At 60.6% G+C, this 89489-nt stretch carries 90 protein-coding genes, 9 tRNA genes, 1 pseudogene and 1 riboswitch; of the genes and pseudogenes, 34 read left to right on the forward strand and 66 right to left on the reverse strand.

Annotation, left to right across the window (positions count from 1 at the left end):
- Nucleotides 1-54: 54 nt before the first annotated feature.
- The gene (locus QRN10_RS13930) at nt 55-1182 is read left to right on the forward strand and encodes a tyrosine-type recombinase/integrase (protein ID WP_285428595.1); all 1128 of its coding nucleotides are present in this window, start codon (nt 55-57) and stop codon (nt 1180-1182) included.
- A 75-nt stretch (nt 1183-1257) separates the two neighbouring features.
- On the opposite strand, the gene QRN10_RS13935 is transcribed toward QRN10_RS13930, so the two are convergent.
- From QRN10_RS13935 to thrS, 9 genes are all read right to left on the reverse strand, one after another.
- Nucleotides 1258-1334: transfer RNA gene (locus tag QRN10_RS13935), tRNA-Pro, on the reverse strand.
- A 90-nt stretch (nt 1335-1424) separates the two neighbouring features.
- Entirely contained in the window at nt 1425-1781 is a 357-nt protein-coding gene (locus tag QRN10_RS13940; RefSeq protein WP_003174972.1) for a MerR family transcriptional regulator, read from the reverse strand.
- Entirely contained in the window at nt 1762-2064 is a 303-nt protein-coding gene (ihfA, locus tag QRN10_RS13945) for an integration host factor subunit alpha (RefSeq protein WP_002553164.1), read from the reverse strand. The genes QRN10_RS13940 and ihfA overlap by 20 nt, the downstream gene beginning before the upstream one ends.
- 3 nt (nt 2065-2067) lie before the next feature.
- The gene (gene pheT / locus QRN10_RS13950) at nt 2068-4446 is read right to left on the reverse strand and encodes a phenylalanine--tRNA ligase subunit beta (RefSeq protein WP_285428571.1); all 2379 of its coding nucleotides are present in this window, start codon (nt 4444-4446) and stop codon (nt 2068-2070) included.
- Nucleotides 4447-4472: 26 nt separating this feature from the next.
- Nucleotides 4473-5489: a phenylalanine--tRNA ligase subunit alpha gene (pheS, locus tag QRN10_RS13955; RefSeq protein ID WP_266246125.1), complete on the reverse strand. Its 1017-nt coding sequence runs from the start codon at nt 5487-5489 to the stop codon at nt 4473-4475.
- A 109-nt stretch (nt 5490-5598) separates the two neighbouring features.
- On the reverse strand, nt 5599-5955 hold the full coding sequence (rplT, locus tag QRN10_RS13960) for a 50S ribosomal protein L20 (RefSeq protein ID WP_002553161.1): 357 nt from the start codon (nt 5953-5955) through the stop codon (nt 5599-5601).
- 30 nt (nt 5956-5985) lie between these two features.
- Entirely contained in the window at nt 5986-6180 is a 195-nt protein-coding gene (gene rpmI / locus QRN10_RS13965) for a 50S ribosomal protein L35 (protein WP_002553160.1), read from the reverse strand.
- A gap of 60 nt (nt 6181-6240) precedes the next feature.
- Complete coding sequence (gene infC / locus QRN10_RS13970; RefSeq protein WP_169850653.1) at nt 6241-6792, reverse strand: translation initiation factor IF-3; 552 nt, start codon at nt 6790-6792, stop codon at nt 6241-6243.
- Nucleotides 6792-8714, reverse strand: coding sequence for a threonine--tRNA ligase (gene thrS, locus QRN10_RS13975; RefSeq protein ID WP_003192490.1), 1923 nt, complete (start codon nt 8712-8714; stop codon nt 6792-6794). The genes infC and thrS overlap by 1 nt, the downstream gene beginning before the upstream one ends.
- Nucleotides 8715-9079: 365 nt before the next feature.
- On the opposite strand from thrS, the gene QRN10_RS13980 reads away from it, so the two are divergent.
- Nucleotides 9080-9394: a hypothetical protein gene (locus QRN10_RS13980; protein ID WP_285428572.1), complete on the forward strand. Its 315-nt coding sequence runs from the start codon at nt 9080-9082 to the stop codon at nt 9392-9394.
- Nucleotides 9395-9683: 289 nt separating this feature from the next.
- The gene (locus tag QRN10_RS13985) at nt 9684-9896 is read left to right on the forward strand and encodes a cold-shock protein (protein WP_003234260.1); all 213 of its coding nucleotides are present in this window, start codon (nt 9684-9686) and stop codon (nt 9894-9896) included.
- A gap of 72 nt (nt 9897-9968) precedes the next feature.
- On the opposite strand, the gene QRN10_RS13990 is transcribed toward QRN10_RS13985, so the two are convergent.
- A complete protein-coding gene (locus QRN10_RS13990; RefSeq protein WP_181081249.1) occupies nt 9969-10286 on the reverse strand; it encodes an I78 family peptidase inhibitor in 318 nt (105 codons plus the stop codon).
- 144 nt (nt 10287-10430) lie between these two features.
- Nucleotides 10431-10739 carry a hypothetical protein gene (locus tag QRN10_RS13995; protein WP_253508510.1) on the reverse strand — a complete coding sequence of 103 codons (309 nt, stop codon included), beginning with the start codon at nt 10737-10739 and terminating at the stop codon, nt 10431-10433.
- A 170-nt stretch (nt 10740-10909) separates the two neighbouring features.
- Here QRN10_RS13995 and QRN10_RS14000 point away from each other — a divergent pair, with 170 nt between their 5' ends.
- Nucleotides 10910-11122 carry a hypothetical protein gene (locus QRN10_RS14000; protein ID WP_181081247.1) on the forward strand — a complete coding sequence of 71 codons (213 nt, stop codon included), beginning with the start codon at nt 10910-10912 and terminating at the stop codon, nt 11120-11122.
- Between the two features lie 32 nt (nt 11123-11154).
- Here the strand turns inward: QRN10_RS14000 and QRN10_RS14005 are convergent, their stop codons facing one another.
- From QRN10_RS14005 to QRN10_RS14035, 7 genes are read right to left on the reverse strand one after another with little or no spacing between them, the layout of a single operon-like run.
- Complete coding sequence (locus QRN10_RS14005) at nt 11155-12183, reverse strand: nucleoside hydrolase (RefSeq protein WP_181081246.1); 1029 nt, start codon at nt 12181-12183, stop codon at nt 11155-11157.
- A 23-nt stretch (nt 12184-12206) separates the two neighbouring features.
- Complete coding sequence (gene rbsD, locus QRN10_RS14010) at nt 12207-12611, reverse strand: D-ribose pyranase (protein WP_181081245.1); 405 nt, start codon at nt 12609-12611, stop codon at nt 12207-12209.
- On the reverse strand, nt 12608-13525 hold the full coding sequence (rbsK, locus tag QRN10_RS14015; protein WP_181081244.1) for a ribokinase: 918 nt from the start codon (nt 13523-13525) through the stop codon (nt 12608-12610). The genes rbsD and rbsK overlap by 4 nt, the downstream gene beginning before the upstream one ends.
- Nucleotides 13526-13548: 23 nt before the next feature.
- Nucleotides 13549-14571 (reverse strand): LacI family DNA-binding transcriptional regulator, encoded by a 1023-nt coding sequence (locus tag QRN10_RS14020; RefSeq protein ID WP_285428574.1) that lies wholly within the window; start codon nt 14569-14571, stop codon nt 13549-13551.
- 3 nt (nt 14572-14574) lie between these two features.
- Nucleotides 14575-15552 (reverse strand): ABC transporter permease, encoded by a 978-nt coding sequence (locus tag QRN10_RS14025; protein WP_253508512.1) that lies wholly within the window; start codon nt 15550-15552, stop codon nt 14575-14577.
- On the reverse strand, nt 15549-17102 hold the full coding sequence (locus QRN10_RS14030) for a sugar ABC transporter ATP-binding protein (RefSeq protein WP_266246133.1): 1554 nt from the start codon (nt 17100-17102) through the stop codon (nt 15549-15551). The genes QRN10_RS14025 and QRN10_RS14030 overlap by 4 nt, the downstream gene beginning before the upstream one ends.
- Nucleotides 17103-17160: 58 nt before the next feature.
- A complete protein-coding gene (locus QRN10_RS14035) occupies nt 17161-18120 on the reverse strand; it encodes a sugar ABC transporter substrate-binding protein (RefSeq protein WP_253508516.1) in 960 nt (319 codons plus the stop codon).
- Between the two features lie 547 nt (nt 18121-18667).
- Between QRN10_RS14035 and QRN10_RS14040 the strand changes: the two genes are divergently transcribed.
- The 3 genes from QRN10_RS14040 to QRN10_RS14050 all read left to right on the forward strand — a co-directional run bounded on the left by QRN10_RS14040 (nt 18668) and on the right by QRN10_RS14050 (nt 20865).
- The gene (locus QRN10_RS14040; RefSeq protein ID WP_181081239.1) at nt 18668-19756 is read left to right on the forward strand and encodes an asparaginase; all 1089 of its coding nucleotides are present in this window, start codon (nt 18668-18670) and stop codon (nt 19754-19756) included.
- Nucleotides 19757-19922: 166 nt separating this feature from the next.
- A complete protein-coding gene (locus QRN10_RS14045; protein WP_181081238.1) occupies nt 19923-20171 on the forward strand; it encodes a DUF1654 domain-containing protein in 249 nt (82 codons plus the stop codon).
- 4 nt (nt 20172-20175) lie between these two features.
- The gene (locus tag QRN10_RS14050) at nt 20176-20865 is read left to right on the forward strand and encodes an endonuclease (protein WP_181081237.1); all 690 of its coding nucleotides are present in this window, start codon (nt 20176-20178) and stop codon (nt 20863-20865) included.
- A gap of 31 nt (nt 20866-20896) precedes the next feature.
- On the opposite strand, the gene QRN10_RS14055 is transcribed toward QRN10_RS14050, so the two are convergent.
- The gene (locus QRN10_RS14055) at nt 20897-21277 is read right to left on the reverse strand and encodes an SPOR domain-containing protein (RefSeq protein ID WP_181081236.1); all 381 of its coding nucleotides are present in this window, start codon (nt 21275-21277) and stop codon (nt 20897-20899) included.
- 247 nt (nt 21278-21524) lie between these two features.
- On the opposite strand from QRN10_RS14055, the gene csrA reads away from it, so the two are divergent.
- The 3 genes from csrA (at nt 21525) to QRN10_RS14070 (ending at nt 22571) form a co-directional block, all read left to right on the forward strand.
- On the forward strand, nt 21525-21719 hold the full coding sequence (csrA, locus tag QRN10_RS14060) for a carbon storage regulator CsrA (RefSeq protein ID WP_003192511.1): 195 nt from the start codon (nt 21525-21527) through the stop codon (nt 21717-21719).
- 207 nt (nt 21720-21926) lie between these two features.
- Nucleotides 21927-22178, forward strand: coding sequence for a hypothetical protein (locus QRN10_RS14065; protein WP_181081235.1), 252 nt, complete (start codon nt 21927-21929; stop codon nt 22176-22178).
- Between the two features lie 96 nt (nt 22179-22274).
- Nucleotides 22275-22571 (forward strand): DUF1652 domain-containing protein, encoded by a 297-nt coding sequence (locus QRN10_RS14070; RefSeq protein WP_253508518.1) that lies wholly within the window; start codon nt 22275-22277, stop codon nt 22569-22571.
- A gap of 18 nt (nt 22572-22589) precedes the next feature.
- Here QRN10_RS14070 and QRN10_RS14075 read toward each other — a convergent pair whose 3' ends face one another.
- Entirely contained in the window at nt 22590-23267 is a 678-nt protein-coding gene (locus QRN10_RS14075; RefSeq protein ID WP_181081233.1) for an HAD-IA family hydrolase, read from the reverse strand.
- Between the two features lie 215 nt (nt 23268-23482).
- On the opposite strand from QRN10_RS14075, the gene QRN10_RS14080 reads away from it, so the two are divergent.
- From QRN10_RS14080 to QRN10_RS14090, 3 genes are read left to right on the forward strand one after another with little or no spacing between them, the layout of a single operon-like run.
- Nucleotides 23483-23734: a DUF2790 domain-containing protein gene (locus QRN10_RS14080; protein ID WP_266246139.1), complete on the forward strand. Its 252-nt coding sequence runs from the start codon at nt 23483-23485 to the stop codon at nt 23732-23734.
- Nucleotides 23735-23776: 42 nt separating this feature from the next.
- Entirely contained in the window at nt 23777-24448 is a 672-nt protein-coding gene (locus QRN10_RS14085; protein ID WP_181081231.1) for a heavy metal response regulator transcription factor, read from the forward strand.
- Nucleotides 24445-25848 (forward strand): heavy metal sensor histidine kinase, encoded by a 1404-nt coding sequence (locus tag QRN10_RS14090; RefSeq protein ID WP_266246141.1) that lies wholly within the window; start codon nt 24445-24447, stop codon nt 25846-25848. Before QRN10_RS14085 ends, QRN10_RS14090 begins: the two co-directional genes overlap by 4 nt.
- Here QRN10_RS14090 and QRN10_RS14095 read toward each other — a convergent pair whose 3' ends face one another.
- The 7 genes from QRN10_RS14095 to QRN10_RS14125 form a co-directional block, all read right to left on the reverse strand.
- Nucleotides 25849-26307: an anti-virulence regulator CigR family protein gene (locus QRN10_RS14095; RefSeq protein WP_253508524.1), complete on the reverse strand. Its 459-nt coding sequence runs from the start codon at nt 26305-26307 to the stop codon at nt 25849-25851.
- 79 nt (nt 26308-26386) lie between these two features.
- Nucleotides 26387-27016, reverse strand: a complete 630-nt coding sequence (pcp, locus tag QRN10_RS14100) for a pyroglutamyl-peptidase I (protein WP_285428576.1) — start codon at nt 27014-27016, stop codon at nt 26387-26389.
- Between the two features lie 7 nt (nt 27017-27023).
- Nucleotides 27024-27974, reverse strand: a complete 951-nt coding sequence (locus tag QRN10_RS14105) for a DUF979 domain-containing protein (RefSeq protein WP_285428577.1) — start codon at nt 27972-27974, stop codon at nt 27024-27026.
- Nucleotides 27971-28687 carry a DUF969 domain-containing protein gene (locus QRN10_RS14110; protein WP_253508528.1) on the reverse strand — a complete coding sequence of 239 codons (717 nt, stop codon included), beginning with the start codon at nt 28685-28687 and terminating at the stop codon, nt 27971-27973. The genes QRN10_RS14105 and QRN10_RS14110 overlap by 4 nt, the downstream gene beginning before the upstream one ends.
- Before the next feature lie 252 nt (nt 28688-28939).
- Nucleotides 28940-30553 carry a histidine kinase famiy protein gene (locus tag QRN10_RS14115; protein ID WP_253508529.1) on the reverse strand — a complete coding sequence of 538 codons (1614 nt, stop codon included), beginning with the start codon at nt 30551-30553 and terminating at the stop codon, nt 28940-28942.
- Between the two features lie 123 nt (nt 30554-30676).
- Nucleotides 30677-31102 (reverse strand): hypothetical protein, encoded by a 426-nt coding sequence (locus tag QRN10_RS14120; RefSeq protein ID WP_181081224.1) that lies wholly within the window; start codon nt 31100-31102, stop codon nt 30677-30679.
- 158 nt (nt 31103-31260) lie between these two features.
- Nucleotides 31261-31337: transfer RNA gene (locus QRN10_RS14125), tRNA-Val, on the reverse strand.
- A 184-nt stretch (nt 31338-31521) separates the two neighbouring features.
- Here QRN10_RS14125 and QRN10_RS14130 point away from each other — a divergent pair.
- Complete coding sequence (locus tag QRN10_RS14130) at nt 31522-32805, forward strand: NAD(P)/FAD-dependent oxidoreductase (protein ID WP_181081658.1); 1284 nt, start codon at nt 31522-31524, stop codon at nt 32803-32805.
- A gap of 160 nt (nt 32806-32965) precedes the next feature.
- Here QRN10_RS14130 and QRN10_RS14135 read toward each other — a convergent pair.
- The 19 genes from QRN10_RS14135 to leuC all read right to left on the reverse strand — a co-directional run bounded on the left by QRN10_RS14135 (nt 32966) and on the right by leuC (nt 51829).
- Nucleotides 32966-33042 (reverse strand) — tRNA-Asp (locus QRN10_RS14135).
- Nucleotides 33043-33147: 105 nt separating this feature from the next.
- Nucleotides 33148-33224: transfer RNA gene (locus QRN10_RS14140), tRNA-Asp, on the reverse strand.
- A gap of 55 nt (nt 33225-33279) precedes the next feature.
- Nucleotides 33280-33355 (reverse strand) — tRNA-Val (locus tag QRN10_RS14145).
- Nucleotides 33356-33462: 107 nt separating this feature from the next.
- Complete coding sequence (locus tag QRN10_RS14150; RefSeq protein WP_181081659.1) at nt 33463-34227, reverse strand: SDR family oxidoreductase; 765 nt, start codon at nt 34225-34227, stop codon at nt 33463-33465.
- A gap of 11 nt (nt 34228-34238) precedes the next feature.
- Entirely contained in the window at nt 34239-35450 is a 1212-nt protein-coding gene (locus QRN10_RS14155; protein ID WP_181081660.1) for an O-succinylhomoserine sulfhydrylase, read from the reverse strand.
- A 65-nt stretch (nt 35451-35515) separates the two neighbouring features.
- The gene (gene purF, locus QRN10_RS14160; protein WP_181081661.1) at nt 35516-37021 is read right to left on the reverse strand and encodes an amidophosphoribosyltransferase; all 1506 of its coding nucleotides are present in this window, start codon (nt 37019-37021) and stop codon (nt 35516-35518) included.
- A 41-nt stretch (nt 37022-37062) separates the two neighbouring features.
- Nucleotides 37063-37620, reverse strand: coding sequence for a CvpA family protein (locus tag QRN10_RS14165; RefSeq protein ID WP_034099153.1), 558 nt, complete (start codon nt 37618-37620; stop codon nt 37063-37065).
- A 187-nt stretch (nt 37621-37807) separates the two neighbouring features.
- Entirely contained in the window at nt 37808-38461 is a 654-nt protein-coding gene (locus tag QRN10_RS14170) for an SPOR domain-containing protein (protein ID WP_285428578.1), read from the reverse strand.
- Complete coding sequence (gene folC / locus QRN10_RS14175; protein ID WP_266246151.1) at nt 38445-39752, reverse strand: bifunctional tetrahydrofolate synthase/dihydrofolate synthase; 1308 nt, start codon at nt 39750-39752, stop codon at nt 38445-38447. Before folC ends, QRN10_RS14170 begins: the two co-directional genes overlap by 17 nt.
- Complete coding sequence (gene accD / locus QRN10_RS14180) at nt 39749-40669, reverse strand: acetyl-CoA carboxylase, carboxyltransferase subunit beta (RefSeq protein WP_034099158.1); 921 nt, start codon at nt 40667-40669, stop codon at nt 39749-39751. The genes folC and accD overlap by 4 nt, the downstream gene beginning before the upstream one ends.
- Before the next feature lie 244 nt (nt 40670-40913).
- Nucleotides 40914-41546: a phosphoribosylanthranilate isomerase gene (locus QRN10_RS14185; RefSeq protein ID WP_181081664.1), complete on the reverse strand. Its 633-nt coding sequence runs from the start codon at nt 41544-41546 to the stop codon at nt 40914-40916.
- A gap of 64 nt (nt 41547-41610) precedes the next feature.
- Nucleotides 41611-42435: a tRNA pseudouridine(38-40) synthase TruA gene (gene truA, locus QRN10_RS14190; RefSeq protein ID WP_181081669.1), complete on the reverse strand. Its 825-nt coding sequence runs from the start codon at nt 42433-42435 to the stop codon at nt 41611-41613.
- A 158-nt stretch (nt 42436-42593) separates the two neighbouring features.
- Nucleotides 42594-45140, reverse strand: coding sequence for a motility hub landmark protein FimV (locus QRN10_RS14195; RefSeq protein ID WP_285428579.1), 2547 nt, complete (start codon nt 45138-45140; stop codon nt 42594-42596).
- A gap of 164 nt (nt 45141-45304) precedes the next feature.
- A complete protein-coding gene (locus tag QRN10_RS14200) occupies nt 45305-46315 on the reverse strand; it encodes an aspartate-semialdehyde dehydrogenase (RefSeq protein ID WP_181081666.1) in 1011 nt (336 codons plus the stop codon).
- Between the two features lie 236 nt (nt 46316-46551).
- Nucleotides 46552-47664: an aspartate-semialdehyde dehydrogenase gene (asd, locus tag QRN10_RS14205; protein ID WP_181081916.1), complete on the reverse strand. Its 1113-nt coding sequence runs from the start codon at nt 47662-47664 to the stop codon at nt 46552-46554.
- Between the two features lie 64 nt (nt 47665-47728).
- Nucleotides 47729-48811: a 3-isopropylmalate dehydrogenase gene (leuB, locus tag QRN10_RS14210; RefSeq protein WP_181081915.1), complete on the reverse strand. Its 1083-nt coding sequence runs from the start codon at nt 48809-48811 to the stop codon at nt 47729-47731.
- A 52-nt stretch (nt 48812-48863) separates the two neighbouring features.
- On the reverse strand, nt 48864-49628 hold the full coding sequence (locus QRN10_RS14215; protein WP_253508540.1) for a class I SAM-dependent methyltransferase: 765 nt from the start codon (nt 49626-49628) through the stop codon (nt 48864-48866).
- 127 nt (nt 49629-49755) lie between these two features.
- Nucleotides 49756-50400, reverse strand: a complete 645-nt coding sequence (leuD, locus tag QRN10_RS14220) for a 3-isopropylmalate dehydratase small subunit (RefSeq protein WP_285428581.1) — start codon at nt 50398-50400, stop codon at nt 49756-49758.
- Nucleotides 50401-50410: 10 nt separating this feature from the next.
- On the reverse strand, nt 50411-51829 hold the full coding sequence (gene leuC / locus QRN10_RS14225; RefSeq protein WP_266246156.1) for a 3-isopropylmalate dehydratase large subunit: 1419 nt from the start codon (nt 51827-51829) through the stop codon (nt 50411-50413).
- 139 nt (nt 51830-51968) lie between these two features.
- Between leuC and QRN10_RS14230 the strand changes: the two genes are divergently transcribed.
- Together QRN10_RS14230 and QRN10_RS14235 are read left to right on the forward strand one after the other, a co-directional pair.
- Entirely contained in the window at nt 51969-52859 is an 891-nt protein-coding gene (locus QRN10_RS14230) for a LysR family transcriptional regulator (protein ID WP_181081912.1), read from the forward strand.
- 70 nt (nt 52860-52929) lie between these two features.
- Nucleotides 52930-56205 carry a PAS domain S-box protein gene (locus QRN10_RS14235; RefSeq protein WP_266246158.1) on the forward strand — a complete coding sequence of 1092 codons (3276 nt, stop codon included), beginning with the start codon at nt 52930-52932 and terminating at the stop codon, nt 56203-56205.
- A gap of 40 nt (nt 56206-56245) precedes the next feature.
- Here QRN10_RS14235 and QRN10_RS14240 read toward each other — a convergent pair whose 3' ends face one another.
- The 11 genes from QRN10_RS14240 to uvrB all read right to left on the reverse strand — a co-directional run bounded on the left by QRN10_RS14240 (nt 56246) and on the right by uvrB (nt 64938).
- A complete protein-coding gene (locus QRN10_RS14240) occupies nt 56246-57154 on the reverse strand; it encodes a hypothetical protein (protein ID WP_253508546.1) in 909 nt (302 codons plus the stop codon).
- 385 nt (nt 57155-57539) lie between these two features.
- Nucleotides 57540-58499 carry a tRNA dihydrouridine synthase gene (locus QRN10_RS14245; protein WP_181081517.1) on the reverse strand — a complete coding sequence of 320 codons (960 nt, stop codon included), beginning with the start codon at nt 58497-58499 and terminating at the stop codon, nt 57540-57542.
- A 55-nt stretch (nt 58500-58554) separates the two neighbouring features.
- Nucleotides 58555-58989 carry an acyl-CoA thioesterase gene (locus tag QRN10_RS14250; protein WP_181081516.1) on the reverse strand — a complete coding sequence of 145 codons (435 nt, stop codon included), beginning with the start codon at nt 58987-58989 and terminating at the stop codon, nt 58555-58557.
- A 41-nt stretch (nt 58990-59030) separates the two neighbouring features.
- Entirely contained in the window at nt 59031-59864 is an 834-nt protein-coding gene (locus QRN10_RS14255) for an alpha/beta hydrolase (RefSeq protein WP_253508552.1), read from the reverse strand.
- Between the two features lie 13 nt (nt 59865-59877).
- Complete coding sequence (locus QRN10_RS14260) at nt 59878-60417, reverse strand: TetR/AcrR family transcriptional regulator (RefSeq protein WP_285428582.1); 540 nt, start codon at nt 60415-60417, stop codon at nt 59878-59880.
- Nucleotides 60418-60599: 182 nt separating this feature from the next.
- Nucleotides 60600-60675: transfer RNA gene (locus QRN10_RS14265), tRNA-Glu, on the reverse strand.
- 77 nt (nt 60676-60752) lie between these two features.
- Nucleotides 60753-60828: transfer RNA gene (locus QRN10_RS14270), tRNA-Ala, on the reverse strand.
- Between the two features lie 49 nt (nt 60829-60877).
- Nucleotides 60878-60953 (reverse strand) — tRNA-Glu (locus QRN10_RS14275).
- Nucleotides 60954-61031: 78 nt separating this feature from the next.
- Nucleotides 61032-61107, reverse strand: a tRNA-Ala gene (locus QRN10_RS14280).
- Nucleotides 61108-61254: 147 nt separating this feature from the next.
- Complete coding sequence (gene gltX / locus QRN10_RS14285; protein ID WP_181081513.1) at nt 61255-62736, reverse strand: glutamate--tRNA ligase; 1482 nt, start codon at nt 62734-62736, stop codon at nt 61255-61257.
- A gap of 186 nt (nt 62737-62922) precedes the next feature.
- Nucleotides 62923-64938, reverse strand: a complete 2016-nt coding sequence (gene uvrB, locus QRN10_RS14290) for an excinuclease ABC subunit UvrB (RefSeq protein ID WP_181081512.1) — start codon at nt 64936-64938, stop codon at nt 62923-62925.
- A 343-nt stretch (nt 64939-65281) separates the two neighbouring features.
- Between uvrB and QRN10_RS14295 the strand changes: the two genes are divergently transcribed.
- Together QRN10_RS14295 and QRN10_RS14300 are read left to right on the forward strand one after the other, a co-directional pair.
- Complete coding sequence (locus tag QRN10_RS14295) at nt 65282-66478, forward strand: amino acid aminotransferase (RefSeq protein WP_285428583.1); 1197 nt, start codon at nt 65282-65284, stop codon at nt 66476-66478.
- Between the two features lie 96 nt (nt 66479-66574).
- The gene (locus QRN10_RS14300; RefSeq protein WP_034099195.1) at nt 66575-66787 is read left to right on the forward strand and encodes a hypothetical protein; all 213 of its coding nucleotides are present in this window, start codon (nt 66575-66577) and stop codon (nt 66785-66787) included.
- A 45-nt stretch (nt 66788-66832) separates the two neighbouring features.
- Here the strand turns inward: QRN10_RS14300 and ptrR are convergent, their stop codons facing one another.
- Nucleotides 66833-67705, reverse strand: a complete 873-nt coding sequence (gene ptrR / locus QRN10_RS14305; RefSeq protein WP_253508558.1) for a putrescine utilization regulator PtrR — start codon at nt 67703-67705, stop codon at nt 66833-66835.
- Nucleotides 67706-67806: 101 nt separating this feature from the next.
- Here ptrR and QRN10_RS14310 point away from each other — a divergent pair, with 101 nt between their 5' ends.
- The 3 genes from QRN10_RS14310 to QRN10_RS14320 all read left to right on the forward strand — a co-directional run bounded on the left by QRN10_RS14310 (nt 67807) and on the right by QRN10_RS14320 (nt 71100).
- Nucleotides 67807-69198, forward strand: coding sequence for an aldehyde dehydrogenase family protein (locus QRN10_RS14310; RefSeq protein ID WP_285428584.1), 1392 nt, complete (start codon nt 67807-67809; stop codon nt 69196-69198).
- Nucleotides 69199-69271: 73 nt separating this feature from the next.
- A complete protein-coding gene (locus QRN10_RS14315) occupies nt 69272-70714 on the forward strand; it encodes an ATPase domain-containing protein (protein WP_181081507.1) in 1443 nt (480 codons plus the stop codon).
- A 23-nt stretch (nt 70715-70737) separates the two neighbouring features.
- Entirely contained in the window at nt 70738-71100 is a 363-nt protein-coding gene (locus QRN10_RS14320; protein ID WP_253508560.1) for a response regulator, read from the forward strand.
- A 28-nt stretch (nt 71101-71128) separates the two neighbouring features.
- Here QRN10_RS14320 and QRN10_RS14325 read toward each other — a convergent pair whose 3' ends face one another.
- A complete protein-coding gene (locus QRN10_RS14325; protein ID WP_285428585.1) occupies nt 71129-72031 on the reverse strand; it encodes a LysR family transcriptional regulator in 903 nt (300 codons plus the stop codon).
- 111 nt (nt 72032-72142) lie between these two features.
- On the opposite strand from QRN10_RS14325, the gene QRN10_RS14330 reads away from it, so the two are divergent.
- The gene (locus QRN10_RS14330; protein ID WP_285428586.1) at nt 72143-73351 is read left to right on the forward strand and encodes an MFS transporter; all 1209 of its coding nucleotides are present in this window, start codon (nt 72143-72145) and stop codon (nt 73349-73351) included.
- A gap of 3 nt (nt 73352-73354) precedes the next feature.
- Here the strand turns inward: QRN10_RS14330 and QRN10_RS14335 are convergent, their stop codons facing one another.
- Both QRN10_RS14335 and QRN10_RS14340 read right to left on the reverse strand, forming a co-directional pair.
- Nucleotides 73355-73660 (reverse strand): protealysin inhibitor emfourin, encoded by a 306-nt coding sequence (locus tag QRN10_RS14335; RefSeq protein WP_181081503.1) that lies wholly within the window; start codon nt 73658-73660, stop codon nt 73355-73357.
- Nucleotides 73661-73688: 28 nt separating this feature from the next.
- On the reverse strand, nt 73689-74750 hold the full coding sequence (locus QRN10_RS14340; protein WP_181081502.1) for a M4 family metallopeptidase: 1062 nt from the start codon (nt 74748-74750) through the stop codon (nt 73689-73691).
- Nucleotides 74751-74883: 133 nt separating this feature from the next.
- Between QRN10_RS14340 and QRN10_RS14345 the strand changes: the two genes are divergently transcribed.
- The 4 genes from QRN10_RS14345 (at nt 74884) to QRN10_RS14360 (ending at nt 78946) form a co-directional block, all read left to right on the forward strand.
- Nucleotides 74884-75813: a DNA/RNA non-specific endonuclease gene (locus QRN10_RS14345; RefSeq protein ID WP_285428587.1), complete on the forward strand. Its 930-nt coding sequence runs from the start codon at nt 74884-74886 to the stop codon at nt 75811-75813.
- A gap of 36 nt (nt 75814-75849) precedes the next feature.
- Nucleotides 75850-76043, forward strand: a riboswitch (cobalamin riboswitch).
- 118 nt (nt 76044-76161) lie between these two features.
- Nucleotides 76162-77172 carry an ABC transporter substrate-binding protein gene (locus tag QRN10_RS14350; RefSeq protein WP_253508568.1) on the forward strand — a complete coding sequence of 337 codons (1011 nt, stop codon included), beginning with the start codon at nt 76162-76164 and terminating at the stop codon, nt 77170-77172.
- A complete protein-coding gene (locus QRN10_RS14355; RefSeq protein ID WP_500126967.1) occupies nt 77169-78185 on the forward strand; it encodes an iron chelate uptake ABC transporter family permease subunit in 1017 nt (338 codons plus the stop codon). Before QRN10_RS14350 ends, QRN10_RS14355 begins: the two co-directional genes overlap by 4 nt.
- On the forward strand, nt 78182-78946 hold the full coding sequence (locus QRN10_RS14360) for an ABC transporter ATP-binding protein (RefSeq protein ID WP_181081499.1): 765 nt from the start codon (nt 78182-78184) through the stop codon (nt 78944-78946). Before QRN10_RS14355 ends, QRN10_RS14360 begins: the two co-directional genes overlap by 4 nt.
- Nucleotides 78947-79461: 515 nt before the next feature.
- On the opposite strand, the gene QRN10_RS14365 is transcribed toward QRN10_RS14360, so the two are convergent.
- On the reverse strand, nt 79462-80406 hold the full coding sequence (locus QRN10_RS14365; protein WP_285428588.1) for an alpha/beta hydrolase: 945 nt from the start codon (nt 80404-80406) through the stop codon (nt 79462-79464).
- Nucleotides 80406-80846 (reverse strand): tryptophan-rich sensory protein TspO, encoded by a 441-nt coding sequence (tspO, locus tag QRN10_RS14370; RefSeq protein WP_034099216.1) that lies wholly within the window; start codon nt 80844-80846, stop codon nt 80406-80408. The genes QRN10_RS14365 and tspO overlap by 1 nt, the downstream gene beginning before the upstream one ends.
- A gap of 186 nt (nt 80847-81032) precedes the next feature.
- Here tspO and chrA point away from each other — a divergent pair, with 186 nt between their 5' ends.
- A complete protein-coding gene (chrA, locus tag QRN10_RS14375; protein WP_285428589.1) occupies nt 81033-82232 on the forward strand; it encodes a chromate efflux transporter in 1200 nt (399 codons plus the stop codon).
- Here chrA and QRN10_RS14380 read toward each other — a convergent pair.
- Nucleotides 82221-82793, reverse strand: a complete 573-nt coding sequence (locus QRN10_RS14380; RefSeq protein ID WP_285428590.1) for a nucleotidyltransferase family protein — start codon at nt 82791-82793, stop codon at nt 82221-82223. The genes chrA and QRN10_RS14380 overlap by 12 nt on opposite strands.
- A gap of 133 nt (nt 82794-82926) precedes the next feature.
- Here QRN10_RS14380 and QRN10_RS14385 point away from each other — a divergent pair, with 133 nt between their 5' ends.
- Nucleotides 82927-83529 (forward strand): SEN1982 family lipoprotein, encoded by a 603-nt coding sequence (locus QRN10_RS14385; protein ID WP_253508580.1) that lies wholly within the window; start codon nt 82927-82929, stop codon nt 83527-83529.
- Nucleotides 83530-83888: 359 nt separating this feature from the next.
- Nucleotides 83889-84128, forward strand: coding sequence for a DUF6124 family protein (locus QRN10_RS14390; RefSeq protein WP_285428591.1), 240 nt, complete (start codon nt 83889-83891; stop codon nt 84126-84128).
- Here QRN10_RS14390 and QRN10_RS14395 read toward each other — a convergent pair.
- Both QRN10_RS14395 and QRN10_RS14400 read right to left on the reverse strand, forming a co-directional pair.
- Nucleotides 84125-84358 carry a hypothetical protein gene (locus QRN10_RS14395; protein ID WP_253508584.1) on the reverse strand — a complete coding sequence of 78 codons (234 nt, stop codon included), beginning with the start codon at nt 84356-84358 and terminating at the stop codon, nt 84125-84127. The two genes, QRN10_RS14390 and QRN10_RS14395, sit on opposite strands and share 4 nt — an antisense overlap.
- 132 nt (nt 84359-84490) lie before the next feature.
- A complete protein-coding gene (locus tag QRN10_RS14400) occupies nt 84491-84790 on the reverse strand; it encodes a hypothetical protein (protein ID WP_094066784.1) in 300 nt (99 codons plus the stop codon).
- A 436-nt stretch (nt 84791-85226) separates the two neighbouring features.
- Here QRN10_RS14400 and QRN10_RS14405 point away from each other — a divergent pair, with 436 nt between their 5' ends.
- The 5 genes and pseudogenes from QRN10_RS14405 (at nt 85227) to QRN10_RS14425 (ending at nt 89407) form a co-directional block, all read left to right on the forward strand.
- Complete coding sequence (locus QRN10_RS14405) at nt 85227-85679, forward strand: hypothetical protein (RefSeq protein ID WP_285428592.1); 453 nt, start codon at nt 85227-85229, stop codon at nt 85677-85679.
- 126 nt (nt 85680-85805) lie between these two features.
- Nucleotides 85806-86366 (forward strand): Crp/Fnr family transcriptional regulator, encoded by a 561-nt coding sequence (locus QRN10_RS14410; protein WP_181081491.1) that lies wholly within the window; start codon nt 85806-85808, stop codon nt 86364-86366.
- Between the two features lie 169 nt (nt 86367-86535).
- Nucleotides 86536-87471 carry an SDR family NAD(P)-dependent oxidoreductase gene (locus QRN10_RS14415; RefSeq protein ID WP_266246186.1) on the forward strand — a complete coding sequence of 312 codons (936 nt, stop codon included), beginning with the start codon at nt 86536-86538 and terminating at the stop codon, nt 87469-87471.
- 563 nt (nt 87472-88034) lie between these two features.
- A pseudogene (locus tag QRN10_RS14420) lies at nt 88035-88169 on the forward strand (GNAT family N-acetyltransferase); the annotation flags it as partial.
- A gap of 185 nt (nt 88170-88354) precedes the next feature.
- A complete protein-coding gene (locus QRN10_RS14425) occupies nt 88355-89407 on the forward strand; it encodes a DUF1176 domain-containing protein (protein WP_181081488.1) in 1053 nt (350 codons plus the stop codon).
- Nucleotides 89408-89489: the final 82 nt, after the last annotated feature.

The following is an 89489-nucleotide window of genomic DNA, read 5'->3' on the forward strand; positions in this document are numbered from 1 at the left end:
CGATCTGGCGAGCATTCTCGCCTAAATGGGTGTCCGGTTTCATTAGACCACTACATCCGAGGTAGCCGACTTCAGGAAAGCACTGGAGCAAGCGAAAGGGAAGAAGCCGAGCAGTACCTGATTCATCGGCTGGAAAAGCTACGACAGGAAAAGATATACGGCGTGCGCCAGGTGCGAACTTGGCGTGAGGCTGCTACCCGATTCCTGGTTGAGTTCAAAGACCAAGCATCGATCGGCCTTTCCGCATCCCACATCGAACAGCTTGACCCGTATATCGGTGATCTGCCGATCACACACATCGATGACGGGACCTTGGCCCCATTCATCCGTGACAGGCAGCGGCCAAGCAAGACGGACAAAGGGAAGGTCAAGCCTGGCGTATCGAACAGGACGGTCAATATCGCCCTGCAACGTGTCGTTAGGATCTTGAACCTGTGCCACCGAAAGTGGCGCGATGCTGAAAAACGGCCATGGCTGGAAAGCGTGCCGATGATATCGATGCTTGAGGAAAAGAGGTCGGCCAGGAAGCCCTACCCGATGTCGTGGGAAGAGCAGGCGATTCTGTTTCCAGAACTGCCGGATCATCTGTTGAGGATGGCCCTCTACAAGGTGAACACGGGGTGCCGGGAGCAGGAAGTGTGCAAGTTGCGATGGGAATGGGAGATACGGTTGCCTGATCTGAACACCAGCGTGTTTCTGATACCTGCCGGATTCGGCGGACGAAGTGATAAAGCTGGGGTGAAGAACGGCGATGAACGCCTGGTGATTCTGAACAGGGTGGCGATGAATATCATCGACAAGCAGCGCGGCCTGCACAAAGACTTGGTGTTCCCCTACGGACAGCCAGATCAATATGGGGCCACTACCATGGACAGAATGAATGACTCGGCGTGGAGAAAGGCCAGGAAGCGTTCGGCGGACAAATGGGAACAAACCAACCAGTCGCCGGCGCATCTAGGGTTCAGGGCTTTCCGCGTTCACGACTTGAAGCACACCTTTGGCAGAAGGCTACGTGCATCTGGCGTGACAGAGGAAGATCGGAAGGCATTGTTGGGACATAAGAACGGCAGCATCACAAGCCACTATTCTACCCCGGAGCTGCAGCATCTGATTGAGGCTGCTAACAAAGTGTCGGCAACCGACTCTCGCGGGCCAGCGCTGACCATCTTAAGGAGGAAATAGGGATGATCCCCCGCAAAAGTCCCTACGCATGAAAAAGCCGAACTGGCTACAGTTCGGCTAAGTCATTGAATAATATGGTCGGGACGGAGTGATTCGAACACTCGACCCCTAGCACCCCATGCTAGTGCGCTACCGGACTGCGCTACGCCCCGACTAGGCGTGTTACTGGGTTTGCTTCGCAAGGAAGCGATCAGGAATATACCGCAAGCTTTTGAAATGTGGAAGTATTTTAAAAGCCGGATTTATTTCTTCAAAACCACCAGCACATCTTCGAGCTCGGAGATCATCTGGCGGATCAATTGCTTGTACTGAGTGGTGTCGTCTTTGGCTTCATCACCGGACATGCGCTGGCGCGCACCGCTGATGGTGAATCCCTGGTCGTACAGCAATGCGCGGATCTGTCGGATCATCAGCACATCCTGGCGCTGATAATACCGACGGTTCCCGGTGCGTTTGACGGGGTTGAGTTGAGGAAACTCCTGCTCCCAATAGCGCAGCACGTGCGGTTTGACCGCACATAGCTCGCTGACTTCACCGATGGTGAAGTAGCGCTTGCCTGGGATGACGGGTAGCTCGTCGTTATGACTTGGTTCCAGCATAAGCCTCAACTCGGGCCTTCAACTTCTGCCCTGGACGAAAGGTGACCACACGGCGAGCCGTGATCGGGATTTCTTCTCCCGTTTTTGGATTGCGGCCAGGCCGCTGGCGTTTGTCCCGCAGGTCAAAATTGCCGAAACCGGACAATTTGACCTGTTCGTTGTCTTCCAGAGCGTGACGGATCTCTTCAAAAAACAGCTCGACCAATTCCTTGGCCTCGCGCTTGTTAAGACCCAGCTCTTCGTACAGACGTTCCGCCATCTCAGCTTTCGTCAAAGCCCCCATACGTCACTTCCTTAACGTGGCGTTTAACCTTTGTTCAAGCGAGGTGAGGATATTTTGTGTCGTGGCATTCACCTCATCGTCATTAAGAGTGCGCGATGGATGCTGCCAGGTCAAGCCGACCGCAAGGCTTTTTCTATGCGGATCAATACCTTTACCCTGATAGACGTCAAATAGCCTGAGGTCCGTCAGCCATTCCCCTGCATTTTCACGGATTACCTCCATAACGGCAGTGGCGGGCACTTCACGATCGGCGATCAACGCCAGGTCACGGCGCACTTCAGGGAAGCGCGACAACTCGCTGAATTTGGGCATCTTGCCTGCAGCCACTTCAGCCAATACCAATTCGAAAACAAAGACCGGACGGTCGAGACCGAGGGTTTTCGACAATTCAGGATGCAGAGCACCGATGAAGCCCACCAGGCGCCCTTCGCGTTCGATGCGAGCGGTCTGGCCAGGGTGCAACGCTGGGTGGCTGCCCGGCACAAACGTGAAAGCGTCCAGTGCACCGGCGAAGCCCAACACCGCTTCCACATCAGCCTTGACGTCGAAGAAATCTACCGCGTCGCGGCCTTGCGCCCAGCCTTCGGGCAAGCGACTACCGCATACAACACCCGCCAACATCGGCTCTTGCTTGAGGCCGTCCAGTTGGCCGACGAAGCGCAGGCCGCTTTCGAACATGCGCACGCGGTCTTGCTGACGGTTCAGGTTATGGGAAAGCGCTTTCACCAGGCCTGGCCACAGCGAAGAGCGCATGGCCGCCATGTCGTTGGAAATAGGGTTGGCCAGCAGCAGCGGCTCGACGCCAGGGTTGAACAGTTCGAACTGCTTCGGATCGATGAAGCTATAGGTCACTGCCTCCTGATAACCACGAGCCACCAACAAGCGACGCAGCTCAGGCAGATGCGCACGCGCTTCGGCCTTGGGTTGCGGTGCCAGGCGCGCTTGCGGATAACGAACCGGCAGGCGGTTGTAGCCGTACAAGCGCGCCAGCTCTTCAATCAAGTCGACTTCCAGGCTGATATCGAAGCGATGGCTTGGCACTTCAACGTGCCACTGCCCTTCCCCACTCGAAGAAATACCCAGGCCGAGAGCAGACAACAGCTGTTCGATTTCAGCCGGTGCGATCACCAGGCCAAGCATCTGCTCGACACTTTTGGCGCGCAGGGTGATCGGCGCAACGGACGGCAGGTACTGCTCGTTGACGGTTTCGGTGATCGGACCAGCTTCGCCACCGGTGATTTCCAGCAACAGGCCAGTGGCGCGCTCCATGGCCTCGCGGGCCAGCTTCCAGTCCACGCCACGTTCGTAGCGGTGTGATGCATCGGTATGCAGGCCATAGGAACGGGCCTTGCCGGCGATGGCAATCTGGTCGAAGAATGCGCTTTCAAGGAACACGTCACGGGTGGTCGCGGACACACCGCTGTGCTCGCCACCCATCACGCCGGCAATCGCCAGGGCGCGGGAATGGTCGGCGATCACCAGGGTATCGGCGCGCAAGGCCACTTCCTGGCCGTCGAGCAGTACCAGCTTTTCGCCTTCTTCGGCCATGCGTACGCGAATGCCACCGTTGATTTCGGCGAGATCGAACGCATGCAGCGGTTGGCCCAGCTCCAACATCACATAGTTGGTGATGTCGACGGCAGCATCGATGCTGCGCACGTCCGCGCGACGCAGGCGCTCAACCATCCACAGCGGGGTAGGCCTGGACAGGTCGACGTTACGGATCACACGGCCCAGGTAACGCGGGCAGGCGTTTGGAGCCAGCACTTCGATCGGCCGCACTTCATCATGCACCGCAGCCACTGCGGCGACCACTGGGCGAGTGACTGGAGCGTTGTACAACGCGCCTACTTCACGCGCCAGCCCCGCCAGGGACAGGCAGTCACCACGGTTGGGAGTCAGGTCGACCTCGATGCTGGCGTCTTCCAACTCCAGATAGACACGGATGTCCTGGCCCACCGGCGCATCGGCCGGCAGCTCCATCAGGCCGTCATTGCCCTCGCCTACCTGCAGCTCAGCCTGGGAGCACAGCATGCCGTTGGACTCAACACCACGCAGTTTGGCCTTCTTGATCTTGAAGTCGCCCGGCAGCTGGGCGCCGATCATGGCAAACGGAATCTTCAGGCCCGGGCGCACGTTGGGCGCTCCGCACACGACCTGGAACGTTTCGGCGCCGTTGCTGACCTGGCATACACGTAACTTATCAGCATCGGGGTGTTGCTCGGTGCTCAGCACCTCACCCACTACCACGCCACTGAAAACACCGGCGGCCGGCGTAACGCTATCGACCTCAAGACCGGCCATCGACAGACGAGCGACCAGCTCGTCGCGACTTACCTGCGGGCTTACCCAGCCACGCAGCCATTGTTCACTGAATTTCATCCTGCTCTCCTAAAGATTCGTTACGACTAGCGAAATTGCGCGAGGAACCGCAAGTCGTTGTCGAAGAACAGACGCAAGTCGTTCACGCCGTAACGCAGCATAGCCAGGCGCTCTACGCCCATGCCGAAGGCAAAGCCCGAGAACTCCTCCGGGTCGATCCCGGACATGCGCAACACATTCGGGTGAACCATGCCGCAGCCCATGACTTCCAGCCAACCGGTCTGCTTGCATACGCGACAGCCTTTGCCGCTGCACATCACGCATTCCATGTCGACTTCAGCGGAAGGCTCGGTGAACGGGAAGAACGATGGGCGGAAACGCACCGCCAGTTCTTTCTCGAAGAACACCCGCAGGAATTCTTCGATGGTGCCTTTAAGGTCGGCGAAGTTGATATCGCGATCTACCAGCAGGCCTTCGACCTGATGGAACATCGGCGAGTGGGTGATATCGGAGTCGCTGCGGTACACACGGCCTGGGCAGACGATGCGGATCGGCGGCTTGTTCGCTTCCATGGTGCGGACCTGTACCGGCGAGGTATGGGTGCGCAGCAGCATGTTGGCATTGAAATAGAAGGTGTCATGCATCGACCGGGCCGGGTGATGGCCTGGGATGTTGAGCGCTTCGAAGTTGTGATAGTCGTCTTCGACCTCGGGGCCTTCGGCAATGCCGTAGCCGATATGGGTGAAGAACTGTTCGATACGTTCCAGAGTCCGGGTAATCGGATGCAGACCGCCCGAGGCCTGACCACGACCAGGCAAGGTAACGTCAATGGACTCGGCGGCGAGCTTGGCCGCAAGATCGGCCTCCTCGAGCGACGCCTTGCGCGCATTGAGAACCTCTGTGACACGCTCCTTGGCGACGTTAATCAGCGCACCGACTTGCGGACGTTCTTGCGCCGGCAAATTCCCCAGGGTCTTCATCACCTGAGTCAATTCACCCTTTTTGCCAAGGTAGTGAACCCGGATTTGCTCCAGGGCATTGATATCTTCAGCGCTTTGCACAGCCTCGAGAGCTTGAGCGACGAGCGCGTCCAGGTTTTCCATGTACAGACTCCAGATACAAAATAGGGGAAGAGCTTGAAGGCTCTTCCCCTATTTATGACGTTTAACACCTTGGGCTGCAGGAGCAACCCAAGGTGACTGTCGGGGGTACTTAAGCCAAGGTGGCTTTAGCTTTCTCGACAATCGCAGCAAACGCCGCTTTTTCGTTCACTGCCAGATCAGCCAGAACCTTACGGTCGATCTCGATGGACGCTTTTTTCAGACCGGCGATGAAACGGCTGTAGGACAGACCGTTAACACGAGCACCAGCGTTGATACGAGCGATCCACAGAGCGCGGAACTGACGTTTTTTCTGACGACGGTCACGGTAGGCGTATTGGCCTGCCTTGATTACCGCTTGCTTGGCAACACGGAATACGCGTGAACGCGCGCCGTAGTAGCCTTTAGCAAGTTTCAGAATTTTTTTGTGACGTTTACGGGCAATGACGCCACGCTTTACACGAGCCATGAGTTACTTCCTCTATTCTTGATCCAAAAATTAACGAAGGCGCAGCATGCGCTCGACTTTTGCCACGTCAGACGGATGCAGCAAGCTGCTACCGCGCAGTTGACGCTTACGCTTGGTCGACATTTTGGTCAGGATGTGGCTCTTGAAAGCGTGCTTGTGCTTGATACCGTTAGCAGTTTTCAGAAACCGCTTAGCAGCACCACTTTTAGTCTTCATCTTTGGCATGTTCGGATACTCCGCATTCAGTTGATAAACATAATCAGAAGGCCTGCCGTGCCCTGTTGATTACTTCTTCTTTTTCGGGGCGATGACCATGATCAGCTGGCGTCCTTCCATCTTAGGATGCTGTTCGACCGAACCGTACTCGAGCAGGTCAGCTTCAACCCGCTTGAGGAGTTCCATCCCCAGCTCCTGGTGGGCCATCTCACGGCCGCGGAATCGCAAGGATACCTTGGCCCTGTCCCCATCACTCAGGAAACGTACCAGGTTGCGCAGTTTTACCTGGTAATCCCCTTCCTCCGTCCCTGGACGAAACTTGATTTCTTTTACTTGAATCTGCTTCTGGTTCTTCTTCGCTGCAGCAATCTGCTTCTTCTTTTCGAAGATCGATTTGCCGTAGTCCATCACCCGGCAAACAGGCGGGACTGCGTCGGCGGAAATTTCCACCAGGTCCAACTTGGACTCTTCAGCGATACGAAGCGCTTCATCAATCGAGACGATGCCAATCTGCTCGCCGTCAGCGCCAATTAACCGAACCTCGCGTGCCGAGATATTCTCGTTGATCGGGGCTTTCGGTGCAGCTCGTTTATCTTGTCTCATTTCACGCTTAATAATAATTACTCCGAATCTGGGCGACCACGCCGGGAAACCGCTTGCGCGAGGAACTCAGCGAACTGGGCGACGGGCATCGAGCCCAGGTCAGCACCTTCACGAGTACGCACAGCGACAGTCTGCATCTCGACTTCCCGATCTCCGATAACCAAAAGATAGGGAACCTTGAGCAAAGTATGCTCGCGGATTTTAAAGCCGATCTTTTCATTTCTCAAGTCGGACTTGGCACGAAATCCGCTTTCGTTGAGAGTTTTTTCAACTTCAGCGGCAAAATCTGCCTGTTTATCAGTGATATTCATGATCACTGCCTGGGTTGGAGCCAGCCACGCAGGGAATGCACCCTCGTAGTGCTCGATCAGGATTCCGACGAACCGCTCGAACGAACCGAGGATCGCCCGGTGCAGCATGACCGGGTGCTTACGGCTGTTGTCTTCGGAGACGTATTCGGCTCCCAGACGGATCGGCAGGTTAAAATCGAGCTGCAAGGTACCACATTGCCAGACACGGCCAAGGCAATCTTTCAGCGAAAATTCAATCTTGGGCCCGTAGAAGGCGCCCTCGCCCGGCTGCAGATCGTACGCGAGACCCGCGCTGTCGAGCGCTGCGGCCAGTGCAGCTTCGGCGCGATCCCACAATTCGTCGGAGCCGACGCGCTTTTCCGGACGAGTGGACAGCTTCATCTCGACTTCGGTAAAGCCGAAATCGCGATAGACATCCATGGTCAGCTTGATAAACGCAGCCGACTCAGCCTGCATCTGCTCTTCGGTGCAGAAGATGTGGGCGTCGTCCTGTGTGAAGCCACGCACGCGCATAATGCCGTGCAGCGCACCCGAGGGCTCGTTGCGGTGGCAGGCACCGAACTCGGCCAGGCGCATCGGCAACTCGCGGTAGCTCTTCAGGCCTTGGTTGAACACCTGCACGTGGCACGGGCAATTCATCGGCTTGATGGCGTAGTCGCGGTTTTCCGATTGCGTAGTGAACATGTTGTCGGCGTAGTTGGCCCAGTGCCCGGATTTCTCCCACAGGCTGCGATCAACGACCTGCGGAGTCTTGATCTCCAGGTAGCCGTTTTCGCGCTGAACCTTGCGCATGTATTGCTCAAGCACCTGGTACAGAGTCCAGCCATTCGGGTGCCAGAACACCATGCCCGGCGCTTCTTCCTGGAGGTGAAACAGGTTCAGGCGCTTGCCGATCTTGCGGTGATCGCGTTTTTCGGCTTCTTCGATACGCTGGATATAAGCGGCCAGCTGCTTCTTGTCAGCCCAGGCAGTACCGTAGATACGCTGCAACTGCTCATTCTTGGCGTCGCCGCGCCAATAGGCGCCGGACAACTTGGTCAATTTGAACGACTTGAGGAAGCGCGTGTTCGGCACGTGCGGACCACGGCACATGTCCACGTATTCTTCGTGGTAGTACAGGCCCATGGCCTGCTCGTCCGGCATGTCTTCGACCAGACGCAGCTTGTAATCTTCGCCGCGGGCGGTGAACACATCGATCACTTCGGCGCGCGGCGTGACCTTCTTGATCACGTCGTAGTCTTTTTCGATCAGGGCGTGCATGCGCTGTTCGATGGCCGCGAGGTCATCCGGAGTAAAAGGACGCTCGTAGGCGATATCGTAATAAAAGCCTTCTTCAATGACCGGGCCGATCACCATTTTTGCAGTCGGGTACAGTTGTTTGACCGCATGGCCAATCAAGTGCGCACAGGAGTGGCGAATGATCTCCAGCCCCTCTTGGTCCTTGGGCGTGATGATTTGCAGGCTGGCATCGCTGGTGATCAGGTCGCTGGCATCGACCAGTTTGCCGTCGACCTTGCCGGCCACGGTGGCCTTGGCCAGGCCTGCGCCAATCGACGCGGCGACTTCGGCTACCGAAACCGGATGATCGAATGAACGCTGACTGCCGTCGGGAAGAGTAATAGTTGGCATGGCGCCTCCTCTCCTAGTGGTGACCCCTACCAAAGGTCACGTGGGTTGGGATGAGCCAGTACAAGATCCAATATCAGGCCGTTCATTTCTGAACGCCTGCCTTACAGCGGCAGGAGCCTTTCGGCCAACCGATCATCGAACCAGAGTGACTGGAGTGAACAAAAGTAACGTGGCAAGGCGGCCTTTGGCACACCGGGAAATAGCCAGGGCGTCGATGCTAGCACAGATGAACGGTCATCGCAGAGCCGCCGCCGCCGGTAATGCAGATTTCCAGGCTTTATAGCTGCAAAAGTGAACTTGAGCTGTACGCGGCGCCTCAAAGCCACTGAGAATCGCCGTTCGTCCTCGACCCATAGGAGCATCCCATGATGCGTTTTACCTCGACCCTCGCTCTCGCCGCCTCCCTGACTGTTCTTTCCTTCGGCGCTCAGGCCGCAGCCCCGTCTAACTGGCCAGCCGGTGCCCGTGAAAGCTTTGTCAGCGACTGCAGCGCCGCAGCCAGCCAGAACGTGGACACCAAGACCGCCAAGGCCCATTGCGAATGTGGCGCGGACAAAATCAACGCGGAATTGAGTACTGCAGAAATCAAAGAACTCATGACTAACCAGAACGCCAGCCCGGAGCTTAAAAACAAAGCGGTGGCGGCTATTTCGTCCTGCAAAGTCGTGAAGAAAAAGTAATATCGCCGCCCGATCAGACGGCTATTTGCCTGAAAAAACGGCCTGAAATGCCTCGTTTCTCACAAAATACGCAGCTTTTACGGCTTTTTTTACACCCTTATGTTTTGCATCAAAGCCCCGTAGACCGGGGCTTTCAGCCAGTCAAAGGGCTAAACGCAACGCTATTGATTAGCAAACAATGCCTTGGGGGGGCTCCCAAGCCGAACATTTCGACTATGATAGCCCGGTGTGCCCAGTTGGCCTGAGCAGCACAGCACTACTGAAAATATATGTTTCTTGGAGATACACCATGTCTAATCGCCAAACCGGCACCGTTAAATGGTTCAACGATGAAAAAGGCTTCGGCTTCATCACTCCTCAAGGTGGCGGTGACGACCTGTTCGTACACTTCAAAGCTATCGAAAGCGACGGTTTCAAAAGCCTGAAAGAAGGCCAAACCGTTTCCTTCGTGGCTGAGAAAGGCCAAAAGGGTATGCAAGCTGCACAGGTTCGCGGCGAGTAATTCTCCGCTGAGCTAAAAAAACCCCGTCCATGTGACGGGGTTTTTTATGGGCGCTGCGAAGGTCGATGACGATCAGCCGCAATTAACCCGAGTGATCACCAGGTTGTCATCGGTATTCAGGTTCAGGCGGTCGGAGCGATATTCCAGGGTGATCATATCGTTGGGCTTGAGGATCCGCGCATTCTGCGCACCGGATCGCGCGCGTGCCTGCTCAAGCAGTTGCGCAGAGGCTTTCTGGCCAATCGCAAATTCGGCGGCCTTCGCCTCACAGCGGCTATGGCCGGCGTCGGCCACGGCATCTTTGGCCGGCTCAGAGGTACCCGAGGTGCTGCAACCCGCCAGTGCGAGTGCCGCCAACAAAGTACCGAATGATGCGAGCTTCCAAGGCATGAAGCCTCCTATGATAAAAAATGGACAGAGATCGTGCGACAGCGGTCTTACGATTTGGTTTCAAGACGTAAACCGTCAAGGGGCAAGTCTGCCTGACTCTTGCGGGGCATTCGCCAGGTCAATCGTGACCAGATATGAATGCAATCAGTAGATATCGATGTAGGCATCTGCCGGCGTAGGCCAGTTCTGCTTCAACGCGTTGAAAATCTGCGTGACCCACACTTCGTCGCTGGCTGCCACGTTTCCGACGTACCCGGAACCTTTGGCCCACGTCTCCAAGCGAAACAGCAACCCTGCGATGTCGACCCCACCCACGGCCTTTCCGGATGAGATGTAGGCTATGCCGGCCTTGGTCACCCGCAGTTGGGCATGTTCGTCGTCACTGGCACTGGCGAGCAATTGGCGCACGGCATCCCGTGTGAGGCTCTCGGGGTTATTCAAATCGATCTGCACGCGGTGGTTCCCGATGGTTAAACACGGTGCGAGTGTCGCACAGTTCGAGCGAACGCCTGAGCGTCTCATGCCTAAGTATCAGTGCCAAACAGCCTGCAAGATGATTAACTGCGTGGCCAGAAACCGCGCTCCAGCGCCCTGCCCAGTATTTTCAGCCTCGCGAGATTTTCATGACCACCGTAACGCTCCAAGCCGACATCAAAGCCAAGTGGCCTCAGGGCCAAAGCGCCTATAGCCCTGGCAGCCCTGAGGAGCTGGCGATTATCGGAATTGATCTGCTGGTCAAGGAAATGGGCACTGAGGCCGCACAAGCTTTCATCGGCCAGGTATTCGAAAAATACCCGGCCGATCACAGGGGCGCAGAAAAACCCGAGCGAGACTGAGAGCCGGCCGGCGAGCGCCGACCGACACAGGTTTACTTAAGGCGCGCCAGACGTTCGGTCAACAGATCGAAAAAGCCCTGGGCATCGCCGTTCTCAACCCAGAACGCGTTTTTCGGTTGTTTCAGGCCGTCGTACCAATCGACGATAGTCTGGCCGAAGGTCGGGCCTTCACGACTGTCTACCACCACGTTGACCGCTCGACCGCTGAACAGCGAGGGCTTGAGCAGGTAAGCAACTACGGTGGCATCGTGAACAGGGCCACCGGGAATGCCGTAGTGCTCCATGTCGCCTTTGACGTACTCATTGAGAATGTCGCCGACCACCTTGCTCGCATTGTTCTTGAGGTCGGCGATTTTCTTCAAGCGCGCCTCACTGGTGAGCACTTTGTGGGTCACGTCCAGCGGCAGGTAGGTGAGCTTGACGCCGCTCTTGAGCACGATTTCCGCTGCGACGGGGTCCGCGAACAGGTTGAACTCAGCCACCGGCGTGATATTGCCACCGTTGAAGTGCGCACCGCCCATCACCACCACTTCCTTGATACCTTGGGTGATTTCCGGATCCTGGGTCAGGGCCAGCGCCAGGTTGGTCTGCGGGCCGAGCATGGCGATGGTAATGCTGTGTGGTTTGGCGGCACGCAAAGTCTTGATCAGGTAATCGACGGCATTACCTTCAGCAAGCCCCTTCTTGGGCTCGTGCACGGTCACACCGGAAATGCCTTCCTTGCCATGAATATTCTCGGCATAGATCGGCGTGCGCAGCAGCGGCGCCGGCGCACCGGCGTATACCGGGATATCCTCGCGCCCCGCCCACTCGCGGGCCAGCCTTGCGTTACGGGAAGTTTTGTCCAGGCGCACGTTACCAGCGACGGTGGTGAGCGCGCGGATGCTCAGCTCTTCCGGAGAGGCCATGGCGAACAACAATGCCACCACATCATCGGCGCCAGGATCGGTGTCGATGATCAGGTCGATTTTTTCCGCCGCCTGGGCGCTTGCTGCAGTGAGTGCGGACAAAAGCAGAACACTCCGGAACAGATTTCTCAGGATGGGTAGACCACGTTGCATAGAACACTCCTTGTTGGAAAAGACTAGAACGTCACGCCGGACACCAGCGCAATATTGCAGTAAGGCTGACACTCGCCAGTGCGCACCACGGCGCGCGCCTTGCGACTCAGCTGTTTGAACTCATCATGGCTGAGCAGGTGACGCTCGCCGAGCGCGGCCTGGTCAGCCAGGGTATTGAGCTGCGCCAGCGCCGGTGGCTGTTTGAGCAGAATCTCGTTGGCCAGCACATGACTCTCCACCTGCATTTCACTGAGCACAATGCGCAAAGTGCTGATGAAGTCAGGAATACCCTGGGTCAACGCCAGGTCGATCAGCTCGACACCCGGCGGCACCGGCAGACCGGCATCGCCGATGACCAGGATGTCGCCATGGCCCAGGGAGGCGATCACACGCGACAGCGCGATATTGAGCAGCGGAGTCTTTTTCATGAGGGCACAAAACCTTGTACGTCGTGCAGCGTTGGAATGGAAGGTTGTGCGCCAGCGCGGGTGACCGATAGCGCGGCTGCAACCTGGCCAAAGCGGATGGCCTCGGCTTCGCTTTGGCCAGCGGACAACGCGGCTGCAAAACCGCCCACGAAGGTGTCGCCGGCTGCGGTGGTATCCACCGCCTTGACCTTGGGCGCCACCAAGTGCTCAAAGCCTTGGCCATCGGCAAACAACGCACCTTGCGCACCCAGGGTAACGATGACTTTGCCGGCACCGGCTTCGATCAGGCGAGTCGCGGCTTCTTTGGCGCTGTCGAGGGAATCGACCGTCACGCCACTCAGCGCACTGGCTTCGCTTTCGTTGGGAACCAGATAGTCGATCGAGGCGTACCACTCGACCGGCAACGGGCCACTGGCCGGGGCCGGATTGAGGATCACGGTCTTGCCCAGTTCACGGCCACGCTTGAGGGCGTACCCTACGGTGTCCATGGGCACTTCAAGCTGGCAGACGATCACGTCGGCCCCCTGCAGCACCGCGTCGAACGTTTGCAATGAGGCTGGCGTCAGAGCGCCATTGCTGCCGGCCACGATCACGATCGCGTTCTGGCTGCTGTCATCCACCACGATCAACGCCACGCCGCTGGAGCCAGTGACGGCAGCCACAGCCTGACAATCGATACCCTCGACCAGCAAAGCATCGCGCAATTGGCTACCGTAGGCATCGGAGCCCACGCAGCCGATCATCGCCACCTCGCCTCCCAAGCGCGCCACCGCCACGGCCTGGTTGGCGCCCTTACCGCCGGGCACGGTGGAAAATGTCTGGCCGATCAACGTTTCACCGGCGCGCGGCAAACGGCTGGCGCGGGTGACCAGGTCCATGTTCAAGCTGCCTATTACCACTACTTTTGCGGGCATACATCAATACTCATCAATTCGGTTCAGCGGTATTGGGCAAACACACCGGCGACGGGTGCCGTCGACTCGCGCAACACAATGCTCGGCGTCACGATACGTTGATCGATCGGCAGTTGAGGGGTTGCGATCCGTCGCAGTAAAAGCTCGGCGGCCGTCTCGCCCAATTGCACGATGGACTGCCCCACCGTGGTCAGCGCCGGGTAAACGTAACGGCCCATTTGAATGTCATCGAAACCGATCACCGACAGCTCGCCGGGCACGCGGATATTGCGTTCCGCCGCCGCGCGCAGCACGCCGAAACCGATCATGTCATTGCTGGCGAAAATTGCGCTGGGCGGCTTATCCGCCAGCAGTTGCACCGCGGCAGCATAACCGCCGGTGCTGGAGAAGTCGCTGTCGCGGACGCGCGCGGCCGGCACCTTCACGCCCGCTTCGTGCAGCGCCCGCTGATACCCTGCCAGGCGCATCTGCGCCACTCGGGTATGCGCCGGGCCACCGATACAGGCAATGTCGCGGTGCCCCAGCTCAAGCAAATGGCGAGTGGCCAGGTAAGCGCCCTCCTCATGGTCGATACGCACCAGATCGACGTCGATGCCATCCAACGCCCTGTCGACAATCACCATGGGCGTGCGCACCGCGCTCAAGCCTGCGGCAAGCCCACTGTCATCACCGCCTACGGACGTCACGATCAAGCCGTCGATTCTTTTTTCCAGCAACACCCGCAAATAGTTGCGTTGCTTTTCAGCGTTGTCGTCGGAGTTGCAGAGAATCACGCAGTAACCGTTACGCTCGCAATAATCCTCGATGCCACGGGCCAGTTCCGCGAAGTACGGGTTGAGGCTGTTAGGCACCAACAGGCCGATGGTAGCGGTGGTCTTGGCCTTGAGCGAACGCGCGACGGCACTGGGCACATAGTCGAGCTGCTTGATCGCCGCTTCGACCTTGAGACGCACCGGCTCGCTGACCGGGCGCGTCTTGTTCACCACATGGGACACCGTGGTGTAGGAAATACCCGCAAGTGCTGCCACATCCTTGATCGTTGCCATGGCTTAGCCTCGCCGACTGGCGCGCTGGCTGCGGTAGGTATCGAGGATCACGGCGATCACGATCACGGCACCGGTGATGATGCGTTTAGTCGGCTCGGTGGCGCCGATCTGCGCCAGGCCGGCAGCCAGGACCGAGATGATCAAGACGCCAAAGAACGTGCTGATCACCGAACCGCGCCCGCCCATCAGGCTGGTGCCACCGATCACCACCGCCGCGATTACTTGCAGCTCCAGGCCGGAACCGGCGTTCGGGTCCGCCGCTTCCAGGCGCGAAATCTGGAACAGCGCGGCCACGCCAGCCAGCAGGCCCATAAGGCTGAATACCAATATTTTGTAGGGCTTGGGATTGATCCCCGCCAGACGCACCGCTTCTTCGTTGGTGCCGATACCGATCAGGTAGCGACCGAATACCGTGCGCGTTAAAACCAGTTGCGCCGCAATGATCACCAGCAAGGCGATGATGAACGACGGTGAAATACCAAAGGCAATCGGGTTGGACAGCCAGGCGAACGAGTCACCGATGTAGGCGGTGCGTGAACCGGTCATCTGGTACGCGACGCCGCGGGCCATTTCCAACACACCGAGGGACACGATAAACGACGGAATGCGCCAGGCCACGGTGATCGAACCGGTGAGCGTGCCGGCCAATGCGGCGCAACCCATGCCCAGCACGGCGGCCGGCAAAACGCTCCAGCCCCAGCTGAGGATCGCCACACTGACCGCCGACGCCGCCAATGCGAGCACCGAGCCAACCGACAGGTCGATACCGCCGATGATCAGGATAAAGGTCATGCCCACCGCCAGCACCATCAGGTCCGGAATCTGGTTGGCTAACGTGCTGAACGTGTCGTAGGACAGGAAGTGATCGCTCAGCACCGAGAACAGCGCAATCATCGCGAGCAAGGCTCCTGCCAGGCCCAGGTAAGTCCCCAGGCCATAGAAGTTGCCGCCGGTTTTACCGGGAGAAATAGTTGTTTTCATGGGGTATCCCTAAGCACTGCATCGTTGAGCAGCGCATCACGTTTCTGATAGCCGGCAAAGGCGGCGGCGAGCAATTCGTCCTGGGTCCAACTGTCGCGCTCAAACGTGTCGATCAGGCGCCCGGCGGACAGCACGCCGATGCGATCGCAGATCAGCATGAGTTCACGCAGGTCGCTGGACACTACCACGAGTGCCTTGCCCTGGCGGGTCAACTCGCCGAGCAAAGCGTAGATGTCGAACTTGGCGCCAACGTCTATACCGCGCGTGGGCTCGTCGAACAGCATCACCGAGCAGTCGCGCTCCAGCCAGCGGCCGATCACCACCTTCTGCTGGTTGCCGCCGGACAATTGCGACACCAGTTGCGCCGGGCTGGAACTGCGGATGCGCATGGCATCGATCTGACGCTTGGCCAGGGCGGTTTCATCGCGGCCATTGACCACGCCACCTTTGGAAATCTCCGGCATATTGCCCAGGGCAATGTTCGCGCTGATGGACTGGGTCAGCAGCAGACCTTCGCCCTTGCGGTCCTCGGTGATCAACGCAATGCCATGGCCTACCGCATCAACCGGTGAACGAATGCTCACCACCTGGGCCGAAGTGCCCAGGGCTACAGTGCCGCTGTCGGCCTGGTCGGCGCCGAAGATCAAGCGCAGCAATTCAGTACGCCCGGCGCCGATCAGGCCGGAAATGCCATAGATCTCACCGGCACGTACCTCGAAAGACACATCGCGGACTTTGTCCGAGCGGGTCAGACCTTTGACCGTCAGCGCCGGACCGCCGATGGTACGGGGCCCCAGGTCGATGTGCTCGCCCAACTCGCGACCGACCATCAACGTGACCAGTTGCTCGCTGTTGTAGTTGGCCATCGGCTCGACGCACACCAGTTTGCCGTCACGCAATACCGCGATCCGCTGGGCGACCCGGGCCAATTCTTCCAACCGGTGCGAAATGTAGATGATCGCCACGCCACGGGCCTGCAGACGCGTGATCTGTTCAAACAGCATCTCGACTTCGCGGGCGGTGAGCATGGCCGTGGGCTCATCGAGGATCAGCACATGGCAGTCACCGATCAGGTTGCGCGCGATCTCGACCATTTGCTGGTGGCCGATGCCGAGGCTGCCGACCAGGGTGTCCGGATCAATGGCATCCAGGCCGACCTGGGCCATGGCCTCGATCGCCGCCTTGCGCAATTGCTTGCGGCTGATCCAGCCACCGCGGCTGGGCAGCTTATGCAAAAACAGGTTTTCGGCTACGGTCAGGGTCGGCAGCAGGTTGAGCTCCTGCATGACCATGCGCACACCCAGCGCCTCGGCTTGGGTGCGGCTGGCCGGGCTGTAATCCTGGCCGTTGAACTGCATGTGCCCGGTGGTCGGTGTGACCAGCCCGCCGATAATCTTCGACAAGGTACTTTTGCCTGCGCCGTTTTCACCGGTCAGTGCCAACACTTCGCCACGATTGAGCGTCAGGGTGATGTCGGCCAGCACAGGCTGGGCATAGGTCTTACCGATACCGCTGACCGAGAGGACAGCGTTCGGGGCGGAAGATGACATAGGAAAATCTCCAGGCGTCCGCCCGGGGCGAGCGGACGCTGTTTGGGTGCTGCCAGGATTACTTCTTGAGGACGAGTTCGACCGGGGTTTCGATCACGCCATCTTTGGCATCGACTTTCTCACCCTTGACCAGCTTGAGGGCGTTCTGGATACCGAACACGGCTTGCTGGGCAGCCGCCTGGTCGGCAGTGGCCAGCACGCGACCGTCCTGCAGCATCGGCTTGATGGCTTCGATATTGTCGTAACCCACTACCAATACCTTGCCCGCCTTGCCCGCCGCACGTACGGCAGAAACGGCGCCCAGGGCCATGTTGTCGTTACCGGCCAGCAGAGCCTTGAGGTCAGGGTATTCACTCAGCATTGCAGATGCGACTTTCTGGCCCTGGTCGATCTCCCAGTTACCCGATTGGGTGGAAACGATCTTCATGCCCGCGGCATCCATCGCGTCCTTGAAACCGGCGGTGCGCTGCTGCGCATTGGTGGTGGTCGGGACCCCTTCGATGATCCCGACCTTATCCCCGGCGGCCAGTTGCTTGGCCAGGTAGTCGCCCACCAGTTTGGCGCCCTTGCGGTTGTCCGGACCCACGAACGGGATGTCGAGATTTTTGCCTTTCAGCACATCCGGATCAAGGCGGTTGTCGATGTTGACGACCTTGATCCCGGCGTCGGAGGCTTTCTTCAGGACCGTGACCAGCGCCTTGGAGTCAGCAGGTGCAATGACGATGGCGTTGACCTTGGAAAGAATCATCTGATTGACGATGTCGATCTGCGCCGACGTATCGGTCTCGTTCTTGATCCCGTTGGTGATCATGTCGAAATCGGCGGCGTGGGTTTTCTGATAGTCCTTGGCGCCTTCCTGCATGGTCACGAAGAATTCGTTGGCCAGTGACTTCATCACCAGGCCGACCTTCGGTTTGGCGGCGGCGTCATCGGCAAATGCAGAGGAGAGAGGTAAAGCAGCGGATGCGGCAGCAAGCACAGCGATAGCAAGAAGACGTCCAGCAAATGGCAGCTTCATGGGGTCACTCCGATCTTATGATTATTGTGAGCAACGCTTGCTCCGAAGAGGGCTTCGGCAGCTACCCACCCGGGCGGCTGATACGAGCTGTCACGGCGAACCTTGGGTAGCGTGAAACATCTCGCAAACGTTTGCGTTATCCAAACTATGAGAACCTTGTGGAAATTTGTCAACGGGTGAACGATGTCTTTCATACCCCCCTGTTGGACGTGATCGGCGCAGGCCGCGCCAACAGCATTAAATAACCTTCTTGATTCTCCGTTATCTGAAACGAGGTGTGTACGGGTGATCAAGGAGGTTTCCGTCATGATTTTCGGACAACCGAACGCCTGGGCAGCACGTTGTTCGGAAAGCCGGACAGCTGAAGAAGCCGGTTCATTTGCAGAACGAAATAACGCCTTATTAATCATAAAGTTATTTTAAAACCCAGGCACGCAGCCGGCCTGGTACAGATCCTGCTCCTACGCAGTACCTCGCGGCATTCAGCATCGCCCGAGTGTTCTGGATGAACCTGCTACAGCACTCATCAACATCAGAGAGAAAAATAATGAAATCTGCACTGAAGAACTTTGTTCCGGGCGCTTTGGCCCTCCTGCTGCTGTTCCCTGCCGCCGCCCAGGCAAAGGATGTTGAATCCAAGGCCAAGCTATCCAACGTAGTGATACTTGCCACCGGCGGCACCATCGCCGGCGCGGGCGCCAGCGCCGCCAACAGTGCCACGTACCAGGCGGCCAAGGTCGGCATCGAGCAATTGATTGCCGGTGTTCCTGAGCTTAGCCAGATCGCCAATGTGCGCGGCGAACAAGTGATGCAAATTGCGTCCGAAAGCATCACCAACGAAAACCTGCTGCAATTGGGTCGCCGCGTCGCCGAACTGGCCGACAGTAAGGACGTGGATGGCATTGTGATCACCCACGGCACCGACACGCTGGAAGAAACTGCCTACTTCCTGAACCTGGTGGAAAAGACCGACAAGCCCATCGTAGTGGTCGGCTCCATGCGCCCGGGCACTGCCATGTCGGCCGACGGCATGCTCAACCTGTACAACGCCGTGGCCGTTGCCGGCAGCAAAGAGGCACGTGGCAAAGGCGTGCTGGTAACCATGAACGACGAGATCCAATCGGGTCGCGATGTCAGCAAAATGATCAATATCAAGACCGAAGCGTTCAAAAGCCCATGGGGACCATTGGGCATGGTGGTTGAAGGTAAATCCTACTGGTTCCGCCTGCCGGCCAAGCGCCACACCATGGACTCTGAGTTCGACATCAAAACCATCAAGAGCCTGCCCGACGTCGAGATCGCCTACGGCTACGGCAACGTGAGCGACACCGCCTACAAGGCCCTGGCCCAGGCGGGCGCCAAAGCCATCATCCATGCCGGTACCGGCAATGGCTCGGTGTCTTCCAAAGTGGTGCCGACTCTGGTGGACCTGCGCAAGCAAGGCGTGCAGATCATTCGTTCATCCCACGTCAACGCCGGCGGCATGGTGCTGCGTAATGCCGAACAGCCTGATGACAAATACGACTGGGTGGCTGCGCTTGATCTGAACCCGCAGAAAGCGCGGATTCTGGCGATGGTCGCCCTGACCAAGACCCAGGACAGCAAAGAGCTGCAACGGATGTTCTGGGAATATTGATTCCTGACCACCTGCTGTAGGAGCGAACTCGCTCCTACAGTGCCTTCTCCGCTTCCCTATTAAATATCCCGAATTGCCGTCAGACGAGTTTCTTGAAGTTTAAGCAGTTGCGAAATTGCCTACAGTTAAATACTGTATGCACGTACAGCTTATCAAGGAATACTCCGTGGCTAAATCATCCGCCGTGCCAACCCTACCTGACGCCTACGAACGCCTGGCCGTTCGCGTGCAAAAGATCATCAACTCCACCCAGGCCCAGAAAGCCAAAGCCGCCTTGATCTTCCGCCTGGCGGACGAACCCGAGGACGAATGGCAGCGCTTGCTGGAAGAAATCGCGGAGAACGATAACGTCACCCTCGCCTACCGCGACGACGGCGGCGTGCAGATTTTCTGGGTTGTGCCGAAGGAAGATTGATTCAATGCGCGTCCGTTTCATTGCCCTGTGCTGCCTGTTGCTTACCGCCACTGTCCAGGCTCAAGCGCCACGTACCTTCAGCGAAGCCAAGAAGATCGCCTGGAAGCTCTACGCCCCCCAATCCACCGAGTTTTACTGCGGCTGCAAGTACACCGGCAACCGCGTGGACCTTAAAGCCTGCGGCTACACCCCGCGCAAGAATGCCGGTCGGGCCGCGCGTATTGAGTGGGAACACATCGTGCCGGCCTGGCAGATCGGGCATCAGCGCCAATGTTGGCAGAACGGCGGGCGCAAGAACTGCACGCGCCATGACGAGGTGTTCAAGCGCGCCGAAGCGGATCTGCACAATCTGGTGCCCAGCATCGGCGAGGTCAATGGTGACCGGAACAACTTCAGTTTCGGTTGGCTGCCGGTGCAACGCGGGCAGTACGGCTCATGCCTGACCCAGGTGGACTTCAAGGCCAGGAAAGTCATGCCGCGCCCTTCGATACGCGGAATGATCGCACGCACCTATTTCTACATGAGCAAACAGTATGGCTTGCGCCTGTCAAAACAGGATCGCCAGCTCTATGAAGCCTGGAACAAAACCTACCCGGTACAAGCCTGGGAACGCCAGCGGAACCAGACCGTGGCGTGCGTGATGGGGCGCGGCAATGAATTTGTCGGCCCGGTGAACCTCAAGGCCTGCGGCTGAACAGGGGCGGGAATCCCGCCCGATCAACCGGTTACTGGGCGGCCTTGTGCTCCACCACTTGGGACTCGGTGTCGTTCTTCTTGGCCCGTGCGAGCTTTTCGGTGAGCAGCGCCTGCTTGGCTTCGGCCTCGGCCCTGGTCGCGAAAGGCCCGAGGAATACCTCGTCCTTGCCGTCCGCTTTCACGATATAAAAATTGAAACCATGTTCCAGCAACCAGGCGGTAAGGTCGGTGATCGCCTGCAGCTTATGGTCCGGCGGGCCTACCCGCACATCCCACTCCTGAGCAGCAATCGTACCGGCCTGTGGCTGGCTTTCGGTCACGGCGGGCTTGGCCTTGGGGGCATCGACGGGTTTGCCTTCGCCACAACCGGCCAGCGCCAACACCGCCATTGCCATCGCTACTTTACGCACTGCCCTGCTCCTTTAAGGATTAAAGAGGCGACTTTATCATTCACTGTCTATTCTGGCCGTCATAAACGTCAGGTTAAACAATGCGAATGATGTATCGCAGACCTGTATGATGCCGTCATGGGAATTAATAGTGCCTCTATGCGTCCTAAAGAGGCAGTCACAGGGAAGCGCTTAGCATTAAGCTACAAACATCCGACACCTGCCCTGTCTGAAACATGTGTCCTTAAAAGTAATCAAGGAGAAGTCCATGCTTATACTCACCCGCAAAGTCGGTGAAAGCATAAACATCGGTGATGACATCACGATCACCATTCTGGGCGTGAGCGGCCAGCAAGTACGAATCGGCATCAACGCACCTAAAGACGTCGCCGTGCATCGCGAGGAGATCTACCAACGTATCCAGGCCGGCCTGACTGCCCCGGACAAAAACCAGACGCCTTGAAACGCCCTCAGTAGCCAGCCCATTCATTCACGGTGAAGGCTGGCGAAAACCTCTCTGCACGGCCCGTGCTCGGGCGTAGCCGACATCGCCGTCCCCTTCTATCGCACAACAAGATGAAACTGTCCCACGGCCTGGAACTTGTTGCGTTATTGACAGCCGAAACTGCTGACTGACATCCACCATCCGTGTCCACTCAGGAGCGCGTTGATGAGGCCTCGCACCGCGGCGCCATTTTTCTCCAGATCCTGGCTGATCGCTCTGCTGATCGGTCTGGCCTTCGTGGGCCTGGAACTTGCGCTGCGGTTTGAAATCGCCGGCAGCGACCCCGCCGATCAACACCCGGCGCTGGACCTGACGCTGCTGCTGTGCGGCTATCTTTTCATGTTTTGCCTCAAGCCCATCCAGAAAACCGTGCACCATCGACTGTGTCGACGAAGCGCTGGAAAACCTGCGCGCTGACGGTCACCAACTGGCTAGCAGATTGCCGGTATTTACAGCGCCGCAGCAGTCCTTATGCTTGGTGTGTTTGATACGTCAGTAAGGGCTTTGAAGCCGATGGATAGCCTCAGTAAATCCGAAATCGAATCCGCCCTGGCAGCCCGCCTGCCCAGCTATTCGGTCACCTGCACCCTGCATACTGACGGCACATTATCCGTGGTACTCAGTGGCCCGGAGACCGACCACTTCGCTATCACCGGAATCGTACGCTCGCACTATCGCGGCGCCGAAGCGATTGCCCGGCTTGCCAACGAAATTCTGCGCGAGATGGTGCTGTCACGACGCGGCATGCGCAGCGAACGCAGGCATGCACCGGCTGCTCGGGCCGCCTGGCAGGAAGGCCAAGACCGCTAGGCCGTTGGTCCTTTTGCTTCAACCCGCCTTGTGGACCAATGTCAGCAGCCCGTCAGCGCTGCATCGGACCTGTAACTTGCCATACCCATCGATCGTTGGATGCGACGTCTCCATCGGTTGGAGGTGCGTCGACGTCACCACCATCACATCCGCCCCCGCCGCCTCACCGGCACGAATACCCACTGTCGCATCCTCGAACACCAGGCAATCTTGAACCGGAACGCCCAAACGCTGCGCCCCCAGCACATAACAGGCTGGATCAGGCTTACCCAGCGCAACATCCTCTGCCGTCACCATCACCGTCGGCGGTGTAATGCCCGCCGCTTGCAGCCGGCGCAACGCCAGCTCCCTGGGTGCCGACGTCACCAACGCCCATTGATCGGCAGGCACGCCGGCCAGAAACGCCCCGGCACCGGCAATCGGCACCACGCCGCGCACATCATTGATCTCGGCGTCGGTAATCCATTGCGCTTCAGCCTCCGGATCGACGCCGGGCAAGGCTTGGCGCGTGATGGTGTCGATCGCGCGAGCGCCGTGAATGGTGGTCAAAAACGCCGCCACGTCCAACCCGTGGCGCTCGGCCCACAAACTCCACACACGCTCGGCGGCGGCAATGGAGTTGAGCAGCGTGCCATCCATATCGAATAGAAAGGCACGGTAAGGACGGGCAAATACGCTTGAACCTGGGGTGGACACGGCGTGAGTTCCTCATGGGCTGTAACAATCATCGAGCGTCGCAATCTACGGATGAACCGATGGCTTGTAAACGTCATCGGTGCCCGGACCAAGGCCGGCGGGATGCGAGGTTTTATGACGAACTTGTCATCATCCTGTTGGCCGGCTGTTTGGGCCGCCTGGTTACCGTGAGCGCACTGCCACGGTCCGGCACCCATCCTTCTGAGAGAGTCTTTATGAAACTGTTTATGCTTGGCGCCGCCGCCCTGTTTATAACCACCTCGGTCTTCGCAGCCGACAACACCTCCGTGATTCACGATACGACCGGTTTCTACGTGAACCTGGATGTCGCCAAAGTATTGTCGAGCACCGATACCTACGCGCAATGCGGGGTGGTCCCGGCGCAACTGCGCTATCTGGATCACCAGGGTCGCGAACATGTGCTGGACTATCGAGTCCTGGCCATCGGTTGCCCCAATGACAATTGATCGGATTACACTGGCGCGACGCATTGAACCCGAGCCCTTCCCATGAACATCCTTGTTGTAGAAGACGAACCCAAGGCCGGCAATTACCTGCTCAATGGCCTCCAGGAACTGGGCTATTGCGTCAGCCTTGCGCGTGATGGCGTGGACGGCTTGCATCAGGCGCTGGAAACGCCGTTCGACGTCATCGTCCTGGATGTGATGATGCCGAAAATGGACGGCTGGGAAGTGCTGCGCCGCCTGCGCAAGGAGACCGATACACCGGTACTTTTCCTGACGGCCCGTGACGATATTGCCGACCGCATCAAGGGCCTGGAACTGGGTGCGGACGATTACCTGATCAAGCCGTTTTCCTTTGCCGAGCTGGTGGCCCGCCTGCGTACCCTGACCCGGCGCGGCCCGATCCGAGAAGAAGATCAGTTGCAGATCGCCGACCTGCACATCGAAGTGCTCAAGCGCCGTGTCACTCGCGACGGCACACGCATCACCCTGACCAACAAGGAGTTCGCCCTGTTGCACCTGTTTGCCACGCACCAGGGCCAGGTGCTCTCGCGCTCGCTGATCGCCTCGCGGGTATGGGACATGAACTTCGACAGCGACACCAATGTGGTGGATGTCGCGGTGCGCCGCCTGCGCCTGAAAATCGATGACCCGTTCCCGCTCAAGCTGATCCACAGCGTGCGCGGCATCGGCTACCGCTTCGATACTCAGCCATGATTGCTCGCCGCCATTATTCGCTGACGCTGCGCCTGGCCCTGGTATTCGCCCTGCTCGCGTTTGCCCTGCTGGCCACGCTGGGCGTGGCGCTGTACCGCGAACTGGAGCGCGAGTTGATCCGCCGCGACGACGCCGCGCTGATATCGCGGGTAGACCAACTGCGCAACCTGCTAAACGACAGCAACACCCTGGAACTGATCAAGACCAAACCGGAACTGTTCCAGAACATGCTGGGCAATCGCGAATCGGTGTTGAGCATCGCCGCGCCCGGTCAGAAACCGCTGCTGCTGGTAAACCCCGCCAATATCGACTTACCGACGGTCAGCCCCGTCCCCAAAGGCCACGTCCTGGACCTTGCCGACGTGCACCATCTGCCCGGCGTCAACGGCGTGCCGTTCGCCACCCTCGCCGCCTCTATCGACTCCGGCGACTTGGGCAGCCTGCAGGTTACCAGCGGGCGCCTGATGACCGAGCGCACCGCCGTGCTCGCCAGCTATCGGCTGAGTGTTTATATCCTGGCGGGCATCGCCGCACTGGTCCTGGCGCTGGCCGGGTACCTGCTGGTGCATCGCGGCCTGCTGCCGTTGCGACGCTTGGCACGGCATGCCCAGGGCATCGGTGTCGGCAACCTGGCCGAACGCCTGGACAGCCATGGCGCGCCCAAAGAACTGCTGCCGATGATCGACGCCTTCAACACCATGCTTGAACGCCTGGCGAAGGGCTTTACGCAATTGAGCCAGGTGTCAACCGACATGGCCCACGAACTGCGTACGCCGATTAACAATTTGCTGGGGGAAACCCAGGTCGCCCTGCACCAGCAACGCAGCGTGGACAGTTATCAGCAACTGCTGGCCTCGAATGTCGAAGAACTTGAACGCCTGTCGCGGATGCTCGACAACATGCTGTTCCTCGCCCGTACCGACCCGGCCAGCGCCCTGCGCCAACGCCAGGCACTCAGCGCTGCGGACGAAGTAGAACGCATCGCGGACTATTTCGAGGGGCTGGCGAGCGACCGAGGAATGCGCATTCTGGTGGAAGGCGAAGGCGAGATATGGGCTGAACCCATGTTGCTGCGGCGCGCCCTGGCGAACCTGTGTGCCAATGCAATCAAGTATGGGGCGGCCCATTCAGACTTGCGTATCGAGGCAATTGCCACGACTGCAGGGCTCAAGCTGCGGGTCAGCAATCACGGCGAGACGATTGCGGCCGAACACCTGCCGAGGCTGTTCGAACGGTTTTACCGCGTGGACGAGTCGCGGGAACGTTCGGCTCATTCCAATGGGTTGGGTCTGTCGATCGTGGCGACCATCATGCAACTGCACAATGGTCGCTACAGCGTCAGCAGCCAGGACGGCGTGACGTGTTTCGAGCTGTTTTTCCCCAAACGGGAAGACGCCTGATCAGTTGAACGCGCCATTGAGGACTTCGTAGATGATGCCCGAGGCAATGGCCACCAGGATCAAGTCAGTCCCCGCCTGCTGCCATTCGTAGCCATCGTAATGCGGCAATTGGCCGAGTAAACGGCCATCGAGTTTTTTCGCGATACCCGGCGGCAGCGGTTTGCCGCGCGCCAGGTTCTTCTGAATACCCGGCGGCAAAGCAGGGCCTGGGCGCCAGTAATCGCGATAGCCTCCCAGCACGTTCAACACCCCGCTGCGATCAACGCTGGGGCCGTGAGCGCCCGACGCGCCTTTGCCCTTGGGCTGGTCATACCCCTGCCCACCGGGATTGTTGCCTTTTCCGTTGCCGCCGCCCTTGCCGTTTCCGTGGCCATTGCCGGGATCGGCCAACGCCAGGCCGCTGCCGGCAAACAAAGCAAGCGCCAGCACGACGGACACGCCTTTAGAAGAGTTGGTCATGGCAGGTTTTCCGAGACAGGAAGGTTCCTGAACTGTAGTCGATATCAGCCCGTGGCGCACTGCACCCGGCGCGCTGCGATCAGCTCACCTGACCGCCCGCCTCCAGCACATCCACCGAGGTCTGCCAGGCCGCCGTCACTGCCACACGCAGCCCTTCAATCATGCTCGACAGCGGCATGAACGGCTCGCTTGCTCCTGGCAAGCGCGGTACATGAATAAACCCACTGCGCACCGCCGAGCCGGCGAGCTTGTGCTGCAAGTGATAAAACACCTGATTGCAAACGAACGTGCCCGCGGTGTGCGACACCGAAGCAGCCACGCCCGCCTCGCGCACTGCCCGCACCATCGCCTTGATCGGCAACGTGGTGAAATAGGCCGCCGGGCCATCCACTACCACGGCGGTGTCGATCGGTTGGGCGCCGAGATTATCCGGGATACGCGCATCGTTGAGATTGATCGCCACCCGCTCAATAGAGATATCGCTGCGCCCAGGCCCCAGTCCCGTGGCGATAACCATTGCCGGACGCAGTTCGTCGAGCATCTGCATGAGGCACGCCGGCGCCGTGGCAAATGCGCAAGGCAGCCGACGCGCCACAATGCGCACATCGTCGCTCAGCAACACACCGTCCAACTGGCGCACCGCTTCCCAGGACGGGTTCACCGGGTCTTGATCAAAGGGTTCAAACCCCGTCAGCAGCACAGTGTGCATAGTGGCCTCACATCAACAGATAAAGCAGGACGATATTGACCACCAGCATCATCAAGGCAGTCGGCAGTTGCGCTTTGATCACCGCGTTCTTGTCCGGCAGTTCCAGCAAGGCCGCAGGGACGATATTGAAGTTGGCGGCCATCGGGGTCATCAGCGTACCGCAATAGCCGGAGAACATGCCGATGGCCGCCATGACCGCCGGGTTGCCGCCGTACACCCCCACCAGCACCGGCACACCGACGCCGCCGGTCATCACCGGGAACGCGGCGAAGCCGTTACCCATGATCACCGTGAACAATGCCATGCCCAACACGTAGACCATCACCGCCACCAACTTGAAATCCAGGTTGATATAGGTGGTGGTGACATGGGCGACCGCCGTGCCCACACCGGCCTCGTTGAACAACAGGCCGAGCATTGCCAGCATCTGCGGCAGCACCATGGCCCAGCCCAGGGCTTCGGTCAGGCGCCGCGACTCGCGCAGGGCTTGCACCGGCGTATCGCGTGTCAGCCAGCACGCCAGGCCGAGGGCGATCAAACAGCCGATACCGAGAGAAACAAAGGTCGTGTTCTTCGGGTCCAGCAACGGCACGCCGCCGATCTCGGCGTGCTTGAGCAGGACCGAGCCGATCAACGTGGTCAGGGGGATGGCCAACGCGGGGATAAACAACTTGTGCCCCAGGCGACCGGCACTCGCGCGGCTGGCCTTGTCGTGCAACTGCGCATGCGTGCCACGCCCCACGCCGCCGAAACCGGCGATCAACGCCATCACCACCACGCCGGCACCGACCACCACCGATGGCAGCCGCTCGCCTACCAGGAACGGAATCGCGAACAGCAGCCAGAAGAGCGCGCTGGACCAGCGCTTGGGGTGGCTGCGGTCCAGCACAATCATGCCTGCGGTGATCAACAGCAAGACCCCGGCCAGCCAGTACAGGTATTGAATCGAAATAATCATTGCACCGCCTCCACGGCCGTCGCGGTGGGCGTCAGCTCACGGGTGAGCCGTCGATCGAAGCGGTGCAGCCGGATCGCATGCACGATAAATGCACAGATCGCCGTAGGAATGCCCCACACCGCAATGTGCAACGGCTCCACATCGATCCCCGAGCCCAGCAGGAACGTGTGCATCAGCGCGATGGCGCCAAAGGCGACGAAGATGTCTTCACCAAAAAACAGCCCGACATTGTCCGTCGCCGCACACATGGCGAGCACTTTATGGCGCACCTTGTCCGGCAGTTTGCCGTAGCGTTTTTCCGCCGCGCCTTCGGCCATCGGCGCCAGCAGCGGGCGCACCATTTGCGGATGCCCGCCCAGGCTGGTCAAGCCCATGGCCGCCGTGGATTCGCGCACGAACAGATAGATGATCAACAGGCGCCCGACCGTGGCGCGCTGGAACCGTGCTATCCAGTTCTGCGCATGCAAACGCAGCCCGTGGCGCTCCAGCAGGCCGATAACTGCCAGCGGTAACAATAGAATCAATTGCAGGGCACGGGTCTGAAGGAAACCATCACCCATAGTGGCGAGGATTTTTTCCAGGGGAAAGTGGGCCGCAAGCCCCGTGGCGATGGCAGCGGCGGTCACTACCAGCAGCGGATTGAAGCGCAAGACAAAGCCAACCACGATGACAAGTACGCCGATCAACGGCCATAGGTTCACAACAGTCTGCATGACGATGAGGTCCTTTAAATGCGCGCTGCGGCGCCATTACAGCAGGATGTGAACAAGGCGTTCACAGCAAGAGGTGGCGTGCAGTCGGCTCGGTTTTTTATTGTTGACCCGGAAGGTCGAGCGTCAGTGGCGGCAACTTTGCTGCCTGGGGGCGGGGGTGTCCAACAAGAAAAATTGTTGCTGCGATCCAATAAATTTTGTGGGTATCGAAGGCGATGGGGCGCGCCGGCGGCAGCGCCCCCTACACCAGGGTCAGCTCACGCCATTGGGGCCATCGAGCACGTACCTGACCTTCTTGGCCAGCACGTTGGGCAAGCAGGGCTTGGAGATCACTTCGAACTCCGCGCCGCCCAGGTCGGTACGTTCGATGGCGTTTTCCGCATAGCCGGTGGTCAACAGGATTTTCATATCGGGGTACAACTGGCAGACCTCTCGCGCCAGCATCACGCCGTTCATGCCGCCGGGCATGATCACGTCGGAGAACAGCAAGTCGTAGCGCTCCTCCCTGGCCAGCACCTCCAACGCCTCCGCAGCGCCGTAGGCGATGGTGGTGTGGTAGCCGTAGTCTTCCAGCACCATGCGCGCCAGCTCAGCGACATCCGGGCGGTCCTCGACGATCAGGATGCGTTCCGAACCGCTGCGTGCTTCCGACACCTTGGGCTCTTCATGGGGCGACACGCCGGCTTCGTCGGCCGGAAAATACAGGCGCACCGTGGTGCCCAGGCCCTCCTCGGAATAAATCCGCACTGCGCCGCCGGACTGCTTGGCAAACCCGTACACCATCGACAAACCCAGCCCGGTGCCCTTGCCTTCATCCTTGGTCGTGAAAAACGGGTCCATGACGCGCGTAAGAATACTCTCGGACATGCCGCAGCCGTTGTCCGTGAGGGCCATGCTGACATAGCGGCCCGGCATCAAGCCGTCGTAGGACATGGAGCTCAGTTCACGCACTTGGATGTTACGCGTTTCGATGGCCAGTGCCGGCTGATCACGGTCCACCAGCGCGTCACGCGCATTGATCACAATGTTGAGAATCGCCAGCTCGGCCTGGGTCGGATCGATGCGGCAGTTCCATAGGTCGGTTTGCAGGTCGGTACGAAAATCAATGTTGTCGCCCATGACCCGCTCCGCGGAGCGCCTGGCCAAATCGACAAAATGATTAAGGTTGATCACTCGTCCCTGCAGCTTTTGCTTGCGGGAAAACGCCAGCAGTTGCTGGGTTAGCGTGGAGGCTTTCTCCACCGCGCCTTTGGTCATGCTCAGGCTGCGAATCACCCGGCCTTCGTCCAGCACCGGCTTGCGCACGGCACGGTCAACCATCTCCACGTAGCCGCCGATGACCTGCAACAGGTTGTTGAAGTCGTGGGCGATACCGCCGGTGAGCTGGCCCAGCGCCTCCATTTTCTGCGCCTGGCGCAAAGCATCTTCCGCGTCGCGACGACGACTGACGTCCAGCTGCGAAGCGAAGAAGTACATCAATTGATTGGATTCGTTGTACACCGGCGAAATGAACAAAGCGTTCCAGAACGTCGAACCGTCTTTGCGATAGTTGAGCAACTCGACCGAAATATCTTCTTCTTCGTTGATGGATTGCTTGATCTGCGCGACGACCTCGCGATCGGTGTCCGGGCCTTGCAGAAAGCGGCAGTTGCGCCCGTAAATCTCGTCGGTGCTATAACCCGTCATGTCCAGGAACGCCTGGTTGGCGAATATGATCGGGTTATCTTCGCGATTGGGGTCAGTGACGATCATAGGCATGCGGGTGGTGCCGACGGCGGCGAAGAAAATGTTCTTACCCGCCGATGTGATATCACCGGTTTCAGAGTTATCCACGCGGGTGTGGAGGTCTTTGGGTTGATGAGTCACGGGGGTCGATCCTGTCGGCTTGATAGAGGAGAAAACGGACTTCCTGCCTCATAGACAACCGGAATTAAAAAATAGTTTGGCGCCCCCGTGGCTCCGTTGCTACCTCACTGCTTTGCGCTCAGCTCAAGCGGTGGTGCTGACCATCGAGCCCTTCCCGCTGCCGCTTTCATCCATGACCGCCTGCAATAGAGCCCCAGTGACCGTCTGCAACGCCGCGCTGATGGTCGTAATCTGCGACTGAGCCGCTGCGACAGCCACGGCCTTGGCCTCTTCACTCTGTTTACTGGCCTGAGCTCTCTGCAACGCCTGCTGCGCCTCCAGAAGCTGCTCTTGCAACTGCTCGATCTGTTTTTTCAATTCCTTGACCCGGTCGGACTCCTGCGGGCCGGATGAAGCCTGGTCCGCGCCGCCTGCGGCAGCGGCGCCCTTGGCGCTGGGGTCCATGCGGATAGTCAAGGCGCCGGTGCTTTCGTTCTTGGTCGTCTCGCTGGTGATGGACGTGGTCTGCGGGACGACTACGGAGGTGGAATTACCAACGTTGGTAAGCATGTCGAGTATCCAATAACGAGGTAGTGCTCACGTTATCGGCTGGTCTACCCAGCACTTTAGTCTGGGCGTCGATTTGCGTTGAAGTAAATCCAGGGCAACAAAAAAGGGCCCACCTTTCGATGAGCCCTTCTAGACCGCCCAGCAGAGCGGATTTTGTTTGGTAGGCGCGATTGGACTCGAACCAACGACCCCCACCATGTCAAGGTGGTGCTCTAACCAACTGAGCTACGTGCCTGCTGTGAGGCGGCATTCTACGGAATTCCAAAGGGGTGTCAACATCTTTTTTGCAGCTAACCCTATGAATATGCGAATTTTTTATTGAAGCGCGCCCTGCCCGCTTTTTTTGCATGGCTGGCGGCCGATTTTCAACTCGGGTAGGATCGGCGCACTCGTAAAAAATATAAAACAGAGGTTCCAGGATGGCGAACACCCCCTACCCCCAGTCGTATTACGCCGCTTCCGCTAACGCCGTTCCACCTCGCCCCGTGCTGCAAGGCGAGATCGAAACCGATGTGTGCGTCATCGGCGCCGGCTATACCGGCCTTTCCAGCGCATTGTTCCTGCTCGAGAACGGCTTTCGCGTGACGGTGCTGGAGGCCGCCAAGGTGGGGTTCGGCGCCTCGGGTCGCAACGGTGGGCAGATTGTTAACAGCTACAGCCGCGATATCGACGTGATCGAGCGCAGCGTCGGCCCCAAGCAGGCGCAGTTGCTGGGGCAGATGGCGTTTGAGGGAGGCCGGATCATTCGCGAGCGGGTAGCCAAGTATCAAATCCAGTGCGACTTAAAGGACGGTGGCGTTTTCGCGGCACTCAACGGCAAGCACATGGCTCACCTGGAATCGCAAAAACGCCTGTGGGAGCGCTACGGCCATACGCAATTGGAGCTGCTCGACCAGCGTCGTATCCGCGACGTGGTGGCCTGCGAGAACTATGTGGGCGGTTTGCTGGACATGAGCGGCGGCCACATCCATCCGCTGAACCTGGCACTCGGCGAAGCCGCTGCGGTGGAATCCCTGGGCGGTACGATCTACGAGCAATCAGCCGCCGTACGAATTGAGCGCGGCGCGAACCCGGTGGTGCACACGGCCGAAGGCAGAGTCAGGGCCAAGTTCATCATCGTCGCGGGGAACGCCTACCTGGGTAACCTGGTGCCGGAGCTGGCGGCCAAGTCGATGCCGTGCGGCACCCAGGTCATCACCACTGCACCGCTGGGCGATGAGCTGGCCAAGTCGCTGCTGCCGCAGGATTACTGCGTCGAAGATTGCAACTACCTGCTCGACTACTATCGCCTGACCAGCGACAAGCGCCTGATCTTCGGCGGTGGCGTAGTGTACGGCGCGCGTGATCCGGCCAATATCGAGGCCATCATCCGACCGAAGATGCTCAAAGCCTTCCCGCAACTCAAAGACGTGAAGATCGATTACGCCTGGACCGGCAACTTCCTGCTGACGCTGTCGCGCCTGCCTCAGGTCGGGCGACTGGGCGACAACATCTACTATTCCCAGGGCTGCAGCGGTCACGGGGTAACGTACACGCACTTGGCAGGCAAGGTACTGGCGGAGGCATTGAGAGGTCAGGCCGAGCGTTTTGATGCGTTTGCCGACCTGCCGCACTATCCGTTTCCGGGCGGGCAGCTGTTGCGCACGCCTTTTGCCGCACTGGGGGCGTGGTATTACGGGCTGCGGGACAAGCTGGGCTTCTGATAGACCACTGGAGCCGGTTCGCCGGCTTCAGCTTCAGTACGCGTTTCAAATCGCACAAACAAAAAACCCCGGTCTTTCGACCAGGGTCTTTGCTATCGAATCAAAGCAACGTTGAGTTTGCTTCGTGCTCCAAGGCGTTCAGTGGGCCTTGGGGCAGATATGGCGCAGCGGACGGGACTCGAACCCGCGACCCCCGGCGTGACAGGCCGGTATTCTAACCGACTGAACTACCGCTGCGTATCGCTTGACCGGTTGAACACACACCTCAACCACGTCGTTAACTTCTGATCAATCAACCTGGGCTGTTCGATCTCAGGCCCGAAGTATCGAACCTGGAAAATATGGCGCAGCGGACGGGACTCGAACCCGCGACCCCCGGCGTGACAGGCCGGTATTCTAACCGACTGAACTACCGCTGCGCGTCGGTGCAACCTTTAACGTTGCGTCCTGCCCGAAGGCAAAACTCTCAAGAAGTGGTGGGTGATGACGGGATCGAACCGCCGACCCTCTGCTTGTAAGGCAGATGCTCTCCCAGCTGAGCTAATCACCCTTTGCTTCGTTGAGGCCGCGAAATTTACGCAGGTAGCCGACCTAAGTCAATAGCCCGCTTGAAGTTTTTCCGAAAAAGACAAAATGGCTTCAAGACAGGCATGCGCCCTACTCGCTGTAAATCATCTTCTTGCTCATGCCACCGTCCACGACGAACTCTTGCCCCGTCACGAATCCGGCCTGGCGCGACAGCAGCCACGCCACCATCGCCGCCACATCCTCCACCGTACCCACTCGACCGGCCGGATGCTGGGCATGATCGGCGTCATTTAACGGTTCGGCGCGCCGCGCTGCGGGATCACGCGCATCAATCCATCCCGGGCTGACGGCATTGACCCGCACTTCCGGCCCCAGGCTGATGGCCAGCGCGTGAGTCAGCGCCAGCAGCCCGCCCTTGCTCGCCGCATAGGCTTCACAGTCCGGTTCCGACTGCCGCGCACGGGTCGATGCCAGGTTGACGATCGCACCACCGTGGGCACGCAGGTAGGGCGCACAGTGCTTGGCCAGCAGCATCGGCCCGCTGAGGTTAACCGCCAGCACACGATTCCAGTACGCCAGATCCAGGCTTTCCAGCGTGATGTTATGCGGGTCGGCAACCGCCGCATTGCACACCAGCGCATCCAGGCGCCCGAATTGTCCGAGCACTTCGGCAACCCCTTGGGCGACCTGTTTTTCGTCCGCCACGTCCATGCTGATAAACCAGGCATTGTCGCCCAGCACCGTGGACACTTTGGCTCCACGCTCGCGATCCAGGTCGGTCAATACGACCTGCCAACCCTCGCTGATCAACCACGCCGCAATGCCCAAACCAATGCCACGCGCCGCGCCGGTCACCAGGGCAACACGACCGTTACTGGCGACCGCAGCTTCCATGGACCACTCGATCACAAGGCCGCCAGCCCGCGAGCCAGGTCGGCCTGCAGGTCAGCCACATCTTCCAGGCCCACCGCGACGCGGATCAGGCTGTCACGGATGCCGGCCGCTTCCCGCTCCTGCGGTGCCAGGCGCCCGTGGGACGTGGTGCTCGGATGGGTAATGGTGGTTTTGCTGTCACCCAGGTTGGCGGTAATGGAGATCAAACGCGTGGCGTCGATAAATCGCCAGGCGCCGTCCTTGCCGCCTTTGACCTCAAAACTCACCACAGCGCCAAACCCCCGCTGCTGACGCTGAGCCAACTCGTGCTGCGGGTGGCTCTTGAGGCCTGCGTAGTGAACCTTTTCGATGCCGTCCTGCTGCTCCAGCCACTCGGCCAGGGCCTGGGCATTGGCACAATGGGCTTTCATGCGCAGGTTGAGAGTCTCCAGGCCCTTGAGGAAGATCCAGGCGTTGAATGGGCTCAAGGTCGGGCCGGCGGTGCGCAGAAAGCCCACCACTTCCTTCATCTGTTCGCCACGACCGGCCACCACACCGCCCATGCAACGACCCTGGCCGTCGATGAACTTGGTCGCCGAATGCACCACAACGTCCGCACCCAGCTTCAGCGGCTGCTGCAAGGCGGGCGTGCAGAAGCAGTTATCGACCACCAGCATCGCACCTTTGGCATGCGCCACTTCGGCCAGGGCGGCGATGTCCACCAGCTCGGCCAATGGGTTGGACGGCGACTCGACAAACAGCAGCTTGGTGTTGGCCTTGATCGCCGCGTCCCAGCCGGACAGGTCCGCCAAGGGCACGTAGTCCACTTCGACGCCGAAGCGCTTGAAATATTTTTCGAACAGGCTGATGGTCGAGCCGAACACACTGCGCGACACCAGCACATGATCGCCGGCACTGCACAGGCTCATCACCACCGCCATGATGGCTGCCATGCCGGTCGCGGTAGCCACCGCTTGCTCGGCGCCTTCCAGGGCCGCGATGCGCTCTTCGAATGCGCGCACGGTCGGGTTGGTGTAACGCGAGTACACGTTGCCCGGCACTTCACCGGCAAAACGCGCAGCGGCATCAGCGGCAGTGCGGAACACGTAGCTGGAGGTGAAGAACATCGGGTCGCCATGCTCGCCTTCCGGCGTGCGATGCTGGCCGGCACGCACAGCCAGGGTATCGAAAGCTACGCCATCGAGGTCGCTGTCCAACCGACCGGCATCCCATTCCTGACTCATGCTGCCACTCCTTACTCAATACGGTATTTAAGATACAAAACCGGCCCCTCAGGGCCGGTGTCTACTCAGTTGTTGTACAGATCGATGATCGCGCTGACCGCCTGGGTCTTGATCTTGGACGAGTCGTTACGCGCCTGCTCGATCTTGTTCAGGTAGGCCTCGTCGACATCCCCGGTCACGTACTTGCCGTCGAACACGGCGCAGTCGAACTGATCGATCTTGATCTTGCCGCCACCGACCGCTTCGATCAGGTCCGGCAGGTCCTGATAGATCAGCCAGTCGGCGCCGATCAGATCGGCCACGTCCTGGGTCGTGCGATTGTGGGCGATCAGCTCATGGGCGCTCGGCATGTCGATACCGTACACGTTCGGGTAGCGCACGGCGGGTGCGGCGGAACAGAAATACACGTTCTTCGCACCGGCTTCACGGGCCATCTGAATGATCTGCTTGCAAGTGGTGCCGCGCACGATGGAGTCGTCCACCAGCATCACGTTCTTGCCACGGAACTCCAGCTCGATGGCGTTGAGCTTCTGGCGCACCGATTTTTTGCGCGCGGCCTGGCCCGGCATGATGAAGGTACGGCCGATATAGCGGTTCTTGACGAACCCTTCGCGGAACTTGACGCCCAGGTGGTTGGCCAGCTCCAGCGCAGCGGTACGGCTGGTGTCCGGGATCGGGATCACCACGTCGATGTCATGCTCGGGACGCTCGCGCAGGATCTTGTCGGCCAGCTTCTCGCCCATGCGCAGGCGCGCCTTGTATACCGAAACGCCGTCGATGATCGAATCCGGACGCGCCAGGTAGACGTGCTCGAAGATGCACGGCGTGAGTTTCGGCGCCACAGCGCACTGACGCGTGTGCAGCTTGCCGTCTTCGGTGATGTACACCGCTTCGCCCGGCGCGAGGTCGCGAATCAGGGTGAAGCCCAGCACGTCCAGGGACACGCTTTCCGAAGCGATCATGTACTCGACGCCTTCGTCGGTGTGACGCTGGCCGAATACGATCGGGCGGATGCCATGGGGGTCGCGGAAACCGACGATGCCGTAGCCGGTCACCATGGCCACTACCGCGTAGCCACCTACGCAACGGTTGTGCACGTCGGTGACGGCGGCGAATACGTCTTCTTCGGTGGGTTGCAGCTTGCCGCGCTGGGCCAGCTCATGGGCGAACACGTTGAGCAACACTTCCGAGTCGGAGCTGGTGTTGACGTGGCGCAGGTCAGATTCGTAAATCTCCTTGGCCAGTTGTTCAACGTTGGTGAGGTTACCGTTGTGCGCCAAGGTGATGCCGTAAGGCGAGTTGACGTAGAACGGCTGAGCTTCGGCCGACGTCGAGCTGCCGGCAGTCGGGTAGCGCACATGGCCGATGCCCATGTGTCCGACCAGGCGCTGCATGTGACGCTGATGGAACACGTCACGTACCAGGCCATTATCCTTGCGCAGGAACAACCGGCCGTCGTGGCTGGTCACAATACCGGCAGCGTCCTGGCCGCGGTGCTGGAGGACGGTTAGCGCGTCATACAGCGCCTGATTGACGTTCGACTTACCGACGATACCGACGATGCCACACATGCGACGCAACCCCTACTTAATGGATCTTGACTGAGTACCGCTTACTGAGGCGTTTTGGCCGGTAAGAGGTGCTCCTTGAACGGCATATCAGCGGGTACGCTGATGCCGCTGGCCAGCCACTGACTGCTCCACCCCAATATGAGGTTCTTGGACCAATCTGCAACCAATAGAAATTTTGGCACGAGTACCGACTCCTGCCACCATGCATCCTGCTGTACCGGCCCCAGGCTCAACAGCCCGACCGCCACGACCACCAGCAACGCGCCACGCGCGGCGCCGAAGGCCATGCCGAGAAATCGATCGGTCCCGGAGAGACCGGTGACACGTATCAACTCGCCAATAAGATAATTGACCATTGCCCCCACCAGCAGCGTGGCGATGAACATGATGGCGCAGCCCGCGATGACGCGAGCCGAAGGTGTCTCGATGTAACCGGCCAGGTAAACCGACAGTGAACCACCGAACATCCAGGCTACGACTCCTGCGATGATCCAGGTCAGCAACGACAGTGCTTCTTTGACGAAGCCGCGGCTTAGACTGATCAAAGCGGAGATGGCGACGATTGCGACAATCGCCCAATCAACCCAGGTAAATGGCACGTTTGAGCCTACGGACAGATAAGGCGGCGCATTTTAGCAGAGCGTCGGGCTATCGGTAAGCGGTGATTGCGGCTGCTTTGCAAATCAATAGTTTGTGGCGAAGCCATCACATTTCAACCTCACCGCTAAACCCATGGGCAAGCCCCCTGCCCCATGTGATTGGCTTGCCGGTTTAAACGATGCTGACTCAGCCACGCTCAGGCTGGAAACGAGTTACGAACCCTTTCAGGCCCTGCTGCCGATCCAGCAAGTCCCGCAAGCAGTCCGCTTCGGCGCGCTCGATCAGCGGGCCGATAAACACGCGGTTCTTGCCATCGGCGCTGCGGATATAGGAGTTATAGCCCTGGCTGCGCAGTTTCTTCTGCAACGCCTCGGCGCCCTCGCGATTACCCAGGCTGGCGACCTGGATCGACCAGCTGATCGACAGGCCATTCGGGTCGATACGGCTCTGCCCTACCTCCGGCTTGCCCGGCGCGGCAGGCTGTGGCGCCACCGGCTTGGGCGCGGGGGCCGGCGCGGCAGGTTTGGCGGCCACGGCGGGCGCTGGCTTGACGACCGGCACGCTTGGCTGCACCGGCATCGACGGCGCCTGCTGCGCCGCCACGTCCGCCTCGCTCGGCACGGGCTCTTCTTCCGGCAAGGCCTGTGGCTCAGGCACCACTACCGGCTCGACCTGTACCTGCGGCATTACCGGTGCCTGCGGCGCAGCTGGCGCCTCGACCACGACCTGGCGTTGTTCGTCCTGACGGGAAAACAACATCGGCAGGAAAATAACCGCCAATGCCACCAGCACCAGCGCGCCGACCATCCGCTGCTTATAAGCGCTATCCAGTAATGCCATGTGCAGCTTCCTCCGTGGAGCGCCGGGCCAACCACTCGAGCGCCTCGGCAACACAATAAAATGATCCGAACAACAGAATCTCGTCCTCGGCCGTTGCCACCGCACACTGCGCCTCAAGGGCAGCGATGACGCTTGCATACGACGTCACCGGAGCACCAAGGTTCTGCAGCGCCGCCGCCAATTCCGAGGCGGGACGACTGCGCGGCGTATCCAGCGGCGCTACCGCCCACGCCTGGACGCTGCCCAGCAAAGGCGCAATCACCCCTTCTAGGTCTTTGTCGGCCAGCAGGCCGAAGACCGCCAGACGACGCCCGATCGGCGGCGTGCGCGCCAGGCGCCGTGCCAGGTATTCGGCGGCGTGGGGGTTATGACCGACATCCAGCAACACATTCAGGCGTTTGCCCTGCCATTCGACCACCCGACGATCCAGTCGCCCGGTGATGCGGGTCGCCAGCAACGTCGCCGCGATCTGTTCGGCGTGCCAGGGCAGATCCAGCAGCAGATAGGCCTGCAGCGCCAGGGCGGCGTTCTCCATCGGCAGGTTCAACAGTGGCAGCTCCGGTAATGTCACGACCTGGCCGCGCGCATCATGCCCTTGCCAGTGCCAGTACTGATCACCTATCTCAAGATTGAAATCGCGCCCACGCAGGTAAAACGGGCAATCCAGCGCGCGCACTTTGTCCAGCAACGGCTGCGGCGGGTCAAGATCACCGCACAGTGCAGGCTTGCCCTGACGGAATATGCCGGCCTTCTCGAACGCCACGGACTCGCGGGTATTACCCAGGTAATCGGCGTGATCCACGCCAATGCTGGTGACCAGCGCCAGGTCGGCATCCACCACGTTGACCGTGTCCAGGCGCCCGCCCAGGCCCACTTCCAGCACCACCACATCCAGCTGCGCGCGCTCGAACAGCCAGAACGCCGCCAGGGTGCCCATTTCGAAGTAAGTCAGGGAAATATCGCCACGCCCGGCATCGAGCGCGGCGAAGGCCTCGCACAGTTGTGCATCAGTGGCCTGGACGCCGTTGATCTGCACCCGTTCGTTGTAGCGCAGCAGGTGCGGCGAGCTGTACACGCCCACGCTCAGGCCCTGGGCCTGCAACAACGCGGCGACAAAGGCACAGGTCGAGCCTTTGCCGTTGGTGCCGGTCACCGTGATCACACGCGGCGCCGGCCGGCCCAACCCCAGGCGGGCCGCTACCTGTTGCGAGCGCTCCAGGCCCATATCGATGGCGGAAGGATGCAACTGCTCAAGGTAGGCGAGCCACTCGCCCAGGGTCCGCTGGGTCATAGGTTTGCAGGCACCGGCGGCACAACGATGGGCTCGACTTTAGGCGCGACGTAAACAGGCGTCGGCAAGCCCATCATTTGCGCCAGCAGGTTGCCCAGGCGCGGACGCAGTTCGCCGCGCGGGATGATCATGTCGATGGCGCCGTGCTCCAGCAGGAACTCGCTGCGCTGGAAACCTTCCGGCAGTTTTTCGCGTACCGTCTGCTCGATCACACGCGGGCCGGCAAAACCGATCAAGGCTTTCGGCTCGCCGACGATCACATCGCCGAGCATCGCCAGGCTGGCGGAAACCCCACCATAGACCGGGTCGGTCAGCACGGAGATAAACGGAATGCCTTCTTCGCGCAGACGCGCCAGTACCGCAGAGGTCTTGGCCATTTGCATCAGGGAGATCAAGGCTTCCTGCATGCGCGCGCCACCGGAGGCGGCGAAGCAGATCATCGGGCAGCGATTTTCCAGCGCATAGTTGGCCGCGCGCACGAAGCGCTCACCGACGATGGCGCCCATGGAGCCGCCCATGAAGGAGAATTCGAATGCCGACACCACGACAGGCATACCCAGCAGCTTACCGCTGACGGAGATCAGCGCGTCTTTCTCGCCGGTCTGTTTTTGCGCTGCGGTCAAACGATCCTTGTATTTCTTGCCGTCGCGGAACTTGAGCCGATCAACCGGCTCCAGGTCGGCGCCCAGTTCATTGCGGCCGTCGGCGTCCAGGAAGATGTCAATACGGGCGCGAGCGCCAATGCGCATGTGGTGGTTGCACTTGGGGCAAACGTCCAGGGTCTTTTCCAGCTCAGGGCGGTAAAGCACCGCGTCGCAGGATGGGCACTTGTGCCACAGACCTTCAGGAACCGAGCTTTTCTTCACCTCGGAACGCATGATCGAAGGGATCAGTTTGTCTACTAACCAGTTGCTCATGCTTTCTTTCTCCAGTACCGGTGGCTTGAACTCAGCCCCGCGTATGCCCTTGAGCTAAATTCATATGTGGCGATAACACAGACTGGACGGGGTCAGACGTTCGACCTGCCATTTCCAGCCTGTGCCCTCAGCCTTCCAGACAACCTGCCGATGCAAGGTTGCCACTTCGTTTCCGAGCCACCCGCAGGCGGCGTCGGGCTGTTTTACACAGTGGTAGTTATGGACGGCGGCAGACTGCCAGCCGTCACATCCCGCCACTGCTGTTGCGCACGGCCTGCATGAACGCGCGAATCCTGCTGTGATCCTTGATGCCCTTGGCCTGCTCCACCCCGCCGCTGACGTCCACCGCGTAGGGCCGCACCTGCCGGATGGCGTCGCCGACATTCGCCGGGGTGAGCCCGCCGGCCAGGATAATCGGCTTGCTCAGCCCTTCGGGGATCAGCGTCCAATCAAACGCTTCACCGGTGCCGCCCGGCACTCCGTCGACATAAGTATCCAGCAGTATTCCGCGCGCACCGGCATAGGCGGCGCAGGCACTGGCGATATCATCACCGGCCTTGACCCTCAGCGCCTTGATATAGGGGCGCTGGTAGCTTTCGCATTCGTCGGGGGTTTCATCACCATGGAACTGCAGCATGTCCAGCGGCACGGCATCCAGGGTTTCGTTGAGTTCGCAGCGACTGGCGTTGACGAACAGCCCCACGGTGGTCACAAACGGCGGCAATGCGGCAATGATCGCCCGCGCCTGCAATACATTCACCGACCGCGGGCTCTTGGCGTAAAACACCAGACCGATGGCATCCGCCCCCGCCTCGACGGCCGCCAACGCGTCTTCCATGCGGGTAATCCCGCAAATCTTGCTGCGAACGGCGGACATATCGTAGAAACCTCAGGGGTTGAGCCGAGAAAGTCCCGGATGGTAACAAAAGCTATTCCGGGCGTCAGCCGCCAAGTTCACTGAAACCTGTGAGGAAGTGTGGACCGATGAAGCGCTCCGGCAACTCGAACTCATCCCGATATTCAACCTGCACCAGGTACAGGCCGAACGGGTGCGCGGTCACCCCACCGGTGCGGCGGATACGGCTTTCCAGCACTTCCCTGGCCCATTCCACCGGACGCTCGCCAGCGCCGATAGTCATCAGCACGCCGGCGATGTTGCGCACCATATGGTGAAGGAACGCCCCGGCGCGAATATCCAGCACAATCATCTTGCCGTGTCGGCTCACACGCAGGTGATGGACTTCCTTGATCGGAGACTTGGCCTGGCACTGGCCGGCACGGAACGCGCTGAAATCATGCACGCCGACCAGATGCTGCGCGGCCTCGGCCATGCGTTCGGCGTCCAGCGGGCGGTGGTTCCAGGTGATTTCTTGATTGAGGTGCGCCGGACGGATCTGGTCGTTGTAGATCACGTAGCGGTAGCGCCGCGCGATGGCCTTGAAGCGCGCATGAAAATGCGCAGGCATCACCTTGGCCCAACTGACGCTGACATCATGGGGCAAATTGATATTGGCCCCCATCACCCAAGCCTTCATCGTGCGCTCGGCCTGGGTGTCGAAATGCACCACTTGGCCGCAGGCATGCACGCCGGCATCGGTACGCCCGGCGCACATCAGCGACACCGGCGAGGCGGCGACTTTGGACAGCGCGTTCTCCAGGGTTTCCTGCACCGTCGGCACGCCTGACGCTTGACGCTGCCAGCCGCGATAGCGCGAGCCTTTGTATTCCACGCCCAGGGCGATGCGGTAAAAGCCTGCGGCCGCCATTTCGGCGGCCGCGTTATCTATATTTGCCAAGAACTGAGAGCCTGATGAGTTGCGCAAAAGCGGCCATTATAAGGCGACATGCTTGGGACGCCATGTGTTTGCAGAGCCGCAAAGCAAAACGGCGGCCCGAAGGCCGCCGCAGTATCACTGAACGACGATCATGCCAGCCGGCCGAGCATCTCCTTGGCCTCGCCGCGCTGCCCTTCGTCACCCTCGGTCAGCACTTCGGAAAGGATATCCCGCGCGCCGTCGGCGTCGCCCATGTCGATGTAGGCCTGGGCCAGGTCCAGCTTGGTCGCCACTTCATCCGTACCGGAGAGGAAGTCGAACTCAGGCTCATCGTCGCCCAACGCGGCGTCCTGCGCCGTGAAGGTTGGATGTTCAAGGCTCTGGGACAAACGGTCCAACTCCGCGTTGACGTCATTCAGCTCCGAAGCGAACGCGTCCGGCTTGGCCTCTGACTCGGGCTCGTCCGCCAGGGACAAGTCAAAGTCTTCCGGCAGGTCGAAGTCTTCCAGCGCGGCCGGCGTCAGGGTTGGCGGCTCGACGGCCGGCACGTCTTTCATCTCGCCTTCCAGGCCCGAGAGGAAATCCTCATCCGATTGGGTCGACGTCGGTGCATCCAACTGCAAGTCGAAATCCGAGAGGTCATCCTTGGCCGCATTGGCTTGGGTCTGCTCCTTGAGCAGCGATTCGAACGTCTGCTGATCACCCTTGAGCTCGGCCGGCGACGTCGATTCCAGCTCGTCCAGGCTCAGGTCGAAATCCGTATCGAAGTTCTCGGGCGCCGCCGCCGGCTTGTCTTCCAGCAACTCCTTGACGTACTGCGCGTCGAGGGCCGCCGCGGCGACCGCTGCGCTGACACCTGCGGCGAGTACCGCCATTGCCGGGAACCGTGCCTTGAGCTGCTCGACCCGGGCGTGGTTTTCACCGTTGGCCACCAGTTGACGCTCCTGGGTCACGAAGCCGTCCTTGTCGTTTTGCAGGCCGTAGACTTCCATCAGCTTCAGGCGCAGATCGCTGCGCTTGGGCTCATGCTTGATCGCTTGTTCCAGCACATCGGCGGCCTGGTTGAGCAGGCCACGATCAATATGTGACTGAGCCAGCGCCAAGGCGTCATTGGCGTTCTGCGGCGCCACGGCGGCGGCCAGCGGCGCCAGCACGGAGGCAACGGTCGGTGCGGCGACCACCGGCTCGATCACCGGCGCAGGTGACGGCGTAGCCGCCAGCTTGACGTTCGGCGGCGGTACTTCAAGGCCTTCGAAGCTGTCCGGCGGCAGGTCCTGGTCGATATTGGAGCTGAACTCCGGCTCTTCGGCCAGCGCACGCGCCATCCGCAGGTGCTTTTCTTCCTCGCGACGAGCGTTGCGATGGCGCACGAACAGCAACAGGAGCAACAACGCAATCAAGGCTGCCGCACCGCCGACCACACCGAGCACAATCGGGTTGGTCAGCAGCTCGTTGAACTTGCCCTCGGTCGGCGTAGCAGGCGCCGCGTCCGCCTTGATCGGCTCAGGCGCAGGCGCTACCGGTGCGGGCGTGGCCGGGGTTGTTTCAGCCGCGGCGGGAGGCACGGCCGGGGTTGCGGCGGGGTCGGCGGCCAGCTGTGCCGGGATGGCCGCTGTCGCCGGGGCGGCGGGGTCGACTTTTTCAGCCTGCAGACGCGCCAGTTGATCGTTTTTCAGTTGAATCAGCTTTTGCAGCTTGTCGAGCTGGCTCTGCAGGTCGGCGGCACGGCTTTTCAGCTCTTCGTTGTCGCGGCGCGTGGTGTCCAGCTGTTCCTGAGTCATTGCCAGCTTGTCGCTGAGTACCTGGCTGTCGCCGGCCTTGCCCTTGGCGCCCTTCTTGGCCGCCTCTGCAGAAACCAGGCTCAGGTTGTCCTGGGTTCCAGTGGTTGCGGGCGCGTTGCCTGCCTGGGTGCGCCTGGTAGCATCCAGTTGCTGCTTACCGGCCGGCTGGTTGGCCGCACTGCGCCGCCCCTGACGCCAGGCATCGTTCTGCGCCCTTACCTCGGCAATCGCCTGGGGTTGCGGCAGCGCCGTGCTTTGCACGGTGTCCGGCAGGCGCAGGACCTGGCCGGTTTTGAGACGATTGATGTTGCCGTCGACAAACGCATTCGGGTTAAGCGCCTGGATGGCCAGCATGGTCTGCTGCACCGAGCCGCCATTGCGGTTTTTTTCGGCGATTTCCCAGAGTGTGTCGCGGGAGGTGGTGACGTGCTGGGCGGGCCTGGTCACCGCCGGTGCGACAGTGGCGGGCGCATTCAAACGTGGTGCCGCTGCGGCGGTGGTCGCCGGCTGATCGAACTTGGCCGGATCAAGCAGCACGCTGTAGTCACGCATCAAACGGCCGTTGGGCCACTGCACCTGCAGCAGGAACCGGATGTAGGAATCGGGCAATGGCTTGCTGGAGGTGACGCGCACCACGCTGCGGCCGTTGGGGTTGACCACCGGGGTGAACGTCAGGTCGTTGAGAAACGCCTGACGGTCAACCCCGGCATCCACAAACGCCTGGGACGACGCCAGGCTCGGCGTGATCTCGGAAGCCGTCAGGCCACCGACATCGAGCAATTCGATTTCCACCGACAAGGGCTGGTTCAGCTTCGACTTGAGGGTCATCTCCCCCAACTGGAGCGCCTGCGCCATACCGGAGGACAGCGCCGAGGCGGCCGCTATTGCTAACACCAGTTTGCGAACTTGAACCATAGCCTCATCCTTTGTTTGAACACTCCCCGGCTTGCGAGAAGGTTGGTAACCGCTGCCATATAAGGCATGGCGAGCCGATAGGTCACCGACGCGCAATTGTTCCTGCTTGGGGCCAAGCATAGCGCCTGGTTAGAATCAATCTACAAATTGCCGCCAAGTATCTTTTACGCAAGGCCTTTTATCAACAACTGCGCCAGTTGCACGGCGTTCAGCGCGGCGCCTTTGCGTACGTTATCTGACGTCACCCAAAGATTTAGTTCCGCCGGGTCATCCACGCCGGCACGTATACGCCCAACATAGACCACATCCTGGCCCACTGCGTCACCTACGGCAGTCGGGTAATCGCCCTCCTCGACCCGTTCAATGCCTGGCGCCGCATCCAGTGCACGATTCACGGCGGCCAGGTCGACCGGCGCCGCCAGCTGCAGGGACACTGTCAGGCTATCGCCAAAAAACACCGGGGCTTGAACGCACGTTGCGCTAATTTTCAGCAACGGAGTGTCCAGCACGGCACGCAATTCGTGTATCAGCCTTTTCTCCAGGTCGGTATGCCCCTGGGCATCGGGCTTTCCGACCTGCGCCAGCAGGTTAAAGGCCATCTGACGATCAAAGAACGTCGGTTCCAACGGGCGTACATTAAGCAGCTCCGCCGTCTGCCGCGCCAGCTCACTGACAGCTTCGCGCCCCTGGGCCGACACAGCCAGGCAGGCGGTGACGCTCACGCGCTGGATATCCAGCAGACCCCGCAGCGGGGCAAGCACCACCGCCAGGTGGGTCGCCGATGGGCTCGGGCTGCCAAGCTGGAAAGGTTTGCGCATGCCGTCCAGTACATGGGCATTGGCCTCCGGCACCACGTGCGGTGCCTGCTCGGCGGGCAGCGCGCCCGACAGATCGATCACCGAGCAACCCGCCGCGGTGGCGCGCGGGGCGAAGCTTACGGTCACGGCCGGACCGGCGGCGAAAAACGCCAGCTGCGCTTTGCTGAAGTCGAACTCATCGACCTCCCTGACCCGCACGTTCTTGCCACGAAACGGCACCGAGGCCCCGGCGGAGTTACTGCCCGCCAACAGGTACAGGGTGCCTACCGGAAAATCCAACTCTTCGAGAATCTGCACCAGGGTTTCACCCACGGTGCCGGTGGCGCCGATCACGGCGATTTCAAAGGTCTGGGTCATGGCGGTAGCCTCGGGCAGTGCGGGGGGAGCGGCACTTTACCGGGTGGCCGGGAGTGAGGCAATTGGTGTGGGGGTGTGGTGGGGCGGATGGCGCTATCGGGGGCAAGCCCCCTCCCACCTTTGAATTGTGAATACATTCCACCGTGGGAGGGGGCTTGCCCCGATAGCGCCCGAACGCACAACAAAAAACCCGCGCCTGTCACCAGAACGCGGGTTTCTCTTAACGCCTCAGGCGATCAACGCTCCAGCAGAATCCGCAACATGCGACGCAGCGGTTCGGCCGCGCCCCACAGCAGCTGGTCGCCGACGGTGAACGCGCCCAGGTACTGGGTGCCCATGTTCAGCTTGCGCAGACGGCCCACCGGCACGTTCAGGGTGCCGGTGACCTTGGTCGGGCTCAGCTCCTGCATGCTGATCTCGCGGTTGTTCGGCACCAGCTTGACCCATGGGTTGTGCTGGCTGATCAACGATTCGATATCGGCGATCGGCACGTCTTTGTTCAGTTTGATGGTCAGCGCCTGGCTGTGGCAACGCATGGCGCCGATGCGCACGCAGATACCGTCGACCGGGATCGGGCTCTTGAAGCGGCCAAGGATCTTGTTGGTCTCGGCCTGGGCCTTCCATTCTTCACGGCTCTGGCCGTTCGGCAGTTCCTTGTCGATCCACGGGATCAGGCTGCCGGCCAAAGGCACACCGAAGTTCTCGGTCGGGTAAGCATCGCTGCGCATGGCTTCGGCCACGCGGCGGTCGATGTCGAGGATCGCGCTGGCCGGGTCGGCCAATTGATCGGCGACAGCCGCGTGGGTCGCGCCCATCTGCTTGATCAGCTCGCGCATGTTCTGCGCGCCGGCGCCGGAAGCGGCCTGATAGGTCATGGCGCTCATCCACTCGACCAGCCCGGCTTCGAACAGGCCGCCCAGGCCCATCAGCATCAGGCTGACGGTGCAGTTGCCGCCGACGTAGTTCTTGGTGCCGGCGTCCAGTTGCTGGTCGATGACCTTGCGGTTGACCGGGTCGAGGATAATCACCGCGTCATCCTGCATGCGCAGGCTCGAGGCGGCATCGATCCAGTAGCCCTGCCAGCCGGCTTCGCGCAGCTTGGGGAACACTTCGCTGGTGTAGTCGCCACCCTGGCAGGTCAGGATCACGTCGAGGGTCTTGAGCTCGTCAATGCTGTAGGCATCCTTGAGCGGAGCAATGTCCTTGCCCACGGACGGCCCTTGGCCACCGACGTTCGACGTGGTGAAAAACACCGGCTCAATAAGATCGAAATCCTGCTCTTCCAGCATCCGCTGCATGAGCACGGAACCGACCATACCGCGCCAACCGATCAGACCTACACGTTTCATCGCAACTACACCTTGTTAAAAAGTGGGCCGCCTTGCAGCAACAACTGCAAGCGGGCCCGAGAGATTACAGATTCCGCAGCGCGGCGACTACTGCGTCGCCCATTTCTTGCGTACCGACCCGGGTGCAACCCTGCGACCAGATGTCGCCGGTGCGCAGGCCCTGGTCCAGCACCAGGCTCACGGCCTTCTCGATGGCATCCGCCGCGTCGCTCAGGTTGAAGCTGTAACGCAGCATCATCGACACCGACAGAATAGTCGCCAACGGGTTGGCAATGCCCTGCCCGGCGATGTCCGGCGCCGAACCGTGGCACGGCTCGTACATACCCTTATTGTGGGTATCCAGGGACGCCGACGGCAGCATGCCGATGGAACCGGTGAGCATCGAGGCCTGGTCGGACAGGATGTCGCCGAACAGGTTGTCGGTGACGATGACGTCGAACTGCTTGGGCGCGCGTACCAGCTGCATCGCCGCGTTGTCGACGTACATATGGCTCAGTTCGACGTCCGGGTAGTCCTTGGCCACTTCCTCGACGATCTCGCGCCACAGTTGGCTGGAAGCCAGGACGTTGGCCTTGTCCACCGAGCAGACCTTCTTGCCGCGTACGCGGGCCATGTCGAAACCGACACGGGCGATACGGCGGATTTCGCTCTCGCTGTACGGCAGGGTGTCATAGGCCTGGCGCTCGCCATTTTCCAGCTCGCGCACACCGCGTGGCGCGCCGAAATAGATACCACCGGTCAGCTCGCGCACGATCAGGATGTCCAGGCCCGACACCACCTCCGGCTTGAGGCTCGACGCATCGGCCAACTGCGGGTAGAGGATCGCCGGGCGCAGATTGCCGAACAGGCCCAGTTGCGCGCGGATTTTCAGCAGGCCGCGCTCAGGGCGGATATCACGCTCGATCTTGTCCCACTTCGGGCCACCCACGGCGCCAAGCAGCACGGCATCGGCGGCGCGGGCGCGGTCCAGGGTTTCGTCGGCCAGGGGCACGCCGTGCTTGTCGATGGCAGCGCCGCCGATCACGTCGTGACTCAATTCGAAGCCCAGGCTGTACTTGCTGTTGGCAAGCTCCAGGACCTTGACCGCTTCGGCCATGATTTCCGGACCAATACCGTCGCCAGGGAGAATCAGAATCTGCTTGCTCATGGGTTCCTCATTTCATCGAGCGACCTGCCCGCGGGCGGGTCGGGAAAATTAATCAGCGTTCGGCCCAGACCACCAGCACGTCGGTGCTGAAAGTGCCGTCGGCCTGAATCTCGTAGTAATCGCGCACTTCCTGGCCCATCGCCTGCTGTAACTCAAGGATCGCCGCGCGCAACGCCTGCGGTGTACGCATGCGCTCGACCCAGGAGGTGTATTCCAGGCGCAGACGCTGGCGGCTGCTGTTGCGCACGTGCAAGCCGGCTTCGCTGAGCTGGCGCATCCACTCAGCGCCAGAGTAATCGCGCACATGGCTGGTGTCGCGCAGCACTTCGACGGTTTGCAGGTAAGTGTCCAGCAACGGGCTGCCGGGCGACAACACATCGATAAAGGCCGCCACACCGCCCGGCTTGAGCACCCGGCGCACTTCGCGCAGGGCCAGGCCCAGGTCGCTCCAGTGGTGAGCCGAATAGCGGCTGAATACAAAATCGAACTCGCCGTCGGCAAACGGCAGGCGCTCGGCGGCGCCGTTTACCGTGCTGATATTGGTGAGACCGCGATCCTGCGCGGCGCCAGCCACTACGTCGAGCATCTGCTGGGACAGGTCGTAGGCCACGACTTCCTTGACCAATGGCGCTACATGGAAACTCACATGACCGGCACCGCAGCCCAAGTCCAGCAGTCGTGCACTGCCCTGCCCCGCCAGCTCGGCCTGGAGCAGCGCGAATTCGGTGCCCTGGGCGTGCACAGCACTGCTCAGATAGGCCGAGGCCTGTTCGCCGAATTGTTTTTGCACGACTTGGGTGTGGGCGGTGGCGTTCATGGTGTTTCCCCTGGATTTGTGTTGTTAACACTGGCCTCATCGGGGGCAAGCCCCCTCCCACATTTGGAATGCGGGCCCCTGTGGGAGGGGGCTTGCCCCCGCTGGCGGCGGTCCTGCCTACATCAATTTACGCGTCACGAAACAACCAAGGCTGGCTGGCCCGGTGTTTGGCTTCGAACGCCGCAATCGCATCGCCGTCCTGCAAGGTCAGGCCGATATCGTCCAGGCCATTGAGCAGGCAGTGTTTGCGGAAGGCATCCACTTCAAAGTGGTACACCTTGCCGTCCGGACGGGTCACGGTCTGCGCGGCCACGTCTACGGTCAACTGGTAGCCCACAGTGGCTTCCACTTGCTGGAACAGCTCGTCCACCTCGGCGTCGCTCAGGATGATCGGCAACAGGCCGTTCTTGAAGCTGTTGTTGAAGAAGATGTCGGCAAAGCTCGGCGCGATGATGCTGCGAAAGCCGTACTCTTCCAGCGCCCACGGCGCGTGCTCGCGGCTGGAGCCGCAGCCGAAGTTTTCCCGGGCCAGCAATACACTGGCGCCTTGGTAACGCTCGGCGTTGAGCACGAAATCCTTGTTGAGCGGGCGCTTGGAGTTGTCCTGATAGGCGTAGCCCACGTCCAGGTAACGCCACTCGTCAAACAGGTTAGGGCCGAAGCCGGTGCGCTTGATCGACTTCAGGAATTGCTTGGGGATGATCTGGTCGGTGTCGACGTTGGCACGGTCCAACGGTGCGACAAGACCGGTGTGTTGGGTAAAAGCTCGCATCGGGTATTCCTCAGATCAATTCGCGAACGTCAATGAAACGACCGTTGACGGCAGCCGCAGCGGCCATGGCCGGGCTGACCAGGTGGGTTCGCCCACCGGCGCCCTGGCGCCCTTCGAAGTTACGGTTGGAGGTGGACGCGCAATGCTCGCCGGATTCCAAACGGTCCGGGTTCATCGCCAGGCACATCGAGCAGCCCGGTTCACGCCACTCGAAACCGGCTTCGAGGAAGATCTTGTCCAGGCCCTCGGCCTCGGCTTGCGCTTTGACCAGGCCCGAGCCCGGCACCACGATGGCTTGCTTGATGGTCGAAGCCACTTTGCGGCCTTTGGCGATCACCGCCGCGGCGCGCAGGTCTTCGATCCGCGAGTTGGTGCAGGAACCGATAAACACGCGATCCAGCTGGATGTCGGTGATCGCCTGGTTGGCCTTCAAACCCATGTACTTCAAGGCGCGCTCGATGGAACCACGCTTGACCAGATCGGCTTCCTGCGCCGGGTCCGGCACGTTCTGGTCGACGGCCAGCACCATTTCCGGCGAAGTGCCCCAGCTGACTTGCGGCTTGATCTGGGCAGCGTCGAGTTCAACCACGGTGTCGAACACCGCATCGGCATCGGACACCAGGTCCTTCCAGGCTTCGACCGCAGCGTCCCAATCGTCGCCCTGCGGTGCGAATGGACGACCTTTGACGTATTCAACGGTCTTCTCATCCGCCGCCACCATGCCCACACGCGCACCGGCTTCGATGGACATGTTGCAGATGGTCATGCGGCCTTCGATGGACAAATCGCGAATCGCGCTGCCGGCGAACTCGATGGCGTGGCCGTTACCGCCGGCGGTGCCGATCTTGCCGATCACCGCGAGGACGATGTCCTTGGCGGTCACGCCGAACGGCAAGGTGCCTTCGACGCGTACCAGCATGTTCTTCATCTTTTTGGCGACCAGGCACTGGGTCGCGAACACATGTTCCACCTCGGAGGTGCCGATGCCATGGGCCAGGGCGCCGAATGCACCGTGGGTGGAGGTGTGCGAGTCGCCGCAGACCACGGTCATGCCCGGCAAGGTGGCGCCCTGCTCCGGGCCGATCACGTGCACGATGCCTTGACGCACGTCATTCATCTTGAATTCGGTGATGCCATATTCATCGCAGTAATCGTCGAGCGTCTGCACCTGCAGGCGCGACACCTGGTCGGCGATCGCTTCGATGCCGCCCTTGCGCTCTGGAGTGGTCGGTACGTTGTGGTCCGGGGTAGCAATGATGGAGTCGACGCGCCAAGGCTTGCGCCCGGCCAGTCGCAGGCCTTCGAACGCTTGGGGCGAGGTCACTTCATGGATGATGTGACGGTCGATGTAGATCAGCGACGACCCGTCATCGCGCCGTTTCACTTCATGGGAATCCCAAAGCTTGTCGTAAAGCGTTTTGCCGGCCATCAGTCGGTCCTCATCAGCGGTATTTCATACGCCGGGCTTTTCAATAACCCTTTGGCTTGTGAGGCTGATGGTATGGCGCTACATTAAATAACTCAAATTCATATTTTTTATGCTTTGGATTACCAACTGGAATACGACAATGGACCTGGCCAACCTCAACGCTTTCATTGCCATCGCTGAAACCGGCAGCTTTTCCGGGGCCGGTGAGCGCCTGCACCTGACGCAGCCGGCCATCAGCAAGCGCATTGCCGGCCTGGAGCAGCAGCTCAACGTACGATTGTTCGATCGCCTGGGGCGCGAGGTCGGCCTGACCGAAGCCGGGCGCGCCCTGCTGCCGCGCGCGTATCAAATCCTCAATGTGCTGGACGACACCCGCCGTGCCCTCACCAACCTCAACGGCGAAGTCAGCGGACGGCTTACCCTCGCCACCAGCCACCACATCGGACTGCATCGCTTGCCCCCGGTGCTGCGCACGTTTACCCGGCAATTTCCTAATGTGGCGCTGGATATTCAGTTTCTGGATTCGGAAGTGGCCTACGAAGAAATCCTGCATGGCCGCGCTGAAGTGGCGGTGATCACCCTGGCGCCCGATCCTCATCACCTGGTAAGTGCCACCCCGGTGTGGGACGACCCACTGGATTTCGTGGTCGCGCCGGAACACAGCCTGGCCGGCCATGGCCGTGTGAGCCTGGCCGATATTGCCGGCCACCCTGCGGTGTTCCCCGGCGGCAACACGTTTACCCACCATATCGTCAGCCGGCTGTTCGAGGCCCAGGGGCTTACCCCGAATATCGCGATGAGCACCAACTACCTGGAAACCATCAAGATGATGGTGTCCATCGGCCTGGCCTGGAGCGTGCTGCCGCGCACCATGCTCGACGACCAGGTGGCCAGTGTCGCTTTGCCGGGCATACAGCTCAGTCGCCAGCTAGGCTATATCGTGCACACCGAAAGGACGCTGTCGAACGCTGCGCGGGCTTTTATGAGCCTGTTGGATGCACAGGTCGAATTGCCGGGGCAACCGGCATGAGCCTGTGCGTCCCGGTTTCCTGAAGTCAAGCCGCGCTGTTTGCCCATGAGTGAGCCAAGGCCCTTTGATAATGCGCACCCCCGTCGATTCCGTGCCACCGCTGCCTCGCATCTACGCCCTCGACCCTCGCGAGGCCGAACAAAGCTGGGACAGCGCCCCGCAACTGCTGGCCGCGCTGAACGCCGCGCGATTGGGCGCCTGGTGCTGGGACATCGACAGCGGGCGTATCAGTTGGTCACGGGGCACCCAGGCGCTGTTCGGTTTCGATCCACGCCAGCCCTTGCCCAAGGACCTGGACTACCTCGAACTGCTGGACCCGGCCGACCGCGCCCGCGTGGTGCGCGCTTTTCATGCGGTGCTGGCGGGCGAGCCGTTCGAACAGGCCATGCACCACCGCATCCAATGGCCCGATGGCACGTACCATTGGCTGGAAGTCAACGGTAGCCTGCTGCCGGACAAAGCCGGACGTCGCCGCATGATCGGCGTGATCCGCGAGATCACTGAGCAGCGCGAGCGCGAACGTGCCCTCAGGCACTCCGAAAAGCGCTTCGCCACGCTGTTCCACCTGTGTCCGAATATGGTGCTGCTGACCCGCCAGGCCGACGGCCTGATCAGCGAAGCCAACCAATATTTCGAGATGCTCTTCGGCTGGCCTCTCGCCGAGGCGCTCGGCCGCACCACCCTGGAATTGGGCCTGTGGCGCCATCCCGCACAACGCGCGCAACTGGTCAAAGCCACCCAGCGCAAAGGCCAGCCCATCACCATGGAGGTGCAATTCTGCGCCAGCAACGGCCAAGTCCATGACGGCACGCTCAGCGCGCAAAAAGTCGAGCTCGAAGGCGAGGCGTACCTGATCAGCACCTTTCTCGACACCACCGAACGCAAGAACGCCGAGCAAGCCCTCAAAGACAGCCAGGAACGCCTCGACCTGGCCCTGGACTCCGCGCAACTGGGCACCTGGGACTGGCACATCCCCAGCGGCATGCTCTACGGTTCGGCCCGCGCCGCCCAACTGCACGGCCTGCCGCCGGAGCCCTTCCATGAATCCTTCGACGCGTTCTTCGAGGGCATGCCCGAGGAAGAGCGCGACAACATGCGCCACGCTTACCGTACCCTGCGCGAAGGCCCGGCCGGCAGCTATCAACTGACCTACCGCGTGCCCATGGAGGACGGCAGCTCGCGTTACCTGGAAAGCCGCGCCCGCCTGTACCGCGACGACCAGGGTGCGCCACTGCGCATGGCCGGGACCCTGCTGGACATCACCGACCAGGTCGAACGCGAACAACGCCTGAGCGCCTCCGAAGAAAAATTCGCCAGCCTGTTCCAGGCCAGCCCCGACCCGATCTGCGTAACCAGCCAGGACAGCGGCGTGTTTATCGAGATCAACCCTGCCTTTACCCAAACCTTCGGCTGGACCGCCGCCGAGGTGCTCGACAAGAACGCCGACCAGATCGGCCTGTGGGACGACGCCAGCCAGCGCGTCGGCAGAATCGAGCGGGTGATTCGGGAGAAAGCCCTGAATAATGTGGCCGTAGTGGCCCGGCATAAGGACGGCCGCAACCTGACCTGTGTGATTTCCAGCCGCCTGATCAAAGTGGGCGATCAACCGTGCATTGTTACGACCTTGCGCGACATCACTCAGCAGCAACGTTCGGAGGCCGCCCTGAAAGCCAGCGAAGAGAAATTCGCCAAGGCATTTCATTCCAGCCCGGACGCGATCTCGATCACCGAGCGCGACACCGGCCGCTACGTGGAAGTCAACGATGGCTTCTGCCGCCTGACCGGCTACCGATCCGAAGAAGCCATCGGCCTGACCCTCTACCAGATCGGCATCTGGGCCGATGACAACCAGCGCTCGGCGCTGCTGGCCGAACTGCAGATAAAGGGCCGCATCAACCACCTGGAGATGCTCTGGCGCAACAAGCGTGGCGAGTTGCTGGCCGTGGAAGTCTCGGTGGAGCCCATCACTTTGAATGAAATCCCGTGCCTGCTGCTGACGGCGCGGGACGTCAGCCTGTTGAAAAACGCCCAGGCGCAGATTCGTCACTTGGCTTATCACGACCCGCTGACCAACCTGCCCAACCGCGCGCTGCTGATGGACCGTCTCAGCCAGCAGATTGCCTTGCTCAAGCGCCACAACCTGCGCGGCGCGCTGCTGTTCCTGGACCTGGATCACTTCAAACACATCAACGACTCGCTCGGCCATCCGGTGGGCGACACCGTGCTGAAAATCGTCACGGCGCGCCTTGAGGCCAGCGTGCGCATGGAAGACACGGTGGCGCGCCTGGGCGGCGATGAGTTCGTGGTGCTGCTCAGCGGCCTGGAGGGGTCGCGCCTGGAGGTCAGCCGCCAGGTGCAGGGCCTGGCCAACACGCTGCGCGAGCTGCTCTCGGAGCCGATGTTTCTGGATGGTCACCGCCTGCAGGTCACGCCAAGCATGGGCGTGGCGTTGATTCCCGATCACGGTTCCACGCCGGCCGATTTGCTCAAGCGTGCCGACATCGCCCTGTACCGCGCCAAGGACTCGGGCCGCAACACCACTCAGATGTTTCACAACAGCATGCAAAGGACCGCCAGCGAACGCCTGCGCATGGAAACCGACCTGCGCCTGGCCCTGTCACGTGGCGAGTTCAGCGTGCACTACCAGCCCCAGGTTGACGCGCGCGGCAACACAATCGTCGGCGCCGAAGCGCTGGTGCGCTGGCAACACCCGCAACTGGGCGCGCAGTCGCCGGCGGAATTTATCAAAGTGCTGGAAGACAGCGGCCTGATCCTGGAAGTCGGCACCTGGATTCTCGATGAGGCCTGCGCGGCGTTCGGGCAATTGCTTCAGGAAGGCAAGATCGACCCGTTGAATTTCAGCCTGTGCGTGAACATAAGCCCCAGGCAGTTCCGCCAGAACGACTTCGTCGAGCGAGTGGAGCGCAGCCTGCAGCAGCATGCCCTGCCCTGCAGCCTGCTGAAGCTGGAAATCACCGAAGGCATCGTGATCCAGAACCTGGATGACACCATCAGCAAGATGCGCCGCCTGAAGAAACTCGGCGTGAGCTTTGCCATGGATGACTTCGGCACCGGCTACTCGTCGCTGACCTACCTCAAGCGCTTGCCGGTGGACGCGCTGAAAATCGACCAATCGTTCGTGCGCGACGCGACCCACGACCCCAACGATGCCGAAATCATCCGCGCCATTGTGGCCATGGCCCGCAGCTTGAATCTGGAGGTGATTGCCGAAGGCGTGGAAACCCCTGAGCAACTGGCGTTCCTGCAAAAACTGGGCTGCCATTTATACCAGGGGTACCTGCACAGCCGACCGTTGCCGATCGAAGGGTTTACGGCACTCTTATAATGACGCAGACGCCCGCCGAACATTAAACAACAGCAACCAATTAAATAAGGCCTGTTATCGATTCCGGCCAATAAGGTCTACCACCGCGCCGCCCCCACAACTCTTCGACCCCCTCTATTACCGCAACTGAATGACCGCGCCTTTCGATCGTACCGATCATGCCGTTCAACAATGCAGATAATGGCACCGCCTTAAGATGATGTTTCAAGCCTAACCGCAGCAAACCTTCCCTGGAGTATTCGCCATCATTCAAAGTTCTTATGGCGTGATTAAAACTGCGCGCCGCCGTGCCGTCATTATTTTCCATCTGGGCTCGCTTGGCACTCACGGCAAATAAGAACTGTGCGTCGCGCAGCATCTCCTGATCATTGCCTATAAATTGCGCCCGCCGAGCCGCGGCCTGCAACTCGGACTCACTGAGCTGCAGTTTAAAACCATCTCGCATCTTTACGTGATAACCGTCACTGACGCGTCTGACCTCGGCAAATATATCCGACGGTTTCTGGCCAAACCGCATCATCGCAGCCTTGATCGCAGACACCGTCACACAGTTGCCGTCCGGGCCCTGCCGGAATCCGCCCCATATATCCCTGGGCTTTTTACCGGGTGTCACATCAGGGCTGACGGGCGAAGGCAAGTCAGGTACGACGACCGAGGGCGGCAACGGAATCGTTGGTGGCGGTGGCGGCACAGGCTGCCACCATCGCCCCAATACGGCCATTACACTGCGCACCGTATTGAACAACGTTTGACTCCACATAAAGCCGGTATTGTAAGTACCCGGCGACTTCATAGTTTGAATGGACCGCGCCGCCCCACCAAAAGGCTGGATAGAAGCATTATTCGACATCGGTATAAACCCAGCCTCGCACCGAGACGTTTTTATACTCCGCTGTTCGTTATTCAAACGAGGATAAAAAATTTCACGCTTAAAAAAAGAAACACGCATCCTCTCCTCCCAGACTCAACGACCGTCATACCGATTATTTTCATTAGAGGATTAAGCTTTCAGTGATCATCCGAACAAATCAAAGCGCGCTTAATACGCTCAATCAGTGGCGCGAGGGACTGGCAAGTTCCAGTCTTACCGGTAACAACAAGCTGCTATTGCTGAAAAAACAGCAATTACGGCTTACGCTTGCTGGGAGTTTTCTGAATATTGCTCACGCATGGAATCGGCCAGCGCCCTGTGCTTGAGCGGTTTACGCGCGGAAGGCGTGAACTCGACATCGCGACAACAACATCGGAACGCAGGTCGAGCTCGCAGCTTCTTGCCACAATCAAGCGGCACAAAAAGGCGCCTCAGGGGCGCCTCGGACTTCAAGCCATTCTCGTCAATCCGCAATTGGGTGCGTCATGCCCAGCAAGCGGCTGACGCGCTCCAGTTCTGTCTCGCGGCGCATGGCGGTAAACAGCTCTACCGCTTCGGGGTAGTTGCGCGTGAGCATCGCCAGCCACTGCTTCAAGCGGCCGGGTGCCTGCTTTTCTGTCAGTTGCGCCACCGATTGCCGCCAGAATTCTTGCAGCATGGGCTGCAGCTCGGCCCAGGTCATTTCCACCACCTGGGCACCTGCGCGGGCCGCCGCGATTTGCCGCGCCAGGTCCGGACGCGCTACCAGGCCACGACCGAGCATGATGTCTTCGGCACCACTGACTTCGCGGCAGCGTCGCCAGTCGTCAACGCTCCAGATATCGCCATTGGCGAACACCGGCACCTTGACCACGTCCTGCACACGGGGGATCCATTCCCAGTGCGCAGGCGGCTTGTAGCCATCAGTCTTGGTACGCGCATGCACCACGATATGCGCAGCGCCGCCCTCGGCCAACGCCGTGGCGCACACCAGCGCACCGTCCGGGCTGTCGAAGCCCAGACGCATTTTGGCGGTGACCGGGATATGCACCGGTACGGCGCGGCGCACATGCTCAACGATCCGGTTAAGCAACTCCGGCTCCTTGAGCAGCACGGCCCCACCGCGCGATTTGTTGACGGTCTTGGCTGGGCAACCGAAATTCAGATCGATCACCTCGGAGCCCAACTCGCAGGCCAGGGCGGCGTTTTCCGCCAGGCATACCGGATCGGAACCGAGCAACTGCACACGCAAGGGCACACCTGCGGCGGTGTGGGCACCGTGCAGCAGTTCAGGCGCGAGCTTGTGGAAATAGGCCGGTGTGAGCAGGCGGTCATTGACGCGGATGAATTCGGTCACGCACCAGTCAATCCCACCCACGCGCGTCAGTACATCGCGCAGGATGTTGTCGACCAACCCCTCCATGGGCGCCAAGGCAATTTGCATGGAAAACACTCAAGAAAAATCGTGGCGCAGTTTACTGGGTTTCCCACCGCAACCGTTAACCCCCTGTCAGGGCAGGCCCATAGCCGTCGAGAAACTCGACCGGCATGCGCTTGGGCTTGCCGCTGGACAGCTCGATGCATACAAAGGTGGTCTGCGCCCGTAGCAAGGTAGCGCCATCTCGGGGTCGGACCAGTTGGAAGCGGCGGGTCATCTTCAGCCGCTGGTCCCAATCGACGATCCAGGTGGCCAGTTGCAGCTCATCGCCTTCATAAGCGGCGGCCAGGTAATCGATCTCATGGCGCACCACCGCCATGGCACGGTCCAGGCGACGGTATTCGGCAAGGTCCAGCCCCAGGCGCTGGGAATGGCGCCACGCGCAGCGCTCGAGCCAAGCGACATACACCGCGTTGTTGGCATGCCCCAGCCCGTCGATGTCTTCAGCGGCGACCTGCAGATCGATGATAAACGGCGTTGCCAAATCCCAGCCCATGCCTTGCTCCCGGTCGATTAATGTCGGCGGGCAGCAGTGTATCAGGCACTTTGCCGTGCCTGTAGACGAGCGCCGCCCAGCAGCATCAGCACACCGTCGATCACCCGCGGATCGGCCAGTACCTTCTGATGGCCGCCCTGCTCCAGTTGCAGCAGGCGGCTGTCGAACCAGGCATCATGGATGGCCTTGGCGGCTCTGACCGGGACAAAGGTGTCGTCTTCAGCGTGCACAATCAGGCCTGGGATATTCATGTGGTAATGCGCCACGTCCAGATGCTTGAGCGGCATGCCAAAGGTCAGCTCGACCTCCTGGATAAATGCTGCACGCGCTCGCGCCGGCAAGCCCATCATGCGGGAAAAGCCGCCCAGCGCATCCAGAAACCGCGACGGCGCGGCGATGCTGACCAATGCCTGGGTGCGCAACCCCAGCTGCACGGCGAGCATCGCGCTGGCGCCGCCCATGGAATGGCCGATAACCGCATGCAGCGGCGGCAACTCGGCAGCCGCTTCCAGCATGGCGCGGGCGAATAGCACCACGTGGGCTTCGCGCCCTGGAGAATGCCCATGGGCCGGCCCGTCCAGGGCAATCACCGAGTAGCCGTTGTCGATCAGTGCGCCGATCAAGCTGGCAAATTGGGTCGGGCGACCTTCCCAGCCATGCATTAACAGCACCGCAGGCCCTTCGCCCCAACGCAGGGCCGACAAGCCGAACCGCAAGGTGATGCGCTGGGCCTGCGCCAGCATCGGCAACTCCCACTCACGGGGCGGCAGCGCGCGCGGGGTCATAAACACACGGCGCATTCTATTGGCTACCGTTTGCGGCGCCACGCGCCCCAACGTACCGTTGACACCTCGCACCCAGGTTAACGCGCCCATCGCCTGCTCCTTTTCAGCGCACCGCCGACTTGGCCGCGCGTATCACCCGATCCGACAATTCACCCGGCCCGAGCGCACGCGCCAGGGTCAGGCCACCCACCATCAACGCCATGTCCGCCAGGGCTTTATCGATGTCTTCCGGGCAGGCCGCCAACTGGGCCGCCATCAACTCAACGTGCTCGTTCAACACTTGGCGAAACGCCTCCGGCAAGCGGCCCATTTCTCCGACAGTGGCGGGTAGCGGGCAGGCCTGAGAGGTTGAATCACGGTGTTTGCGCGACAGATAAAAAGCCGCCACCAAGGTGCGGCGCTCTTCGCCGGTGATCTGCTCGTCGAGGTCGTCGATGGACGCGCGGCGCTGGGCCAGCAATTGACTGAAGGCCTCCAGCATCATCGCGTCCTTGCTTTCAAAGTGTGCGTAGAAGCCACCCACGGTCAGCCCCGCCGCCCCCATGACCTCACCCACGCTGGGCTCAGCCGGGCCACGTTGAATCAACGCAGCGCTTGCGGCCTGCAGAATGCGTTCGCGGGTTTGCGCTTTTTTATCGTTCATCGTATGCCTCCGTCTTCATGGGTTTAATATTATTACCATAATAATATTCCGCAACCGACCGGCATGACCATTGGTCAGAACGACAGGAAAGTATCGGAAGAGAAAATTGACAAACGCCAGACAAACAAAAGGGCCATTCAATAATTGAATGACCCTTAAAAATCCCGCAGAGCGGGTAATCGTGGCGTCCCCTAGGGGACTCGAACCCCTGTTACCGCCGTGAAAGGGCGGTGTCCTAGGCCACTAGACGAAGGGGACACAAACCTTCTATACATTGATCAGATCGACTCTGATCGATTCAAGGACGGTGTGGCCGGAACCTTGAACCTGTAAATTGGTGGAGCTAAACGGGATCGAACCGTTGACCTCTTGCATGCCATGCAAGCGCTCTCCCAGCTGAGCTATAGCCCCGATTTTTCGCCTGGCGGCGCAGCAGACCTTTCGAGCTGCTTGTTGAAACTGGCGTCCCCTAGGGGACTCGAACCCCTGTTACCGCCGTGAAAGGGCGGTGTCCTAGGCCACTAGACGAAGGGGACAAAACCTTCTGTACAACGGATCAGAGCTGAGTTCTGATCGATTCAAGGACGGTGTGGCCAGACCCTGAACCTGTAAATTGGTGGAGCTAAACGGGATCGAACCGTTGACCTCTTGCATGCCATGCAAGCGCTCTCCCAGCTGAGCTATAGCCCCTCATCGGTGAGGACGGGGCGAATCTTAATGGCGGTTTGGAAACGTGTCAAATTTATTTTCAACAATTTCCAAAATTTTTTGCCGGGATAACAATCACTTACCGACGAAACCCCGGAAAACCGGGGTTTCGTCGTTACCGCCGCGTGCTTAGGCGATAGCGCCCAGCAGCTTTTCCCACTCTTTGTTTTCTTTCTTCGACACACCACCCAGCAAATCAAGCGCTTGGCGCAGACGGAAACGCGTCAGGTCCGGGCCAAGAATTTCCATCGCATCGAGCACGGACACCGAACTGGCCTGCCCGGTGATCGCCGCAAACATCAGCGGCATGGCATCGCGCAATTTCAATTCCAGGGACTCGACCACCGCCTGAATCGTCGCGGTGATGGCGTCCTTCTCCCACTGCCGCAGGCTCTCCAGCTTCCACAGGATCAACTGCATCAACTGGCGAACCTGGTCACCTGACAGTTTCTTGGATTCGAACAGCTTCGGATCCGGGTTCACACCCCCGGCAAAGAAGAAACTGGCCAACGGCGCGACCTGGCTGAACGTCTCCACCCTGCCCTGCACCAGCGGCGCGATCTTCATCATGTATTGAGGATTCAACGCCCACTGCTGCACACGGCTGGCGAACTCTTCCACCGGCAAGTCGCGCAGCCATTGGCCGTTGAGCCACGAGAGTTTCTCGATATCGAAGATCGGCCCACCCAGCGACACACGGGACAGGTCGAAGTTGTCGACCATTTCCTGCAGCGAGAACTTCTCGCGCTCGTCCGGCATCGACCAACCCATGCGGCCCAGGTAGTTGAGCATCGCTTCGGGCATAAACCCCATGCGCTCGTAGAACGTCACCGAGGTCGGGTTCTTGCGCTTGGACAGCTTGCTCTTGTCCGGGTTACGCAGCAGCGGCATGTAGCACAGTTGCGGCTGTTCCCAACCGAAATACTCGTAGAGCAGGATCAACTTCGGCGCCGACGGCAGCCACTCTTCGCCACGCAGCACATGGGTGATGCCCATCAGGTGGTCATCGACCACGTTGGCCAGGAAGTACGTGGGCAGGCCGTCGGTCTTCATCAGCACCTGCATATCCATGCGGTCCCACGGGATCTCGACATCACCGCGCAGCATGTCCGGCACCACGCACACGCCTTCGCTCGGCACCTTCATGCGGATCACATGGGGTTCGCCGGCGGCCAGGCGGCGTGCCACTTCTTCCTTGGACAACAGCAGCGCGCGGCCGTCGTAGCGCGGGGTTTCGCCACGGGCCTGTTGCTCGGCGCGCATCTGGTCGAGTTCCTCGGCCGTGCAGAAGCACGGGAACGCGTGGCCCATGTCGACCAGTTGCTGGGTGTATTGCTTGTAGATCTCGCTGCGCTCGCTCTGGCGATACGGACCGTGCGGGCCGCCCACGTCCGGACCTTCGGCCCAGGTGATGCCCAACCAGCGCAGCGCATCGAAAATCTGTTGTTCCGACTCGCGGGTGGAACGCAGTTGATCGGTGTCTTCGATCCGCAGGATGAATTCACCGCCGTGCTGCTTGGCGAAGCAGTAGTTGAACAAGGCGATGTAGGCAGTACCGACGTGGGGATCCCCAGTAGGCGATGGCGCGATGCGCGTGCGGACGGTGGTCATGGCAGGTCTCGAATGGGCGATATAACTGAAAATTGAAACAAGGGGCGAATGGTAACAGCCCTGGGGGATTTCTGGAAAACCGCGGCGTGGCTATCGGGGGCAAGCCCCCTCCCACGGTTGAAATGTGTTCACAGATCAAAGTGTGAAGGGGCTTGCCCCAGATAAGGCCAGTCAATTCAGCGCAGATCAAACCGCCAACAAGCGCTCACGCAACTTGCCAATCTCGTCACGCGTCTGCGCCGCCGCTTCAAACTCCAGGTCGCGCGCCAACTGGTACATTTTCTCTTCCAACTGCCGAATCCGCTTGGTGATCTCACTCGGCGAACGCAGTTCGTTTTCGTACTTGGCGCTCTCCTCGGCGGCCTTGGCCATGCCCTTGCGCTTTTTGCTGCGCGAGCCGGGCACGGTGGCGCCTTCCATGATGTCGGCGACGTCCTTGAACACCCCTTTGGGCGTGATGCCGTTCTCCAGGTTGAACGCGATCTGCTTGTCGCGACGCCGCTGGGTCTCGCCGATCGCCCGCTCCATGGAACCGGTGATGCGGTCGGCGTACAGAATCGCGCGGCCATTGAGGTTACGCGCCGCGCGACCGATGGTCTGGATCAGCGAACGTTCGGAGCGCAGGAAGCCCTCCTTGTCCGCATCGAGAATCGCCACCAGCGACACTTCCGGCATGTCCAGGCCTTCGCGCAGCAGGTTGATGCCCACCAGCACATCGAAGGTGCCCAGGCGCAGGTCGCGGATGATCTCCACGCGTTCCACGGTATCGATATCCGAGTGCAGGTAGCGCACACGCACGCCGTGGTCGGCCAGGTAGTCGGTCAAGTCTTCGGACATGCGTTTGGTCAGCGTAGTGACCAGCACCCGCTCTTCCAGGGCCACGCGCTTGTTGATTTCCGAAAGCAGGTCGTCGACCTGGGTCAGCGCCGGGCGAATTTCAATTTCCGGGTCGACCAGGCCGGTCGGCCGTACCAGTTGCTCAATCACTCGGCCGGCATGTTCGGCTTCGTAATTACCCGGCGTCGCCGACACAAAAATCGTCTGCGGGCTGATGGCTTCCCATTCGTCGAAACGCATCGGTCGGTTATCCAGCGCCGACGGCAGGCGGAAGCCGTACTCCACCAAGGTTTCCTTGCGCGAGCGGTCGCCTTTATACATCGCGCCCACCTGCGGCACGCTGACGTGGGATTCGTCGATCACCAGCAGCGCATCCGGCGGCAAGTAATCGTAGAGGGTGGGCGGCGGCGCGCCGGATTCGCGGCCCGAGAGGTAGCGCGAGTAGTTTTCGATGCCGTTGCAGTAACCCAGCTCCAGGATCATCTCCAGATCGAAGCGGGTGCGCTGCTCCAGGCGCTGGGCTTCCACCAGCTTATTGTTGGCGCGCAGGTATTCCAAACGCTCGGCCAGCTCGACCTTGATGCCTTCGATGGCGCCCATCAGGGTTTCACGCGGCGTCACGTAGTGGCTTTTCGGATAGAAGGTGAAGCGCGGCAGTTTGCGGATCACTTCGCCGGTCAATGGGTCGAACGCCGAGAGACTCTCCACCTCATCGTCGAACAGCTCAATGCGGATTGCCTCCAGGTCCGATTCGGCCGGGTAGATATCGATCACATCGCCGCGCACACGGAAGGTGGCGCGGGCGAAGTCCATATCGTTGCGGGTGTACTGCAGGCTCGCCAGGCGACGCAGCAGCTCGCGCTGGTCGAGTTTGTCGCCGCGATCGACATGCAGCACCATCTTCAGATAGGTTTCCGGGCTGCCCAGGCCGTAGATGCACGACACCGTGGTGACGATGATCGCGTCCTTGCGCTCCAGCAGCGCCTTGGTCGCCGACAGGCGCATCTGCTCGATATGGTCGTTGATCGACGCGTCCTTCTCGATAAAGGTATCGGAGGACGGCACGTAGGCTTCGGGCTGGTAGTAGTCGTAGTAGGAAACGAAGTACTCGACCGCGTTGTTCGGAAAGAACGCCTTGAACTCGCCGTACAACTGCGCGGCCAAGGTCTTGTTCGGCGCCAGCACCAGGGTCGGGCGGTTAACCTGGGCGATCACATTGGCAATGCTGAAGGTCTTGCCCGAACCGGTCACCCCGAGCAGCGTCTGGTGGGACAGGCCGGCCTCGATGCCTTCGACCATCTGGCGAATGGCCTCGGGTTGATCGCCGGCGGGTTCGAAACGGGTGACCAGTTGGAAATCCGACATAACGTACCTCTTGAAGTCACCCCAGACTGTAAAGCGGTCGGGGACGAAATAGACCACCACCCGCGAAGATTCAGAGCGGGCCGTAGGAAATAACCATGATAGCCATACAAGTGGAGGCGAATGTGACGGCTTTCAAGGCAAACGTCTGACCCTGGGTTTTCGATCAAGGTTGCAATATGACTAACGGTCGGCAAATAAACCGAAAAACTTCGCCGAAAAGCCGTTTCGGTGGTCGCCCTCGGCACTGATGGCCTCTATACTAGCTCCCCGTTTGTGCACCGCTCTAGTGCATTCGGCTGGAGCGCGACACGTCCCTCCTACCCCCCATAGAGCTGCCGCAAAAATGAGCCTGTTCTCCGCTGTCGAAATGGCACCACGCGATCCTATCCTGGGCCTCAACGAAGCATTCAACGCCGACACCCGAACCACCAAGGTCAACCTTGGCGTGGGCGTTTACTGCAACGAGGAGGGGAAGATTCCACTCTTGCGTGCCGTTGCCGAAGCGGAAGCCATTCGTGTGGCGCAGCATGCCGCTCGTGGTTACCTGCCGATCGATGGCATCGCCGCCTACGACAAGGCCGTGCAAACCCTGCTGTTCGGTCAAGCGTCGCCACTGCTCAGCGCTGAGCGGGTAGTCACCGTGCAAGCCGTTGGCGGCACCGGCGCGCTGAAGATCGGCGCGGACTTCCTCAAGCAGCTGTTGCCGGGCGCCGTGGTGGCCATCAGCGACCCGAGCTGGGAAAACCACCGCGCGCTGTTCGAAACCGCCGGTTTCCCGGTGCAGAACTATCGCTACTACGATGCCGCCACCCACGACGTAAACCGTGCCGGCCTGTTCGAAGACCTCAACGCCCTGCCGCCGCAGTCCATCGTGGTGCTGCACGCCTGCTGCCACAACCCGACCGGCGTCGACCTGAGCCCGACCGACTGGCAAAAAGTCCTGGACGTGGTCAAGGCCAAAAACCTGGTGCCGTTCCTCGACATGGCCTATCAAGGCTTTGGCGACGGCATCGACGAGGACGCCGCCGCCGTGCGCCTGTTCGCCGAGTCGGGCCTGACCTTCTTTGTGTCCAGCTCGTTCTCCAAGTCGTTCTCGCTGTATGGCGAGCGCGTGGGCGCGCTGTCGATCGTCAGCGAGTCCAAGGAAGAAAGCGCGCGCATCCTGTCCCAGGTCAAGCGCGTGATCCGCACCAACTATTCCAACCCACCGACCCACGGCGCGGCCATCGTCGCGGCGGTGCTCAACAACCCCGAGCTGCGCGCCCAGTGGGAAGCCGAACTGGCCCAGATGCGCCTGCGCATCCGGGGCATGCGCGAGCAGATGGTCGCCGAACTGGCCAAAGCCGCCCCGGGCCACGACTTCAGCTTCGTCGGCCGCCAGCGCGGGATGTTCTCCTACTCCGGCCTGACCGTGGAGCAAGTCACCCGCCTGCGCACCGAGTTCGGCATCTACGCGTTGGATACCGGGCGCATCTGCGTGGCAGCGTTGAACCAGGCCAACATCGATGCGGTCACACAGGCAATCGTTCAGGTCCTGTAAACCTGCTGGTTGCACAAGGAGGGGAAGCCGATGGTTTCCCCTTTTTCGTATCCAGCCCCTAGACTGAACCCGACCGCCCCCTTCTGTGAGAGCCCTATGCGAAACGATGACCTGGATCTGCGCGCCGACCCCGACGATATGGACCCCTTCCCCCCGCGCGCCACCCACCACCCCAAGCGTGAAAAAAGCCTGGTGCTGCAGGTGGCGCTCGGCGTCTTCCTCGGTGGTCTGGCGTTGTGGCTGGTGCAACTGGGTGCAACGGCAATCATGGCGAAACTGGCCATGGGCACCTTCCAGTTCGGCGGCTGATGACCATCAGGTGGGAGGGGACACACCCACTCCCATCTTGATCACTCAGGCGACAGCCAGGCTGCGCTCCTCCAGCAGCTTCACAAAACTGTTCAAACTCTGCGACACCGTGCCGCGCCGCCAGATCAACCAGGTATTCAATACGCGAAAGGTATCAGCCAGCGGCCACACACTCACCGCCGCCGACCCCGGCATGCTTTCCAGCATGCTGCGCGGCATCAATGCCAGCCCGGCGCCCGCACTGACGCACGCCAACATGCCGTGGTACGACTCGATTTCGAAGATTTTGCCCGGCACCGAGCCATCCTGGGAAAACCAGCGCTCAAAGTGATGCCGGTAAGAGCAATTGGAGCGAAACGTGTAAATGTTCTCGCCATTCACATCCTGCCCTCGCCTGATCGGCGCATGGTGCAACGGCGCGATCACCACCATCTCTTCCTCGAACACCGCTACGCCTTCCAGGGTCGAGTGCAGCACCGGCCCGTCGACAAACGCGGCCGTCAGGCGCCCCGACAGCACGCCTTCGATCATGGTGCCCGAAGGCCCGGTGCTCAAGTCCAACTCAACCTTGGTGTGCTTCTGGTTATAGGCCGCCAACAACGCCGGGATGCGCACCGCCGCCGTGCTTTCCAGCGCGCCCAGGGCAAACGCGCCCTGGGGCTCCTCGCCCGCCACCGTGGCACGGGCTTCCTGCACCAGATCGAGGATGCGCCGCGCATAACCGAGGAAATTCCACCCGGCCGGCGACAGGCGCAAACGGCTCTTCTCGCGGATAAACAACTCGACGCCCAGGTCCTGCTCCAACTGCTTGATGCGCGTGGTCAGGTTCGACGGCACCCGATGGATCAACTGCGCGGCAGCGCTGATACTGCCCTGCTCGGCAACGGCCTTGAAAATTTCCAACTGCACCAGATCCAAGTCATTCTCCGATCGTGAACGTATTGCTCACTATTATTCAGTTCTCAGAAAAGATCCAGGCCCATACGCTGAACCCATTCCCCCTTCAGCAGGACGGCACCATGCACGCAGTTACCTCTCAGACCCACGCCCTCTCAATCAACCCGGCCAGCGGCGAAACCGTCGGCAGCTACCCTTACGAAACCGCACCGCAACTGGACGCGGCGCTTGATCGCGCTACCCAGGCGTTCCGCACTTGGCGTCGCCAGCCGGTCGGCCAGCGTGCCGAGCTGCTGCTGGCCCTGGCCACCGCTCTACGCGATCAGGCCGAAGCCATGGCGCAGATGATCACCCTGGAAATGGGCAAACCCATTGCACAGGCCCGTGCCGAAATCGAAAAATGCGCCCAGCTCAGCGAGTGGTACGCCGCCCACGGCCCGGCCATGCTCGCCCCGGAACCGACCCTGGTGGACAACGGCACGGCCCACATCGAGTACCGCCCGCTGGGCCCGATCCTTGCCGTGATGCCCTGGAACTTCCCAGTCTGGCAGGTGCTGCGCGGCGCCGTGCCGACCCTGCTCGCCGGCAACACCTACGTGCTCAAGCACGCACCGAATGTGATGGGCAGCGCCTACCTGATCAAAGCCGCGTTCCAACAAGCTGGTTTCCTTGATGGCGCGTTCGAAGTGATCAACGTGACCCAGGACGGTGTGTCCACCGCGATTGCCGATCCCCGTGTCGCCGCCGTTACCCTCACCGGCAGCGTGCGGGCCGGCATGGCCATTGGCTCGCAGGCCGGCGCCGCGCTGAAAAAATGTGTGCTGGAACTGGGCGGTTCCGACCCGTTTATCGTGCTCAACGACGCCGACCTCGACGCCGCCGTGCAGGCCGCCGTCATCGGCCGCTTCCAGAACAGCGGCCAGGTGTGCGCCGCCGCCAAGCGCCTGATCATAGAAGAAGGCGTGGCGCAGGCCTTTACCGCCAAGTTCGTCGAAGCCAGTCGTGCCCTGGCCATGGGCGACCCGACCGCCACCAGCACTTACATCGGCCCGATGGCGCGCTTCGACCTGCGCGACGAACTGCATGGGCAAGTCCAGGCGACCTTGAACGAGGGCGCTACCCTGCTGCTGGGCGGCGACAAAGTTGAGGGAACCGGCAACTATTATCAGCCGACGGTCCTGGCGGACGTCACCGATCAGATGACCTCTTTCAAACAAGAACTGTTCGGCCCGGTAGCCTCGATCATCACTGCCCGCGATGCCAACCACGCCGTGGCCCTGGCCAATGACAGCGAGTTCGGCCTCACCGCCAGCATTTTCACCGAGGATCCGGCCAAGGCACGCCAGATCGCCGACCAACTGGAGACTGGCGGTATCTTCGTCAATGCGTTCAGCGTTTCCGATCCGCGCGTCGCTTTTGGCGGTGTGAAAAAGAGCGGGTTCGGCCGTGAGTTGTCGCACTTTGGCGTGCGGGAATTCTGCAATGCACAGACGGTGTGGCTGGATCGCAAGTAGCCCCATTGAACAAATGGCGTTAGCATCCTGTCCACTCGGCTTAACAGCATGTTTTTAGGGTCAGGATCGCACTGTGGAAAAGCTAAATCGCCTTCAAAGCGGAATCGAAGGGCTGGATGCTCTGCTCAAGGGAGGGCTGGTGTCTGGGGCGTCTTATATCATTCAGGGGCGCCCCGGCTCCGGTAAAACCATCCTCGCCAACCAGCTGGGGTTCCATCATGCGCGCAACGGCGGCCGAGTCCTGGTCGCCACGCTGTTGGCGGAATCCCACGACCGCCTTTTCCAGTTCCTCTCCACCCTGAGCTTTTTCGACGCCGCCCGCGTCGGCGCCGAAATCCAATTCGTCAGCGCCTTCGACACCCTGGAAAACGAAGGCCTCGACGAGGTAGTGAAGTTGCTCCGGCGTGAGATCAGCAGGCAGAAGGCTACCGTTATGGTCGTAGACGGCTTGTTGAATGCACGCTCCAAGGCCGACTCGCCGATCGACACGAAGAAATTCATTTCCGAACTGCAAGGGCACGCCGCCTTCGCCGGTTGCACGGTGCTGTTCCTGACCAGCTCGCGCCTGGACGACGGCAGCCCCGAACACACCATGGTCGACGGCGTGATCGAAATGGGCGAGGAGCTGTTCGGTACCCGTTCGGTGCGCCGTATCCAGCTGCGCAAGACCCGCGGCAGCGGCGCGCTCACCGGCCTGCACGAATGCGAAATCACCAACGACGGCCTGGTGGTGTACCCGCGCCTGGAAAGCCTCTATGGCCGCCCTTCCGCACCGGACAGCGCCGACCTGACGCGCATCCCCAGCGGCATCACTTCACTGGACGCGATCCTTGGTGGCGGCCTGCACAGCTCCAGCGTGACCCTGGTAATGGGCCCGTCGGGCATCGGCAAGACCACCCTGGGCCTCAAGTTCCTGTCCGAATCGACGGTCGAAGCGCCGGGCCTGCACTTCGGTTTTTACGAAAGCCCGCAACGTCTGCAGCTCAAGGGCCTGTCCCTGGGCATCGACCTGCAGCAGATGCAGGACAGCGGCGCCCTGAGCGTGGCCTGGCAGCCCACCACCGAAGGCTTGCTCGACGGCCTGGGCGCACGCCTGCTGCGACTGGTGGAAGAAAAAGGCATCAAGCGGCTGTTTATCGACAGCCTCAGCGGCATGACCCGGGTGTCCACCAACCCGGCGCGCATCACCGATTTCTACAGCGCATTGATGAACGAACTGCGCGCCCGTGGTGTCACGGTATTCGCGACCTGGGAAATGCATGACCTGTTCGGTTCCGAGGTCAGCTCACCGGCATCCGAGCTGTCGAGCATTGCCGACAATCTGATGCTGATGCGTTTCTTCGAGATTCAGTCTGAACTTAGAAGGACGCTTTCCATTCTTAAGGTCAGAGACAGCTTCTATGACCCCTCGCTGCTGGAGGTGGTCATCCGCGACCAAGCCGTTGATCTAAGAAAGGTTTCAAGAAATGCCCCCTCAGTGGTGTCCAATTCAGCGCTGCCTGGTTCAGCTTTTTAAGTCTTTGTGTGGGTTGGACTGACATGACCACCATCCTGGTCGTCGATGACGAATATCTGATCGCCGACATCCTTGGCTTTGCGCTGGAGGATGAGGGGTTCATGGTCGTTACAGCGAGCAACGGACGCAAGGCACTGGACGTGCTCGAGCGCGAACGCCCGTCGCTGATCATCACCGACTTCATGATGCCGGTGATGGACGGCCAACAGCTCGCCGAAGCGGTGCGCGCCCTGCCGAACGTCAATCATCTACCGATCATTTTGATGAGCGGCGCGCAGGCGCACATCGGCATGCAGCGCTCGGACCTGTTCGACGCGGTACTGACCAAGCCCTTCAATATCGACCTGATTGTCGCCGAAGTGAAAAGGCTGCTGGCCTCGACTTGATGCCTCCCGCAGCCGGATACAGAGGGCTTTAACTCAACCCCGCCATCAAGGCGTCCAACACCACGCGCACCTTGGGCAGTGCCTCGCGGCGCTTGACCCAGGCCACGCTGATGGCTGCGCCTTCGGTGGCCAACTGCGGCAGCACCTCGACCAATGCCCCTTGCTGCAACGGTTGCTGAATCAACCACGATGGGAATTGCGCAATACCGCAACCTGCCAGCGCAGCCATCATCAGCCCCTCCCCATTACCGACCACCAACTGCGGCATAACCTGCCTGTGCCGGACCGCCCCCCGTTCATCCGCCACGTTCCATGGGCTGATGCGCCCATCCACCCAGCCATAGGCGATGCAGCGATGCTGGTCGAGGTCCGCTTCCAGCAACGGGGTGCCATGGTTCGCCAGGTAGGCCGGTGAAGCACACAGGGTGTGCCATTCACGGGCGAGCACACGGTGCCCCATCGACGGCGGCCAGGCCTCGGCGCCACCGATACGTACAACAATGTCAGCACCTTCCTTGATCGGGTCCACCAGCCCCTCGCTGAACGAAATATGCGGGATCAACAAGGGATGAGCCTGCAGGACCGGCAGCAGGACCGGCAGCACCTGTGAACGTCCGAACGCGCCGGGCAGATCGATACGTACCCGCCCACGTGGCTCGATATGCTCGGCCTGCAGGCAACGCTCGGCCTCTTCGAGGTCGGCGAGCACGCCCGTGCACGTGCGATAGAACGCGCCCCCTGCCTCGGTCAACGACAGGCGCCGCGTGGTGCGATGGAACAGTCGTGCGCCCAGGCGCTTTTCCAGGCGCGCGATGCTTTTACTGACGGCGGACGCAGTCAGGTTCATCTTTTCGGCGGCGGCGGTGAAGCTGCCGAAATCCGCCACGCACACAAACACATCGATACCTTTCAAACGTTCGGAGGAGAACATGCACGTTCCGTATTCATGAATTGAGTTCACAGCACTTGATAGAAATCATCCTAAATCAGAACCACGCTCCACAGTAATCTCTGGTGGGTTAACCCAACGTTTGAGGCCAGGATGCTGACCACACTGAAAAACTACCCCCGTACCGTTAACCTGCTGCTCTGCGCCGCCCTGATGCTGACATTGGCCCGTGCGATTACCCTGCCCTATCTGGTTATCTATCTGTCGCGCCAATTTGCGCTGAGCGTCGCCCATATCGGCCTGGTGATCGGCAGTACGTTGATCGTCGGCTCGCTGCTGAGCCTATATGGCGGTTTCCTGGTGGACAGGGTGCGCGGCTACCGATTGATCCTGGGATGTTGCGCAGTGTTTACCGCAGGTTTTCTAGGCGCATATGGGGCGCGCGACCTTTGGGTGTTCTACCTGTGCCTGGTCTCGATCAACCTGGCGTATGCCGTCATCGACATCGCGGTGAAATCCGGATTCGGCAGGCTGCTGCCCGTCGCCGAGCGCAGCGAAGCGTTTTCGATCAAATACACCCTGACCAATATCGGTTATGCCGTCGGGCCTTTTCTGGGTGCCGGCCTGGCAACCCTGGCTATCAGCCTGCCCTTCCTTGCGTCGGCCGGGCTGGGGGCGGGGTTCCTGGTGATGTACTACGTAGCGGGCGACCGAACCCTGGCGCCGGCTGCGGCCAGCCAGCCGACCGCGCCGTTCCTTGCAGTGGGCAAGCTGCTGTTGAGTGACTACCGGCTGGTGTGCTTTACCCTGGGCGGCCTGCTCAGCGCCGTGGTGTTCGGGCAATTCACCGCGTATCTGTCGCAATACCTGGTGGTCACCACCACCGCCGAAGCAACGTACCGGATCATCAGTAGCGTGGTGGCTACCAATGCGTTGATGGTGATCAGCCTGCAGTATGTGATCGGCAAGCGTATTTCCCACCGGCACCTGAACCTCTGGCTCATGGCGGGGCTCGGCCTGTTCCTGGCAGGGCTGGCGGGGTTTGGCCTGTCCACCAGCCTGGTGGGGTGGGTGGCCGCGATGGCAATTTTCACCCTGGGTGAAATCATCGTGTTTCCGGTCGAATACATGTTCATCGACAACATCGCGCCCGAGCCGCTGCGCGGCATGTACTACGGCGCGCAGAACCTGAGCAATGTCGGCGCGGCATTGGGGCCGGTGTTGTGCGGGATCGTGCTGGCCACACAGCCCGCCCACTCTATGTTCTACATGCTGGCGCTGTTCGTGATCGCCGGCGGTGCGTTATACCTCTTCGGCGCCTCGCTGGCCGCGCGTGCGCGAACGCCCGCATGGCCAACGTGAGCGTCAGCAACGGGTATGCCGACGCACGCACTGCACCAGCCCGTCCAGCTCACGCGACTTCACCGGCGCCAGTACGCAGACCGTGTGCTCGCGCTCGCCTTCGGACACCGTCAGGGTGTAGTGCACCTGCCCGGGGTTGCCGGGAGGCGGTGTGCTGCTTTGCGGCAACTGGAAAAACTTCGATGCTTCCACCAGTTGACGCAACTCCTGCTGGTCCGGCTCGGGCAGTGAGTCCAGTTCCACCGTGCGGGGCTTGGCCAGTCCGGGAAAAAACGCCGGCCCACCGTTTTCCTTGATCGAAATGTGCATCGCTGTTCCTCACCGCCCAGGCGGTTTGTCAGACATTAATGCCGACCGCTTTCCAGCCTTCCTTGACTGCTTTGTGCTCCTCCTTGTTCTCGCCGTACAGTCGGGCGGCAACATCATAAGTAATACGCGCAAAGCGCAGGAACCCGGAATTGGGTCGCAGTCGCGCATCGCGCAACGCGTCGTACCAGATGCGCCCCGCGCGTTCCCAGGCAAACCCGCCAATCCGGGTGGCGACTTGATAGAACGCATGATTGGGGATACCGGAGTTGATATGCACGCCCCCGTTATCGTCGTAGGTTTGCACAAAGTCGTCCATATGCCCCGGTTGCGGGTCCTTGCCCAGCAGTTTGTCGTCAAATGCAGTGCCGGGGGCCTTCATCGAACGCAGGGCCGTGCCTTTGATTTTGCTGGTAAACAACCCCTGGCCGATCAACCAGTCGGCGTCTTCTGCCTTTTGCTTCAACGCGTACTGTTTGATCAACGAACCGAACACGTCCGACAGCGACTCGTTCAACGCACCGGATTGATTGAAGTACATCAACTTGGCTTCATCTTCGGTGACACCATGGGCCAGCTCATGACCAATCACATCGAGCGCCACGGTGAAGCGGTTGAACAACTGCTGGTCGCCATCGCCAAATACCATCTGGGCCGAATTCCAGAATGCGTTGTTGTAATCCTTGCCAAAGTGAACCGTGGCGTCCAGAGCCATGCCGGCGTCATCGATGGAATTGCGGTCGAATACCTCATCGAAAAAATCGAAGGTGGCGCCCAGGCCGTCGTAGGCTTCGTCCACGGCCGCATCGCCACTGGCGGGCTGCCCTTCGCCTCGGACCAGCTTGCCCGGCAGGCTATCGGAGCCTTCGGCGGTGTAGATCGACCGCCTTTTACCCGCGCCCATGGCCAGCGCCATGTGCGCCGGGCCTTTGGCAGGCACTGCAAGCATGCGCAGCGAACGGAATGTGCTGTCCTTGGCACGCGTGCGCAGGGCATTTTCCCGTTGCGCTTTATCGCCGTGGCGTGCGATCTGGTCGAGCATGTACGGCGGGATCAGGCAGAAAATCGGATTGCGGCTAGGGTGAACACACATAGGCTTGCTCCATAAGGCGTGTGGTGAATATCCGGTTGACCGTTCCAGCATAGCCTTGCGGACACTGCCTGGCCCAAATTGTCATGAATCTGTGTTGCAGTAGTATTTACCCAAGGCCCGCAAGGAATCGCTCATGCCCGCACGTAAAGCCACAATCGACCTGTCACACCGCCCACGCCTCGCCGACCTGCGCCCGCTGGTCGCGCCCGGCCCGAGCCTCCTTGAGGCCAGGGCCGCGACCGCGCGCGTCACCGCCGCCAAGGATTTCAAGGACCGTCGCGGTTATGCCGAGGACTTTCTCAGCAGCTTCGCAGTGCCGTGGCCCACGGTCGACGATTCAATCGCCGACGACGTGCAGCCCGGGCGCCTGGACTACACGCATTTTTCGATCACCCTGTCGCGCTCGCGGCGACTGGCACTTTATGTGGGCGTCAATATCGACGGCGAACACCACGTGGATATCGTGCGCAGCAACGATACCTGGGCCTACGATGGCCGCCTGCCGATCGCCGCGCAGATCGGCGAAGACCTTTATGCCGGCAACGGCCTGGACCGTGGCCACCTGGTGCGGCGCCAGGACCCCAATTGGGGCGACGAGGCGAACACGGCCAATTTCGACACCTTCCATTTCACCAACTGCTCACCGCAGATGAGCGGCTTCAACCAGAAGACCTGGCTGGAACTGGAGGACTACATCCTGGACAACACCCAGCGCTGGAAAGCCCGGGCGACGGTATTCACCGGCCCGGTGTTCGCCGACGACGACCGCGTCTACCGTGGCGTTAAAATCCCCAAGGCCTTCTGGAAAGTGGTGGCCTATCTGGGCGACGACGGCAAGCCTTCCGCCAGCGCCTACATGATCGACCAAAGCCGTGAGCTGGGGCAGCTCGATCTGGTGTTCGGCCCACTGCGCACCTACCGACGCAGTGTGATCCAGATCGAACAACTGACCGGTATCCGCTTCGCCAACCTGGCCGACTATGACGGTTTCAGCAACGAAGAGCGCGCCACCGGCACGCGAATCGAGACGCTGATCCGCGGCCCGCAGGACATTCGTCTGTGACCGGGCGCTCTTCGGGCTATATCGCCTCGCCCTGATCGACTACCATACCGCGCCGGTTCCCGAACGGGACTAATAGGGAATCCGAAGCGCGGTACACCCGCGCCAATCGGAACTGCCCCCGCAACTGTAGGTGCCGAGCCTGCTCCCCACTGCCACTGGACGCGTCCGGGAAGGCTGGAGCGTGGCGATGACGCATCAGTCAGGAGACCTGCCGGCCCAGCAAGATCACTAACCGGCGGGGTGTCCGGGAAGGACCTCCTTGCCCGGCCCTTGGCGCCGGTGTTCAAGGGCGTGTTTCCATGAGCGTACCTCCCCCGTTGCACGTACGGTCCACACGGAGAACGCCCCATGCTGCCACGCGCTACCGCCCTGCTCGCCGGCTTCGGCCTGGCCACCCTGGCTCACGCCGCGCCCACTCACTACCCGCTGACGGTGCAGAACTGCGGCAGCACGCTGACCTTTGCCCAGGCGCCCGCGCGCAGCGTGACCATCGGCCAGACCGCCACCGAGATGCTTTACACCCTCGGCGTGGGCGACAAGGTGGTCGGCACGTCGCTGTGGTTCAACCCGGTGCTGCCGCAGTTCAAGGCGCAGAACGACACCATCGAGCGCCTGGCCAATAACGAACCGAGCTTCGAGGCGGTGATCGCCAAGCGTCCGCAACTGGTGGCCGCCGAGCTGGAATGGGTGGTCGGCCCCCAGGGCGTGGTGGGCACCCGCGAACAGTTTCATGAGCTGAACATCCCGACTTACCTGCTGCCCTCCGACTGCGAAGGCAAGGACAACCTGGTGGGCGCCGACGGCACGCGGCTGGAGCCGTTTCGCATCGACACCATTTACAAAAGCATCAGCCAATTGGCGGCCATCTTCGACGTCCAGGACCGTGGCCAGCAACTGAACGACAGCCTCAAGGCGCGCCTGGCCAAGGCCGTCGCCACGGCCCAGGGCAAGGGCCTCAAGCAGGCCAGCGCGTTGGTGTGGTTCTCCAGTTCCGAGATGGCCAGCGACCCGTACGTGGCCGGGCACAAGGGCGTGCCCGAGTTCATGCTGCAAACCCTGGGCCTGCGCAACGTGGTGCAGTCCGACGAAGAGTGGCCCGCCGTCGGCTGGGAAACCATCGCCAAGGCCAACCCGACCTTCCTGGTGATCGCCCGCATGGACCGCCGTCGCTACCCCGCCGACGACCATGAAAAGAAACTCGCTTTCCTGCGCAGCGACCCGGTCACGCGCAACATGGACGCGGTGAAACACAACCGCATCATCATCCTCGACGCCCTGGCCTTGCAGGCCAGCGTACGCACCTTCGATGGCCTGGAACAGCTGGCCGGCGCCATCGACGGCTACGACCTGCCGCAATGACTGCCAGCCTGCTGCGCACCCTCCTCGCCCTGGCGCTGCTGCTCGCTGCGGTACTCGCCGGGGTAGCCATCGGCGAAACCGCCATCGAACCCCAGGTGGTGTTGCAGGTGCTCGCCAACAAACTGTGGCACGCAGGTTATGTGCTCGACCCCATTGATGAAGGCGTGGTGTGGAACTACCGCCTGACCCGCGCCCTGGTCGCCGCCGCCTGTGGTGCGGGGCTGGCCACGTGCGGGGTGATCCTGCAATCGCTGCTGCGTAATCCGTTGGCCGACCCGTACTTGCTGGGCATCAGCGCCGGCGCCTCGACCGGCGCGGTGCTGGTGGCGCTGATGGGCGTGGGCGGTGGACTGGTGTCGCTCTCGGCCGGCGCATTCGTCGGCGCGATGGCGGCATTTGCCCTGGTGATTCTGCTTGCGCGCGCCAGCGGTTCGTCCAGCGGCACCGGCCAGATCATCCTCGCGGGCATTGCCGGCTCGCAGCTGTTCAATGCCCTTACCGCGTACCTGATCACCAAATCGGCCAGTTCCGAACAGGCGCGCGGCATTCTGTTCTGGCTGCTGGGCAACCTCAGCGGCGTGCGCTGGCCGTCGGTGTGGCTGGCGGTGCCGGTGGCGCTGCTGGGGTTGGCGGTGTGCCTGTGGCATCGTCGCGCGCTGGATGCGTTCACCTTCGGCAGCGACTCGGCGGCGTCCCTGGGCATCCCGGTGCGGCGGGTGCAGATCGTGCTGGTGGGCTGCGCGGCGCTGGTCACGGCGGTGATGGTGTCGATTGTGGGTTCCATCGGCTTTGTCGGCCTGGTGATCCCCCACGCCGTGCGCCTGCTGCTCGGCACCGGACACTCGCGCCTGCTGCCGGCCAGTGCGTTGGGCGGCGCGCTGTTCCTGATCGCCGCCGATGTGCTGTCGCGCACCTTGATCAAGGGCCAGGTGATTCCGGTCGGCGTGGTCACGGCGCTGGTGGGTGCGCCGGTGTTTGCGCTGATCCTGGTCGGCCGGAGGAACGCGCGATGACGGTGTTGAGCTGCACGGCGCTGGGCTTCAAGGTGCGTGACGCCGAGCTGCTGCGCGGGATCGATCTGCAGGTGGCTTTGGGTGAAACCCTGGGCATCGTCGGCCCGAACGGCTCCGGCAAGTCCACCCTGCTCAAATTGCTCGCCGGCCTGCGCACGCCGTCCAGGGGCGAAGTACGCTTGGGCGAACAGCGCCTGGGCGACCTGTCGCGCCGCGCCATCGCCCAGCAACTGGCGGTGGTGGAACAGCAGGCCGACACCGACGACGCCATTCGCGTGTTCGACGCCGTGGCCCTGGGCCGCACGCCCTGGCTGTCGGCGCTGAGCCCGTGGGCCGCCGAGGACGACGCCATCGTGCGCCAGGCCCTCGTCGACGTGGACGCCACCCACCTGAGCCAGCGCGCCTGGCGCAGCCTGTCCGGCGGCGAACGCCAACGCGTACACATCGCCCGCGCCCTGGCGCAACGGCCCCGGATCCTGCTGCTGGACGAACCGACCAATCACCTGGACATCCAGCACCAACTGGCGATCCTCAAAGGCGTGCAAGCGCTGCCGGTGACCACCCTGATCGCCCTGCATGACCTCAACCAGGCCCTGACCTGCGACCGCCTCGCCGTGCTGGATCGCGGGCGCCTGGTGGCGCTGGGCAAACCGCTGGAGGTGCTCACCCCGCAACGCCTGCAAGACACCTTTGGCGTGCAGGCGCACTACCTGACCGACCCGGTCGATGGGGCGCAGATACTGCGGTTGCGGTCCAACTGATAAGACAGCCAGGGCGTGGAGCGGATTCTGGGGGTTGCTCTATATGGTTGGTGGATAGGCTTGTTGTGGTGAGCGGGCTTGTCGAATCGTCGCACCGCCCGCGCTGGGCTGCGAAGCGGCCCCAAACCCAGGCACCTCGGAGTGTCAGATGAAACCACATTGTCTGGAGTGGGGCCGCTTCGCGGCCCAGCGCAGGACAAGCCTGCTCACCACAAAAAACCGCTCATCACATCACGTCGACGTGGGGCGGATTCTGGGGATTGCTCTATATGGTTGGTGGATAGGTTTGTTGTGGTGAGCGGGCTTGTCGAATCGTCGCACCGCCCGCGCTGGGCTGCGAAGCGGCCCCAAACCCAGGCACCTCGGAGTGTCAGATGAAACCACATTGTCTGGAGTGGGGCTGCTTCGCAGCCCAACGCAGGGCAAGCCTGCTCACCACAAAAAACCGCTCATCACATCACGTCGACTCACCACGAAAAGAGTCGTCAGGCCCACTATCGATGTGATGCGCGGTGTTAGAGCGAAGACTGTTCCCTAGTGAGGCAACCGCTGATCCACTGTCGGCTATACCCCAATACCGCATCCGCCATGCCCACCGGAAAGTGAATAAACCCGTGGGCCGATTCCGGCAGCAAGTGCGCCTGCGCCTGCGGCCAGCGTTCGGCGAGCAACCGCGTGTCGTCCAGCAGCGGGTCCAGCTCGCCGACGAACATCAAGGCCGGCGGCATTCCCTCCACATCACCGTACAAAGGCGATAAAGGTGGCTGCCGACGCTGGTCATCGCTCAGCCCCGGCGTCAGCAGGCGCAAGGCGTCCACCATCCCTGGCCCGTCCAGCAGCAACGTATCGGGGCCTGCCGCCCGCACGCTGGGGCTGCCGGTGAGGTCGTACACGCCGTAATACAGCACCGCGCCGCTGATCCGTTCGAGCAGCGCCGGCCATTGTTTCAATGCAAGAAGCGTCGCGGCCGCCAGGTGCCCGCCGGCCGATTCCCCGACGACAATCACCGGCAACCCGGCAAACTCCGGCTCACCGAGCAGCCAACGCACGGCGGCCAGGCAGTCCTGCATCAAGCCCTGGACCGGTGTGTCGACCGCCAACCGATAGTCCACCGACACCACGGTCACGTCGCAGGCGCGCACCATGCCCAGGTTGAGGTCGTCGTCCATTTGCGCATTGCCGATCACCCAGCCGCCGCCGTGAATATCCAGTACCACGCCCTTGGGCGGGCCGCTGGGACGCAGGATGCGCACCGGCACTTGAATGCCGTCCTGGCGGATCAAGCGGGTTTCAGCGGCTGGGCCTTTCTTGATTTTCTGGCTGATGCGCAACAACGTCTGCAACACGCGCGGCGTGACGCGATTGCGGATCTTGAAGCGCGGCATCCACCCCAGTTTCTGATTGAAGCGGCGCATCTGGGCCAGTTCGGTCGCACTGGCGGGCCATGGCTGCAGGGCCATCAGCGGTTATTACGCAGGATCGAAAAATTCAACGCCGCCGCTACACACAGCCACGCCAGGTACGGGAACAGCATCAAGCCGGTGAGCAGGTCCAGGCGCACGGCCAGCACCACCATCGCGGCGACAGTAAGCCAGAGCAGCACGATAATCACCATGCCCGCCAACAGCCGGTGGGCACCGAAAAACACCGGGGTCCACAAGGTATTCAAGGCAATCTGCGCCGCCCACAGCGCCAATACCATCTGGCTGCCGGGGATCAGGCTCAAGCGATAACCGGCCCAGGCCAGCAGCAGATAGATGATCGTCCACGCCACCGGAAACAACCAATTGGGCGGTGTGAAGCTCGGTTTAACCAGAGAGTCGTACCATGCGCCGGGCTTGAAAATAATGCCGGTACTGGCGGCGGCGGCGCAGGCGAGCAGGAAGATAAAGAAGGTCATCGTCGGTCCTTGGCTGAGGTCAGCGGGGCGAGTGGAAAGAAAACCAAGCGGTCTGCATGCTTCAAATGACTCAAGCAGGCGCGCATAAATTCAATGCGGGTCGGAAATTCGCGTCGGATCCCTCGCTTTCAGCCGTCATTAAAATTGATTACCGTGCCTTCACTCCACCCGCCCGAGAGACCAATCTTGACCGACCCCATCAGCGATCGACACAGCAGCCCCTGGGCGGTGTTCCTGATTTTCCTGCGCCTGGGGCTCACCTCGTTCGGCGGCCCGATTGCGCACCTGGGGTATTTTCGCGAGGAGTTCGTGACCCGGCGGCGCTGGCTGAGCGAGCGCAGCTATGCCGAACTGGTCGCCCTGTGCCAGTTCCTGCCCGGCCCGGCCAGCAGCCAGGTCGGCATCGCCCTGGGCCTGACCCGCGCCGGTTACGGCGGCGCGGCGGCGGCGTGGGCCGGGTTTACGTTGCCGTCGGCGCTGCTGCTGATCCTGTTTGCCTTGGGCTTGGCCCACTACGGTACGGCCGTGCCCGCCGGTGTGCTGCATGGCCTCAAGGTGGTCGCGGTGGCGGTGGTCGCCCAAGCCGTGTGGGGCATGGCGCGCAACCTGTGCCGGGGCGTAACGCGGGTGCTGCTGATGCTGCTCGCGGCCGCAGCAGTACTGTGGCAACCCTCGGCGTGGGCGCAGGTGGGCGTGATTGCCGCCGCTGGATTGGCCGGTCTGGTGCTATTCAAACCTGCACTGGCCACTGAACCCGACGCACTGCCCATCCCCCTCAGCCGACGCGCCGGGGCCTTGTGGTTACTGCTGTTTGCCGTGCTGCTGGTGGGCCTGCCGGCGCTGGCGCATGGGCTGCCCCATCACAGCCTGGCGCTGGTGGACGCCTTCTACCGCAGCGGCGCGCTGGTATTCGGCGGCGGCCATGTGGTGCTGCCGGTGCTGCAAGCCGAAGTAGTAGCGCCGCAGTGGCTGAGCAATGACGTCTTCCTCGCCGGCTACGGTGCCGCACAAGCCGTGCCGGGGCCGCTCTTCACCTTCGCGGCCTTCCTGGGCGCCTCAATGAACCAAGCCCCCAGCGGCTGGCTGGGCGGCGTGGTGTGCCTGCTGGCGATCTTCGCGCCATCCTTCTTGCTGATCTTCGGCGCCCTGCCCTTCTGGCAAAGCCTGCGCCACAGCCCACGCACCCAGGCCGCGTTGGCGGGGGTCAACGCGGCGGTGGTTGGCCTGTTGCTGGCGGCGCTGTACCACCCGGTGTGGACCAGCGCGATCTTCAACCTGTACGACCTTGCCCTGGCGTTACTCGCACTCGTCGCCCTGATGGCCTGGAAGCTGCCGCCGTGGCTGGTGGTGGCAGGTTGCGCCGTGCTGGGTGGCCTACGCGGCTGAACCGGGCGCGACGATCCTGAGCCAGGGCCAGCGCGCCTGATAACTAAGGGCCTTTTGCGCAAACAACGTGGGTTCCGAGTGCAACGGGTTGATGCGAAGCACGCCCTCGGCCACATCCTGCAACCCGTAAGGCGCATACAACTCGCCCGTCGCCACCTCCAAAGCGATGCAGGTGCCGGCCACCAAGTAACGATCCACGCCGTCGCGGGCCGAGTGCAACTGTGGATAAGGCCGACCGAAACGCTGGCCATACCACAGGTGAACCCGCGCCTGATTCCTGACCTCGACATTCACCCCCAAGTCCTTGAACAACGCCTGCGCCGCGCGAATCACCGCGTCCTCAGCTTCGTAGGACAGGTCTGGGTCGAAGTAAAAAACGTCGTAGTCCTTCACCCCCTGATCGGCCGGTCGATTCGCCTGATGGTTCCACACCGCCTGGAACAGGCAGCCCGCCGTGAGCATGCACTGCGCCACACCCAGGTCGGGTAGGCGTGCAGTGATTTCTGCATTGAGGGGGTTGGCCATGGCCAGGGAGATAAACGTGTCGACGGTCAATGTCATGGGCGCTCCTGCGGACGACGGTGCTTATTCAGGCGAAGGCGGCCACAATAATGCACCGCTGTAAATGGCGGAAACATTTACTCAACGTGACAGTCTCAGTGCCGACCCGCCCTCAATCGTCAAGGATAAAACGATGCGACTCAACGCCATGGCCCTCGCCGCCAGCGCCCTGCTGCTCACCGCCTGCAGCGACAGCCCGTCCGACACGGACATTCAAACGGCGCTCCAACCCCAGCTGCAAGGCCCTGCCTGCGTCAGCGCGCCAATGTTCAAAAGCTTCCCGGTCACCTTGAGCGAAGGCTTCAGCGCCGCCGTTTCCAGCGGCAACGCACCGGCGTTCGACGCCCTGGTCGACGCCGGCCTATTGGCCAAAAGCGACAAAACCTACAGCCTCACCGAAGCCGGCCGCACGGCCTACACCGAACAAGCACCGGGCTTCTGCTATTCCAAAGGCTACGAAATCGCCAAGATCAAGGACATCAGCCCCAACCCCGACCCAATGGGCGCCGCCGTGGACAAATCCTGGGTGGTCACCCTAGACATCCGCCAGATGCCCGTGGCCGCCTGGGCCAAAACCCCGGCCCTGGCAAAACTCACGCGCCACCCGGAAAACCTTTCCGAAGCGCCCAAGACTTACCACGTGACGGTCGGCCGCGTGAAAGGTGAACAGGGCCTCAAGCTGATCGACCCCAGGTTTTCCATCATGCGCGGTGTCAGCGTCAGCCAGGGGTTCTGATCGGAGCATTTGGACGGTGTTGGCGAAAATCGTCTGAAGGCAAAATCCGAATACCCTGCGACGCCTTGCTCCCTTGCCTACGCCTGCGTCAGAATCCGCCGGCTTGTGCGCTGGGGTGGCCGTCTCTAAGGTTGCCCGGTCGCTGAATTTCTCAGGGATCGGGTTTAGTAGCCTGAGTTGGGTATTGAAAAGTGCATGAACTTCATCATTCAGACATTGCGTCTGAACTTGATGGTGGCTGTGCGTAGGGCGCCTCCGGGCGCGCCGGCTTTAGATATCCACCGGTCTACTAACCTGCGTACAGCTGCCACCCATCGTTTAGTAGCGACAAGGTGACGGCATCATTCGGGATATCTTGTATGTACAAAGTCACGCCAGATTCACCCCATCTTTTTAGCGTCACCCCCGACGCCAGCACCGAAAGCCTCATCACCAACAGCTACGAAACCTTCACCAGCGTCAGCACACTGCTGCTCGACCTGTCCGAAGACCTCAGCGGCAAACACCGCGACATCGCCCTGGCCATCCACCAACTGAGCGAACTCGGCGTACTGCTCACCGCCCGCCTCCTCGACCGCGAAGCGCCCTGCTCGGCTTAACCTTTCAACTCATCCGCCCGATGGCTCGCCGCGTCGTCGTAAGCCACATACAACGACTCGGCGACCTGGCTCTTGATCGCTTTGCTGGCTTCCAGCCCAAGCACAAACCCTTCGGCTTTACCCCCGGCGCGGTTGAGTTCTTCATGGGTAGCGGCGCCGGTAATGGCGTCAAGAAGCTTGACGGCCTGCGGGCCGACGCCTTTGGGGAGGGAAATGTGCTCGATGGACATTGCGGTACCTATTGAGGAAAAGAACGGTAGCGCGTGGAACCACTGCCGGGGCGTGCATGGTAGACCGATTGCAGGCGTGATGGGCCGGTTTCGGCCATGACCGGCCCGCCCACTTGCTCAGCGGCAGCGCGATTACTGATAAGTGTCCGCCTCTTGCGCCGGATAAAACTCGCCCTCCTTGCCCATTTTTACCAGCCGTTCGCGCACGATCACCTCAACACGGGCCACCGCAGCCTGATCGTCAGGATCGACCAGTTGCAAGCACAGGCGCCGAACATTCTGATCGTGGGTTCCCTCACTGAGCATCTCGTGGGTGAACACTTGCTCACCACGCCATAGACACAGCTGCGTATGCGTGTCGCCGAGCCAGATCTCGTTGACCGATCTGAGGTCAGTGGTCGCCAGTTGGTCCACGGTGATTGTCTTATCCATTACGCCGTACCTTACCGATGAATAGGTACAGGTAGACTGAAAGGCACAGCGGGTCGTTCCACGCATCGGCGGGTCGACCGGACCTATGGTGTTGAACTGCGGTCTGGTTCAGGGTTGAACGGGCAGCAATTGCGGGGGCGAGGAAGAAGAGTCCAGGGTGAACCAACACTGACTTGATAGGTTGACTCACAAAGGACCGTATGCAGATAAAGCTCTTTGTGACGGGCAGTAATCGTCCAGATGCAGACCGTGGACAGGCTATTACTGCATCAGTAATGATGCGTCTATCACTGCCGCGCTTTTACGTTTAATCTCGCGATTAGAAAATCAATTTTCAGGATAATCAAGAGGTCACGTGTCGCTATGGAAAGTTACACCACATGCATTCAGCAAAACCGCGGCAGTAGTGTCGACTAATAAATAATCAGGAGCAATCATGAAAATTGTTATAGCACTCACACTTTTATTATTTACATTAGCAGGATGCGCTACAGCTGTGAGCCAATCGCCACAGCAAGCTGCACAATCTGCGGCAATTTTGTTTGAGCAACAAAAATTCAATTTAATCTGGATTCCCGCAGCTGATAACGCTATCTCTGGAGCGATGGCTTCCGCCCTTATCGGAAGTGCAGGTCTAGACTCTCCGATTGTTTCAAGCATCCACCAAATAATTGCCCCTGCAAGCGAAGCTGAAGTTCGTGTCGCCATCTCAGGAGTTAATAGTTCTTTTGCAGCTAACTCAGCTATTTCGGCTTTAAATAATACAACAACTATGCTTCCTAAATTACAACTTGCATTCATCGGTTCTAAATCAGACTCCGAGGCCGTTCGCTCGGCAGTGGAAGCTAAAGGCGGTAAATTCTTACACTCCACACCAAATGGCTCCTAAATAGCGACGAACGACGCTGGCCTGACCGGCGTCAGTCGACCTACAGCTATCGGTCGTGACAGGCAGAAATCGCCAGAAGCGGCCTGTCGACACCGGCGCCCCCATTCCTTGTGCGGTACTGCGTTCATGCAACTAGACACTGTCCTAGGCGACTTCTTCCTAACGTACGGCAAACACCTCCACATAGAGGCCAACCATGCCCTATTACGGTCGGGTGACTTCGCTAAAAACCTCTACCTCATCAAAGCTGGTGCAGTGCGGATCTGCGTGCGCGACGCAGAAGGAACGGATACCAGCGTCCAATTCTTTTTTGAGGGCGAGGTCGTAAGCTCTCTGGAGAGCCTGGTTAGCGGCTGTCCAAGCGAGTTGGAAATTATCACGATGGAAGCGTGCCACCTATGCGTGCTAGACCGGGACACCGTTCTGGCGCACACCCTTTCGAAACCAATCTTGCAGACTCAGTTGCTGGCACTCACGCAGTTGCGACTGGTCGACTACATCAAGCTCTACACCAGTGCCATCTCGCAAACCCCTACAGAACGATATCTGGGCATGCTTTCCACTCAGCCAGATCGATTGGCAAGAATTCCCATGCACGTGCTTGCAGGTTATTTGGGGGTGACCCCAGTTCACTTGAGCCGAATTCGGCGAAAGCTGAAAGCGAGCGCAGACAAAACCGGCATCTGAACATATGTAAATGACAACATAACGCCAGAGAAGCACGATTGGCCTTCACCACTGCTCTGACCAATCTGCGGCAGCTAACGGGCTGATGTTTCGACATAGCCCGCTGCCCTTGGTTACCACAGTAGCGATGAGACTTTTCAAGCATCCATCCACTTCTGGAGGTATCTCGATGGCATTGAATTTACTGGCTGTACTGCAGATTTCCGGCGCAGCATTTCTGACTTGGGCATTAGTCAAGTTAGCACGCTGGCTTTGGATCTACCTCTGGCTACCAGCGCGATTCAACGGCGAATCTTTAGCCAAACGCTACGGTAAAGGAAGCTGGGCATTCATCACTGGTGCCAGCGACGGTTTGGGTAAAGCTTTCGCCCGCGAATTAGCCCACTGCGGCTTTAACCTGATCTTGGCAGCACGTACCCAGTCCAAACTTGATCGCCTCCAGAGCGAGTTGCAGGAGTTGGGGGTTCAAGTTAGAACTATCGCGCTTGACCTGTCGGATTCGGCGCCACACACCTATCAAGCCCTGGCCGCCGCCGCAGAGGATGTTGATCTCTCGGTGCTGATCAACTGTGTAGGCACCACAGTACATCGGCGTTATGCGGATGTGCCGACTGCAACTCTACGCCGTTTGCTGGCTGTGAATGTCAGTACCACCGCTATCGTGACCCATACGTTGCTGCCTGGACTTCTCAGGCACAGCTCCTCGACAGGAAGACGTGCGGCGCTTCTGAACGTAGGCTCCATTGTGGGACGCTTTTATTGGCCGGGTACGCAGATCTATGGAGCCTGCAAGGCTTTCGTTGATCATCTCACTGTTCCGCTGGCATTTGAGTATTCAGATCAACTCGACGTTTTGTCCTTTCAGCCCACCGTCATGGCGACAGCTATGGCAGCAGGCACAGAACCAGCTGCCATTACCATTCCAGCAGAATTGGCTGCCAGCGCAGCGCTGTCTCATTTAGGCCACACACTCTCATCTCATGGCCATTGGCGACACGGTCTAATGGCAGCCCTTGTCACTATCCTTCCCGCCCGTGTACGAAATGCAGTGCTGCTCAGCGGAGCGTTGGAGATGGGGAGAGTTGAAATGGCCAAGGGCGAATAGGCCCTAGGCATCGAGCGTCCCCTTTGCTTGCTTCTCGACAATGCACCCCAGACCCCAACAGCAGCTTTATGGCGGTAGCTGCTCTTCGCTAAGGGCAGCTATGGGGTCGATTTTTGCCGGTCACCACGGTCAGAAAGCGGTCAGAACCAGGCGACTCGCGCTGGCTTTTTTGCCGCATCAGTCACTGCTGTAAACCAGATGAGGGTAGTTACCGTCCTCGCCTTTCACCCATCGAAACGCAAGAAATCTGGTCATTGCTATCCAAGTAATACATCCCTTCCAAGAAGCCGACCATCGGCGTGAGCCCGAGTAATGGTTCAGACTCAAATGTGATGGGGAAAGAAATCCGTTTCGCTTCATCTGAGGCTTCATCCCAGGATGGGTTTAACAATTCCTGCCCAGAACGAAACAACTGTGCCGTCATTGAGGAACAGCGTGGGTTGTCGATGGTTAATATGTTCAATCAGACTCCAGTGCACGTATCCCAGATAGCGAGTGCCATCGGCACCGAAAAACTCGGCTCGCACGATCATCGCCAAGCCTACTTCCTCGACACAAGGTCGATTAAAGTAAGTGCCCTCAAAGAAAGCGCCTCGAATCGTTTTTATACCCGATATGGTTTCCAGTTCGTCCAAAGCAGTGAGTTCGACAATTATTATGTCCGCCACAATCTTACGGTGAGCGGCCCAGCGTGTTAGTGGGTTGAAGGCAGAGTCGGTGGCAGATCCCATTGTTTAAATGTGGTCGCACCCCGTTTGCATGCTTCTACTTGCAGCGCCGGTTGTTCAATGCGGCGATTCTGTTGTGACTGACGGCCATTCAATAGGTATCAGCAAAAAACTCTGTCTTAATAGGCGCTTACTTGTACAGAGGCGTCTGTCTGATGATACGTAGCATTTTCACATTCCTTTTGGCGGCAGGCATTGGGTGCGTTCATGCTGCCGAGAAAGTCCCGTTGGCGCGTGACATCAAGGACTGGATTATCGGCTGCGATAACACACGAACATGCACGGCGATCAGTGCCGTGCAGGAGCGCGATGACACGGGCTTTTCAACGTTCAGCATACGAGTCACACGTGAAGCCGGCCCGCAAGGCGCCTTGCATGTCGGGGTGTTCAGCTATACAGAAACCCGTGGCCAGCCAACACTTGATGACAAACCGCTGAAGTCTCAATTTGAACGTGGCGAACTGAAAGAAGGCGATACCCCCGAGGTTTATGCACTCAACGGTTCGTCAGCCCAAGCCCTGATCACAGAGTTGCGCAATGGGAACTACCTGGTGCTGCCGGTCAAGGAGGGCAAATCGTACGCATCGCTAAGCGGGATGAGTGCGGCGCTGTTGCTGATGGACTCGGTTCAGGGGCGGGTCGGCACGCAGGACGCATTGATCTCCAAGGGCCCGGCGCCCGCTAGCAGCGTGCCGTCAGCCCCTGCCGCTCCGATAGCGCCAATTTGGCAGGCACCTGCCGCGCTAACTGCGGACAAAGCAAAACAGATCGCGGATGCCGTGGTCGTTGCTACGCGCAAGGACTGGCAAGAAGATCTGAATGAAGACATCACGCCAAAAGCCAGCGCCTACGCCTTGAGTTCAGATCAAGCACTAGTGATCATCGAAACCGGCTGTGGGGGCTACAACTGCTTCTACAGTATTTACCAAGCACCCTTGGACCACCCAGAGCAGGCGCGCGCAGCGCTAATCGCCGAAGTGCCAAACCTGCCGGAACGAGAGCCCCAGGGCTTCGTAGAGTTTGATCCGGCCACGGGTGTACTTAGCAGTCAGGAAAGAGCGATGAGGATGGGCGGTTGTGGTACTACGCTGCGCTGGCGTTACGACGGTAGCGGTTTCACGCTCACGCATGCGGCTGAAATGATCCCTTGCATGGGGCTGGACCAGGCTTATTGGCCTGTGCTGTGGCGTAGCCAGGGAAGTCGCTGATACTGCGAATATCCCGCAAAGGAGGCCTGTAGTGGTCTAATGAAACCGGACACCCATTTAGGCGAGAATGCTCGCCAGATCG

This window comes from Pseudomonas sp. lyk4-R2A-8 (genome assembly GCF_030209095.1).
Taxonomy (GTDB): Bacteria; Pseudomonadota; Gammaproteobacteria; order Pseudomonadales; family Pseudomonadaceae; genus Aquipseudomonas; species Aquipseudomonas quebecensis.

Excerpts from the sequence above, each read along its gene's own strand:
- QRN10_RS14345 (WP_285428587.1), top strand. The coding sequence starts at position 74,884 with ATGCCCGCACGTAAAGCCACAATCGACCTGTCACACCGCCCACGCCTC.
- purF (WP_181081661.1), bottom strand. The coding sequence starts at position 37,021 with ATGTGTGGCATCGTCGGTATCGTCGGTAAGTCGAACGTCAATCAGGCG.
- QRN10_RS14395 (WP_253508584.1), bottom strand. The coding sequence starts at position 84,358 with ATGTCCATCGAGCACATTTCCCTCCCCAAAGGCGTCGGCCCGCAGGCC.
- QRN10_RS13985 (WP_003234260.1), top strand. The coding sequence starts at position 9,684 with ATGTCTAATCGCCAAACCGGCACCGTTAAATGGTTCAACGATGAAAAA.
- QRN10_RS14040 (WP_181081239.1), top strand. The coding sequence starts at position 18,668 with ATGAAATCTGCACTGAAGAACTTTGTTCCGGGCGCTTTGGCCCTCCTG.
- asd (WP_181081916.1), bottom strand. The coding sequence starts at position 47,664 with ATGAAACGTGTAGGTCTGATCGGTTGGCGCGGTATGGTCGGTTCCGTG.
- QRN10_RS13940 (WP_003174972.1), bottom strand. The coding sequence starts at position 1,781 with ATGCTGGAACCAAGTCATAACGACGAGCTACCCGTCATCCCAGGCAAG.
- QRN10_RS14355 (WP_500126967.1), top strand. The coding sequence starts at position 77,169 with ATGACTGCCAGCCTGCTGCGCACCCTCCTCGCCCTGGCGCTGCTGCTC.
- QRN10_RS14105 (WP_285428577.1), bottom strand. The coding sequence starts at position 27,974 with ATGATTATTTCGATTCAATACCTGTACTGGCTGGCCGGGGTCTTGCTG.
- QRN10_RS14200 (WP_181081666.1), bottom strand. The coding sequence starts at position 46,315 with ATGACCCAGACCTTTGAAATCGCCGTGATCGGCGCCACCGGCACCGTG.
- rplT (WP_002553161.1), bottom strand. The coding sequence starts at position 5,955 with ATGGCTCGTGTAAAGCGTGGCGTCATTGCCCGTAAACGTCACAAAAAA.
- QRN10_RS14340 (WP_181081502.1), bottom strand. The coding sequence starts at position 74,750 with ATGTGTGTTCACCCTAGCCGCAATCCGATTTTCTGCCTGATCCCGCCG.
- rbsK (WP_181081244.1), bottom strand. The coding sequence starts at position 13,525 with ATGCCCGCAAAAGTAGTGGTAATAGGCAGCTTGAACATGGACCTGGTC.
- QRN10_RS14320 (WP_253508560.1), top strand. The coding sequence starts at position 70,738 with ATGACCACCATCCTGGTCGTCGATGACGAATATCTGATCGCCGACATC.
- QRN10_RS13990 (WP_181081249.1), bottom strand. The coding sequence starts at position 10,286 with ATGCCTTGGAAGCTCGCATCATTCGGTACTTTGTTGGCGGCACTCGCA.
- QRN10_RS14085 (WP_181081231.1), top strand. The coding sequence starts at position 23,777 with ATGAACATCCTTGTTGTAGAAGACGAACCCAAGGCCGGCAATTACCTG.
- leuB (WP_181081915.1), bottom strand. The coding sequence starts at position 48,811 with ATGAGCAAGCAGATTCTGATTCTCCCTGGCGACGGTATTGGTCCGGAA.
- QRN10_RS14330 (WP_285428586.1), top strand. The coding sequence starts at position 72,143 with ATGCTGACCACACTGAAAAACTACCCCCGTACCGTTAACCTGCTGCTC.
- truA (WP_181081669.1), bottom strand. The coding sequence starts at position 42,435 with ATGGCGGCCGCAGGCTTTTACCGCATCGCCCTGGGCGTGGAATACAAA.
- QRN10_RS14415 (WP_266246186.1), top strand. The coding sequence starts at position 86,536 with ATGGCATTGAATTTACTGGCTGTACTGCAGATTTCCGGCGCAGCATTT.
- QRN10_RS14365 (WP_285428588.1), bottom strand. The coding sequence starts at position 80,406 with ATGGCCCTGCAGCCATGGCCCGCCAGTGCGACCGAACTGGCCCAGATG.
- QRN10_RS14050 (WP_181081237.1), top strand. The coding sequence starts at position 20,176 with ATGCGCGTCCGTTTCATTGCCCTGTGCTGCCTGTTGCTTACCGCCACT.
- QRN10_RS14245 (WP_181081517.1), bottom strand. The coding sequence starts at position 58,499 with ATGCAAATTGCCTTGGCGCCCATGGAGGGGTTGGTCGACAACATCCTG.
- QRN10_RS14295 (WP_285428583.1), top strand. The coding sequence starts at position 65,282 with ATGAGCCTGTTCTCCGCTGTCGAAATGGCACCACGCGATCCTATCCTG.
- QRN10_RS14095 (WP_253508524.1), bottom strand. The coding sequence starts at position 26,307 with ATGACCAACTCTTCTAAAGGCGTGTCCGTCGTGCTGGCGCTTGCTTTG.
- QRN10_RS13980 (WP_285428572.1), top strand. The coding sequence starts at position 9,080 with ATGATGCGTTTTACCTCGACCCTCGCTCTCGCCGCCTCCCTGACTGTT.
- leuC (WP_266246156.1), bottom strand. The coding sequence starts at position 51,829 with ATGGCCGGCAAAACGCTTTACGACAAGCTTTGGGATTCCCATGAAGTG.
- QRN10_RS14390 (WP_285428591.1), top strand. The coding sequence starts at position 83,889 with ATGTACAAAGTCACGCCAGATTCACCCCATCTTTTTAGCGTCACCCCC.
- leuD (WP_285428581.1), bottom strand. The coding sequence starts at position 50,400 with ATGCGAGCTTTTACCCAACACACCGGTCTTGTCGCACCGTTGGACCGT.
- rbsD (WP_181081245.1), bottom strand. The coding sequence starts at position 12,611 with ATGAAAAAGACTCCGCTGCTCAATATCGCGCTGTCGCGTGTGATCGCC.
- QRN10_RS14120 (WP_181081224.1), bottom strand. The coding sequence starts at position 31,102 with ATGCTTACCAACGTTGGTAATTCCACCTCCGTAGTCGTCCCGCAGACC.
- QRN10_RS14195 (WP_285428579.1), bottom strand. The coding sequence starts at position 45,140 with ATGGTTCAAGTTCGCAAACTGGTGTTAGCAATAGCGGCCGCCTCGGCG.
- QRN10_RS14230 (WP_181081912.1), top strand. The coding sequence starts at position 51,969 with ATGGACCTGGCCAACCTCAACGCTTTCATTGCCATCGCTGAAACCGGC.
- QRN10_RS14400 (WP_094066784.1), bottom strand. The coding sequence starts at position 84,790 with ATGGATAAGACAATCACCGTGGACCAACTGGCGACCACTGACCTCAGA.
- thrS (WP_003192490.1), bottom strand. The coding sequence starts at position 8,714 with ATGCCAACTATTACTCTTCCCGACGGCAGTCAGCGTTCATTCGATCAT.
- pheT (WP_285428571.1), bottom strand. The coding sequence starts at position 4,446 with ATGAAATTCAGTGAACAATGGCTGCGTGGCTGGGTAAGCCCGCAGGTA.
- ihfA (WP_002553164.1), bottom strand. The coding sequence starts at position 2,064 with ATGGGGGCTTTGACGAAAGCTGAGATGGCGGAACGTCTGTACGAAGAG.
- QRN10_RS14080 (WP_266246139.1), top strand. The coding sequence starts at position 23,483 with ATGAAACTGTTTATGCTTGGCGCCGCCGCCCTGTTTATAACCACCTCG.
- QRN10_RS14185 (WP_181081664.1), bottom strand. The coding sequence starts at position 41,546 with ATGTCCGCCGTTCGCAGCAAGATTTGCGGGATTACCCGCATGGAAGAC.
- QRN10_RS14090 (WP_266246141.1), top strand. The coding sequence starts at position 24,445 with ATGATTGCTCGCCGCCATTATTCGCTGACGCTGCGCCTGGCCCTGGTA.
- QRN10_RS14405 (WP_285428592.1), top strand. The coding sequence starts at position 85,227 with ATGAAAATTGTTATAGCACTCACACTTTTATTATTTACATTAGCAGGA.
- QRN10_RS14130 (WP_181081658.1), top strand. The coding sequence starts at position 31,522 with ATGGCGAACACCCCCTACCCCCAGTCGTATTACGCCGCTTCCGCTAAC.
- QRN10_RS14005 (WP_181081246.1), bottom strand. The coding sequence starts at position 12,183 with ATGCAACGTGGTCTACCCATCCTGAGAAATCTGTTCCGGAGTGTTCTG.
- folC (WP_266246151.1), bottom strand. The coding sequence starts at position 39,752 with ATGACCCAGCGGACCCTGGGCGAGTGGCTCGCCTACCTTGAGCAGTTG.
- uvrB (WP_181081512.1), bottom strand. The coding sequence starts at position 64,938 with ATGTCGGATTTCCAACTGGTCACCCGTTTCGAACCCGCCGGCGATCAA.
- pheS (WP_266246125.1), bottom strand. The coding sequence starts at position 5,489 with ATGGAAAACCTGGACGCGCTCGTCGCTCAAGCTCTCGAGGCTGTGCAA.
- QRN10_RS14350 (WP_253508568.1), top strand. The coding sequence starts at position 76,162 with ATGCTGCCACGCGCTACCGCCCTGCTCGCCGGCTTCGGCCTGGCCACC.
- QRN10_RS14035 (WP_253508516.1), bottom strand. The coding sequence starts at position 18,120 with ATGAAGCTGCCATTTGCTGGACGTCTTCTTGCTATCGCTGTGCTTGCT.
- QRN10_RS14150 (WP_181081659.1), bottom strand. The coding sequence starts at position 34,227 with ATGGAAGCTGCGGTCGCCAGTAACGGTCGTGTTGCCCTGGTGACCGGC.
- QRN10_RS14000 (WP_181081247.1), top strand. The coding sequence starts at position 10,910 with ATGACCACCGTAACGCTCCAAGCCGACATCAAAGCCAAGTGGCCTCAG.
- QRN10_RS14070 (WP_253508518.1), top strand. The coding sequence starts at position 22,275 with ATGGATAGCCTCAGTAAATCCGAAATCGAATCCGCCCTGGCAGCCCGC.
- QRN10_RS14110 (WP_253508528.1), bottom strand. The coding sequence starts at position 28,687 with ATGCAGACTGTTGTGAACCTATGGCCGTTGATCGGCGTACTTGTCATC.
- QRN10_RS14020 (WP_285428574.1), bottom strand. The coding sequence starts at position 14,571 with ATGGCAACGATCAAGGATGTGGCAGCACTTGCGGGTATTTCCTACACC.
- QRN10_RS14325 (WP_285428585.1), bottom strand. The coding sequence starts at position 72,031 with ATGTTCTCCTCCGAACGTTTGAAAGGTATCGATGTGTTTGTGTGCGTG.
- QRN10_RS14300 (WP_034099195.1), top strand. The coding sequence starts at position 66,575 with ATGCGAAACGATGACCTGGATCTGCGCGCCGACCCCGACGATATGGAC.
- QRN10_RS14255 (WP_253508552.1), bottom strand. The coding sequence starts at position 59,864 with ATGGGCGCGTTAACCTGGGTGCGAGGTGTCAACGGTACGTTGGGGCGC.
- QRN10_RS14380 (WP_285428590.1), bottom strand. The coding sequence starts at position 82,793 with ATGACATTGACCGTCGACACGTTTATCTCCCTGGCCATGGCCAACCCC.
- rpmI (WP_002553160.1), bottom strand. The coding sequence starts at position 6,180 with ATGCCAAAGATGAAGACTAAAAGTGGTGCTGCTAAGCGGTTTCTGAAA.
- gltX (WP_181081513.1), bottom strand. The coding sequence starts at position 62,736 with ATGACCACCGTCCGCACGCGCATCGCGCCATCGCCTACTGGGGATCCC.
- pcp (WP_285428576.1), bottom strand. The coding sequence starts at position 27,016 with ATGCACACTGTGCTGCTGACGGGGTTTGAACCCTTTGATCAAGACCCG.
- QRN10_RS14360 (WP_181081499.1), top strand. The coding sequence starts at position 78,182 with ATGACGGTGTTGAGCTGCACGGCGCTGGGCTTCAAGGTGCGTGACGCC.
- QRN10_RS14170 (WP_285428578.1), bottom strand. The coding sequence starts at position 38,461 with ATGGCATTACTGGATAGCGCTTATAAGCAGCGGATGGTCGGCGCGCTG.
- csrA (WP_003192511.1), top strand. The coding sequence starts at position 21,525 with ATGCTTATACTCACCCGCAAAGTCGGTGAAAGCATAAACATCGGTGAT.
- accD (WP_034099158.1), bottom strand. The coding sequence starts at position 40,669 with ATGAGCAACTGGTTAGTAGACAAACTGATCCCTTCGATCATGCGTTCC.
- QRN10_RS14410 (WP_181081491.1), top strand. The coding sequence starts at position 85,806 with ATGCAACTAGACACTGTCCTAGGCGACTTCTTCCTAACGTACGGCAAA.
- tspO (WP_034099216.1), bottom strand. The coding sequence starts at position 80,846 with ATGACCTTCTTTATCTTCCTGCTCGCCTGCGCCGCCGCCGCCAGTACC.
- QRN10_RS14260 (WP_285428582.1), bottom strand. The coding sequence starts at position 60,417 with ATGAACGATAAAAAAGCGCAAACCCGCGAACGCATTCTGCAGGCCGCA.
- QRN10_RS14310 (WP_285428584.1), top strand. The coding sequence starts at position 67,807 with ATGCACGCAGTTACCTCTCAGACCCACGCCCTCTCAATCAACCCGGCC.
- QRN10_RS14215 (WP_253508540.1), bottom strand. The coding sequence starts at position 49,628 with ATGAACGCCACCGCCCACACCCAAGTCGTGCAAAAACAATTCGGCGAA.
- QRN10_RS14240 (WP_253508546.1), bottom strand. The coding sequence starts at position 57,154 with ATGCGTGTTTCTTTTTTTAAGCGTGAAATTTTTTATCCTCGTTTGAAT.
- QRN10_RS14335 (WP_181081503.1), bottom strand. The coding sequence starts at position 73,660 with ATGCACATTTCGATCAAGGAAAACGGTGGGCCGGCGTTTTTTCCCGGA.
- QRN10_RS14030 (WP_266246133.1), bottom strand. The coding sequence starts at position 17,102 with ATGTCATCTTCCGCCCCGAACGCTGTCCTCTCGGTCAGCGGTATCGGT.
- QRN10_RS14425 (WP_181081488.1), top strand. The coding sequence starts at position 88,355 with ATGATACGTAGCATTTTCACATTCCTTTTGGCGGCAGGCATTGGGTGC.
- QRN10_RS14025 (WP_253508512.1), bottom strand. The coding sequence starts at position 15,552 with ATGAAAACAACTATTTCTCCCGGTAAAACCGGCGGCAACTTCTATGGC.
- QRN10_RS14385 (WP_253508580.1), top strand. The coding sequence starts at position 82,927 with ATGCGACTCAACGCCATGGCCCTCGCCGCCAGCGCCCTGCTGCTCACC.
- QRN10_RS14235 (WP_266246158.1), top strand. The coding sequence starts at position 52,930 with ATGCGCACCCCCGTCGATTCCGTGCCACCGCTGCCTCGCATCTACGCC.
- QRN10_RS14155 (WP_181081660.1), bottom strand. The coding sequence starts at position 35,450 with ATGAGTCAGGAATGGGATGCCGGTCGGTTGGACAGCGACCTCGATGGC.
- QRN10_RS14065 (WP_181081235.1), top strand. The coding sequence starts at position 21,927 with ATGAGGCCTCGCACCGCGGCGCCATTTTTCTCCAGATCCTGGCTGATC.
- QRN10_RS14250 (WP_181081516.1), bottom strand. The coding sequence starts at position 58,989 with ATGGGCTGGGATTTGGCAACGCCGTTTATCATCGATCTGCAGGTCGCC.